Annotated in this window: 99 protein-coding genes and 1 tRNA gene (2 of these 100 only partly in view); 56 read left to right on the top strand and 44 right to left on the bottom strand. The window is 41.6% G+C overall.

The window, feature by feature from the left end; genetic code table 11:
* Positions 1–1,088 carry the 5' portion of a sensor histidine kinase gene (locus ACRZ9O_RS04190; RefSeq protein ID WP_459456656.1) on the bottom strand. The gene continues 121 nt to the left of window position 1, outside the view, so 1,088 of the gene's 1,209 nt are visible here — the first part of the coding sequence; the start codon lies at positions 1,086–1,088; its stop codon lies beyond the left edge, outside the window.
* 136 nt (positions 1,089–1,224) lie between these two features.
* Here ACRZ9O_RS04190 and ACRZ9O_RS04185 point away from each other — a divergent pair, with 136 nt between their 5' ends.
* The 3 genes from ACRZ9O_RS04185 to ACRZ9O_RS04175 are packed head-to-tail and all read left to right on the top strand — an operon-like array spanning position 1,225 to position 4,724.
* Positions 1,225–1,563: a PadR family transcriptional regulator gene (locus ACRZ9O_RS04185; protein WP_459456654.1), complete on the top strand. Its 339-nt coding sequence runs from the start codon at positions 1,225–1,227 to the stop codon at positions 1,561–1,563.
* Positions 1,564–1,574: 11 nt separating this feature from the next.
* Positions 1,575–3,971: a PspC domain-containing protein gene (locus tag ACRZ9O_RS04180; RefSeq protein ID WP_459456653.1), complete on the top strand. Its 2,397-nt coding sequence runs from the start codon at positions 1,575–1,577 to the stop codon at positions 3,969–3,971.
* A 48-nt stretch (positions 3,972–4,019) separates the two neighbouring features.
* Positions 4,020–4,724, top strand: coding sequence for a head GIN domain-containing protein (locus ACRZ9O_RS04175; protein ID WP_459456652.1), 705 nt, complete (start codon positions 4,020–4,022; stop codon positions 4,722–4,724).
* Here the strand turns inward: ACRZ9O_RS04175 and ACRZ9O_RS04170 are convergent.
* Entirely contained in the window at positions 4,717–5,316 is a 600-nt protein-coding gene (locus ACRZ9O_RS04170) for a DUF1684 domain-containing protein (RefSeq protein ID WP_459456650.1), read from the bottom strand. The two genes, ACRZ9O_RS04175 and ACRZ9O_RS04170, sit on opposite strands and share 8 nt — an antisense overlap.
* 46 nt (positions 5,317–5,362) lie before the next feature.
* On the opposite strand from ACRZ9O_RS04170, the gene ACRZ9O_RS04165 reads away from it, so the two are divergent.
* On the top strand, positions 5,363–5,947 hold the full coding sequence (locus ACRZ9O_RS04165) for a riboflavin synthase (protein ID WP_459456648.1): 585 nt from the start codon (positions 5,363–5,365) through the stop codon (positions 5,945–5,947).
* Here ACRZ9O_RS04165 and argH read toward each other — a convergent pair.
* From argH to ACRZ9O_RS04140, 5 genes are read right to left on the bottom strand one after another with little or no spacing between them, the layout of a single operon-like run.
* On the bottom strand, positions 5,925–7,265 hold the full coding sequence (gene argH / locus ACRZ9O_RS04160; protein WP_459456646.1) for an argininosuccinate lyase: 1,341 nt from the start codon (positions 7,263–7,265) through the stop codon (positions 5,925–5,927). The genes ACRZ9O_RS04165 and argH overlap by 23 nt on opposite strands.
* Before the next feature lie 4 nt (positions 7,266–7,269).
* Complete coding sequence (locus tag ACRZ9O_RS04155; RefSeq protein ID WP_459456644.1) at positions 7,270–8,340, bottom strand: M20 family metallo-hydrolase; 1,071 nt, start codon at positions 8,338–8,340, stop codon at positions 7,270–7,272.
* A gap of 1 nt (position 8,341) precedes the next feature.
* Positions 8,342–9,124, bottom strand: a complete 783-nt coding sequence (gene argB, locus ACRZ9O_RS04150) for an acetylglutamate kinase (protein ID WP_459456642.1) — start codon at positions 9,122–9,124, stop codon at positions 8,342–8,344.
* Positions 9,124–10,098 carry a Rossmann-fold NAD(P)-binding domain-containing protein gene (locus tag ACRZ9O_RS04145; protein WP_459456640.1) on the bottom strand — a complete coding sequence of 325 codons (975 nt, stop codon included), beginning with the start codon at positions 10,096–10,098 and terminating at the stop codon, positions 9,124–9,126. Before ACRZ9O_RS04145 ends, argB begins: the two co-directional genes overlap by 1 nt.
* Positions 10,099–10,146: 48 nt before the next feature.
* On the bottom strand, positions 10,147–10,698 hold the full coding sequence (locus ACRZ9O_RS04140) for a GNAT family N-acetyltransferase (RefSeq protein ID WP_459456638.1): 552 nt from the start codon (positions 10,696–10,698) through the stop codon (positions 10,147–10,149).
* Between the two features lie 100 nt (positions 10,699–10,798).
* Between ACRZ9O_RS04140 and ACRZ9O_RS04135 the strand changes: the two genes are divergently transcribed.
* On the top strand, positions 10,799–13,399 hold the full coding sequence (locus ACRZ9O_RS04135) for a TonB-dependent receptor domain-containing protein (RefSeq protein WP_459456636.1): 2,601 nt from the start codon (positions 10,799–10,801) through the stop codon (positions 13,397–13,399).
* Between the two features lie 72 nt (positions 13,400–13,471).
* Here ACRZ9O_RS04135 and ACRZ9O_RS04130 read toward each other — a convergent pair whose 3' ends face one another.
* The gene (locus tag ACRZ9O_RS04130) at positions 13,472–14,446 is read right to left on the bottom strand and encodes a polyprenyl synthetase family protein (protein ID WP_459456634.1); all 975 of its coding nucleotides are present in this window, start codon (positions 14,444–14,446) and stop codon (positions 13,472–13,474) included.
* Positions 14,447–14,507: 61 nt separating this feature from the next.
* Between ACRZ9O_RS04130 and ACRZ9O_RS04125 the strand changes: the two genes are divergently transcribed.
* Positions 14,508–15,368 carry a patatin-like phospholipase family protein gene (locus ACRZ9O_RS04125; RefSeq protein WP_459456632.1) on the top strand — a complete coding sequence of 287 codons (861 nt, stop codon included), beginning with the start codon at positions 14,508–14,510 and terminating at the stop codon, positions 15,366–15,368.
* Between the two features lie 29 nt (positions 15,369–15,397).
* Here the strand turns inward: ACRZ9O_RS04125 and frr are convergent, their stop codons facing one another.
* Genes frr through ACRZ9O_RS04110 form a run of 3 tightly spaced genes read right to left on the bottom strand, consistent with a single transcriptional unit; the run spans position 15,398 to position 17,427 of the window.
* Entirely contained in the window at positions 15,398–15,958 is a 561-nt protein-coding gene (gene frr / locus ACRZ9O_RS04120) for a ribosome recycling factor (protein ID WP_459456631.1), read from the bottom strand.
* Between the two features lie 8 nt (positions 15,959–15,966).
* Positions 15,967–16,677 (bottom strand): UMP kinase, encoded by a 711-nt coding sequence (gene pyrH / locus ACRZ9O_RS04115; protein ID WP_459456629.1) that lies wholly within the window; start codon positions 16,675–16,677, stop codon positions 15,967–15,969.
* Positions 16,678–16,731: 54 nt separating this feature from the next.
* Positions 16,732–17,427, bottom strand: coding sequence for a fatty acid desaturase (locus tag ACRZ9O_RS04110; protein WP_459456627.1), 696 nt, complete (start codon positions 17,425–17,427; stop codon positions 16,732–16,734).
* 41 nt (positions 17,428–17,468) lie between these two features.
* Between ACRZ9O_RS04110 and ACRZ9O_RS04105 the strand changes: the two genes are divergently transcribed.
* Entirely contained in the window at positions 17,469–19,259 is a 1,791-nt protein-coding gene (locus ACRZ9O_RS04105; protein ID WP_459456625.1) for a family 43 glycosylhydrolase, read from the top strand.
* Here the strand turns inward: ACRZ9O_RS04105 and ACRZ9O_RS04100 are convergent.
* Positions 19,248–20,123 carry a DMT family transporter gene (locus ACRZ9O_RS04100; protein WP_459456623.1) on the bottom strand — a complete coding sequence of 292 codons (876 nt, stop codon included), beginning with the start codon at positions 20,121–20,123 and terminating at the stop codon, positions 19,248–19,250. The two genes, ACRZ9O_RS04105 and ACRZ9O_RS04100, sit on opposite strands and share 12 nt — an antisense overlap.
* Positions 20,123–21,118: a tRNA dihydrouridine synthase DusB gene (gene dusB / locus ACRZ9O_RS04095; RefSeq protein ID WP_459456621.1), complete on the bottom strand. Its 996-nt coding sequence runs from the start codon at positions 21,116–21,118 to the stop codon at positions 20,123–20,125. The genes ACRZ9O_RS04100 and dusB overlap by 1 nt, the downstream gene beginning before the upstream one ends.
* A gap of 33 nt (positions 21,119–21,151) precedes the next feature.
* On the opposite strand from dusB, the gene ACRZ9O_RS04090 reads away from it, so the two are divergent.
* The 3 genes from ACRZ9O_RS04090 to ACRZ9O_RS04080 are packed head-to-tail and all read left to right on the top strand — an operon-like array spanning position 21,152 to position 23,722.
* Positions 21,152–22,102, top strand: coding sequence for a CPBP family intramembrane glutamic endopeptidase (locus ACRZ9O_RS04090; protein WP_459456619.1), 951 nt, complete (start codon positions 21,152–21,154; stop codon positions 22,100–22,102).
* 5 nt (positions 22,103–22,107) lie between these two features.
* On the top strand, positions 22,108–22,953 hold the full coding sequence (locus tag ACRZ9O_RS04085; protein WP_459456617.1) for a phosphatidate cytidylyltransferase: 846 nt from the start codon (positions 22,108–22,110) through the stop codon (positions 22,951–22,953).
* A 46-nt stretch (positions 22,954–22,999) separates the two neighbouring features.
* The gene (locus ACRZ9O_RS04080) at positions 23,000–23,722 is read left to right on the top strand and encodes a peptidase associated/transthyretin-like domain-containing protein (protein WP_459456616.1); all 723 of its coding nucleotides are present in this window, start codon (positions 23,000–23,002) and stop codon (positions 23,720–23,722) included.
* Here the strand turns inward: ACRZ9O_RS04080 and pgeF are convergent.
* The 3 genes from pgeF to ACRZ9O_RS04065 are packed head-to-tail and all read right to left on the bottom strand — an operon-like array spanning position 23,699 to position 26,814.
* Positions 23,699–24,442, bottom strand: a complete 744-nt coding sequence (pgeF, locus tag ACRZ9O_RS04075) for a peptidoglycan editing factor PgeF (protein ID WP_459456614.1) — start codon at positions 24,440–24,442, stop codon at positions 23,699–23,701. The two genes, ACRZ9O_RS04080 and pgeF, sit on opposite strands and share 24 nt — an antisense overlap.
* Complete coding sequence (locus ACRZ9O_RS04070) at positions 24,432–25,055, bottom strand: gluconate 2-dehydrogenase subunit 3 family protein (RefSeq protein WP_459456612.1); 624 nt, start codon at positions 25,053–25,055, stop codon at positions 24,432–24,434. Before ACRZ9O_RS04070 ends, pgeF begins: the two co-directional genes overlap by 11 nt.
* A gap of 1 nt (position 25,056) precedes the next feature.
* Entirely contained in the window at positions 25,057–26,814 is a 1,758-nt protein-coding gene (locus ACRZ9O_RS04065) for a GMC family oxidoreductase (RefSeq protein ID WP_459456610.1), read from the bottom strand.
* A 73-nt stretch (positions 26,815–26,887) separates the two neighbouring features.
* On the opposite strand from ACRZ9O_RS04065, the gene mutS reads away from it, so the two are divergent.
* Positions 26,888–29,518: a DNA mismatch repair protein MutS gene (gene mutS, locus ACRZ9O_RS04060; RefSeq protein ID WP_459456608.1), complete on the top strand. Its 2,631-nt coding sequence runs from the start codon at positions 26,888–26,890 to the stop codon at positions 29,516–29,518.
* 75 nt (positions 29,519–29,593) lie between these two features.
* Here mutS and ACRZ9O_RS04055 read toward each other — a convergent pair whose 3' ends face one another.
* The 3 genes from ACRZ9O_RS04055 to ACRZ9O_RS04045 are packed head-to-tail and all read right to left on the bottom strand — an operon-like array spanning position 29,594 to position 31,882.
* Entirely contained in the window at positions 29,594–30,475 is an 882-nt protein-coding gene (locus tag ACRZ9O_RS04055) for an NAD kinase (protein WP_459456606.1), read from the bottom strand.
* Positions 30,475–31,113 carry a CBS domain-containing protein gene (locus ACRZ9O_RS04050; protein WP_459456604.1) on the bottom strand — a complete coding sequence of 213 codons (639 nt, stop codon included), beginning with the start codon at positions 31,111–31,113 and terminating at the stop codon, positions 30,475–30,477. Before ACRZ9O_RS04050 ends, ACRZ9O_RS04055 begins: the two co-directional genes overlap by 1 nt.
* A 7-nt stretch (positions 31,114–31,120) precedes the next feature.
* Positions 31,121–31,882, bottom strand: a complete 762-nt coding sequence (locus ACRZ9O_RS04045) for an alpha/beta fold hydrolase (RefSeq protein WP_459456602.1) — start codon at positions 31,880–31,882, stop codon at positions 31,121–31,123.
* 90 nt (positions 31,883–31,972) lie between these two features.
* Between ACRZ9O_RS04045 and ACRZ9O_RS04040 the strand changes: the two genes are divergently transcribed.
* Genes ACRZ9O_RS04040 through ACRZ9O_RS04010 form a run of 7 tightly spaced genes read left to right on the top strand, consistent with a single transcriptional unit; the run spans position 31,973 to position 40,593 of the window.
* Entirely contained in the window at positions 31,973–33,136 is a 1,164-nt protein-coding gene (locus ACRZ9O_RS04040; RefSeq protein WP_459456600.1) for an NAD(P)/FAD-dependent oxidoreductase, read from the top strand.
* A gap of 59 nt (positions 33,137–33,195) precedes the next feature.
* Positions 33,196–34,509, top strand: coding sequence for a vanadium-dependent haloperoxidase (locus ACRZ9O_RS04035; RefSeq protein WP_459456598.1), 1,314 nt, complete (start codon positions 33,196–33,198; stop codon positions 34,507–34,509).
* Positions 34,509–34,898, top strand: coding sequence for a group III truncated hemoglobin (locus ACRZ9O_RS04030; RefSeq protein WP_459456596.1), 390 nt, complete (start codon positions 34,509–34,511; stop codon positions 34,896–34,898). The genes ACRZ9O_RS04035 and ACRZ9O_RS04030 overlap by 1 nt, the downstream gene beginning before the upstream one ends.
* A gap of 1 nt (position 34,899) precedes the next feature.
* Positions 34,900–35,955 carry a GHMP family kinase ATP-binding protein gene (locus ACRZ9O_RS04025; protein WP_459456594.1) on the top strand — a complete coding sequence of 352 codons (1,056 nt, stop codon included), beginning with the start codon at positions 34,900–34,902 and terminating at the stop codon, positions 35,953–35,955.
* Positions 35,952–36,821 (top strand): sugar phosphate nucleotidyltransferase, encoded by an 870-nt coding sequence (locus tag ACRZ9O_RS04020; RefSeq protein ID WP_459456592.1) that lies wholly within the window; start codon positions 35,952–35,954, stop codon positions 36,819–36,821. The genes ACRZ9O_RS04025 and ACRZ9O_RS04020 overlap by 4 nt, the downstream gene beginning before the upstream one ends.
* 39 nt (positions 36,822–36,860) lie before the next feature.
* Complete coding sequence (locus ACRZ9O_RS04015; protein ID WP_459456590.1) at positions 36,861–38,162, top strand: gluconate:H+ symporter; 1,302 nt, start codon at positions 36,861–36,863, stop codon at positions 38,160–38,162.
* A gap of 19 nt (positions 38,163–38,181) precedes the next feature.
* Complete coding sequence (locus ACRZ9O_RS04010; protein WP_459456588.1) at positions 38,182–40,593, top strand: S9 family peptidase; 2,412 nt, start codon at positions 38,182–38,184, stop codon at positions 40,591–40,593.
* A gap of 160 nt (positions 40,594–40,753) precedes the next feature.
* Here the strand turns inward: ACRZ9O_RS04010 and ACRZ9O_RS04005 are convergent, their stop codons facing one another.
* Positions 40,754–42,784 (bottom strand): M13 family metallopeptidase, encoded by a 2,031-nt coding sequence (locus ACRZ9O_RS04005; RefSeq protein WP_459456586.1) that lies wholly within the window; start codon positions 42,782–42,784, stop codon positions 40,754–40,756.
* A gap of 57 nt (positions 42,785–42,841) precedes the next feature.
* Between ACRZ9O_RS04005 and ACRZ9O_RS04000 the strand changes: the two genes are divergently transcribed.
* A complete protein-coding gene (locus ACRZ9O_RS04000; RefSeq protein ID WP_459456584.1) occupies positions 42,842–44,875 on the top strand; it encodes a S9 family peptidase in 2,034 nt (677 codons plus the stop codon).
* 246 nt (positions 44,876–45,121) lie between these two features.
* On the opposite strand, the gene ACRZ9O_RS03995 is transcribed toward ACRZ9O_RS04000, so the two are convergent.
* Entirely contained in the window at positions 45,122–46,192 is a 1,071-nt protein-coding gene (locus ACRZ9O_RS03995) for a Gfo/Idh/MocA family protein (protein WP_459456582.1), read from the bottom strand.
* Positions 46,193–46,260: 68 nt separating this feature from the next.
* Here ACRZ9O_RS03995 and ACRZ9O_RS03990 point away from each other — a divergent pair, with 68 nt between their 5' ends.
* Both ACRZ9O_RS03990 and ACRZ9O_RS03985 read left to right on the top strand, forming a co-directional pair.
* A complete protein-coding gene (locus ACRZ9O_RS03990) occupies positions 46,261–48,138 on the top strand; it encodes an alpha/beta fold hydrolase (RefSeq protein ID WP_459456580.1) in 1,878 nt (625 codons plus the stop codon).
* A gap of 57 nt (positions 48,139–48,195) precedes the next feature.
* Entirely contained in the window at positions 48,196–49,086 is an 891-nt protein-coding gene (locus tag ACRZ9O_RS03985) for a sugar phosphate isomerase/epimerase family protein (RefSeq protein WP_459456579.1), read from the top strand.
* Positions 49,087–49,164: 78 nt separating this feature from the next.
* Here the strand turns inward: ACRZ9O_RS03985 and ACRZ9O_RS03980 are convergent, their stop codons facing one another.
* From ACRZ9O_RS03980 to ACRZ9O_RS03965, 4 genes are all read right to left on the bottom strand, one after another.
* Positions 49,165–51,081, bottom strand: coding sequence for an alpha-amylase family glycosyl hydrolase (locus ACRZ9O_RS03980; RefSeq protein WP_459456577.1), 1,917 nt, complete (start codon positions 51,079–51,081; stop codon positions 49,165–49,167).
* Positions 51,082–51,087: 6 nt separating this feature from the next.
* Positions 51,088–52,029, bottom strand: a complete 942-nt coding sequence (locus ACRZ9O_RS03975) for a carbohydrate kinase family protein (protein WP_459456575.1) — start codon at positions 52,027–52,029, stop codon at positions 51,088–51,090.
* A gap of 5 nt (positions 52,030–52,034) precedes the next feature.
* Positions 52,035–53,336, bottom strand: a complete 1,302-nt coding sequence (locus ACRZ9O_RS03970) for an MFS transporter (protein ID WP_459456573.1) — start codon at positions 53,334–53,336, stop codon at positions 52,035–52,037.
* 73 nt (positions 53,337–53,409) lie between these two features.
* A complete protein-coding gene (locus ACRZ9O_RS03965; RefSeq protein WP_459456571.1) occupies positions 53,410–54,126 on the bottom strand; it encodes an SDR family oxidoreductase in 717 nt (238 codons plus the stop codon).
* Between the two features lie 40 nt (positions 54,127–54,166).
* On the opposite strand from ACRZ9O_RS03965, the gene ACRZ9O_RS03960 reads away from it, so the two are divergent.
* From ACRZ9O_RS03960 to ACRZ9O_RS03940, 5 genes are all read left to right on the top strand, one after another.
* Positions 54,167–55,006 carry a diacylglycerol/lipid kinase family protein gene (locus tag ACRZ9O_RS03960; RefSeq protein ID WP_459456569.1) on the top strand — a complete coding sequence of 280 codons (840 nt, stop codon included), beginning with the start codon at positions 54,167–54,169 and terminating at the stop codon, positions 55,004–55,006.
* On the top strand, positions 55,003–56,421 hold the full coding sequence (locus ACRZ9O_RS03955) for an amidohydrolase (RefSeq protein ID WP_459456567.1): 1,419 nt from the start codon (positions 55,003–55,005) through the stop codon (positions 56,419–56,421). Before ACRZ9O_RS03960 ends, ACRZ9O_RS03955 begins: the two co-directional genes overlap by 4 nt.
* 69 nt (positions 56,422–56,490) lie before the next feature.
* On the top strand, positions 56,491–56,826 hold the full coding sequence (locus tag ACRZ9O_RS03950) for an ArsR/SmtB family transcription factor (RefSeq protein WP_130896121.1): 336 nt from the start codon (positions 56,491–56,493) through the stop codon (positions 56,824–56,826).
* Between the two features lies 1 nt (position 56,827).
* Positions 56,828–57,346, top strand: coding sequence for an ArsI/CadI family heavy metal resistance metalloenzyme (locus tag ACRZ9O_RS03945; RefSeq protein ID WP_459456565.1), 519 nt, complete (start codon positions 56,828–56,830; stop codon positions 57,344–57,346).
* A gap of 25 nt (positions 57,347–57,371) precedes the next feature.
* Positions 57,372–57,953: a low molecular weight phosphatase family protein gene (locus ACRZ9O_RS03940; protein WP_459456563.1), complete on the top strand. Its 582-nt coding sequence runs from the start codon at positions 57,372–57,374 to the stop codon at positions 57,951–57,953.
* Between the two features lie 178 nt (positions 57,954–58,131).
* On the opposite strand, the gene ACRZ9O_RS03935 is transcribed toward ACRZ9O_RS03940, so the two are convergent.
* Positions 58,132–58,557, bottom strand: coding sequence for a YybH family protein (locus tag ACRZ9O_RS03935; protein ID WP_459456561.1), 426 nt, complete (start codon positions 58,555–58,557; stop codon positions 58,132–58,134).
* A gap of 203 nt (positions 58,558–58,760) precedes the next feature.
* Here ACRZ9O_RS03935 and ACRZ9O_RS03930 point away from each other — a divergent pair, with 203 nt between their 5' ends.
* From ACRZ9O_RS03930 to ACRZ9O_RS03870, 13 genes are all read left to right on the top strand, one after another.
* Positions 58,761–61,589, top strand: coding sequence for a PQQ-dependent sugar dehydrogenase (locus tag ACRZ9O_RS03930; RefSeq protein ID WP_459456559.1), 2,829 nt, complete (start codon positions 58,761–58,763; stop codon positions 61,587–61,589).
* 59 nt (positions 61,590–61,648) lie between these two features.
* Entirely contained in the window at positions 61,649–62,944 is a 1,296-nt protein-coding gene (locus ACRZ9O_RS03925; protein ID WP_459456557.1) for a glycoside hydrolase family 88/105 protein, read from the top strand.
* 2 nt (positions 62,945–62,946) lie between these two features.
* The gene (locus tag ACRZ9O_RS03920) at positions 62,947–63,711 is read left to right on the top strand and encodes an SDR family oxidoreductase (protein WP_459456555.1); all 765 of its coding nucleotides are present in this window, start codon (positions 62,947–62,949) and stop codon (positions 63,709–63,711) included.
* Positions 63,712–63,850: 139 nt separating this feature from the next.
* A complete protein-coding gene (locus ACRZ9O_RS03915) occupies positions 63,851–65,014 on the top strand; it encodes a glycoside hydrolase family 88 protein (protein WP_459456553.1) in 1,164 nt (387 codons plus the stop codon).
* Positions 65,015–65,069: 55 nt separating this feature from the next.
* Positions 65,070–66,593 (top strand): bifunctional phosphoribosylaminoimidazolecarboxamide formyltransferase/IMP cyclohydrolase, encoded by a 1,524-nt coding sequence (purH, locus tag ACRZ9O_RS03910; RefSeq protein WP_459456551.1) that lies wholly within the window; start codon positions 65,070–65,072, stop codon positions 66,591–66,593.
* Positions 66,594–66,685: 92 nt separating this feature from the next.
* A complete protein-coding gene (gene gyrB / locus ACRZ9O_RS03905; protein WP_459456549.1) occupies positions 66,686–68,656 on the top strand; it encodes a DNA topoisomerase (ATP-hydrolyzing) subunit B in 1,971 nt (656 codons plus the stop codon).
* 1 nt (position 68,657) lies between these two features.
* Positions 68,658–68,876: a hypothetical protein gene (locus ACRZ9O_RS03900; RefSeq protein ID WP_459456547.1), complete on the top strand. Its 219-nt coding sequence runs from the start codon at positions 68,658–68,660 to the stop codon at positions 68,874–68,876.
* A 1-nt stretch (position 68,877) separates the two neighbouring features.
* On the top strand, positions 68,878–71,154 hold the full coding sequence (ppk1, locus tag ACRZ9O_RS03895; protein WP_459456545.1) for a polyphosphate kinase 1: 2,277 nt from the start codon (positions 68,878–68,880) through the stop codon (positions 71,152–71,154).
* A gap of 24 nt (positions 71,155–71,178) precedes the next feature.
* Positions 71,179–72,417 (top strand): NupC/NupG family nucleoside CNT transporter, encoded by a 1,239-nt coding sequence (locus ACRZ9O_RS03890; protein WP_459456543.1) that lies wholly within the window; start codon positions 71,179–71,181, stop codon positions 72,415–72,417.
* A 1-nt stretch (position 72,418) separates the two neighbouring features.
* Positions 72,419–74,371, top strand: a complete 1,953-nt coding sequence (gene dnaG, locus ACRZ9O_RS03885; RefSeq protein WP_459456541.1) for a DNA primase — start codon at positions 72,419–72,421, stop codon at positions 74,369–74,371.
* A 17-nt stretch (positions 74,372–74,388) separates the two neighbouring features.
* Positions 74,389–74,907, top strand: a complete 519-nt coding sequence (locus ACRZ9O_RS03880) for a hypothetical protein (protein WP_459456539.1) — start codon at positions 74,389–74,391, stop codon at positions 74,905–74,907.
* 74 nt (positions 74,908–74,981) lie between these two features.
* Positions 74,982–75,866: a hypothetical protein gene (locus tag ACRZ9O_RS03875; RefSeq protein WP_459456537.1), complete on the top strand. Its 885-nt coding sequence runs from the start codon at positions 74,982–74,984 to the stop codon at positions 75,864–75,866.
* 1 nt (position 75,867) lies between these two features.
* Positions 75,868–77,376, top strand: a complete 1,509-nt coding sequence (locus ACRZ9O_RS03870; protein WP_459456535.1) for a vanadium-dependent haloperoxidase — start codon at positions 75,868–75,870, stop codon at positions 77,374–77,376.
* Positions 77,377–77,443: 67 nt separating this feature from the next.
* On the opposite strand, the gene ACRZ9O_RS03865 is transcribed toward ACRZ9O_RS03870, so the two are convergent.
* The 4 genes from ACRZ9O_RS03865 to ACRZ9O_RS03850 are packed head-to-tail and all read right to left on the bottom strand — an operon-like array spanning position 77,444 to position 81,339.
* Positions 77,444–77,965, bottom strand: coding sequence for a nuclear transport factor 2 family protein (locus tag ACRZ9O_RS03865; RefSeq protein ID WP_459456533.1), 522 nt, complete (start codon positions 77,963–77,965; stop codon positions 77,444–77,446).
* Between the two features lie 16 nt (positions 77,966–77,981).
* Complete coding sequence (locus ACRZ9O_RS03860; protein ID WP_459456531.1) at positions 77,982–79,034, bottom strand: sugar phosphate isomerase/epimerase family protein; 1,053 nt, start codon at positions 79,032–79,034, stop codon at positions 77,982–77,984.
* A gap of 13 nt (positions 79,035–79,047) precedes the next feature.
* Positions 79,048–80,193 (bottom strand): Gfo/Idh/MocA family protein, encoded by a 1,146-nt coding sequence (locus ACRZ9O_RS03855; protein ID WP_459456529.1) that lies wholly within the window; start codon positions 80,191–80,193, stop codon positions 79,048–79,050.
* Positions 80,194–80,199: 6 nt separating this feature from the next.
* Positions 80,200–81,339, bottom strand: coding sequence for a Gfo/Idh/MocA family protein (locus ACRZ9O_RS03850; RefSeq protein WP_459457036.1), 1,140 nt, complete (start codon positions 81,337–81,339; stop codon positions 80,200–80,202).
* A 270-nt stretch (positions 81,340–81,609) separates the two neighbouring features.
* On the opposite strand from ACRZ9O_RS03850, the gene ACRZ9O_RS03845 reads away from it, so the two are divergent.
* Positions 81,610–82,818: an MFS transporter gene (locus ACRZ9O_RS03845; protein WP_459456527.1), complete on the top strand. Its 1,209-nt coding sequence runs from the start codon at positions 81,610–81,612 to the stop codon at positions 82,816–82,818.
* A 47-nt stretch (positions 82,819–82,865) separates the two neighbouring features.
* Positions 82,866–83,444 (top strand): peptidylprolyl isomerase, encoded by a 579-nt coding sequence (locus ACRZ9O_RS03840; protein ID WP_459456525.1) that lies wholly within the window; start codon positions 82,866–82,868, stop codon positions 83,442–83,444.
* Here ACRZ9O_RS03840 and ACRZ9O_RS03835 read toward each other — a convergent pair.
* Positions 83,401–85,062 (bottom strand): sodium:solute symporter family protein, encoded by a 1,662-nt coding sequence (locus ACRZ9O_RS03835; protein WP_459456523.1) that lies wholly within the window; start codon positions 85,060–85,062, stop codon positions 83,401–83,403. The two genes, ACRZ9O_RS03840 and ACRZ9O_RS03835, sit on opposite strands and share 44 nt — an antisense overlap.
* 185 nt (positions 85,063–85,247) lie before the next feature.
* Between ACRZ9O_RS03835 and ACRZ9O_RS03830 the strand changes: the two genes are divergently transcribed.
* The 10 genes from ACRZ9O_RS03830 to ACRZ9O_RS03785 all read left to right on the top strand — a co-directional run bounded on the left by ACRZ9O_RS03830 (position 85,248) and on the right by ACRZ9O_RS03785 (position 97,115).
* Positions 85,248–85,332 (top strand) — tRNA-Leu (locus tag ACRZ9O_RS03830).
* Between the two features lie 69 nt (positions 85,333–85,401).
* The gene (locus ACRZ9O_RS03825) at positions 85,402–86,742 is read left to right on the top strand and encodes a trigger factor (protein ID WP_459456521.1); all 1,341 of its coding nucleotides are present in this window, start codon (positions 85,402–85,404) and stop codon (positions 86,740–86,742) included.
* A 135-nt stretch (positions 86,743–86,877) separates the two neighbouring features.
* Positions 86,878–87,585: a ClpP family protease gene (locus ACRZ9O_RS03820; RefSeq protein ID WP_130896144.1), complete on the top strand. Its 708-nt coding sequence runs from the start codon at positions 86,878–86,880 to the stop codon at positions 87,583–87,585.
* Positions 87,585–88,829, top strand: a complete 1,245-nt coding sequence (gene clpX / locus ACRZ9O_RS03815; protein ID WP_459456519.1) for an ATP-dependent Clp protease ATP-binding subunit ClpX — start codon at positions 87,585–87,587, stop codon at positions 88,827–88,829. The genes ACRZ9O_RS03820 and clpX overlap by 1 nt, the downstream gene beginning before the upstream one ends.
* Position 88,830: 1 nt before the next feature.
* A complete protein-coding gene (locus tag ACRZ9O_RS03810; RefSeq protein ID WP_459456517.1) occupies positions 88,831–89,523 on the top strand; it encodes an alpha/beta fold hydrolase in 693 nt (230 codons plus the stop codon).
* Positions 89,516–90,202, top strand: coding sequence for a (d)CMP kinase (gene cmk / locus ACRZ9O_RS03805; protein ID WP_459456515.1), 687 nt, complete (start codon positions 89,516–89,518; stop codon positions 90,200–90,202). The genes ACRZ9O_RS03810 and cmk overlap by 8 nt, the downstream gene beginning before the upstream one ends.
* The gene (locus ACRZ9O_RS03800; protein ID WP_459456513.1) at positions 90,189–91,163 is read left to right on the top strand and encodes an NAD(P)/FAD-dependent oxidoreductase; all 975 of its coding nucleotides are present in this window, start codon (positions 90,189–90,191) and stop codon (positions 91,161–91,163) included. The genes cmk and ACRZ9O_RS03800 overlap by 14 nt, the downstream gene beginning before the upstream one ends.
* A 34-nt stretch (positions 91,164–91,197) precedes the next feature.
* Positions 91,198–94,218 (top strand): TolB-like translocation protein, encoded by a 3,021-nt coding sequence (locus ACRZ9O_RS03795; protein WP_459456511.1) that lies wholly within the window; start codon positions 91,198–91,200, stop codon positions 94,216–94,218.
* 72 nt (positions 94,219–94,290) lie between these two features.
* Positions 94,291–95,868, top strand: a complete 1,578-nt coding sequence (locus tag ACRZ9O_RS03790) for a CotH kinase family protein (protein ID WP_459456509.1) — start codon at positions 94,291–94,293, stop codon at positions 95,866–95,868.
* The gene (locus ACRZ9O_RS03785; protein WP_459456507.1) at positions 95,868–97,115 is read left to right on the top strand and encodes a glutamate-5-semialdehyde dehydrogenase; all 1,248 of its coding nucleotides are present in this window, start codon (positions 95,868–95,870) and stop codon (positions 97,113–97,115) included. Before ACRZ9O_RS03790 ends, ACRZ9O_RS03785 begins: the two co-directional genes overlap by 1 nt.
* Here ACRZ9O_RS03785 and ACRZ9O_RS03780 read toward each other — a convergent pair.
* Genes ACRZ9O_RS03780 through nusB form a run of 6 tightly spaced genes read right to left on the bottom strand, consistent with a single transcriptional unit; the run spans position 97,112 to position 102,611 of the window.
* Positions 97,112–98,944 carry a DNA polymerase III subunit gamma/tau gene (locus tag ACRZ9O_RS03780; RefSeq protein WP_459456506.1) on the bottom strand — a complete coding sequence of 611 codons (1,833 nt, stop codon included), beginning with the start codon at positions 98,942–98,944 and terminating at the stop codon, positions 97,112–97,114. The two genes, ACRZ9O_RS03785 and ACRZ9O_RS03780, sit on opposite strands and share 4 nt — an antisense overlap.
* 39 nt (positions 98,945–98,983) lie before the next feature.
* Positions 98,984–100,399 (bottom strand): dephospho-CoA kinase, encoded by a 1,416-nt coding sequence (gene coaE, locus ACRZ9O_RS03775; RefSeq protein WP_459456504.1) that lies wholly within the window; start codon positions 100,397–100,399, stop codon positions 98,984–98,986.
* Positions 100,400–100,403: 4 nt separating this feature from the next.
* Positions 100,404–100,703, bottom strand: coding sequence for a preprotein translocase subunit YajC (yajC, locus tag ACRZ9O_RS03770; protein WP_459456502.1), 300 nt, complete (start codon positions 100,701–100,703; stop codon positions 100,404–100,406).
* A gap of 4 nt (positions 100,704–100,707) precedes the next feature.
* Complete coding sequence (locus ACRZ9O_RS03765; RefSeq protein ID WP_459456500.1) at positions 100,708–101,148, bottom strand: DUF1573 domain-containing protein; 441 nt, start codon at positions 101,146–101,148, stop codon at positions 100,708–100,710.
* A 1-nt stretch (position 101,149) separates the two neighbouring features.
* Positions 101,150–101,446 carry a YtxH domain-containing protein gene (locus tag ACRZ9O_RS03760; protein WP_459456498.1) on the bottom strand — a complete coding sequence of 99 codons (297 nt, stop codon included), beginning with the start codon at positions 101,444–101,446 and terminating at the stop codon, positions 101,150–101,152.
* Between the two features lies 1 nt (position 101,447).
* Entirely contained in the window at positions 101,448–102,611 is a 1,164-nt protein-coding gene (nusB, locus tag ACRZ9O_RS03755) for a transcription antitermination factor NusB (RefSeq protein ID WP_459456496.1), read from the bottom strand.
* A gap of 88 nt (positions 102,612–102,699) precedes the next feature.
* On the opposite strand from nusB, the gene ACRZ9O_RS03750 reads away from it, so the two are divergent.
* Positions 102,700–104,502 carry an ABC transporter ATP-binding protein gene (locus tag ACRZ9O_RS03750; RefSeq protein WP_459456494.1) on the top strand — a complete coding sequence of 601 codons (1,803 nt, stop codon included), beginning with the start codon at positions 102,700–102,702 and terminating at the stop codon, positions 104,500–104,502.
* Here ACRZ9O_RS03750 and ACRZ9O_RS03745 read toward each other — a convergent pair.
* Positions 104,473–105,780: a TolC family protein gene (locus ACRZ9O_RS03745; protein WP_459456492.1), complete on the bottom strand. Its 1,308-nt coding sequence runs from the start codon at positions 105,778–105,780 to the stop codon at positions 104,473–104,475. The genes ACRZ9O_RS03750 and ACRZ9O_RS03745 overlap by 30 nt on opposite strands.
* Before the next feature lie 116 nt (positions 105,781–105,896).
* On the opposite strand from ACRZ9O_RS03745, the gene ACRZ9O_RS03740 reads away from it, so the two are divergent.
* The 3 genes from ACRZ9O_RS03740 to ACRZ9O_RS03730 are packed head-to-tail and all read left to right on the top strand — an operon-like array spanning position 105,897 to position 108,679.
* Positions 105,897–106,709 (top strand): MOSC domain-containing protein, encoded by an 813-nt coding sequence (locus ACRZ9O_RS03740; protein WP_459456490.1) that lies wholly within the window; start codon positions 105,897–105,899, stop codon positions 106,707–106,709.
* Positions 106,696–107,439, top strand: a complete 744-nt coding sequence (locus ACRZ9O_RS03735; RefSeq protein ID WP_459456489.1) for a hypothetical protein — start codon at positions 106,696–106,698, stop codon at positions 107,437–107,439. The genes ACRZ9O_RS03740 and ACRZ9O_RS03735 overlap by 14 nt, the downstream gene beginning before the upstream one ends.
* Positions 107,420–108,679, top strand: coding sequence for an MFS transporter (locus ACRZ9O_RS03730; RefSeq protein WP_459456487.1), 1,260 nt, complete (start codon positions 107,420–107,422; stop codon positions 108,677–108,679). The genes ACRZ9O_RS03735 and ACRZ9O_RS03730 overlap by 20 nt, the downstream gene beginning before the upstream one ends.
* Here the strand turns inward: ACRZ9O_RS03730 and ACRZ9O_RS03725 are convergent, their stop codons facing one another.
* The 6 genes from ACRZ9O_RS03725 to ACRZ9O_RS03700 are packed head-to-tail and all read right to left on the bottom strand — an operon-like array spanning position 108,680 to position 114,801.
* Positions 108,680–109,192: a hypothetical protein gene (locus tag ACRZ9O_RS03725; RefSeq protein ID WP_459456485.1), complete on the bottom strand. Its 513-nt coding sequence runs from the start codon at positions 109,190–109,192 to the stop codon at positions 108,680–108,682.
* Positions 109,193–109,203: 11 nt separating this feature from the next.
* The gene (locus ACRZ9O_RS03720) at positions 109,204–109,497 is read right to left on the bottom strand and encodes an autorepressor SdpR family transcription factor (protein ID WP_395616817.1); all 294 of its coding nucleotides are present in this window, start codon (positions 109,495–109,497) and stop codon (positions 109,204–109,206) included.
* Positions 109,498–109,550: 53 nt separating this feature from the next.
* A complete protein-coding gene (locus tag ACRZ9O_RS03715; protein ID WP_459456483.1) occupies positions 109,551–110,444 on the bottom strand; it encodes a hydroxypyruvate isomerase family protein in 894 nt (297 codons plus the stop codon).
* 1 nt (position 110,445) lies between these two features.
* Positions 110,446–113,442 (bottom strand): PVC-type heme-binding CxxCH protein, encoded by a 2,997-nt coding sequence (locus tag ACRZ9O_RS03710; RefSeq protein WP_459456481.1) that lies wholly within the window; start codon positions 113,440–113,442, stop codon positions 110,446–110,448.
* 6 nt (positions 113,443–113,448) lie between these two features.
* Entirely contained in the window at positions 113,449–114,204 is a 756-nt protein-coding gene (locus ACRZ9O_RS03705; protein ID WP_459456479.1) for an NIPSNAP family protein, read from the bottom strand.
* Between the two features lie 24 nt (positions 114,205–114,228).
* The gene (locus tag ACRZ9O_RS03700) at positions 114,229–114,801 is read right to left on the bottom strand and encodes a hypothetical protein (protein ID WP_459456477.1); all 573 of its coding nucleotides are present in this window, start codon (positions 114,799–114,801) and stop codon (positions 114,229–114,231) included.
* Positions 114,802–115,125: 324 nt separating this feature from the next.
* Between ACRZ9O_RS03700 and lgt the strand changes: the two genes are divergently transcribed.
* Positions 115,126–115,343, top strand: the 5' portion of a protein-coding gene (gene lgt, locus ACRZ9O_RS03695) for a prolipoprotein diacylglyceryl transferase (protein WP_459456475.1). The gene runs 610 nt beyond the window's last position; 218 of the gene's 828 nt are visible here — the first part of the coding sequence; its start codon is at positions 115,126–115,128; its stop codon lies beyond the right edge, outside the window.

Genomic DNA, 115,343 nt, shown 5'->3' with positions numbered 1-115,343 from the left:
CCCCAGCCGCGTTTTTTGGTAGAAAAGCCTGGAGAGAAGATTTTAGAGGTATTACTGGCTAAGATACCTTTGCCTGTGTCAGATATGTCAATATGAATTTGATTATTCTTACCCTCCTTTAATTCAATTCTCAATTGTCCATTCCCACTCATGGCATCTACTCCGTTCTTACATATATTTTCAATCACCCATTCAAAAAGGTATTTATTGATGTTCGCTAATTGATTTGCGGCTAAAGAGGAATGGATTTCAATGGTTACTTTAGATGAAATTCGAATCTTTAAATAGTTGATAAATCCTTGAATCACCGACTCGATATCCTCTAATTTTAAAATAGGAGCAGACCCAATATTAGAGAATCGAGTGGTGATCGTTTCTAATCTTTGGATATCTTTCGATAATTCTATTACGATATCTGGATTGATATGCGGCTCATTTTTCAATAATTCTACCCAAGCTGTTAGAGAAGAAAGGGGGGTTCCTAATTGATGAGCCGTTTCTTTAGCTAATCCTACCCAAACCCGATTTTGCTCCGCTCTACGTGAATAGGAAAGAAAGATGTACCCTAAAAATCCGATGATTAATACCACTAATAATTGTGATAGTGGATAATAGCGTAATAATTTCAATAATTTAGAATTCCCATAATAGATGTATTCTTTCTGGAAACCCATGTCCATCTCGATGGGTTTGTTATTCTCAGCAATAATCTCGGCTAGTTTCTGTTGTAAAATTTCTTGCTTCTGTTCCGTACTTAGTGATTCTGTTAGGGGGATGTTGATGGAATTCAAATGTCCTGAACCATCTTTCCAAATCACGGGTATGGTATTATTCTCGTTTACTTTTTTGATACGTTCAAAAAAGAAATTAATATCTGCATTATTATCACTAGTCAAGGCATACCGTATGGTTTCAGCGTACAACTCAATTTGCTGTTTCTCCCGTTCCTCTAATTTAGAAACTAATCCATCTGTAAAATAAAGGGAGAATCCCGCCATCAAACTACTAACCGCAAAAAAGGCCACCTTCAACCAAGTATCTCGGTTGTAAAAGGCTAGAGGCAAGGAAAAATCTTTTACTAGTTTCATAATTCTTACCCTTAAAAGGGTACGTTCATCACAAATTACCAACCGTTTATCCAAAATCACAAATTAATTTTCTAAGGTACTTTGCATTACATAGTACCTTGCCTATATTTGCATTGTTAAATTAAACAAATAACCGATGGATATTGAAAATGCCAAGGTGCAAATGAGAAAAGGAATACTCGAATTTTGTATTCTAAAAATCATCTCAAAAGACGAGGTATATGCCTCGACGATGCTAGCGGAATTGACCTCTGCAAAAATTATGGTAGTTGAAGGGACTTTGTACCCTTTATTAACCCGTCTTAAAAATGCGGGTTTTTTAGATTACCGTTGGGTAGAATCAGCCTCCGGTCCACCTAGAAAATATTATTTATTAACTGAAAAAGGCCAGGAATTCTTAGCGGAAATGTCCTCGACTTGGGATGAATTGCAAGCATCCGTTAATCAAATTTCGAACGCTTCACCGCAGGCTTAACCAAAAAATATATGAAAAAGACTTTATCAATCAACATCGCTGGATTTGTCTTCCACATCGAGGAGGATGCCTATGCAACTTTGGACGCTTATTTAAAATCGATACATGCTTATTTTGCTGCTTTCGAAGGTTCGAAAGAGATTATCGCCGATATCGAGTCAAGTATTGCGGAGAAATTTTGGAACATCCGAGAAACTGAGAAAGTAGAAGCCATTTCGCAAGCTCACGTAGATGCCTTAATCGCTTCTTTAGGAACTATTGCTGATTTCAAGCAAGTGGAAGAAGAGGAAGACAAGAAGGAAGGATATACGGCACCTACATCAGAAGCCGGTCCTAAGGTATTCCGTCGTGATATCACCCGTAAGCAGCTAGGTGGAGTAGCAGCTGGTATTGCACGCTATTTTCAAGTAGACCCGATCTGGGTTCGGTTGATTTTATTAGTATTGCTGAGTGCAAGTTTCCCTTTGTTTCATGTAGGAAATATTGTTTTCTGGGCTTATATCATTCTTTGGGCAGCTATTCCGGGAGAAATGAATCCGGATGATGATAAGTCATATCGTAAGTTTTACCGCGACCCTGAGAAAAAAGTGATCGGTGGAGTTATGGCTGGTATTGCCGCTTACACGGGTTGGGATGTAGGATTATTGCGCGTTCTAGCAGTTTTGTCGGTGGGATTGTTTGGTTCAGGAGTCATTGCTTACCTCGTTATATTAGTCATTACGCCCGAGGCTAAGACGATGAAGGATAAAATGGAGATGACGGGTGAGCCGATCACGTTGGAAAATATCGAAAACAACATTAAGAAAAGTATTCAGCCAAATGAAACGGAAGAAAATGGCTTAACGAAAGTATTGTTATTTCCTTTCCGCATTTTTGCCACCGTTTTCTCTGCCTTGAAAGGGCCATTGAACATAATTAGATGGATCATTCAAATTTTTTTAGGGATCATATTGTCGATTTTAGGTATGGCATTTATTATCGCTTTGGTCGCTTTATGTACGGTTGGATTTACGGGAATTGACCAAGGGCAGCTTGTTCATATGGGCCCATTGCCACTTTATTTAATCGCGAAAGATCTTCCGTTCTGGACAGTTCCGGCTTTGGTTTTGGCTTTATTACCTCTATTTGTTTCGATCGCTATCGCAGGAGTCTCTTTATTAGCCAATCGTAAGTTCTACAACAAGACCTATAAGATAGTTTCGACTACCATGGTGATTGTAGGATGGATTGGGTTATTTGCTGCAGTTCCTTTTGTGGGCCGTAATTTCCAGCGTTCAGCCGCTTACAATCAGGTGAAAGATATCGCTGTTTCGGATTCTACAACCTATGTTTTAGATATCGATAAAAAAGACAATGAGACGATCTGGCAGATGATGTTAGGGGAAAAAGTGGAGGAGTTTACATTTGACTTTGATGATGATGAGGATAACCACGATTATAACGAGGAGCGCTTTAATCGTACGAATATCGAGATCGAAGGCTACGACGGGAAGACGATTCAGGTAATTACGTATGCGAAATCGCAAGGTTTAACGCGTAAAGAAGCAGAGTCTAATGCCAAAAAGATCAAGTATAATTACTTGCAAAAAGGGAAGGACTTGCGTTTTGATACACATTTTGGGCTATCTGACGCGCGATTTAGAGCACAACGATTGAAAGTGAAAATCATGATTCCGTATGGTAAATCCTTTAGCATGACGCGTGATTTTGCTTTATATATGGATAATGTGTTGGAATCAGGTTATTTTCATGAAGAGGGACAAGAGTTGTTCACCGGTTCGCTTTGGAGCTTCTCAGCAGATAAGGGTTTGATTTGTTTAAATAGAACTCCTCACAAGGATGAGGAATCTGAAAATGAGGATTTTTCAGATGAAAAGATGGGTTTTACGATCACGAAAGACCTAATTAATTTCAGTTCAATTTCTGGTTTGAATACGGAGTCTTCTCAGATCAAAATTACGAGAGGCGATCTTCCTAAAATTACTTATCGTGGAAATCAAGCGTTAGAGAGCTCTGCTCATGTGGAGAATAATGTATTAGTATTAGATAAAATTCAGCCTGGAATCCAGGTAGAAATTGTTGTACCAGAATTAACTAAGGTGGAACTTGGTGGAAATGCAAGTACAGAAATAGCAGGATTTACTTCGTCTAAATTTGATGTCATTTTGCGTGGCTTTCATTCGCTTACTTTGAAGGGTGGGGGAGATCAATTGAATGCAGGTTTATTTGATTCCGCGGAGTTAATTGCCAAGGATTTTACCGTTGAAAAAGCTTTTGTATCCCTTGATAAATATGCCAAAGTAGAGTTAAACGCCTCTAAAATGGTGCAAGGAAAGAAATATGAAAGTTCGAAATTCTCGAATAAAACAAATACAGGTGTGAGCTATAAATGGAATGTTATTAAATAACGTGCAACCTTTTTTAAAACGTCAGCATCTAGCAACAAATAAAAAAATATGAAAAAAATCTTGTCTTTATTCGCCGCCTTTTTAGTCGTATTTAGTTCATTCGCAGATCCTGCCGTAATAACTAAAAAATTCAAAGTAGCTAATTTCAAATCCATTGACTTAGGGAGTGCCTTTGAGGTACATGTTCACAAAGGGAATGTCTATGCCGTTTCCATTACGGGACGTGAAAAAGATTTGGAAGATATTGAGGTTACCTCGTCTGGAGGAAAATTGCAAATTGGATATGAGTCGACCTGGAATTGGGGTTGGAATAATAATCGATCGAAAGTAGTTGTTAATATTACCCTTCCTCGACTTGACAGTGGAGAATTTACGGGTGCTTGTAAAGTTGATTTACAAGGTTTTACTAACGAAGAGGAAATGCGTTTGTTGTTCTCTGGAGCGGCAAAGGGTGTAGCTGAGGGGCTAAGAACCGATAAATTGCGCATAGAATTAAGCGGTGCTTCAGATTTTAAAATGAGTGGTCAATCTGATTATTTAAAGATCGATGCCTCCGGAGCTAGTAGCTTGAAAGCATTAGAATTTTTGTCTCGTAATGTGGATGTAGAAGCTTCTGGTGCCAGCAGCGCTCAAGTACACGTTCAGAAAACTTTGCAAGTAGATGCTTCTGGTGCTTCCCATGTGAAATACAAAGGAAGTCCATTAATCAAGAAAGATCTTTCTGGCGCCGCATCGCTACACCAGGTTAATTAAAAAGTTTTTCACCGGCCTCGATTCGAATGGGGAGGGTGTTTTCCGCGGGAGGAATGGGACAGGCAAATTCTTCATTGTATGCACAATAGGGGTTATAAGCCAGATTAAAGTCCACCCGCAACCGATTGTTTTTTACATTTGTTAGGGGTAAATCTAGAAAACGTCCGCCTCCATAGGTTTCTGTGGGGGCGGATTTGTCTTTAAAGGGGAGGAAGAAGTCCCCGTTCTCGCGTTGATATAAGGTTAGCGTAACAGTGAAAGTCTGGATATCTGCTTTGATTTTGCCAAATAATATTAATTTCTCCGTGGTTCCATCCGTCATTTTTATATCCACTGATTGCGCTTTTTCTGCTTTTTCTAAGACGAAGTCGACGATGTAATCTTTGTTGAAGGAGTAGTATTTCAGACCCTTGAATTGGGTTTTGTCTTTAATGGGGGACTCTTCGCCAGCTTTAAAGGCGGCGTCTTTTTCGCGACGAATTTTCAGCACATCTGCTCCCGTTTCATCCACTGGTTTTGCCGTAGGAATGCTAAAATAGGCAAGAATGGCGATGATGGGAATCAGAAAGAGGAACCATTTGTTGAATTTCATAGGAATGCGTGTAATTTTGGGTACGCAAAAATAACAATTAATTCAGATGTTTACAGGTATTGTGGAGGCGATGGGATCGCTGGTAAAGACAGAAGCAAAAGGGACGAATGTGGAATTTTGGTTCACATGTCCATTCACGCAGGAATTGAAAGTGGATCAATCGCTCGCACACAACGGGGTTTGTCTGACTGTCGTAGAGATTCAAGGAGAGCAATACCGCGTAACGGCGATAGATGAGACCTTGCAGAAGACGAATTTGGGTGATTTGAAGATAGGCCAAAAAGTAAACCTAGAACGTTGCATGGCTGCCAATGCCCGCTTTGATGGACATATTGTACAAGGACACGTGGACTTAACAGGTGTTTGTACGGAAATCAAAGATCAACAAGGTAGTTGGGAATACCGTTTCTCTTATCCTAAAACGAGCGGACATGTGACGGTGGAAAAAGGTTCGATTTGTGTGAACGGTACTAGTCTAACCGTGGTGGATTCGCAGGATGATTCTTTTACGGTTTGCATCATTCCGTATACCTACGAACACACCGTTTTTCATCAGCTAATTGTAGGTGATCGGGTGAATTTAGAATTCGATATTCTAGGAAAGTATATTAAGAAATTAATGCAGCGATAGCTTTGTTCACTTTTTCAAAGCCAAAACGTTTCCAAGCGATCTCTTTTTGGTCTTGAATTTCTGCCAATCCTAAATTGCCTATACTGCCTAAGTGGGAGTGATTAATTTCGCGCGTACTTCCATCGAAAGCACCGTCCTCGATCTTTTTACCCACGATTTGGTAAGCCTCTCTGAAGGGAACGCCTTGCACGACTAATTTATTGACTTCTTCTACCGAGAATAATAAATCGTATTTCGAGTCCACTAAGAGGTCTTTCTTCACTTTCATATGGCTTACCATATAGTGCGTGATCTCTAATCCGTCCAAAATCTCCTCAATCGCCGGCATCAACAACTCCTTCGTTAATTGGAATTCGCGGTGGTATCCTGACGGTAAGTTGCTCGTCAATAATTGTAATTGATTCGGTAATGCCTTCAGTTTGTTGGCTTTTCCACGCAATAATTCCGCGACGTCTGGATTCTTTTTATGCGGCATAATGGAGCTTCCTGTCGTTAAAGAGCTAGGGAGTTCAATGAAACCGAAGTTTTGGGAATTGTACAAGCACACATCCATCGCTAATTTACTCAGCGTCGTGGCGATCTGCGCAATGGCTGTTAAGACAAATAATTCGGTCTTTCCACGCGATAATTGCGCGTTCACGACGTTCACGTGCGGCGATTCGAAGCCTAATAATTCCGTGGTGTATTTTCTGTCCAAAGGAAAGGACGATCCATATCCAGCACCAGAACCCAGCGGGTTCTTGTTGGCTAGACGGAAGGCTGCCTCCAGTAATTCAATATCTTCTACCAAGCTCTCTGCGTAAGCTCCGAACCAAAGTCCAAAAGATGAAGGCATTGCAATCTGCAAGTGCGTGTAACCTGGTAATAAATCATTTTTATGGGCTTCGCTTTTGGCGATTAATAAGTCAAACAAACGCTCCACCGCGTCAGCGATGTGTTGGATTTCAGCCCGCATAAACAATTTTAAATCCACTAAAACTTGGTCGTTTCTAGAACGCCCCGCGTGAATTTTCTTGCCCTGATCACCTAACTTCTGCGTTAATAAATACTCGATTTGGGAATGCACATCTTCCATTCCGTCTTCGATAGTGAAATCGCCGGCTTCGATTTGGGCATAAATAGCTTTCAATTCAGCGCACAAAGGGCCTAATTCGTCTGACCCCAGCAAACCTACTTTCTCTAACATCTTGATGTGAGCCAGTGACCCCAGCACATCGTAGCGCGCTAATTGCAAGTCATACACGGGGTCATTCCCAATCGTGAATTTCTCGATTTTAGCGTCTGTCGTCTGATTTTCTTTTTGCCAAAGTTTTGCCACAATCTTAAATGCTTAGGGTTGTTAGGAGATTTTGATAAGTTTGGATGCCCTGTTTCAGTTCATCCAAGAAAATATATTCGTCTGCCGTGTGCGATCTGCCGGAGTGTCCGGGACCGATTTTGACAGAGGGTATCGTTAATAAAGCTTGATCGGAAAGGGTAGGAGAGCCGAATAAGTTGATGCCTAAACCTTTTGCCGCTTGCACTAGCGGATGAGTTTCCTCCATTCTGCTAGAGTTTAAACGCATCGATCTCGGCGTTAATTCGGCCTGAACGATGGTTTTTAATGCTGCCAGCACTTCTTCCAAAGAATAACATTCATTCACCCGGCAATCGATCACGTAATCGCAAGTATCTGGAACCACATTGTGTTGTTTGCCTGCGTTGATGACGGTTACCGTCGTTTTTACAGGTCCTAATAAGTCCGAAACCTTCGCGAATGAATGGTTTTGAATGTGTTGGATATCCTCCAAAGCCAAATAAATCGCATTCACCCCCTCATTTCTCGCCGCGTGGCCCGCAATCCCTTTTACTTTCGCATCTACGACCATCAGGCCTTTTTCCGCAATTGCCATCGCGCAATCGGTAGGTTCTCCCACGATCGCAAAATCGATACGAGGTAATTCACCTGATTGTAATAATGCTTCTATTCCTCCAGTTCCCGATATTTCTTCCTCTGCGGTAGCTGCTAATAGAAGGTTGAAGCCGAGGTTTTCTACAGCGTAAAAAGAGACAAAGGTCGCCATCAAACAAACCAAACTAGCGCCTGCATCATTCGAACCTAAGCCGATCAGTTTCCCGTCTTGTTCTGTCGCTTTGAATGGATCAAAGGTCCAGGAAGCATTCGCCTTTACGGTGTCGTGGTGGGAATTCAATAGAATGGTAGGCTTAGAAGCATCGAAATGCAAATTCGTAGCCCACACATTATTTCCTAAGCGATTAGCCGAAATACCCTGAGTCGTAAAAAAGTCCATCAAAATCTGCGCTGTCCCTTGCTCCTCCTTACTCAAAGAGGGGCAGGCTATTAGCTGAGCTAATAGGTCTTTCGCGGCTAGAAATTGACTTTCTTGGTACATGTTAGGCACTTATTTTTGTTCCTATTTCGGTTTTCTGCAGGTTATCTGCGTGGCATAATCTGACCACGGAAACACCTTCTGAGATCGCCTTTAGGGCATTCTCTAATTTCGGGATCATCCCAGCAGAGACGATTCCTTTTTCTCTTAATTCGATAAACGAGGCGGGATTTATGGAGTTAATCACTGAATCATCGTCAGTCGGGTCCAATAAAACGCCTTTCTTTTCAAAGCAATAGGTTAAGGTAACATCATAAGATGAGCTGAGGGCAATCGCCAAAGCCTGTGCCATCGTATCCGCATTCGTATTCAATAGTTGACCGGCTACATCTGCCGTAATGGGAGCGAAGATGGGAGCGAATCCAGCGGCGATTAAGCCTGAAAGGGAATCTGCATTAACCGACACTATATCACCCACAAAACCATAATCGATAGGCGTTGTGGCTCTCTTTTTCGAAAGTACGATTCGACCATCTGGCCCCGTAAGGCCTAAAGCATTACAGGAAAGACCTTGTAATTCAGCCACAATTGATTTATTAATCCAACCCGCATAAACCATCGTCACAATACGAAGGCTTTCTTCGTCTGTCACCCGTCTACCCTCAATCATTTGACTCTCGATACCCATCGAAGCTGCCATTTGAGTGGCAATCTTACCACCTCCGTGCACCAGCAATTTAGGGCCAGTCAGAGAAGCAAAGTCCTGCAAAAAGCTAGCCAGGGCGGAAGGATTGTCGATGACATTTCCGCCTATTTTAACTACTTGAAGGGTGGGTTTAGAAGACATTAGAATAAATAAGGGCTCTCCGTTCTCATGATGGTTAAAATCATTTCCTTTAAAACAGCCTGTGCCGCCCAAACCCGGTTACCCGCTTGTTGAATCACAATCGAATTAGGGGAATCGATCACTTCGTCAGCGACTACTAAATTCCGTCTAACCGGAAGGCAGTGCATGAATTTGGCATTGTTTGTAAGGCTCATTTTCGCGGCATCCACCATCCAAGCTGGATCGGAAGAAAGTATTTTTCCGTAGTCTTGGTAGGATGACCAGTTTTTGGCATAAATAAAATCAGCACCCTCATAGGCCTCTTTAGGGTCGTAGCAAATCTTCGCATTTCCTGCGAATTCTGGAGCTAATTCATAGCCTTTCGGGTGTGCAATCGTGAAATCCACGTCAGCGTGATTCATCCATTCCGAGAAGGAATTAGGCACACATTGCGGTAAGGCTTTCACATGCGGAGCCCAAGTCAACACCACTTTAGGACGCTCTACGGTCTTGAACTCGTTGATTGTAATTAAATCTGTCAAGGACTGCAAAGGGTGGCGTGTTGCTGATTCCAAACTAAGGAATGGGCGTCCCGTATATTTCAAGAACTGGTTTAACACCTGTTCGCTATAATCTAATTCTCTATCTACTAAACCAGGGAAACTACGCACCCCTACGATATCGCAATAGGAGCCTACGACAGCTGCGGCTTCTGAAATATGTTCTGCCTTGTCACCATTCATGATGACGCCTTCGTTCATTTCTAGTTGCCAAGAATCGGCTCCCACATTCATGATCATAACCTCCATTCCGAGGTTTTGAGCAGCTTTTTGGGTAGAAAGGCGCGTCCGAAGACTCGAGTTGAAGAATAATAAGCCGAGCGTACGGTTTTTCCCAATGTGCTTATCAGCATACGGGGTCTTCTTCATCAACAAAGCCTCATTGACTAAGTTTTGAATATTGTAAGCGTCTTTAACCGAAGTGAAATTTTGCATGCGTTTAGCTGTCTAACATTGGCAATTCAGTAAAATTACTGAAAAAGATCAGTATCGAAGGCGTTCCCAGGTGAAAACTTGCATAGGGTTTTCGAGTGCCAGTGTTTTCTCCCCTGTTTTTTGGAAGTCGTTTTTCTCCAAAACCCGTTGCGATCCCACATTGTTCACCGGTGTTTCCGCGCGAATAATACGTAATCCGGAATCTTGAAAAGCCCAATCGCATAAGGCCTGCACCGCTTCGGTGGTAATTCCCTGTCCTCTGAATTTCTGATCCAGCGCATAACCGATCTCGGTGGCTCCATCGTTGTCTGGCAATCCCGCAAAACCAATCCCCCCTACAGAGCAGGACGAAGCCGTCAAAATTATTTCCCAATTTGTGTACCAATAATAGTCCAATGGAAATTTTGCTGTTTGAGGAATCCAATAATCGCGTAATGCTTGAACGGTTTCTTGTTCATAAAACAATTCCAAATTCCAATGGTTAGGTTGAAGTTCTAGTATTTTTTCTAGATCTTTGCGCCCCGATTGCAGCCATACTTGCAGCAGCGGATTGTTCAATGGGATTAAAGTAAGACGCGGTGTGCGGAGTTGAATCATCATATTGGACTACAAATTACCCATTTTGGTCGCAAAAAAGAAGGCCTTTAAATTGAATGTACAAATTTTGCATTCGTTAAATAAGATGTTTAAACAACAAACAATGAAAAAATTAGTAACACTTTTTGCACTGATGAGCTTGTCATTAACAGCTATCTCCCAAGTCCCTGGTGGATTTGGTGGTTTCGGTGCAGCGCCTAAGAAAGAGACAGTGATTCCTGGTACAGCGCAATCAGCGCCTAAAGGAAGTGCAAAAATCATCGGATTCCTTTTAGATTCGACAGATTCAAAGCCAGTGGAATTCGCCACTTTGGCCCTTATTAATACAAAGACAAACAAACCAGTTGATGGTACTGTAGCAGACGGTGTAGGTAAATTTACCTTAAACAAAGTCGCTGTAGGATCCTATAAAATTGTGGTATCTTTTATCGGTTATGATAGCAAAACCATTTTTGTGAATGTAACAGAAAAGAATGATGACCAGGATTTAGGTGTGATCAAATTAGCACAAAGTTCTAAAATGCTTTCTGAGGTAACAGTGGAAGGCCAACGCGCATTAATAGAGGAGCGTGTGGATCGCACCGTATATAATGCAGAAAAAGATGCTTCGAATCGGGGCGGAGATGCAACAGATGTATTGAAAAAAGTCCCAATGCTTTCTGTCGACTTAGATGGTAACCCTTCTTTGCGTGGTTCTACTAGTGTGAAAGTGTTAATTAATAACAAGCCTTCTACTATTATGGCATCTAGTATTGCGGATGCGTTGAGACAAATTCCTGCAGATATGATTAAAACGGTGGAGGTAATTACTTCGCCTTCAGCTAGATACGATGCAGAGGGTAGTGCTGGTATTATTAATATCGTTACGAAAAAGAATACTTTACAAGGATTAACCTTGTCATTTGATTCCTCTGCAGGTGTCCGTGGTTCAAATTTATCATTAAATGGAAACTTTAGAAATAAAAACTGGGGAATGTCATTAGGTGGTTTTGGCCGTTCAGAATACAATGTGAATGGTAAATTCGAGAGTACTCAAATTACGACTAATAATGGTTTACAGACGACTAACGTTCAGACAGCAGAGACGCGTCGCGAAGGAATTTTTGGAAACTACCAATTGGGTTTTGATTGGGACATCAATAAATTTAATTCAATTACAGCAAGTTCACGTTTTGGATTGCGTAACGGAAATAACTGGCAAGATGGTTTGCAACAAATTAGAAACGGCAACATCACATCACTTCGCAACACGAATTCCTTAGATAACTCGGCGAACGTTGATATCAATGTGGATTATACGCATACGTTCTCGAAACCACAAAAGGAGTTCTCTATCTTGTCCATGTATAGCCGTAATAATCGAGCTAACGATTTCTATAACTTGATAATGAATCCTAAATCTACTATGTCAGAGATTATGAATTCGATTAAGAATGAGAATACCTCTTATAACGAAGAGGCTACCTTCCAAATGGATTACCAAACTCCAGTAGGAAAGAATCAATTAATTGAATTTGGAGGTAAAGGAATTTTACGTAATGTAACATCTGATTATAAGTCATTTACAGCGGCATCAGATGGACTATATACTCAAGTGAATTCCGCGATTTTACCCTCCAACGTGTTTGACTACAATCAGAATATCTATAGTACCTATGGATCTTACACTTTGACGACTAAAAACAAGTGGAGTATTAAGACAGGTGCTAGATATGAGTACACGGATATTTCAGCCAGTTTCTTGAAGAAAGAAGGTCAAAATACAGTGATTCCAGCTTATGGTGTTCTAGTTCCGAGTTTTAATATGTCAAAAACATTCAAGTCAGGTACTTGGAGATTCAGCTATAACCGTCGTATTCAACGTCCAGGAATTCAAAATTTGAATCCAAACGTAAATGCAACGAACCCGTTGAATATCTCAACGGGAAACCCGAATTTAGCTCCGGAATACACGAACAATTATGAAGTTTCCTTCAGCAAATTTGTGAAACAAACCTACGTTTCTACGTCCTTCTTTATCAGAAATACTACCGGTGCAATTAATCAAATTAGAGAGGTATTCGGGGATACAGTCAAAACGACATCTCAAAATATTGGTAATGAAGATGCATACGGTGTGAATGTAAACTTAAATGTTAACCTGTCTAATAAATTAATGATTGGAGGAGGAGGAGATCTTTCCTATATGCTGTTAGCAAATAATGTTCCAGATCCATTGTTAAATGCAAAGAACCAAGGATTGCAGTCTAACTTCCGTGTATTTGGTAATTACAATATGGGAAATGGTTGGGGAGCTCAAATTTTCTCCTTTTACCGAGTTAATCAAGTTCAGTTGCAGGGGTCTCAAGGAGGTTTTGGAATTTACAGCTTAAGCTTTAAAAAGGACTTTAAGAATAAGAAAGGAAGTGTTGGTTTTGGTGCGGAGAATTTCTTTACTCCAGAAGGTTTTGTTATTCGTAGCGAAACTCAAACACCAATTATCAATTCTAAAAGTGAGAATACGTTGAGAAACATGAACTTTAAAATCAATTTCTCTTACCGAATCGGTAAGATGTCATTCGGTCCTACGAAAAAGAAGAAATCGGTTAATAATGATGATACGAAAGGCGAGGGGGATGCAGCTCCAGCAGCTCCACAACAACCAATGGGTATGCCAGGCATGCGTATGGGTGGCGGCGGAGGTGGCTTCGGTGGCCCACGTTAATCTTTGCTAGCAAAATAAAAAAGGGAACCTGTTGAGGGTTCCCTTTTTTTATGGCAAATTTATTGCGTTCGACTATTTATTGCGTTCTATGGTGTAACTGATGAGATCTCCTAACGAGTTTCGATACGCCGAAGCAGGGAAGGTGGCTAAGATAGTTCTCGCTTCTTCAGCGATTTCATTCATCTTTTTATTTGCATAAGAGAGACCTCCTGTTGATTTGACAAAGTCAATGACCTCGCGTACTTTATTGGAATCCTCCGATTCTTTTTTAATCAATTGGATGATGTGCTTTTTAGTCGAGTTGTCCGTATTTTGTAGGGCATAAATCAATGGTAAGGTCATCTTTTTTTCTTTGATGTCAATTCCCAATGGTTTACCTATTTCGGCATCCCCATAATCAAACAAATCGTCCTTGATTTGAAAGGCAATGCCCACTTTCTCTCCAAATATACGCGCCTTCTCTACTAGTTCTTTTTCCGCCCCAGCAGATTGAAATCCAACTGCGCAGCAAGCTGCGATCAGGGTGGCCGTTTTCTTTGTTATAATATCAAAATAAATATCTTCTGTGATATCAAGTTTTCTGGCTTTTTCAATTTGTAATAATTCCCCCTCAGCCATCTCTCTAACAGCAGTAGATACGGATTTTAACAGATCGAAATCTTCATGTTCAACCGAAAGCAACAAGCCTTTAGACAGCAAATAGTCTCCTACTAAGACGGCAATTTTATTCTTCCAAATAGCATTAATGGAAAAGAATCCTCTTCTATAATTCGAGTCATCTACGACATCGTCATGAACTAAAGTAGCGGTGTGCAATAATTCGATTAGAGCGGCGCCTCTGAATGTTTTTTCGGTTATTTCTCCTACACAGCCTGCTGTCAAAAAAACGAACATGGGACGCATCTGTTTACCCTTTCTTTGGACAATATAATGCATGATGGTGTCGAGCAACATCACTTTTGTCTTCATGAAAGCTTTGAACTTCCCTTCGAATGCCTTCATCGAATCATCGATGGGGGCTTGAATTGAAGAGATGGAGTAGGACATACGGATTGTTTGAATCAGTAAATTGCGTAAATTTAATCAGATTTGTGGATAAAAAGGTATTATGAGTAAGATTTTAGTCTTAGCGGGTGGGTCAGTGAAGGGAGCCTTTCAAGCCGGTGTAATCAAGGCCCTTTTTGAAAAAGGATATCAGCCTGATGCTATCTATGGTGTGTCTGCTGGGAGTTTAAATGCCGCCTATTTAGTGAATCAATTTGGGAAGCAAGTGAATGAAGGTTTACCCATTTCTTATCCACAAGCAGCTCAAGATTTATGGGATTTTTGGGAGCAACGAATTACCCACCCAGCATGCTTATCAAAACCCTTTTCTATTTTTCAATTAGGATGGACTGCTTTGACTAAGAAGTTCAAAGGACTAGTGGACACAACACCTTTGCGGGAGTTATTAATGGATGTACTTCATTTGCGTAACCTAAACGCGAGTCCTATATCCCTTAAGGTAGGTGCTGTCAATATAATAGAAGGGGCTATGCATTATGTGGACCCAAGTTTTGAGAATTTTTTGGACTATTTGATGGCTTCTTCGGCTGTGCCTATTTTGATGCCTGTGGTGGAGATGGAGGGCGAGAAGCGAAAATCATACCTTGATGGAGGATTGCGTGACGTGGCACCATTACATAAGGCTATCCAGGATGGCGCAACAGAAGTAGTGGTAATCGCCTGCCATACCGAGATGATAGAGGGAGGAGATTTTGATTCTGGTGATCTGTTAGCTTTAGTAGATCGGGTGATGGATATCGCAGTGAATGAGATTTTGAATGCAGACTTAAAAATGTCTCGATCTGAAGTAAAATTGACCATTATTCGCCCAAAACAACCGTTGAGTATCGATATTCAGCGCTTTACTAAAATGGACATTCGTCGAATGTTAGAGACCGGTTATGCGCTAGGAATGAGTGAATAAAAAAAGCCTCGAATTTCGAGGCTTTCTGTTTATACCGACATGATGTCTTTTTCCTTCTCGGCAAAGATTTGATCGATCTTCGCGATATAGGCATCTGTTTTCTTTTGGATCTTATCTTCTGCCTCTTTAATCGCATCTTCCGATACGCCATCCCCTTTTAACTTCTTGATGCTATTGTTTCCGTCTTGACGCGCATTGCGGATATTAATCTTAGCCACCTCAATTTCTTGCTTACAACGCTTGACTAAATCACGGCGACGGTCTTCTGTCAAAGGAGGAATCGATAAACGTATGATTTCACCATCATTCATGGGATTTAATCCCAAGCTTGAATTACGAATAGACTTCTCGATTTCAGCGAAAATTCCCTTTTCAAAAGGCTTAATCGCAATCGTACGCGCGTCCGGAGTCGTAATCGATGCAGCACCTGAAATAGGCGTTTGCATCCCATAATAATCAATAGTCAAGCCATCCAGCATGGATGTGCTTGCTTTTCCTGCTCTAATTTTTGATAATTCGATACTTAAGTGCTTGATCGCCCCATCCATGGTTTCGACGGTTGCGTCAATATAGAATTCGATTTCTTCCATTTTATCAATTAACTAATTAATGTTCCAACATCCTTACCCGATACTAAGGCGGCTAAATTCCCTTCTTTGTTCATGTCAAACACAATGATGGGAACGTTATTTTCTTGGCATAAGGTAAACGCCGTGGTATCCATAATTTTTAAACCTTTCGAGATAGCTTCACCGAAGCTCAAGTTTGCATAGCGCGTGGCTGAGGAATCTTTTTCTGGATCGGCTGTGTAAACGCCATCTACACGGGTTCCTTTTAACACCACATCTGCTTCGATTTCAATCGCACGTAGGGAGGCAGTAGAGTCCGTCGTGAAATACGGGTTACCAGTTCCTGCACCAAAAATCACGATACGACCTTTTTCTAAGTGACGCATGGCACGGCGACGGATGAAAGGTTCACAAACTGCTTCTACTTTGATAGCTGTCATCATGCGCGTATACAATCCTTGTTTTTCCAAAGATGCCTGTACCGCCATTCCGTTAATAACGGTCGCTAACATGCCCATGTAATCGCCTTGAACACGGTCGATGCCCGCTTTTGCTGCGCTTGCGCCGCGGAAAATATTTCCTCCACCAATAACGATGGCTACCTCAACTCCTAAATCATGCACTTTTTTAATTTCAGCTGCATATTGACCTAGAATGTTCGGATCAATCACTTCTCCATCTGTCGAAAGAGATTCGCCTGAAAGTTTCAATAAAATGCGTTTGTATTTAGGTTCTTTCATGAGGAGCTCGTTTATGTCGATTTTGTGCGTTGCAAATTTAGGAAAAATCTAGGTCTAGGCAAGGCTTTCGTCCTTCGCTTTAGGTAATTTATACCAAGGCAAATAGGGATGCGCATGGTGTTCATAATGATAGCCAAAAAAGTAGCACGAAATAAACGCCCAGAAATGGTTTTTGCCTTGGCTTCTGGATTGTTGTTTATTCTCAGGAGCATGTTCTCCCCGGTGTGGCAGATACGTTCCGAAAATAAATAATTGAAGCGTACTCAAGATCGCTGGCAATTCCCAAAACAGAATCAAATTCCACATGGGAAACCAGATTTTCAAAATGTTATAGGTAATCGCCATCGCCAGCACCTGTTTCCATGTTACATATTGCCAAATAAATTTGAACCACCAGAATAAAAAAGGACCTTGATGAACATCTGGGTCATTATTTGTGTTCACGTGGGCGTGGTGCAAATGGTGTTTTGACCGTAAGGTACTATAATCATTAAAGGCAAAAAGGAGGGTGCAGAAACGCCCAATTGCGTGATTTAGACGGGGATTCTCCGCATAAACAACTCCATGGATGGCATCGTGCGAGGTAATAAATAAGCCGGTGTACAAATGGGTTTGAAACAGAATGGCTATATAAATCCAAGGATCTGACCAGCTGAAATCGGTGTTTATCCAGTAGGCTAAATTCGCGCTCCAAAGGGTAATCAAAACCGCAGCCCAAATAATTCCCTGAAATTTATTTACTTTGTTCATAAATTAGCTAGGTTATCTAGCACCTATATGACCTCAAAACTATGAAAATTGTTCCAGCATTGCTGCTTTTTATTTTGTCTTTTACATTTTTTGCCGGTGCGCAAAGTAATTCCACTTCCAGCTTGTCCACCTATTGCAATCCAATGAACTTGGATTACGGTTTTACACCCATCCCGAATTTTTCAGAGCAAGGTCGTCACAGGGCAACGGCAGATCCGGTGATTTCGTATTTTAAAGATAAATATTACTTGTTTTCCACGAATCAATGGGGCTATTGGTGGAGTAAGGATATGCTGAAATGGAACTTTGTCTCTCGTCGATTTTTACAGCCTTACCACAAAGTGTATGACGAACTGTGTGCACCGGCGACGATTACCTTAGGTGATAGTTTGTTAGTGATAGGTTCTACGTATGCGAAGGATTTTACACTTTGGTATTCCCAAAAGCCTGAAACAGACACGTGGAAAGAAGCCGTGCATGCCTTTTCAGCAGGGGCCTGGGATCCCGCTTTCTTTTTAGATGACGATAACCGATTGTATTTGTACCATGGTTCGAGCAATTTCTACCCCATGTATGGACAGGAAATCGATCGTAAGACCTTGCAACCAATCGGGGAGCGTAAGGATTTGATTAAGCTGAATGATGAATTGCATGGTTGGGAGCGCTTTGGGGAATACCAAGATAATACCTTCTTGAAACCCTTTATGGAAGGCGCTTGGATGAATAAATACAAGGGTAAGTATTATTTGCAATATGGGGCGCCAGGAACTGAATTTTCGGCTTATGGGGATGGTGTTTACACGTCAGATCATCCGATGGGACCCTTCACATATCAAGCGCATAATCCGTTTTCGTTTAAGCCGGGTGGATTTACTCGCGGTGCGGGTCACGGGGCTACTTTTGAAGGACAATATGGTAACTGGTGGCATGTAACGACGATTACAATTGCGGTGAAGAATAGTTTTGAGCGTCGCTTAGGACTTTGGCCTACGTATTTTGATAAAGACGGGATTATGTTTACAAATACAGCTTACGGGGATTATCCGCATCATATGCCTACGAAAAAAGTAGATCAACCTTCTGAATTATTTACGGGTTGGATGCTCTTGAATTACAATAAGCCAGTCCGTGTTTCATCTAGTTTACCAGGTTATTCGGCAAATTTTGCGGTGGATGAGCAAATGAAAACCTATTGGTCTGCGGCCTCTTCTAAAAAAGGGGAGTGGATTGAGACCGATTTAGGGGAGGTTTCTACGCTGAAAGCTTTGCAGATTAATTATGCAGATCAGGATGTGGATTCGAGTTTCCTCGGAAAGATCAATGGAATTTACCACCAGTACCAAGTGATGGGAAGCAAGGATGGGAAAAACTGGTCTCTGATTATTGATAAGTCTACGAATAAAACGGATGTCCCTCACGATTATATTGAATTGAAAAAGCCAGTGGAAGTGCGCTATTTAAAGCTAGTGAATCACCACATGGCAGCTGGGAAATTTGCGATTTCAGGTATACGGGCCTTCGGTTTTGGACATGGTGAAAAACCAGAAGTGGTTAAGGATTTATTGGTGTTACGAGGAGAACACGATTCACGAAGTGCTTGGTTAAAATGGGGACATAAGCCGAATGCGACAGGTTATGTAATCTATTCTGGCATAGCTCCAGATAAAATGTATACCTCGGTGCAGGTTTTCGGGAGTAATGAATATTATTTCAAATCGATGGATCGTGGCAAGACGTATTATTTCCAAATAGAGGCCTTCAACGAGAACGGAATAGGGGAACGAGGACCCATCATTGAATCAAAAATAATTGAATCAAAATCAAGCCTTTGATCGATTGATTTCGTATACACCGATTAACAAAACAACCATCGCGATGACTTGCGAAACGTATACTTGTTCACCATCGAAAACGCCCCAGCCCACGGCTACAATTGGAATAATGTAGGTCACTGAACTAGCTACAATGGCATTTGTCCATTTAATCAACTGGTTGAATAAAACCATAGCGATCGCAGAGCCGAAAACACCTAAAGAACAAGCCGCTAAAAATGGCCACCATTCAATGGGCTGTGAGAAGAATCCGGTGGAGGCCAATAGGATCAATGACAGAGGACCTATCGCCATAAATATACCTGAGGTAGAAGTGAAGGGATTCAATCCTGAAAATTTCGTCTTGATAATGTGCAAATTGATACCGTACAAGAAAGTAGCTAAGACTACCCAAAGCGCGTGGTAATTAAAATCTAACTGAAAACCTTCTCCACCTACGATCAAACCGAAACAACCGGCGATGCCTAGAACGATTCCCAGTATTTGGCGCCATTGAAAACCTTGTTTAAACAAAAGAATTCCAACAATCAGTGTAAAAAGTGGCGTAAAGGCATTCAACATTCCCGATAGGGCGGAGGTTAAATGTTTTCCTGCTATGGAAAATAAGATGGCAGGTAGTAGATTTCCAGTCAAACCTGCTAATAAGAAGCTCTTCCAATGTTCCTTTTTTACCTCATATCTTTGTTTTAAGAATATCGGAATAAAGAAGATGAAGGCCGCAAATATCCGCAGGGCACCCACTTGCGGAGAACTGTAATAGGCTAAACTTTTCTTGACTAAAATGAAAGAACTACCCCAAATTAACGAAAGCGCGATAAAGGCTAAAATGACGAGTACTACAGGGAATTTTTGTTTGTTTTCCATTAGGCATGTAAAGGTTCTCCAGCGTAATGCGCTGAAATTTCGTTTAGAATTTCTTTGATCTCCTCGAAGTCATAGGTTGTCACTAAACGAGTTCTAAAAGGTTTGAAATGATCCATTCCGCGGAAATAATTGGCGTAATGACGTCGCATTTCGACTATACCACCGTGGTTTCCTTTCCAGCGGATAGAAAAATCTAAGTGGTCTAAGCAAACTTGTAAGCGTTGTTGTAGGGTAGGAGGGTCTAAATGTTCTCCAGTAGCTAAATAGTGTTTGATCTCATTGAAAATCCAAGGATAGCCTATGGATGCTCGACCTATCATGATACCATCTACTTCATAGCGGTCGCGGTATTCTTTGGCCTTTTCCGGTGAATCGATGTCGCCATTACCGAAAATGGGGATATTAATCCGGGGATTTTTCTTCACTTTCGAAATCAATTCCCAGTCCGCCGCGCCTTTGTACATCTGGACGCGTGTTCTTCCGTGAACAGTAAGTGCCTGTATTCCAATATCTTGAAGACGTTCAGCTACATCCTCGATATTTTTTGTCGAGTCATCCCAGCCTAGGCGTGTTTTGACGGTTACTGGTAAATGAGTGGCATCCACAACAGCCTTTGTCATCGCTACCATTTTGGGAATATCTTGCAATAAAGCGGCTCCTGCGCCTCTGCAGGCTACCTGTTTTACTGGACAGCCATAATTGATGTCAATTAAATCAGGTCCTGCCTTCGTCGCAATTTCTGTACAAGAAGCCATAGTTTCAATGGAGCTGCCAAAAAGTTGAATCCCAATCGGGCGTTCATATTCAAAAATATCGAGTTTTTGAACGCTTTTTGCTGCATCTCGAATCAGTCCTTCGGAAGAAATAAATTCCGTATACATCAAATCAGCACCATTTGCCTTACAAACTGCCCGGAAGGGTGGATCCGAGACGTCCTCCATAGGAGCTAAAAGCAATGGAAATGAGCCTAGCTCGATGTTACCTATCTTTACCATTCTGATTAAAAATTCCGTAAATTTACGAGCATTATGGTAGATAACAATTTTCAAGGGCCCGAACGTTACATTGGATTACTTTCCAAAATCCTGATTTTATTTGGATTTTTCCTTTTAGGGGGCTTTATCGGTCAATTTATTGGTTTATTGTCTGTTGTGATTATTACAGGAATGCCCATAACTAATGAACTGGCACTTCAAAAATCAACGATTGATTTTTTAGTACATCCTCAAAATTATGAAAATGGCTTGCGCGCCTTACTGGCGATGCAGTGGTTTTCGGCTCTTTTTACTTTTGTTGCTAGTTCATGGGCCTATTTGCGTTGGTCTGAGAAACGCGATTTAAATTCGCTTTCCACCAATACAAGACCAGATTACCGCATCTTCTTATGGTCTATCATTACGATTTTAGTGGGCATGCCGCTGCTTGAATATATTATTCAATGGAACCAATCCTTGGTTTTGCCTGCCGGATTTGAGGAGACGGAGAAATGGATGCGTGCTTCAGAGACCCAGCTAGCTGAATTGACAAAGTTTTTAGTCAATTTCCAAAGCCCTGCTGATTTTGCCATAGGTTTATCTGTCATTGCGGGATTAGCTGCTCTAGGGGAGGAATTATTTTTTAGAGGTGTATTACAGAATTTGTTTGAACGCTACGTGGGGAATCATCATGTGGCTATTTGGGCTTCAGCGGCGATATTTAGCTTTATTCATTTTCAGTTTTTTGGCTTTTTCCCGCGCTTGTTGTTAGGGGCATTTTTTGGCTATTTATATGTTTGGAACAGAAATATTTGGATACCTATCATCGCACACTTCTTTAATAATGGGTGGGCGTTGACAATGCAATATTTACATCAGCAGAAACAAATTGCAGTTGATCCGGAGAAATTAGGGGAAATTACCCCTTGGTGGTCTGTGGTGATTTCTTTGGCTTTAGTCGTGTTTTATATTCGTCGACTTCATAGCTTTCAATTAGAAAAATAAGGATTATGGGCTTAAGAGAGATGTCTAATTTGCAACAACGCGTGATCGCAGCCATCATTGCGGTGCCGTTTTTGCTTTTCTGCGTGTTGTTTAGCGATTATACTTTTTTAGGTTTGTTCCTATTAATTGGCGTGGCTGCGCAATTGGAGTTTTATAAGCTCGTAGGAAGTATCAGCGATAATTTACCTTTGACTTTTTACGGTACATTCTGCGGAGTTGTACTCCATTTATTGACATTTTTTATCGAAAAAGGGGAGATCGCCTATTCGAATTATTATATTCTTTCACCGTTATTGGCTTTGATTTTCTTCATTAAGTTGTACAATGCGAAAGATGAGAAGCCATTCAAAAATATCGCTTACACTTTTTTAGGAATTATTTATGTAGCGCTTCCTTTCGCTTTACTGACGGTTTTAGCATTCTTGAAGAATGAAACCTATGATCCCCAAATTATCTTAGGATGTCTTTTTTTATTATGGGCCAGTGATTCAGGAGCCTATTTTGCCGGTACTAAATTTGGTAAAACGAAGTTATTTGAACGTGTTTCTCCTAAGAAATCGTGGGAAGGCAGTGTAGGGGGGTTAATCGCTGCGATGATTGTGGCCTATGTATTATCGATGTATTATACGAATTACGAGTCTTGGCAATGGTTTGGCATCGGAATTATTATCGTGGTGGCAGGTACTTATGGTGATTTAGTGGAATCATTATTCAAACGAAGTATTAATATTAAAGACTCAGCAGACACGATTCCGGGTCATGGTGGTTTTTTAGATCGCTTTGATGGACTTTTGTTATCGATTCCATTCATTATTACTTTCTTAAAATTATTTCCAAACACAAAGCTTTAACAGGCTTTAACAGCATCGGATTCATTTTTTGTTTAATTTCGACTTTATGAAAAAACGATTAGCTGTTCGTGTTTTAGGTATACTTGCTTTCAGCTTGCTATCCCTAGCTGCCTTCTCTCAAGGGCAGGATAAAACAGTGTTGTTTCAGGGTCGTGTGGTGGCATCGAGTAATGCGGAGTTCCTTCCTTTGGCCTATATCTTTAATCCTCAAGCAGGCCGTGGAGCTCTAAGTGACAACTTCGGTCAAGTCGATATGTATGTTTTTCCGGGAGATAGTCTTGTTATTTCTTACATCGGTTATCAAAAGAAATACTACATTGTGCCGCGTAATACTGAGTTAGTGCATCAAGTAATCATTCCGATGGAGGAGATGACAACGATGTTACGTGAGGTGAAAGTTTTTCCACATTCGAGTGAGGATGAGTTTAAACAAGCTTTCTTAGCCATGGAATTACGTGATGCAAAACAGCGCGATAATGCACGAGAAAACCTGGAACAATCTAAATTAAATGTCTATGCCTTACAGGCAGGAATGGGTACATCCTCGAATTTTAGAAATTTTTCAGATATGATGATTTCATCTCAGGCCAATAAGAATTTCTTCAGTAGTCCTATGTTAGCTTTAACAAATCCCTTCGCATGGATTAGTTTCATTCAATCTGTCAAGAATGGTGATTTGAAACGAAAAGATTATAAAAAAGCCTATGAGTTGCTTCCTAAAGAAAACATTAATCGACAAATGTTTTTAAGAAACTTGAAATCCAATTAAGGCTAGCATTCTACCCGTAACTCCTTTTTCAGTTCTGTGAGAGAAAAAATCTGCATTGTTTTCTACGGTGCAGGCTGAATCGATTTCTATTTGTTCAATTCCGAGTGATCGTAATTGCGCGGCGTTGGCCGCTTTCAAATCGACGTGCCATTTTAGGCCTTTAGCTGTTTTGAAATCCTCTGAAAATTGTGCCGCTACTTCTTCCCCCACTTCGAAATGAGGATAACTAATACAAGGACCCACATAGGCGAGAATATCAGCTGGATTAGATCCTCTATTCTCAATCATACGAGTAGCTGTTTTATAGACAATTTGCGCGACAGTTCCTTTCCAACCTGCGTGGATAGCAGCGCAAACACGAGTGACAGGATCTGCAAGTAGAATCGGGGTGCAATCGGCAATTCCTACGCCCGCAAAAACCCCAGGCTGCACAGAAACCAGGGCATCGAATCCAGATTGGTATCCAGCTCTGCCTGTTACCCATATTTTATCGCCATGAACCTGGTAAGATCGGGCTAAATCAGCAGGTGAAATACCTAAGTCAGTGCAGAATAGAGCTAGATTTTGTTCGATGATCTCTGATGAATCATCGGTATGAATTCCTAGATTTAAAGAGGAATAGGGAGCTTCACTTAAGCCACCGTGGCGGGTGCTAATACCCGCCACTAGGCCTGGAATAGATTGAAATATACTTGGTTTTACGACACGATTACGCGTCATAACTTAAACCATATTGCTTTAACACTTCATCAGGAACACCATTCCATTGGTTAGGCGTATTTCCTTTGTAGTCTAAATCAGCGATGCCAATTTTAGAGGTGTAGAATCCAGTCGCTGTTAAATTACGCATCAACGTGAAGAAAGATTCTCCCTGCGATAAGTGCTTAGGCGTTTTACCTGGGTAGGCGATATCGTCTACAATGTTTATGCGCTGTGCTGGTGTTAATTCAGTGAATTTTTTAGAAAAACGCTTGTTTGATTCTACATCTAACCAACGTAACCCACCGCGCATCGGTGTCTTGAATTCTGGTTTATCCTTTACGATGAACTCAATGAATGCAGTTACGCCAGATTGTGAGGCACTGCCTGATTTCTTATCAGCAGGGATGATGATATCGGAAAGCACTGTGATCGTGGCTAATTCGTGCGCGTTCAAGAATACTTCCGCTTTTAGCGCAGCTTCTTGTTCTGCTTCATCTTGCGTGCGGCCATTCGGTCTTTTGACCGGAACTTTACCCAAATTTAAATTCTCAATCGCCTTTTCATCTGGATTGAAAACGGCTAAGCCCAGTGAACTTAAGCCCATATTTTTTAAATAGTCTCTTCTTTTCATCTTACAGGTTGCCTTTTTTGCGTTGATCAATAATGTATTCGGATGTACGTAAGGATAGTGCCAAAATCGTCCAAGTAGCATTTTTATCTCCTTGGGATACGAATGGTGCCGCATCGGCTACGAACAGGTTCTTTACGTCGTGCGCTTGGCAATTCGAATTAAGTACGGATGTCTTTTTATCATTACCCATACGCGCTGTACCTACTTCGTGAATGATACGACCTGGGTCAGCTAAACCATAATTGCTATCTGCACCTGGTTTTTTACCCAAAGCCTCACCACCCATCGAGTGAATGATTTCTTCGAACGTATCTTGCATGTGTTTAGCCTGCTTCACTTCGTAATCGCTCCATTTATAATGGAAACGTAGTACCGGAATACCATATTTATCTACCACGCTAGGATCAATTTCACAGTAATTATCTTCGCGTGGAACTGGTTCCCCACGACCTGCAAAACCTACATATGCACCATAGAAACGACGATAATCTTCTTTCAAAGTAGCTCCGTATCCACCTGCTGCTTTCTTAATACCATCGCGGTTGAAATTCTCACGCCCATTTAGGCCTTCGATTCCCCAGCCGAAACCATAATTAGGCATCCCCATACCTCCACCGTATTCGATGTGGTATCCACGTGGGAAGTCTAATTTTGCGTTATCTAACCACCAAGGAGTATACACGTGCATACCACCTACACCATCTTCATTATAGCGCTTGCGATCAAATAGTGATGGTATGATCGCTGAACGTGAAGCTCCAGTAGAGTCATTGATGTATTTTCCTACAACGCCACTTGAATTAGCGATACCATTCGGGAAGCGAGAACTTTTAGAATTCAACAATAAGCGGGCTGTTTCGCCAGCAGAGGCAGCTAAAACGACGATTTTCCCTTTAACAGAATATTCCATCATCGTTCCTGTATGTACATAAGATACACCCGTTGCTAAACCAGTAATCGGATCTGTCATTACTTCACGCGCCATAGCGAAGGGAAGTAAAGTCGTATTACCCGTTTGGACAGCTGGTTTAACTAATACAGAGGAAGAAGAGAAGTCAGCGTAAGCAGAACAACCACGGTTACATTGGCCACAATAGAAGCAGGAGCCACGTTCGTTATTGATCGGCTTCGTTAGCATCGACATACGCGACGGATAAGTCGGGATGCCTAAGGCCTTATTCGCCTTTTTAATCATTAATTCGTGTAAACGAGGCTTAGGAGGAGGTAAGAAATAACCATCTGGATCATTTCTTAGGCCTTCATTTGTTCCAAAAACCCCAATCATTTTATCCACCTTATCGTAATAAGGCTTCATATCGTCATATCCGATAGGCCAGTCATCTCCTAAACCATCGATACTTTTTCTTTTAAAATCATCTGGACCAAAACGGAGAGAAATACGTCCCCAGTGGTTCGTACGACCACCCACCATTCGAGAACGGAACCAGTCGAACTTTGTTCCGTCTTTACGCGTGTAAGGTTCACCTTCGATATCCCAGCCGCCATAAGCCGCATCGAAATCACCAAAATTACGCAGCGAACTGCTGGCTCCTCTACGAAGGGATTCGTAAGGCCATTTCATTTGGGTCATATCTTTCGGATCAGCAGGGTCAAAAGGCTGCCCAGCTTCTAATATGCAAACTTTTGCTCCGGCTTTTGCTAAGGTATGAGCGGCCATACCGCCACCTGCACCGGAACCAACAATCACTACATCGAATACCTCTTGTTGAGATTTAATGTAAATAGAAGAATTAATCATTTTGTTAATCTAGTTTAGAGAAAACAAAAATAGAAAATTTGGTTTATTTTTGTCATAAATAGACTAGAAATATTTGGCACGGAAAGCAGACAACGGAGAGGAGCCATTGAAAAAGGGGGAAACGCCACTTTCAAGGCAGTTTAATCAAATCAAGGCGAAATACCCAGGGGCTATTTTATTGTTCCGGGTAGGGGATTTTTACGAGACCTTTGGCCAAGATGCAGTGAAAGCCTCTAAAATTTTAGGGATTGTTTTGACGCGTCGTAATAATGGGAACGCCGATGCTGAGTTAGCAGGTTTTCCACATCATTCCTTGGATACCTATTTGCCTAAATTAGTACGTGCTGGCGAGCGTGTGGCCATTTGTGATCAATTAGAAGATCCGGCAACCGTGAAAGGGATTGTGAAGCGCGGTGTGACCGAATTAGTCACGCCAGGGGTTTCATTTAACGACCAAGTATTAGATAATAAACGCAATAATTACGTCGCGGCGATTTCGCTAGAGGAAAAGTCGTCCACCTATGGAATCGCCTTATTGGATATTTCGACGGGGGAATTCATGTGTTCTCAGGGGCCTTTGGCCTATATTCAGAAATTAGTCCAAAGTTTCTTGCCAGCCGAGATCTTGTATCCTAAGAAACACCGCAACGCCTTTGTCGATGCATTTGGAGAACAATTTCACAGCTTTACCATGGAGGAGTGGATCTTTACCCACGAATTCACGTATCCGCTCTTAACGCAACAATTTAAGACCAAAAATCTGAAGGGTTTTGGGATCGAAAATAGTCCACTTGGCATCATATCAGCCGGAGTTATTTTACATTATTTAGCCGAAACAGAACACCGTGCCATCGGTCATATTTCTTCGATTCAACGTATTGAAGAAGATAAATATGTGTGGTTAGATCGATTTACCATCCGAAATCTGGAATTAATTCATCCCACGCAAGAGGGTGGAGTTCCATTGATTGCACTCATCGACCAAACGTTAACAGCCATGGGGGGGCGCTTGCTTCGCAAATGGCTCGTTTTGCCTTTGAAGGAATTACAAACCATCGAGCAACGCCAAGAGGGAGTGTCAGGGTTACTCGTCTCTTCGAGTTTATTGGATCAGGTTTCTGAATTGTTGAAACCAATCGGAGATGTGGAACGGATGATTTCTAAAGTTGCCGCAGGTCGCATTAATCCGCGCGAATTAAATGCTTTGAAAAAGGCATTGCAACAGATTCCGGAGATCAAAACCTTGTTGTCAGCGTCTACATCGCCTAGTCTTTCAGGTCTTGCGAACAGCCTAGATTCCTGCTCGGAATTAGTAGAAAAAATTGAAACGATTTTGCGCGAAGATCCACCGGTCTTAATGCACCAAGGAGGCATGATTAAATCTGGTTTTTTAGCTGAATTAGATGAATTGCACGGGCTTTCCAGTTCGGGAAAGAACTTCTTAGCTGATATCCAAAAGCGCGAAATTGAGCGCACCGGAATCACCTCATTAAAGGTCTCTTATAATAAGGTTTTTGGCTATTATTTAGAAGTCACAAACGCGCACAAAGACCGCGTTCCATCGGAGTGGATTCGCAAGCAGACTTTAGTGAATGCGGAGCGTTACATCACGGAAGAATTAAAAGTGTATGAAGAGAAAATTCTGAGCGCGGAGGATAAAATATCTGTCATTGAATTCCGTCTGTTCCAGGAATTAGTCCAGGAAACATTAAGCTATTTAACTCAGATTCAGCAGAATGCATTAGGAATCGCTACATTGGATGTTTTAGCATCGTTTGCTACTGTTGCGAAGAAGAACAACTATGTTCGTCCATCGTTGAACGAAACAGAAATTATAGATATCAAGGGTGGGCGCCATCCCGTAATCGAAAAACAGTTGCCCGCAGGCGAAAATTATATACCCAACGATATCTATTTAGACGATAAAACGCAGCAAATTATGATGATCACCGGTCCCAATATGGCTGGTAAATCAGCTCTATTGCGTCAAACCGCCTTGATCGTATTGCTCGCTCAGATGGGGTCTTATGTCCCAGCTGAATCCGCGACTTTGGGTTTAGTGGACAAGGTTTTCACACGTGTGGGTGCATCAGATAATTTGTCTAAAGGCGAGTCTACCTTCATGGTTGAGATGACGGAAACGGCAGCGATTTTGAATAATTTATCTTCTCGCTCCCTCGTTTTATTAGATGAAATCGGTCGGGGAACTTCGACATATGACGGTGTTTCGATGGCTTGGGCGATCGCAGAACACTTGCATAATCATCCATCTTACAGGGCTAAAACCTTATTTGCCACCCACTACCACGAATTAAACGAATTAACGCAGGACTTCCCGCGCATCCAAAACTTCCACGTTTCGGTGAAAGAAGTAGGGAATAAAATCATCTTCTTGCGCAAATTATTGCCAGGCGGAAGTGCACATAGTTTTGGTATTCATGTCGCTCAATTAGCTGGGATGCCCACTTCACTCGTGCTGCGTGCACACGAAATTCTTCAAAACCTCGAAAAAGATCACGTGTTAGAAGACAACATCGACAAGCTGAAAGAGATGCCGAAGGCTAATTACCAGATGAGTCTTTTTGGCGCTGAAATTCCGGAGGGCCTCCAAAAAATCGAGGATCAATTAAAGGAATTAGATGTGAATTCGCTGTCACCGATTGAGGCGTTGCTTAAACTTAATGAATTAAAGCGATTGCTTTAAAGATTATAGATAGGAGAGTATAGAGTAGAGATTAGGATTCATTTATCTCTAATCTATGCTCTATAATCTCTAATCTTAGTTTCTAACATCTAACCCCCAATTCAACTTACTCCTCAACGTCTGCAAGAAATCATCCCCTGGAATTTTAATCAATTTCGCCGAGAATGGTGCCTTTTTGACTTCAATTTTGAAGTGACTGTCGATGACTTTAGAGCGAGAGTCAAGTGAGATAAGGAAGTTTTTGCTTCTAGAACTTACTTCAAACGATAAGACAGCAGAACTCGAAACGAGGAGCGGACGCACATTTAAATTGTGCGGGCTCATGGGTGCAATGATGAAAATATCGGAACTTGGAATGACTAAAGGACCACCCACTGCTAGCGAATAACCAGTGGATCCTGTGGCAGTGGAAACGATGAGGCCATCTGCCCAATAGGAGTTTAAATAGTTCCCGTCTACGAATGCCTTGATGGTGATCATCGAAGACGTATCGGTTTTCATAATTCCTACTTCATTTAGGCCAAAACCTTTACCATCAAAAAAGTCGATTTCAGATTCAACAGAAACTAGACTCCTGTTTTCGATGCGGTAATTTCCCTGCAAAACGGTGTCTAATGCTGCGCTAATTTCAGGAGGGGATAAAGTTGCTAAAAAACCCAATCGGCCGGTATTGATACCAAGGATGGGAATTTCTTTTGCACCTATTTGAGTCAATGTTTCTAAGAGTGTACCGTCGCCACCGATACTCCAGGCCATGTCTACAGATTCAAGTCCCTTTTCAGCTGAATAGCTGGGTACATCCGCCACCGAGAAACCGTGTTCTAGGAGGTGATTTTTGAAGAAATCGGATAGGATGGGTTGGCAATTTTTAGCACAAATATCCGTCCACATTTTTTCCATCAAGGGCTTAGTCTCAGCCGAAAATGTTTTCCCGTGAATGGCTAATTTTACACTCATTATAAGTCGATAAAGCGCATTAAATGATCGAAGCGATCTTGATCTACTTCTAATTGCTCCCCAAAAACAAAGGCCTTTTCGATAAAAATACCGTGTCTTTCTAGATTGGAAATAAGTTTGCCAAAAGTCTCTGTTTGTACTTGAAGCACCAAATTAGGCTCTTGAAAAAAACTGCGTACTACGAAGCCATTTTCTTCTTCGATGATGCGAATAATTGTGCTCAAACTGTCTCGTGATGCTTGAAAAGGAATGCGAATAATACCGCCATTTTTATTTTCAACGCCTGAATTTAGTAGAAGATTTCCTACTGCATTTTTGGTCAAATAACCTCTAAACAATCCATCTGCATTCGTAATGGCTATTAGATCTAGGCTGGGTTCATCGAACCAAGGTAGACTAGCTAATACATCCTCTTCCTCTTCCATTCGGAAGGTAGAAAAGTGAGTCTTTAGGTCTGAAAGGGATTGTTCTGGTGATAAAGCCTGACTTAAAACTTCGGTGGATACTAGGCCAATGAAGTCTTTATTTTCTACTACTGCTAACGCATTTACACCTTGGATACGAAGCGTCTTCAGTGATTTCGCCACTGAATCTGTCATCCGCAATACCGGTAAATCGTAATTTAGGTGTGATAGCATCAACATATTAGACGGGGTTTTGATTTAACCACTCTGTTAATATCGTATTAAATTCGTATGGACGTTCCATCATGGGAGCATGGCAGCATTTATCAATGAATCGAAGCGTAGAGCCAGCAATTAATTGATTGAATTCATGACCCACCTCTGGCGGTGTAATCGTATCATTTAAACCCCAAATCAGTAGGGTAGGGGCCTTGATGTGCACAATATCTTTGGCCATATTATTACGCTGAGCAGATTTCGCAATGGCGATTATACGCATCACTTTAGGAATGCTATTTGTGATTTCGAATACCTCATCTACTAATTCTTTACTCGCAGTTTTAGGGTCGTAAAATGTGTATTCTACGCGCTCTTTGATAAAATCATAATTGCCACGCTTAGGATAAGAGCCGCCCATCGAGTTTTCAAAAAGCCCAGATGAGCCTGTTAATATCAAACGTTGGATCTTTTCAGGATGACGCAAGGTGTAAATCAACGCGACATGGCCACCTAATGAATTACCTATCACACTGAAAGTTTTCAAACCTTTAAAGGCGACAAAGCCTTCAATGAATTCCGTTAATCCTTCGCAGCCAGCCTCCTTAATAGGCATGTCATGTATAGGCATCAGCGGGATAATGACCCGGTAATTTGACTTGAAGTGATTAATCACTCCTGCCCAATTGCTTAATGCGCCGAACAATCCGTGAAGTAATAATAGGGTCTCACCCTGTCCTTCATCGATGTATCGGTACTCTCCTTCTGCCTTAATTAGGTACTCCATTCAGGAATTTTGTATTTATAAACTGCAATTTAATAAAAAGAATGTTAAACAATTTTAATTTTGCAGTGTTTTAAAAAATATAATTTATCTATGAAACCTATCTTGATTGTTGGTGGTGGTATTGCCGGTTTGCAAGCAGCCAATATTTTACACCAAAACAACGCAGACTTCATTTTGTTTGAAAAGCAAGGCACCTTAGGTGGACGGGTTTCATCGACTATGAAAGATGGATTTATTTTAGACCGTGGTTTTCAAGTATTGCAAACCTCTTATCCTGAGGTGCAACGTTCTTTAGATCTATCAGCACTTAATTTGAGCTTCTTTGAATCGGGTGCTATGATTAAAGGTCAATTATTTTTCAATCCACTTCGTAGGCCTTTTGAATTGTTTTCATCCGATATTCTCACCTTCAGGGATGTGTTTTCGTTGGCTAGAATTTGGTTTAGATTGCAAGGTGATGTGTCAGCTTTAGATGGTAATAAGCAAACGACACAGGAATTAATCGAATCCTATTCATTTTCTAATCGTTTCAAGAACGAATTCTTGATTCCTTTTTTTCAAGGGGTCTTTTTGCAAGAAAGCTTGACCCAACCGGCTTCTTTGTTTTTCTATTATTTACAGCAGTTTTTGTACGGAAATGCGGCGATTCCTGCTGGTGGGATGCAGGCTATTCCGGATCAAATGGCCTCCTGGCTGCCCACCGATAAAATAAAATTAAATCAAGAAATTACCGCTTTGGATGCGAAAAGTATTACCCTGAAAACAGGGGAGGTTATCGATGGGGAAGCCGTCATTTTAGCGGTGGATTTACCGGTGGTAGCGAAGCTTTTAAAAGCAGATATACCAGCCACTTTGGGTTCTAAGACCTTTTATTTTTCAGCAAAATCTTCAGTGAAACAACCTGCTTTATTGCGTCTTGTGGGGGAAGAACATTTACTTCATTTTACCTGTTTATCTGATGTGAATCCAGGTTTAGCACCTGAGGGGAAATCATTGTATTCTGCTACGAGCCTTACTGAAAGCTCTGAAAAAGAGGTAAAAACTGCACTAGAAAAACAATTGCCAGGGCAGAAATTAACGTTTATTGCCAGTTTCGATATTCCGCATTCTTTGCAACAGGTGGATGGTTATGAAGCGATTAAAAAATCCTCGAACGGAATCGTTTTAGCAGGTGATTATTTAGAATTCCCGTCCTTGCAAGGGGCATTGTATTCAGGAAGAAAAGCGGCCGAAGAAATTTTGGCCAGAACCTGATTTTCGTCAAATAAAGTACGTGTGATTTTTGTACCTTTGTGAGGTTAATCAAACCTCACATGAGAAAAATTGCCTTTATCTTCGCCGTGTTATTATTTGCAGCTTGTTCCAGCTCGAATAAGGACTATCAAAAAGCGGCCTCTAATCCAGAATTCTTAATTCGTGCAGAGGTTATGCTCACCGAAAGTATCATCCACGATATTTTTGCTCCTCCAGTATCCTCGCGTATTTACATGTATGCCAGTATCGCAGGTTATGAGGCTGCAATTCAGGGGGAAAAAGGCTATAAATCATTAGTCGGTCAAATCAACGGGTTTGAAAAAGTGGCTAAAGCTGTAAATGGGAAAGAATATTGCTATCCTTTAGCCTCTACTCGTGCATTTTTGTCTGTGGGTAAAAAATTAACGTTTGCTCAAGAGATGTATGAGGAGTTTGATAAAAAATTAGAGCAGGATTACAGAGCTACGGGTATTCCAGATGATGTGTATGAACGTTCTATTGCTTTAGGGGATTCGATTGCTGAATCGGTGATGAAATATGCATCTAAAGACAATTACAAACAGACGCGTGGCTTCCGTTATACCGTAACGTATAATCCAGGTACTTGGACACCTACTCCACCAGCCTACATGGATGCTGTGGAGCCTTATTGGACGAAGATTCGTCCTGTAGGCTTGGATTCATCAGCACAATTTCAGGCTCCAGTGCCTTCCAAGTTTGATTTAACTCCCGGCTCTGCTTATCACAAGGAAGTAATGGAGGTTTACAATACCATCAATAATTTAACAAATGAGCAGCGTGATATTGCCAATTTTTGGGACTGTAACCCGTTTAAAATGAATATTTCTGGTCATGCGATGTTTGCAACGAAGAAGATGTCTCCTGGTGGTCATTGGCTAGGAATCGTAGGTCAGGTTTCTCGTCAATTAAAGAAGTCGCATGTGCAAGTAGCGGAAGCTTTTGTGATGACTTCGATGTCTATTTTTGACGGATTTATTTCGTGTTGGGATGAGAAGTACCGTTCGATACGAATTCGTCCAGAGTCAGTTATTAATAACAGTATTGATAAGAAATGGATGCCCATTTTGCAGACACCACCATTCCCAGAATATACCTCTGGACATAGTACTATTTCAAGTGCGGCAGCGACTGTATTGACGAAATTATATGGTGATAATGTGGCATTTAATGATTCTACAGAGATCCCCTATGGCTTACCTCCTCGTAAATTTACGTCCTTTAAGCAAGCTGCTGAAGAGGCTTCTATTTCTCGTTTATACGGCGGAATTCATTTTCGTCCGGCATTGGATTTAGGTCTAGTTCAAGGGTCTAAAGTGGCACAGCATTTAATCGCAAGGGTAAAAACCAAGTAATGAAAAACGACATCACTTCTAAGGAGGATATTAAAACATTTGTGGATGCATTTTATGCTAAAATGCCATCAGATGATTTAGTGGGAAAGGTTTTTATGGAGGTGATGCACGTTGATTTTTCTACACATCTTCCTAAGATGTATGATTTTTGGGAGATGTTATTGTTTCAAGGCACGGCCTATCAAGGGGCTCCGATGCGCCCCCATCTGCAGATCAATCAAATTCACCCTATAACCCCGGAGCATTTCGAGCGCTGGCTTGAAATGTTTAGGGCGACTTTAAGGGAATTGTTCGAAGGGCCTAAGACGGAAGAGGCTATTACGAAAGCAGAAAACATTGCGGCTACCTGGGCATATAAACTAGATTATTTAACTCAACACCCTGCATAAGATGATCGTATCTACCCCTGGCCGTATTTGTCTTTTTGGCGAGCACCAAGATTATCTAGGATTGCCTGTGATTGCAGCGGCAATTTCGAAGCGCATTCAAATTGAAGGGGATTTTAGAGACGATAATGTGGTGCATTTTTCCTTGCCGGACGTGGGTGCGGAAGAAACATTTGAGTTAACCTATCCTTTAGTCTACAAAAAAGAACGCGACTATTTCAAGAGCGTATTAAATGTATTGCGCAGGAAAGGGCATCAGTTAGATAAAGGATTAGAATTAACGGTGAGCGGTGCTATTCCCATCAATTCAGGGACGTCTAGTTCTTCCGCCTTACTCGTTTCCTGGGTGAATTTCTTGAATGAAATCTATGGTTTAGGCTATTCCCAAAAACAAGTAGGCGAAATCACTTACGAAGCTGAAGTGCTGGAGTTTTCAGAGCCTGGTGGGATGATGGATCAGTATTCGACGGCTGTGGGGAATGTAATTTATTTAGCCTCTGTGCCGGAAATTAATATAGAAACCTATGCTAGGGAATTAGGAACTTTTGTTCTAGGGGATTCGGAAGAGCCTAAAGACACCCTGGGTATTTTGAGTCACGTGAAGTTTGGGATGTTAGGTGGGATGAAAAAAATCCAGGAGAAATACCCGGATTTTGATTTAGCCACAGAAAAAGATCCTTCGAAATACCGCGACTTGTTGACAGACGATGAATGGGTGCTTTTGCAGGCGAATATCAGTGATCGTGATTTGTTGTTAGAGGCGAAAGCGATGTTTGAAGGGAAAATTGCCTGGTCAGATGAAAAATTAGGTTCTCTATTAAATGAACATCAAGTAAATTTGCGGGAACATAAGCGGATTTCTACGCCCAAGATAAACCGAATGTTGCAGGCGGCTTTGGATGCGGGAGCTTTGGGAGGAAAAATAAACGGTTCTGGTGGTGGCGGATGCATGTTTGCTTATGCGCCTAAGAACCCTGAAAAAGTGGTTGAAGCCATCGAAAAAGCGGGAGGCAAGGCCTATATTATAACAGTAGATAAAGGAACAACGAAAATTATATGAAGAAGAGATTATTGATTTTAGCGGGTGGTATGGCCTCTCGCATGAAGAAAGCTTTAGCGGAAGAGAATAGTGATTTAGACCCAAAATTAGTGGCACAGGCGAATGCGGTGACCAAAGGGATGATCCAAGTAGGGAAGAATGGTAAGACCTTGATTGATTATCAATTATACAACGCGCACTTAGCAGGTATCGAAGAGGTGATGCTACTTTTACATCCCACAGATAACGTTTCACAAGAGTATTGTGAGTCATTAATGTCAAAAGACGCAACATGGGGGATGAAAATCGTCTTTGCTCGCCAACAAATTGCAGCCGATCGTGAAAAGCCAGCGGGTACTGCAGATGCGGTGTACCAGGCTTTATCTCAGCACGCAGACTGGCAAACAGGACGCGTGATTGTGTGTAATTCAGATAATCTGTATTCGGTGAATGCGCTCAAGACGCTTTGGGCTTCACCTGTCCCTCAGGCTTTAATTTCGTATCACCGCGATAGTTTATTGTATCCGGAGGAGCGTATTTCGGCTTTTGCTTTGATTCGTACGGATGCAGAGGGGTATTTATTGGAGATTATCGAGAAGCCGACAAAAGAACAGGCAGATGAATTAATGGCGAAACAAGGTCGTTTAGGCGTAAGCATGAATGTGTTTGTATTCGAGGCGAGTACGTTCTTGCCCTATTTGGCAAAAACACCATTCCATCCTGTCCGCAACGAAAAAGAATTGCCTACATCCGTGGTGATGTTCGGTGAAGGAGAAGGCAAAGGTTTCTTCGCGATTCCATTAGCGGAGAATGTGCCTGATTTGACTTCTAAAGAAGATATCTTAGTGATGCAGAAATATTTAGAGGAAACGTATGGTGATTTCTAAAGCTTAATGCTAAATTGTGAGTGATAACCTATTCACTCTATGACTTTATTGATTGTAATTGCTAGTCTTGGCCTTTTAGTACTGTTAATCACGTATTGGAAGGTCAATTCGTTTATAGCCTTTTTGCTCGTGAGTATTTTCGCGGGCGTTTGTTTCGGTTTGCCGCTGCCTGATATTGCGAAGTCTATCCAAAAAGGGTTGGGTGATACGCTCGGATCTTTAGTCGTCATTCTCGTTTTAGGAGCGATGCTGGGTAAATTAGTGGCTGCTTCTGGTGCTGCAAAACAGATTTCAGGTACCTTAATTGATCTTTTTGGGCTTTCGAATATTACCTGGGGGCTGATGCTGACTGGTTTCGTGATCGGGATTCCTTTGTTCTATAATGTGGGATTTGTCTTGATGATCCCTTTGATTTTCTCCTTAGTTCAACAATATAAGATTCCTCCGTTATTGGCGGGGGTTCCTATGATGGCCTCCTTGTCTGTGGCGCATGGATTTTTGCCGCCGCATCCATCTCCTGCGGCTTTAGTGGCCCAGTTTCATGCGAATATGGGAGAGACTTTGATGCTGGGTATCATCGTAGCGATTCCAGCGATTATTTTGGCGGGTCCTATTTTTGCCAAAACCTTAGCTCATCTACCCATTAAACCGCTAAAGACCTTTGCCGCTGCAGAAGTGGACGAAACGAACTTGCCTTCGAAAGCTGCTAGTTTCGTAGCTGCCCTTTTCCCCGTATTCCTATTAGTAGGAACCACCATCGCCGAGGTACAATTACCTGATTCACCTGTTGTAAAATTTATTGCCGATCCAGCGATGGTGATGCTGGTGGCTATTTTAGTGGCTACTTATGTGTTAGGGATTCGCCGTGGAAAGAAAATCGAAGAGGTGATGAATGTGTATGGCGAGGCAGTAAAAGACGTGGCGATGATTTTATTGATTATTGCAGGTGCTGGAACCTTGAAAGAAATTCTCCTTGTTTCAGGGGTTAGTAAAGAAATTGCTTCCTATTTAGGTGGATTGCCGATACATCCCTTGGTTTTAGGCTGGATGATGGCTGCAATCATCCGAGTTTGCCTTGGGTCTGCCACGATTGCAGGATTAACGGCGGCCGGAATGATTTACCCCTTAGTGGCAGCGGGCGGTGTAAATGCTAATCTAATGGTATTGAGTATCGGCGCGGGAAGTTTGATGTTCTCTCACGTGAATGATACGGGTTTTTGGCTATTTAAAGAATACTTTAATCTGACGGTCAAAGAAACAATCAGGTCCTGGTCTTTGATGGAAACAATCGTGTCTATCTCCGGATTAGTGGGTGTAATGATTTTGAATCAAATTCTATAAAAGAAAACTAGTTATCAATATGAAAAAATCAGTCATTTTAGTTTCGCTTAGCGTCCTATTTTTTACACAGGTAACTTTGCGAGCACAGGATACCGAAGGGTATCAATTGCCACCAAAAGCGATTGCAGATTTAGTTTTGGCAAAACCTATTCCGCTTGTCCGCATAGATTCAAAAGCCGAGTATCTCTTATTGCTCGGTCGAAATTCATACCCAACGGTGGAGGAATTAGGTCAACCGGAAATGAAAATAGCCGGACTTCGTTTGAACCCTTTAAATTTTTCTCCCTCTCGCCAAAGCCCCATCAGCAGCCTTACCTTGCAGCAGATTCGGACGGGTGCTCAGGTGAACATTACTGGATTACCTAAGAACTTAGCTGTAGGAGGCATTTCTTGGAATCCATCGGAAACTAAAATTGCTTTCGCACAAACAGAAGTAAATGGAGTCGACTTGTATGTGATCGATATAGCCTCTAAAAAAGCCACTCGCATCAATAGTGCTCCTTTGAATCAAGTTCTAGGAAACGCGTTTACGTGGGTAGACGATCAAACGATTCTTTACAAAGTAACGACGCATGATGCAGCCGGAGCTCCCAAGCGCCCTATTACGCCTAAAGGACCTACGATTCAACAGAATGTGGGGAAGGCGGCACCGAGACCGACTTTTCAGGATTTAATAAAATCCCCTTACGATGAGAGTTTATTCTCCTATTATGCGGAGGCGCAATTAGTCGTGTATAAAAATGGCGTAAACAAGAAAATAGGGGAGCCTTCTCTATTTAATTCATTCCAATTATCTCCAGACCGACGCTATATTTTGACTCGTACTTTAGCGAAACCTTTTTCTTACGCTGTGCCTGCCTATGGATTTCCAACGACGGTGAAAGTGCTTGATTTGGACGGAAAAACAATCAAAGAAATTGCCAAACTCCCTTCTTCGGAGAGTGCTCCAGCGGGAAATGATAACGTCCAAAACGTGCCTCGAGGATTTGATTGGCGGGATGATGAGCCGGCAACTTTGGTTTATGCGATGCCTTTAGATAGTGGTTACATAAAAAAGCAAGTGGAATTTCACGATGCGGTTTACTCTTTGTCAGCTCCCTTTTCACAAGAGGCAAAAGAGTTATTTAAGACAAAAACTCGCTTTGCTGGGGTGATTTGGGGAAATAATAAAGTGGCTTTAGTGACAGAGGTCTTGCGTGGTAAGCAGACATCTAAAGTGAGCCGTTATTCTTCCGCCGATGGAACGATAGAAGCCTTGTACGAACGCAATTTAACAGATGCCTATAAAAATCCAGGAAGTCCGGTTTTGACGAAAAATGCCTTAGGTCGCGAAGTGATTCAATTCACGGACGGTGGCACAAAAATTTTGATGAATAACCCAGTAGGATCATCCGATCAAGGGGATCTTCCTTTTATTGCCAAATTTGATTTAACGACAAAGAAGAATGAAATCATTTGGCGTGCTAAACCAGGTCATTACGAACTAGTAGAAGAAGTGATTGATGCAGATAAACTACTTGTTTTAAGTAGAAAGGAATCTCAGACAGAAGTTCCGAACTATTTTATCAAGAACCTATTAAACCCTGCGCAAGACAAGGCCTTGACCCAATTTGAAAATCCTTACCCTAATTTAGTCGGTATCACAAAGGAGAAAATCAAGTATAAGCGTGCCGATGGTGTAGACTTAACAGGTGATTTATATCTACCTAAAGGCTATAATAAAGAGAAAGATGGTCCATTACCTGTATTGATTTGGGCATATCCACGTGAATTTAATTCCGCTGCTGATGCGGCGCAAATTCGCGGAAGTAAGGATCGTTTTACAATGTTAAGCTGGGCTTCACCTATTTACTACGCGACTCAAGGCTATGCCATTTTAGATAATGCTGAGATGCCGATTGTATCGACGGATGCTTCGAAAAAACCGAATGACAATTTTGTGGATCAATTACGATTAAATGCTTCAGCTGCAATTGATTATTTAGTTTCTTTAGGTGTGGGCGATCGCAAGCGTATGGCCGTGGGTGGTCACAGTTATGGTGCCTTTATGACGGCGAATTTACTTGCTCACACGGATTTATTTAAAGCAGGTATTGCTCGCAGTGGCGCATACAACCGTACATTGACTCCTTTTGGCTTTCAAAATGAAGATCGTACCTACTGGCAAGCTCCGCAATTGTACTTTGATATGAGTCCATTCAGCTTTGCGGATAAAATCAAAGAGCCTATATTATTAGTACATGGCGAGCAAGACGATAATACGGGTACATTCCCTATTAACTCAGAGCGTTTGTATGCTGCCTTGAAAGGTAATGGAGGAACAACTCGCTTTGTTTATCTTCCTTACGAGGCCCACAGCTACCGTGGAAAAGAAAATGTATTGCACATGCTTTGGGAGCAATTCCAATGGTTAGAGAAATACGTGAAGTAGAACGAAAAAAATAATGCAAAAGAGGGCGCCCCGCAGGGGCGCCCTCTTTTGCTATAAATACGCTGCATTTTTATACTTTTTGCTTTATGCTTTAAAAAGAAAGGCGGCCCGCAGGGCCGCCATCTTTACTCTATACTCTATAATCTCTACTCTAATGAGATTACCAAATCTTAATCCGATCTTCCGGCTTCTTGTACAACTTATCTCCCGGTTTCACATCAAAAGCCTTGTACCAAGCATCCATGTTTACAGGAGCACCGATGGTACGGTATTGGTTAGGTGAGTGAGGATCCGTTTGTACTTGTTGTACTTCTGATTCTGGTAGAGATGAACCTCTCCAAACTTGTGCCCAAGCTAAGAAGAAACGTTGATCAGGTGATAAACCATCGATTTTCTTCGTTGCTTTTCCTTGCTTTGTCATTTTGAATGCCTCGTAAGCCATATTCAATCCACCTAAATCACCGATGTTTTCTCCCATCGTTAATTTACCGTTTACGTGGATGGTATCTTGAACCGTATAAGCATCAAATTGCTTGCCTAATAATTCTGTTCTAGCCTTGAACTTAGCTAAATCATCTTTCGTCCACCAGTTACGTAGCGTTCCATCTTTGTCGTATTGGCTACCTGAATCATCAAATCCGTGTGACATTTCGTGTCCGATTACTGCACCGATTCCACCATAGTTGATGGCATCATCTGCGTCAGCCGCGAAGAAAGGGAATTGTAAGATACCTGCTGGGAATACGATTTCGTTCATTACTGGGCTGTAATAGGCGTTTACCGTAGGAGGAGTCATACCCCATTTGCTTCTGTCAATTGGTTTGCCTAATTGTGCCAGGTTTTCTTGAAAGCCCCATGCGCCAGCGCGGCGAACATTTCCATAAAACTCAGTTCCACTGATTTCTAAACCATCATAGGTCTTCCATTTGTCGGGATATCCGATTTTAGGAGTAAAGGCATTTAATTTTGCTAAAGCCTTTTCTTTTGTCTCCGCGCTCATCCAATCCAATTTATTGATGCGAACCGCAAAAGCTTTACGTAGGTTAGCCACTAATTCAACCATTCTCGCTTTCGCCTCAGGCTTGAAGTATTTGGCGACATAAATCTGACCCAATAACTCACCCAAGGTACCGTCTGTCATAGAGGACATACGTTGCCATCTTGGTGTTTGAACTTTTTGGCCTGATAATACTTGTGAAAGAGCGAAGCTAGCTTTCACGAAAGGAGAGCTTAAATACCCAGCGCTACCACGCAATAAATTCCAAGTTAAATACGTCTTCCAAGTTTCAACCGGAGTCTCGATCAATAACTTGTTCGCTGCCTCGAAGAATTTAGGTGCACCCACTAAGATAGAATCAGGAGCAGATGTTCCGAAATCTTGGAAAGTCAAAGCCCAATTAAATGCAGGCGTCTTTTGGCTGAAATCTGCAAAGGCAAATTTGTTGTACGTTTTATATGGATCACGCATCTCTACGCGAGCCATTTGAGCCTCTGCTAATTTCTTTTCTAATTGGAAGACAGTCTCCGCATTGGCTTTTGCTTGTGCTTCTGATGTTCCAGTTAATGTAAATAAGGTCGTTACGTATTTTTTGAAGGCCTCCTGAATCTTTAAGCTTCTAGGATCATTCTTCAAGTAATTATCACGATCAGGAAGGGAAGTGCCACCTTGGCCTAATTGTGGAACCATTTTCTCTACATTCTTGCGGTCTTGACCAATGTAAAAGCTAAATAAGGGAGAACCTGCGCCTGTTGAACGCATTCTAGCAATTTCTGTTACGATTTGAGATTTAAATTTTAAACCTGCGATGTGTTGTAAATCTGCTTGAATAGGCGTGTAACCTAATTTTTCGATGGTCACACTGTCCATAGCGGCCGAATAGAAATCAGCGACTCTTCTTTCAATAGATCCTGGAGCAGCATTTGTTCCTTTTAAACCCTCTAAAATTGATTTAACCGCATTGATATTGAAATCACGCAATTGGTTAAAACTTCCCCAACGTGTTTCTTTAGCAGGGATCGGATTTTTTCTGATCCATGGACCATTTGCATATTCCATGAAATCATCCCCAGCTTTTACACTGAAATTCATATTATCTCGGTCAATGAATTTTCCCGGTTTTTCTTGTGCATAGAGACTACCGCTTAATAGCATAGAGCCAGCTAATACGAGTTGTAAGTAATTATTTTTCATTTGAAAAAGGTTGTTGTGGCATTAAATTAATTAATTTAAAGAATCTAAACTACCGATATGAAAAAAATGTTATTGATTCTGTCCTGCTTTTTGGCAATAGGCCTCTCTGTAAATGGCCAAAAGCCCATGTCACATGAGATCATGGTCAAGTTCAAAAAAGTGGGTGCTCCTAAAATTTCACCTGACGGTCGCCACCTGATTTATTCTCGGGTGGAAACGTCCTATAATCTAGATGAGCAAACCTCTGACCTCTGGATAGCTTCAACGGATGGTTCTTTTGTGCCTAGAAAATTAACGAATTCCAAAGGCGCTGAGGATAATTACCAGTGGTCATCCACCTCGGATAAAATTTATTTCACTGCCAAACGTGATGGCGATGAGGCTCCTCAATTATACGTTTTACCCTTAGCAGGAGGAGAAGCGCAACGCCTAACCACTCTTTCTACAGGAGTAAGTGAGGTGAAATTCTCCCCGGATGGCTCTCGCATCATTTTCTCAAGCCGTGTTTACCCCTCTGCTTTCACTGACTCTGCGAGCAAAAAGTTAGCCGACGAAAAGAAAAAAATCAAGACTAAAGCACGCGTTTATCAATCCTTTCCTGTTCGTTATTGGGACTCTTGGTTAGACGAAAAACAAGGACATATCTTTACGATGGACTTGATGTCAGGAAAACAACCTATAAATTTAATGACGAATGTGTCCCTAGTGAATTCCCCGGGCTTTCGTTTAGGATCCTATCATTTCAGCCCTGATGGGAAATCAGTAGTATTTACGGCAACCACGGAATACAATACTACTGCGTATCAATCTTCGAAATCGAATATTTATTCAGTCAGTATCTCCGGCGGAAAGGAAACGACTCTCGTGAATGATGAGACGGATTATTCATCAGTGAAATACACAGAAGATGGGAAATACTTGATTGCGACCGGTTCTGCAAACGGGAATAAATTGTATTATTTGAACCGCATTTACCGTTTTGATGCGACTTCTATGACTGCCAAAAAAGAGCTAGCAACCACCCTCGATCGTCCCATCAACGACATGGAAATGGCTGGTTCCTCTATCTTCGCCAGTATCGAGGATCAGGGGGTGGATCGCATAGTCGAAATTTCGGTGGCTGATGGATCAGTCAAGCCAATTTTAGGTGCAGAAACAGGATCCTTTACAGGAATAAGCTTATCCGCAAATCCACGTGTTTTTGCCTACCAATACCAGAACATGATGACTCCTCCAGAGGTTTGGGTTTCTGCTAACAGTTCTTTGAAAGCAATTTCAAAGGCAAATGATGCTGTTTTGGCTGGATTGGATTTGCAAAAACCAGAGGTGATTTGGACTAAATCATCTCGTGGTAAAAACATTCGTTCTGTTGTATTGAAACCGACTGGATTTGATGAATCTAAGAAATATCCGCTATTTGTATTGATGCATGGAGGACCGGCAAGTTCATTCAAAGATGTCTTTGGCTACCGTTGGAATCCCTATATTTTAGGTTCAGCAGGTTATGTTATTGTGATGACAGACTACACGGGTTCCATCGGATATGGCGAGAAATTTGCCCAGGATATTCAGTTTGACCCATTCAAAGGTCCAGGCCAAGAAATTCAAGAAGCCGCAGCCGATGCGGTAAAGCGCTTCTCCTATATTGATGGCAGTAAACAAGCAGCTGGCGGTGCATCTTATGGCGGTCACCTAGCTAACTGGATGCAAGCAACTACGTCCCATTACAAATGTTTGATCTCCCATGCCGGTTTAGTGAACTCGGAGGCGCAATGGGGGACTTCAGATGTGATTTGGGGTAGAGAATTGATGAATGGCGGTGCGCCTTGGGTACCTACCAAAACCTGGAAAGAACAAAATCCGATGCGCTTCGCGGCGAACTTCAAAACACCTATGCTTTTAACGGTAGGTGAAAATGATTACCGCGTCCCTATTAACAATACATTAGAAAACTGGAGCATCCATCAACGTCTTCAGATTCCAAGCAAGTTAATCGTCTTTCCAGGTGAAAACCACTGGATCCTGAATCCAGATAATTCGAAGTTCCATTATTCGGAAATTCAGAACTGGTTAGCAACGTATTTAAAATAAAAAAAAGGTTTCGAAATTTTATCGAGACCTTTTTTATATTTTAAACAGTCCGAAGGGAAATAGTCCGGAGGGAAAGAGTCCGAAGGGAATGAGTCCGGAGGGAAATAGTCCGAAGGGAATGAGTCCGAAGGGAAAGAGTATAAAATAGTCTCTCTCCAACTTCGGACTACCTTCCTCCAACTTCGGACTACCTTCCTCCGGACTTCGGACTCCCTTCCTCCGGACTTCGGACTCCCTTCCTCCGGACTACAGCCTCACCATCTCTCCCGTCCTCACCGACTCATCACACGCAAAAGCAATCCGCAAGCTGTTCACTGCGTCTTCTACGTGATCTGTTAAGTCAATATTGTCATTTATAGCTTGTAGGAAATAGGCCTGTTCGCGATCGCAAAGCCCTTGGTGATCGGGTTCGTCGGTCAGATTCACCCATTCGTCTTCGCGTGTAAATTCATTTTTTGCATCAATATCTGCGTGGTGTACACGTAGCGATTCTGTTTTTGTGTGGGATTCCACGTCATCGGATTTGCCCTCGCCGCCGGCATTTTTAGCCACAATGGAAACGGAACCTTTTGGACCAAAAACATCTTTCACAAAATACGCATTCTGCGAGATCATAGGTCCCCAGCCAGCCTCGTACCAGCCTACAGATCCGTCTTCAAAGTGAATCTGAAGTTGACCGTAATTATAATTGCCCGCTGGAATATCTTCTGTCATTCGCGCGCCAATGGCGGAAACGCGAAGGGGTTTGGAGCGTGTCATTTGGCACATCACATCAATATAATGTACGCCACAATCGACGATCGGGCTTAGAGATTTCATCAAATTCCGGTGCACATCCCACATGTAGCCGTGGGATTGTTGGTTTAGGTTCATGCGCATGACTAATGGTTTTCCCATCGTCTTAGCGATTTCAATGAACTTGATCCAAGAGGGGTGATGGCGTAAAATGTAGCCTACGACTAGTTTTTTGCCACTTTTCTGCACTGCATCCGCTACGCGAATGGCGCCAGCCAATGAATCGGCTATTGGTTTTTCTAAGAATACATGGCACCCCGCTTCTAAGGCTGCAATGGAATAAGCTTCATGGGTATCTGGGTAGGTCGAGATACAAACCGCATCTGGTTTGGAATCCGCTAGGGCGGTGAAATAGTCGCTGTAGAGCTTTTGGCCCCCACCTAATGCTTCATTCAAAACGTCTTTACTATTGCCTGGGGAAACGAGTCCGCAAATTTCGAAACCTGCTACGTTTTGGTAGGCTTTCGCATGAGAGGCTCCCATGTTTCCACAACCCACCACGAGCACGCGTATATTTTTCATAGTTCTTGATTTAGACCCTTAAATTAGGAAGAATGATTAGAATAATCGAAACTTAGCCTTTACAAATTATGCGCAACCTCCTTATTTTATTGATGCTTAGTTCTTTGAGCCTTCTAGCTCAAAATAAATCGGGCATTACGGGTAAACCTGACACTTCCTTTGCCAATTATTCGGCCTGGCAGAATTTGTTGAAAGAGGATCCAACAGTACGTCTAGCCAACTTTCAAAGTTCAAAGTCCAAAGTTCAAAGTTCAGTCTATAAAGTTATAGGGTCGAGAAAACTTGCGATAGATGAATATGCGATATCAACCTCTCGAATGCTGCCTACGTTGGTTTTTTTCCATGGCGGTGGCTGGCGAACGGGACATCGTTCTCAGCATATTCCTTTGGCAAAAGCATTAGCGGATCGTGGCTATCGGGTCTTTTTAGTCGAATACCGTTTGTCCACCGAAGCCTTATATCCTGCTGCTATGTTAGATGCACAGGCAGCCTTGCAATGGGTTTCGAAGCGCAAGAATGTGGGAGAAATTTATGTAGCCGGTTATTCTGCGGGGGGGCAAATGGCCGCACTTTTAGGATCTGTTCAAGATGAAAATACCTATGGTAAGGGAGTAAAAGTAGCCGGAGTAATTGATATCGATGGAATTCTAGCCTTCATTCATCCAGAATCAGGAGAAGGGGATGATAGCAAGCGAATTTCAGCCGCAACACATTATTTCGGTTTTAATAAGGTAGATGGAGAGGCGATCTGGAAGGAAGCGTCAGCTTTGAGCCATGTTTCTAAAGGAGATCCGCCTGTACTATTCTTGAATTCTGGTGTCGAGCGCATGCATGCAGGACGCACGGATTTTATACAAAAAATGACAGCTTTAGGCATTCATACAGAATACTTTACCTTCGAAAACTCGCCACATACCTTTGTTTTAATGAATCACTGGTTCGATCAGGTGGTCGAACGGATGGACCGTTTTATGCGCAAGCGACTCGTGGTGGGTGTTGACTTTAAGACAATACAAGCGGCGGTAGATGTGGCTCGTCCTGGTCAGGAAATTTTTATCAAAAATGGCAATTACCAAGAAAAGGTATTCATCGATTCATTGAAGCACCACCTATCTTTTGTGGGGGAAAGCAGGGATGGTGTGGTGTTGCGGGAGACGATTGCGCGGGATATTTGGCGTTGTTCAAATCCAGATGATTATGGTGCTGGAGTGTTGAATATCAAAGGGCACGATTTGTCATTCCGGAATATGACCATTGTGAATGAATATGGATTCACGGCGACGAAGGATGTGACGATTCCCTGTTTGAACGAGGCGGGAAAGGAGACGACCACGACTGTTCAAAAATATGCTTTGCCTAGGGAAAAGGGAGAGAAAGAGGGAGAGAAGATCGTGCGAGTAGATGGACATCAATTTGCGGTCCGTACGATGCCCGGTGCCACACGTTTGTCATTCGAACATTGCACCATCCGGTCTGGAGGGGGTGATACGGTAAGTCCATGGGATGAGAATGTGGGGATGTATTACTTGAATGATTGTTTGATTGAAGGGGGAGTGGATTTATATTGTCCACGCGGCTATGCGTTAGCTGAGAATTGCACCTTTGTGTGTCACAATACGAGTGCGGCGATTTGGCATGATGGATCTGGAGAGCAAGGAGCAAAGACGGTTTTGAAGAACTGTCGGTTCATCGGGGATCCGGGTTATAAGTTAGGGCGCTACCACCGGGAGGCTCAGTTTTATCTTTTGAACTGTTCGTTCGATAAAAATATGGCCGATGCTCCTATCTATCAATCGGGTGATCGAGTGCTTAATTGGGGTCATCGCGTGTATTATGTGGATTGCCACAAGGATGGAGGCGACTTTGCGTGGCATAAAAACAATACAATAATCAAGGCAAGCGATTTGACCTTTAGGACGGTTTTTGGAGAAAAATGGATAAAATAAATTATTGTATCATTAAAATACATTAACTTTGTTCAGTTACCTCTAAACTTATCAATTATGAACTCGAGAAGAAGATTTCTTCAACAATCTGGCGCTTTTCTGGCCGCTAGCGTTTTAGCACCTCGTTTCTTATCTGCACAAACGTTTACCAATCGTCCGGTCGGTATTCAGTTGTTTACCTTTTTTGGAAAATTTGACCAAGATGTAAAAGGGAATTTGCAGAAGATTGCGGAACTAGGATATACGGAGATTGAATCAGCTTTCTCGATGTTACCCGGTTTTTATGGGATGAAAGGCAAAGAATTTATGGCCTTGAACAAAGATTTAGGATTGAATTGGGTTTCACACCACGTGGTGGGAGCCCCTTTGAAACCTCGTCCAGGAATGGATATGTCGCGTTTCCCTAAGATGGTTAATTTGCGCGATGATGCGCAGCAAGCGGTGGATAATGCAGCGGAGGCAGGTGTAAAATACCTCGTATGTGCCAATATCCCGATTGATACAAGGGAAGAAGTTGCTCAGGCAGTTGAAACCTTAAACAAAGCAGGAGAATTGGCGAAGAAAGCAGGACTTACGTTCTGTTACCATAACCACGATGCAGAATTTAAAGCAGTAGAAGGCCAAAAACCTTTCGACGTATTCTCCTCTCAAGTACCTGCCGACTTATTGAAATTTGAATTGGATTTAGGATGGGCTTCGAAAGCTGGGGCAGATCCAGTGGAATTGTTCAAACAACATCCTGGACGTTTCCCTTTATGCCATATCAAAGATTTCGACTCAGAATTTAAGAATATTCTTCCAGTGGGAGAGGGTGTGGTGAACTATAAGCGCATTTTTGATGCAGCTAAATCTGGAGGCCTAGAGCACTTCTTTGTAGAACACGATTTCCCGAAAGACGCTTTCGAAAGCCTTCGCATCAGCAAGAAGGCTTTGGACGCAATTTTATAATCCGCCTAACGGTTTTTTAGTGTTTAATGATTGAATTTTGATTCTGGAAAAACATCCCCCCTATAGGGGATGTTTTTTTTATTTTAAGACATAAAACTGATACGGCGCAAAAGCCAAATGCTCATGATCCATCCCGATTTGAAGCGTTTTGTTTGACCATAAATCTTTCATTGCTGTTGCCCGTTCGCCGAACGCACCTAACAGATAATAAGTCACCTCTTGAGGCTGTGAACTAAAATTGAATAGGAAATACACTTTTTCGCCATCTAGGAAGCGCTCAAAACCGATGATTGAACTATTCTGCACTTCTAACCAATGAATATTTTTTAAGTCAGCCACCACTTTCAGTGATTTACGCAGCTTGATCAATTTTTGTAGATTCGAGAATACTTTATTTTCGATAGAATCGGCCTTATCTACTGACGCATTTTTCTTCCAATCAATAATCGGGCGGTGCATCCAGCGGTTATCATATGATTTTCCTGGATCCTTTAAATATGAGTAGTCATTCGTGTAGGCTGCCTCATCGCCATAGAACAACATAGGGACGCCACCCACAAATAGACTTTGCGCTTGCATCATCGTTATTTTATCGATAGAAGTCTGGATAGTCGCTGCATTATTCGAGTTGATAGCTTTCTCTAATCCACAGAGAGAGGCTAAAGAACCTGAAATGCGCGCATCCTGAGTTTTTGGATTTACGGCAAACAAGGCTCCAGTCGCAGGAGACTCGATGCCGCCGCTGTAATAGTTTTTGATATAAGATCGGTGATCGTAGGGATTAAATCCAGATTGCTCGATCATCCAATCGTCATAGCCTAAACCGATATCATCGTGGCAACGGGTATAGGTTAACCAGGTAGCCCCTTTTGGTTTGCGTACTAATTCGTTTTGGGCGGTGTGCATTATACGGATATCTCCGGTGGCGAGTGCATCCCATTGAACAGCCATTTGAGTGGCGTTATAGGCGAAATCGCATTCATGAGTAGCGAAACGGCCTGTTCCAAAATATTCCATAATCTGTGCTGGAGCAACAATTGCCTCGCCTAAAATGGCCATACCTGGGGTAGCCACCTCCACGCACATTTTAATCAATTGCAATAATTGGTGTGCTTCGGGTAAGTTTTGGCAAGTGGTTCCCATTTGTTTCCAAATGAAAGCCGGTGCATCGATGCGCACCACATCCACCCCTAAGTTCGCGTAGTAAAATACGTTCGCGAGCATTTCAATGAAGACTTTGGGATTGGTATAATTCAAATCCCATTGGTACTGATGAAAAACTGACATCACCCATTTGTCTAACTTTTCGTCATAGGTAAAACTACCAGGAGAGCTTTCAGGGAAAATCTCCGGCATCGATTCCTCCATCGCATCGGGGATGCGACGGTCATCGTATAGGTAGAAATAGTCTTGGTATTCTTTGATTCCAGCCTTCGCAAGCTTAGCCCATTCGTGGTGATGCGACGTGTGGTTTAACACGATGTCGATCATCAAATACATATCTTTTTGTTGGAGGGCCTTTTGGAACTCGCGTAAATCTTCGATCGTCCCTAATTTCTCCTCCACCATGCGGAAATCTTCCACCGCATATCCGCCATCGCTTTCTCCTTCCGGGCTTTTGAACAAGGGCATCAAATGAAGAAAATTCACGCCTAATTTCTCTAAATAGGGAAGCTTCGCGGGTAAATCTGTGATTTTGCCTGCAAAACGATCTACATACAAACTCATTCCCACTAAGTCTTGGCTCAAAAACCAATTTTCCTCTTTACTAGCCTTTACCTCATCGCGCTTTTTAAGCTCTGGACTACGGTCTGTATAAGCTTGAAAAATGGTTTCTAATAAATCGGTAAATAATGGACTCTCCCCATAGATCATACTGAAATGGGATCGAATATCATCTAGATTCGCTGTTAATCTTTCTTGAAAGCCAGCATCTTTTATTTTGTATGATTTTACAAGCGCATTTGCCTGTTTTAGAAGAGCGGAATTGTACACGTTTGATTAATTAAAAATACTGTTATTCAAATTCTTGAAGGCCTCCATCGCCCCAAGGTATTCACAGGTTCTTGCGCCTGCTTTATTGGCGTTTTCTACAATCTTTTTCCATGCAGATAAATCAAGATCATGGAAATTTAATCCATCCAATTGATAAAGAACGGCTCCTACAAAAGCATCTCCAGCACCCGTCGTATCCACTGGTTTTACAGGAATACTTGGAATGATGTGGGTTTTACCTGCCAAACCCAATAAGGTCCCCTCTTTCCCTAAGGTAATTGCGAATACGCCTGGACAGATATCTAATAAGGCTTCAGTCGCCTCTTCTACCGTTTCTGTTTCGGTAATTAACAGCGCTTCTTCATCCGAAAGTTTAGTAAAATCAGCCTCTTTTAAAAAGAGCAAACTTTGCTTGATGAAGGAAGGTATTTGATCGCCAAACAATAAATGGCGGTAATTTGGGTCAAAACTAATGATTTTGCCCTCTTTTTTCGCACGATCTTTTAACGAATAATAGGCCGCATTTAATGGTCCAGCTAGGAATGCCGTGGCTGATCCGAAGTGAACAATATTCACTTCGTCGAAATCGATTGAGGATACCTCAGCTTCAGTTAATTCTGCATCTGCGCCGCGGTTAAAGATAAAATCACGTTCTCCATCTAGCATTAAGGACACAAAAGCGAAGGTGGTAAAGGTATTTTTATCTAAGTGAACGTGGTTCGTGTTCACGTTGAAATCTTGCATCACCGAGATCATTTGGCGTCCAAAAGGGTCATTCCCCACTTTTGCACTCAAGCTCACTTGGCCGCCTAAGGCTCCGATGGCCGCCGCCACATTAGTAGGGGCTCCTCCTGGTTTTTTTAAGAAATTTTGACCGTCTGAAAGGCTTGAACCTTTGTCAGTACAGATCATATCAATCAAGGCTTCGCCTATACAGATAACACTCATGCGAATTATTTAGATGGGGATGGTTTAATTAAGGCAGTCGCTAGGGCAGCAATGGCCAATAAAACTCCTGCAAAGGTAATCGCATTTCTGGGATCGTTGTCTAAAAAATGCTTTAATATATAACCAAAGGTGATATTTTGTAAAATCATCGGAATCACAATCATCATATTGATGATACCCATATAAACGCCATAACGTTCTTTCGGAATATCGCCTACGACCAGTAAATAAGGGATACCCATCATACTCGCCCAACCAATTCCGAAGCCAGAAATAGCGAAGAATAACAAGTTTTTATTCTCGATATGAGGGAAAGCAAGGAAACCCGCAGCGGCTAAAATAAGGCAAATCATATGTACGGATTTGGCCCCATATTTTTTTGCAAAACCAGCTAATGCGAGTGCTGACAGGAACGTCACGATATTGTACCAACCGTTCACTAAACCGGTCCAGGAAACAGCCTTTTCATATAATTCAGGATTGTCTTTAGGTGTGGCATTCCAAACGGACAAGGCAATGCTCTTCGAAGAATTTTGCCAATAACAGAAAAGGGCATACCATTGGAATAAATACACCAAGGCTAATTGCCACATCACTTTAGGCATTTCTCCTATGGCATGAAATATCTCAAAAATCGATTCTAATACACTTGATTTGCGGGAACGAATCTCCGCTAATTCCTCAGCGGTCGGTTCAATTTCCGTGGTGGTGTGCATACTCCACCAGATCGATCCGATGGAACAAACGGCCCCCAAGAAGAAAGAGGCGTATACCCAGGTTGGTAAAGAACCAGTTTTGCCGACGAAGATCATGGGGAAAATGAAGAGGGATAAATTAGCTAAGGTTTGGCCAAAACCCGTGAAAAAACTCTGCATCTGAAAGCCAGTAGGCTGTTGGTCATCATTTAATTTATCAGCGACAAAAGCACGGTAAGGTTCCATTGCGGTATTATTCCCGGCATCCAAGATCCACAATAAACTCGCGGCCATCCATAAAGAAGACGAGAAAGGATAGAGTAAAAGGCAAATGCTACACAATAGAGCGCCTATAAAGAAATAGGGCTTGCGGCGACCCCATTTGGGATGCCAGGTGCTATCACTCATCGCACCGATGAAAGGTTGGATCAATAAACCCGTAACAGGCCCAGCCAGGTTTAATAAGGGTATTTCGTCAGGACTAGCCCCCAGGAAATCATAAATGGGATTAACTGCGCTTTGCTGTAACCCGAAACTATATTGAATACCAAAAAAGCCAACGTTCATGTTGACGATTTGGCTAAAACTTAACGAGGGTTTACGTACGGACATGTTTGATAGGTTTATAAGTAGATTAAATTTAACTATTCTACTCTAGACCTGCAAACTGTCCTACACTGTTGACTTAATATTCTTGATTTAGAGGGTGAATCATCAACTCATCGATCACCACGTGCGCGGGCTGGTTCATTACATAATAGATGCTATTGGCCATATCTTCTGGGCTCAACCAACCTGCGTGCGATGGATCTCCGGCAGGATCCGCATGAAAATGAGAATCTACTAATCCGGAATAAATCGTGCTTACTTTAATGCCGTCTTTTCTAACTTCTTTACGCAAGGCTTCGGTGAACGCATGCTGCGCATATTTAGAGGCACAATAAAGGGATCCTCCATCGAAAACGCGTTTTGCTACATCAGAGGCAATCGTGATTAGGTGGCCTTTTTTAGCGGATTTTAAGTGCGGAAGGGCTTTTTGGCAAAACAAAAAAGTCCCTTTTACATTCGTATCAAACACCTGATCCCATTGTGTCGCAGTATAGGATTCGGTAGGGCCAAAAGCCCCAATCCCCGCATTATTAATCACAAAATCAATATGCCCAAAGGTGTGCACCGTTTTCTCCACCGCATCCGAAACAAAAGCCTCGTCGGATACATCCCCATCGAAATAAAGTGGACGATGTCCGATCTCGGTTATTTCCGCCGCCAGGTCTTTTAATTCCCCTTTATTTCGCGCGACTAAACTTAATTGAAAATTATGCTGAGCCAATAAAAGGGCAAGTGCGCGACCGATGCCGCGGGAGGCTCCGGTGATGATGGCGGTGGGAAGTGAATTTGACATATTGATTTATTTTATGTTAAATTTAAATAATTCTATGATTATGAGTCAAAAAATAGCGTTTCTAATCAACCCTTTAAAGAAGAAAGTCGCCATAACGGACTATTTTTCGTGGGTGGTGGAGACCGTAAAGGTAGAGAAAACCGATTGGGAAATTCAGCTTTTTACGAAAGAGTGGCCTTCGGAGCTAGGTGATTTTGATCAAGTTTGGGTCATGGGAGGCGATGGAACGTTCAATTATTTTGTGAATAAATACCCTTTTATCGGAATTCCGATAGCCCTATTCAAAGGCGGGACAGCAAATGATTTTTATTGGAAATTGTACGGAGATCGATCGAGACGTTCACATTTAGATGCGGTATTAGGTGGTCACGTGGAAGCCTTTGATGCCGGAGACTGTAATGGGCAACTTTTCTTGAATGGGGTTGGGATCGGAATCGAGGGAGAAGTGTTGAAGTCGATGGATTCTATTCGCTATTTTAAAGGAGGATTGGGGTATTATTTGGCCGCTATTCCGAACTTATTGAAGTTTAAAACCTATCAAATTCTAGGTGGCAGAGAGGTTTTCTTATGCATGGTGTTCAACTCCTCTAGGGCAGGTGGAGGTTTTCACTTTTTTCCCAAAGCTTCGGTGCAAGATGGCCTACTCGACGTGTTATATTGTGATCCTATACCTGTTTGGAAGCGACTTTATTATATGCCCATTATTCAATCAGGCAAGCACGTAAACCTTCCCATAGTTGAATTTTCACAAGAGAAGAAAATTAGTATTAAAACAAATAGAGTCCTCAGTGCCCAGGTAGACGGAGAGATCCAAACTTCAAATCAATTTGATTTCTGCGTACTTCCTGCTAAATTTAAATTTATTGTACCTTACTTATGAAAAAAATACTCCTACTCGCATTCGTTAGTTTATCTGTTTTTGCTCAAGACGCTGACAAAAAGAAAGTCTTAGCCAGAATTCAACAACAAGAATCGCATTACAGTGCGATTGCACAGAAGATCTGGAACTTCGCGGAAGTCGGATATAAAGAAAAGCAATCCTCAGCGCTCTTGCAGGAAACCTTAAAACAGGCTGGATTTACCATTGAATCAGGAGTGGCCGGCATTCCAACAGCTTTCGTTGCTACCTATGGCCAAGGAAAACCGGTGATTGGAATTATGGCTGAATACGACGCCTTGCCAGGTTTATCACAAGATTCTATTCCAACTAAACGCTCGTTAGGTGGCGCTTCAGGGCACGCCTGCGGCCACCATTTATTCGGGACAGGTTCCTCGGCTGCAGCTATTGCCATTAAAGAATGGTTAAAGGAAACAGGCGGTAAGGGAACCATTAAATTATACGGATGTCCTGCAGAAGAAGGCGGATCCGGAAAAGTATATATGGTGCGGGAAGGATTATTTAATGACGCAGATGTGATGTTGCACTGGCATCCGAGCGATGCGAATTCAGTAGGAGTTGGCTCATCTTTGGCGAACAAAACAGGGAAATTTCGATTCTATGGTCTTTCATCTCACGCAGCTGCTTCTCCAGAAAGAGGTCGTTCAGCTTTAGACGCTGTGGAGGCCATGGACTTTATGGCGAATATGATGCGCGAACACGTGCCATCATCTACACGTATCCACTATGTGATTACGAATGGAGGAAAGGCTCCTAATATCGTTCCAGATTACGCTGAGGTCTATTATTATGTGCGTTCTCCTAAACGTGATATCGTAACGGATGTATGGAATCGCTTGGAAAAAGCTGCTGAAGGTGCTGCTTTAGGTACCGGTACGCGCTATGAATTAGAGGTAATTGGCGGGGTTTATGAGATTTTGCCAAATGATAAATTAGCTTCTGTGATGAACGCGAATTTAACAACGGTGGGAGGATATACCTTGAATCCTACAGAGCTTGCTTTTGCGAAACAAATTCAGCAAACGCCAGGCATGTTACCAACCGATTTAGCATCTACTTCTTCAGTTGTTCCGGGTCGTCCGGATCCTAGCGGTGGTGGTTCCACGGATGTGGGGGATGTAAGCTGGGTAGTTCCTACCATTGGTTTAGGAACCGCTACTTGGGTTCCAGGCACGACTGCCCATAGCTGGCAAGCCGTAGCTGCGGGGGGAATGAGCATAGGTAAAAAAGGGATGATGGTGGCTGCCAAAACGATCGCAGCAACCGCGATGGATTTATTCAAGAATCCTGCCTTGATCGATGCAGCAAAAGCAGAATGGACGAAGCGAAAAGGGGCTGAATTCAAATACAAGGCACTTTTAGGCGATCGCAAGCCAGCCTTGAACTACAGAGATTAAAATAAAATAGGCTTCGGCCTTTTTTATTTATTATATCCATCGTAATATTGCAATATAATAACAAGCAAAATGGGAATCACCAAAACAGACCTCTTTACAGAGGAACAAAATGCGATCGCTCAGATGGCCAAAGTGCTCGGACATCCCGCACGCGTCGCTATTTTGCAGTATTTGGTGAAATCCAATACCTGCATCAACGGAGATTTAGTTCAAGAATTAGGTTTGGCTCAGGCTACCGTTTCCCAGCATTTAAGAGAATTGAAGGAAGTGGGATTTATCCAAGGAACGATTGAAGGCGTCTCGGTTTGTTATTGCATTAACCCGGAAAAGTGGGCGGAGTTTAGTCAGCTTTTTGGGGAGTTTTTCGAAAATTATTTTGTCGCACAAAAATCCAACTGCTGTTAATATGTCAACTTTTCCACGAATGCACGTCTCCTTGTATGTCAGCAATTTAGCAGCATCGGTGAATTTTTATTCTACTTTTTTCGGTCAGCCAGCTACAAAAGTTAAGCCAGGTTATGCGAAATATGTGTTAGATAGTCCCTCATTAATTATCTCGTTTATCGAAAATCCAGAGCGCGTTCAAGCAAACTTTGGCCACTTAGGTTTCCAAGTAGAAACTTCGGAAGAGATGAATGCCCGTTTAGAAGTGGCTAGAAAACAAGGGATTGTTTCTAAAGAAGAAATCGGAACCTCTTGCTGCTTCGCCGTTCAAGACAAATTCTGGGCCACTGATCCTGACGGTGTTCAATGGGAAGTCTATTATTTCCATGAAGACGCGGAATTCAATGACCCACATTATGCAGCTCAGGATGCATCCGCATGTTGCATGCCGCCAGTTGCAGTGGCTGAAGAAAAACCAAAATTAAAAATCGCCGAAGTGCAGGCCGCAAACGCTTGTACTCCAGGCTCAGGATGTTGCTAAGATGAAGGATATATTAAACCAAAATTTGGAACAAATTCTCTCCCTCGAAATACCAACCGAGCGCCGAGAGATACTACAAGTCTTGATCGATTACATCAAAGACAAACGTAAAAATGAGCAGCCGATTCGCCTGAATTTCATCTGCACGCACAACTCGCGCCGCTCTCAATTCTCGCAAGTCTGGGCCCAAACCGCCGCCGACTATTTCCAAATCCCCGCCCAATGCTATTCAGGTGGGGTAGAAGTAACCGCCTGCAATGAACGCACCGTGGCTTCCTTAGAGCGAATGGGTTTCATTGTGTCTAAACACGGGCATTCGAACCCCATCTATTTCGCTTTGCACACCCAAGATTCGCGTCCCATCATTCTTTTCTCGAAACTCTATGATGACGTCATTAATCCGCACGGCATTTTTGCGACGGTCATGACCTGTTCACATGCAGACGAAAATTGCCCTTTCATCCCAGGTGCTGAAGCACGCATTCCGGTACGTTATGAGGATCCCAAAGCCTTTGATGACACCGCTGAGGAGGCTGCGCAATACGATGCAAGATCGAGGCAGATAGCAGGGGAGATGTTTTATGTTTTCTCTAGAGTTACTATTTAAAGCATAAAGAATAAAGCACAAAGAATAAAGTTGGTATCCCCTCTGGGGATGAACTCGGTAATGTTTAAATGCTTTTTTTTCACTTTAGGAAATAAATCTGAAAGTAGTTTAGAGAGTAAATTTTAGGGTAGCTACGATAAAATATTGCGAAGCACATTTTACGTGGCTACCCTAAAATTTACGAGGTGTGATCCCTCACCACTAACCATTTCCCATTCACCTTCTTCATCAACAAGGTAAAATAACCACCCGCATCGCCCACAGTTGGTCTTGTCAAATGCCATTTGCCTAATACCCAAGCGGTTTTACCTTCCGTCACATCGATTTCTTGTATGTCAAAATCTAAGGTTCCCATCGTCTCGCGATTGGGATACGATTTTAAATAGCGTTGTAATGTTGCCTCCCAACCGGACACGACACCAGACTTTCCGATGAACTTTAGGTTAGGAGATTTTTCGTAGTATTCCATAAAACCTTTTATGTCACCGGTATTCCAAAGTTTAATCTGAGTTTGCAGGACAGACTTGATTTCGTTTTCGTCTTTATTTGTTTGAGCAAATAAAAGAGAAGGTATGAAGAGGAGGAGGTAGAGGAGAGTTTTCATTTTTAGAGTAGAGATTATAGAGTAGAGAGTAAAGATAAAAAGTCCGGAGGAAATGAGTCCGAAGTCTGAAAATAAATTTCTACTCTACTATCTATACTCTCTACTCTCTAATCTCGCTTCAGCCGGATTTCGTCTCATTTTCCCACTAATAATTTTAAAAAATCAATTATTGTATCATTTTTGTAGAATAATAAATTAGACCTATGATTAAGAAAATTACCCTCGCCCTTTTAGTGGCTTTTCCTGTGCTTCAATCGCTTGCGCAGGCCCCCGATGAAAATCGTTTTGTGAAGTCAGTCTTAGTAGACAAATTGGATGAACCGATGGAGTTTACCTTTTTGCCGGATGGACGTATTCTTTTCGTGGAGCGAAAAGGGGACGTAAAGTCCTATGATACGAAGACTAAAGAAACGAAGACGATCGCTCACTTAAATGTGAATACGAAATACAAGAACCGTTTAGGTCAAGAGCGTGTGGCAGAGGAGGGATTGATGGGTATTGTTTTGGACCCTAACTTCAGCAAAAATCACTGGTTATATCTTTATTATGCGCATCCAACGGAGACGAAACACATTTTAGCTCGTATGGAATTGCGTGGGGATGAGTTATTAGTCGAGCAACAAAAAGTGCTTTTGGAGGTTCCTACACAGCGTGAGGAATGTTGTCATACGGGTGGAGGAATGGTTTTTGATAAATCAGGAAACTTATTCTTAACCGTAGGAAATAATACAAGTAACAGTAATTCAGATGGTTATGCGCCTATCGATGAGCGTCCAGGTCAAGCGTATTGGGATGATCAACGTGGTGCGTCGAATACGAATGATTTACGTGGAAAGATTTTACGCATTCACCCAGAGGCGAATGGCACGTATACGATTCCAAAAGGTAATTTATTCGCGCCAGGGACGCCAAAGACGAAGCCGGAAATTTACACGATGGGTCACCGCAATCCTTGGAGACCTAGTATTGACTCGAAAACGGGTTACTTGTATTGGGGCGAGGTAGGTCCGGACGCGTCGGTAGATTCAGATAAAGGTCCTCGTGGTTATGATGAATATAATCAGGCCAAAGGCCCTGGTTATTACGGTTGGCCTTATTTCATTGGAAATAACCAAGCCTACAATGATGTAAATTTTGAGACGATGGCTATTGGACCTAAATTCAATCCAGCGGCACCTATTAATGAATCTCCTAACAATACCGGTTTACGTGAATTGCCTCCAGCAACCAAGGCGATGATTTGGTATCCCTATGGAACTTCAGAGGAGTTTCCTCTAGTAGGTTCATCTGGTCGTTCAGCGACAGGTGGTCCAGTCTTTAGAAAGGCAGATTTTGCGGGTGCGAAACGTGCATTTCCATCGTATTACGAAGGAAAATGGTTGATCGTGGAGTTTATGCGTGGCTGGATTATGGCAGTTACCATGGATGAAAAAGGAGATTACAAGTCGATGGAGCGCTTTATGCCATCTACGACTTTTGGTTCTGCGATCGATATAGACTTCAGTCCTGAAGGAGATTTATATGTATTAGAATATGGTTCTGCTTGGTTCCGCGGAAATGAGAATGCTCGTTTAGTGAAGATTGAATACCAAGGCGGAAACCGAAAGCCTTATGCAGAGGCATCTTCTGCTAAGAAGGCGGGTGCTGCACCTTTTACAACGACTTTATCTGCGGATGGAACAAAAGATTTCGATGGAGATAAATTAACCTACACATGGACGGTGAAGAAGGCTGGTAAATTCGTGAAGAATTTAGCGGGTGCTAATCCGACTTTGCAATTAAAAGAGGCAGGTAAATACCAAGTGACTTTAAAAGCCGCTGATCCGAAGGGATTGTCGAACACGGCTTCTTTGGAAATCTTAGTGGGTAATGAAGCGCCTGTAGTCGATATCGCTGTAGAAGGAAATAAATCATTCTATTTCGAGGGACAGCCTTTGAAATACGAAGTGAAAGTAGAAGATAAAGAAGATGGATCTCTAGGAAAAGGTATCGCAACGGATGCTGTTGCTGCGACCGTGGATTATGTAGCCTCAGGCTATGATCCTATTGAGATGGCGCAATCGCACCGGAAGGCAGATAGCGATTTATTTGCTTCGGCTGGACTTCGTTTGATCAATGCGAGTGATTGTAAGTCATGTCACCAAATGTCTGTACGTTCAGTAGGGCCTTCTTATAAGGAAGTGGCTGAGAAGTACAAAGGACAAGATATGGTGGAGAAATTATCAGAAAAGGTGATCTTGGGTGGCATGGGAGTTTGGGGAGAGCACGCGATGTCTGCACACCCGAATATTTCCAAAGCGGATGCGAAATCCATGGTCAATTATATTTTGAGTTTAGGGGATGCCAAAGCAAGTAATGCGATTGGCGTGGCAGGAACATTAGGTTTGAAAAAGCCAGCGGATCAATCATCTTCGAAAGGGGTGTTCGTGGTTCGTGCGACTTACTTAGATAAAGGAAATAAGAAAATGGCACCGGTTCAATCTGAGAAATGGTTGTTCTTACGTCACCCAGCCTTGAACGTAGAGAAAGCGGATGTTTCGAAAGGCATCTTGCAATTAATCACACCAGGTCGTTCAACGAATATGGTGGGTCAAAACCCGTACTTAGGCTACAAAGACTTAGATTTAACAGGTATTTCAACGATCGAAATTGCTGCTTCAGCACAAGCGCGATCGAATGCATCGGGTGGTGTGATTGAAATCCGTTTGGATTCACCTACCGGAACGGTAATTGGTAAAACGGCTCCGATCGAAGTTGCGCAAGGCGGAATGGGTGGACCTCCTCCAGCAGCGGCAACGCCAGGAAAAGGGGCACCACTAGGAACAGGAGTAGCTGCCCCAGCTTCTGCACCTGCAGCTCCGGCAGCTCCAGCGGCACCTGCGGGTCAAAGAAGAATGGCTGGTCCAGCTGCCCAAAAAGTAGCCATCCAAGCCACTCCTGGTTCACATGACCTATATTTTGTAGCAGTAAACCCGAAAGCAACTGAACAACAAATTGTCGTTCAGATTTCGGGTATTGAAATGAAAAAATAGTCTTTTGATTATAGTAATTCTGGGGTCCTCTCTGCTTTAATAGAGAGGACCCCTTTTTTATGCGCTATCTATTTTTTTTGTTGTTGATTTCTGGCTCCCTATTTGGCCAAAAAAACATCACCACCGCTTCCGATGCCACGGCGCCACTACACGCATTACAGCCGGATTATCCTACGCCTTACGGTGCGCCTTCAATTGAAAATATCAAAAAAACCATCGACCGCGTCTATACTTATTTAGAAACGGCGACGCCATCGCATTATGTTGATAAGATCACAGGAGCAGAGGTTAAAACCTATAACGCCAATGCTATTTTTAGCAAAGGAGATTTTCGTCCGATTTCCTACGAATGGGGCGTGACTTATTCCGGAATGCTGGCTTTAACGGAAGTGACCGGAGATGTGAAATACAAGAACTATGTGTTTAATCGCCTCAATCTGATTAATTCGGCTGTTCCGGAGGCCATAAAGATTCCCGCAGATCAATCTCATGTGTTGAAAGGCTTAGTCCATCCTCGCGCATTAGATGACATAGGAGCGATGGGAATGGCGGTGATTAAGGCCAAAAAAGCTGGCTTTACAACCGATATGTCTTACATCACCAAACGTGCCTCTGACTTTATTTTAAAAGAAGAGCATCGTTTACCGGATCGTACCTTGGTGCGGATTCGACCTTTGCACCATACGATGTGGTTAGACGATGTTTATATGGCGATTCCTGCGTTGTTGCAGTTAGGGGAATATGAGGAGGCAGTTTTTCAGTTCAATGCCTACCGTAAACGGATGTTCAATCCGAACCAAAATATTTATATGCACGGTTATTTAGTGGACGCCACCGAGCACCCGGAATTTCATTGGGGGCGTGCGAATGGCTGGGCCTTGTTAACCAACTGTGAATTATTGGAGTATTTACCGGCGAATCATCCGGCTCGTCCGGAGATTTTGGCCCAATTGAAAAACCACTTGAAAGGGCTGATGGCTTTGCAGGATGGGACGGGGTTTTGGCATCAATTATTGGATAAAAATGATTCCTATTTAGAGACTTCTTGTACGGCGATTTATACCTATGTGATGGCCAAAGGCATCAATAAAGGCTGGCTCGACCCTAAAACCTATGGTCCTGCAGCGATATTAGGTTGGAATGCAGTGAATACGAAAGTGAATGAAAAAGGCCAGGTAGAAGGGACTTGCGTAGGAACAGGTTTAGCTTGGGATCCAGCTTTCTACTATCACCGCCCAATTTCACCATTTGCGGCACACGGATATGGCCCCGTATTATTAGCCGGAGCAGCCATGATGGATTTAGTGAAACATCACACTTACCAAATCAATGATTCTGCCGTACATTTGAAATAATTATGAAAAACACGTTTGATTTAACAGGAAAAATAGCGCTAGTCACGGGTTGTAAGCGAGGAATCGGAATGGCGATGGCGCTCGGTTTAGCGGAGGCAGGTGCGGATATCATTGGGGTTTCGGCTAATTTAGAATTGGTGGGTTCTCAGGTTTCCAAAGCGGTGGAGGCTTTAGGTCGCAAATTCAAAGCTTATCAGGCTGACTTCTCAAATCGCGATTCGCTCTATTCTTTTATCAAACAGTTGAAAGCTGACTATCCCCGTATCGATATTTTAGTAAACAACGCAGGAACGATTTTGCGGAATCCGGCGGCGGAACATTCAGATGAGTTTTGGGATGAGGTTTTGGAAGTGAATCTGTCATCTCAGTTTATTTTGAGCCGCGAAATCGGTTCTGAAATGATAAAACAGGGAAGTGGGAAAATTATTTTTACGGCTTCTCTATTAAGCTTTCAAGGTGGTATTAATGTGCCGGGTTATGCAGCAAGCAAAGGTGGCATCGCACGTTTAACAATGGCCTTAGCGAATGAGTGGGCTGGGAAAGGAGTAAATGTGAATGCGATTGCTCCTGGCTATATTTCCACCGATAATACGACAGCATTGCGCGAAGATAAAGAGCGCAGCGCTTCTATTTTAGGACGAATTCCGGCGGGAAGATGGGGAGAACCAGAGGACTTTAAGGGTCCGGTGGTATTCTTAGCCTCTGAAGCCTCTAATTATGTACACGGAACCATTTTGACCGTCGATGGCGGCTGGATGGGAAGGTAATTAAATAATAAAGCATAGAGCATAAAGCATAAAGTCCGGAGGGAATGAGTCCGAAGGAAAAATTGCTAAATTCATCTCCGTAGGAGATACCAACTTTATTCTTTGTGCTTTATGCTCTATTCTTTAAATTAATAAACCTATGAAAAAATTAATCCTATTTATCACCCTACTCTCCACCTCCCTTTTCGCGCAGAAAATTGATGTGGACAAACAAATCGCTCTAGCTGGTCAGCAATACCAATTGATGTTAGCGGCACAGCCAGATACAAGCACAACGATTCACTCTGCAAAACAAGATGGTACGTATAGCAATAAGCCATCTAGCTGGTGGTGTTCAGGATTTTTCCCGGGCGGACTTTGGTTCCTATATGAAAAGACGAAAGACCCGAAATGGGAGTCAGCTGCTCGTTTATGGACGGCAGCACTGAAGAAAGAGCAGTTCAATACGGGGACGCATGATCTAGGGTTTATGATGTACGATTCTTTCGGGAATGGCTTGCGTCTGACGAAGGAACCGGAATATAAGAAGGTGTTGATTCAGTCAGCTAAGTCTTTAGCGACGCGTTTTGATCCTAAGATTGGCTTAATTAAGTCTTGGAATGGCTTCAAAGGAGGTTATAAATATCCGGTGATCATCGATAACATGATGAACCTGGAATTGTTGTTTTGGGCGTCGCGCGAGACGGGGGATCCGCGTTTTAAGGAGATCGCGATTATTCACGCGGATAATACGATGAAGAACCATTTTAGGCCGGATTATTCGAGCTATCACGTGATTTGCTATGATGTAGATGGCAAGGTTTTGGCCAAAAAACAACACCAAGGCTACCAAGACGAGTCTACTTGGACACGCGGACACGCCTGGGCGATGTATGGCTATGTTGAAATGTATCGTAATACGAAGGACAAAAAATACCTCGACTTTGCCCAAAAAATCTCTGATTTCTACTTGAATCACCCGAATATGCCAGCTGACAAAATTCCATATTGGGATTTCTATGCGCCTAATATTCCTACGGAAGAACGAGATGCTTCAGCGGGTGCGATTGCGGCGTCTGCTTTGCTAGAATTGAGCACGTATTCAGGAGAAAAAGGCAAGCGTTACTATGCGGATGCTGTGAAGATGTTGGAATCGCTTTCGTCGCCGGCGTACCGTGCGGCTTTGGGAGAAAATAATCACTTCTTGATCAAGCATTGTGTGGGAGCCAAATCGCTGAATTCGGAGATTGATGTGCCTTTAATTTATGCAGATTACTATTATTTAGAAGGCTTGTTGCGCTACCAAAAAATGGCTAAAAAATAGACGGCTTTTTGGGCTGAATTTCGTACCTTTGAGGCTTCATTTTTTATCAAGCCCCATGTCAGTTAAGAAAATTCAATCAGCCTTAATTTCGGTTTATTACAAGGACGGTTTAGCGCCTATCATTCAAGAACTTCATAAAAACGGAGTGACACTTTATTCTACGGGAGGGACGCAGTCTTTCATCGAAGAATTAGGTATTCCCGTGATTGCAGTAGAAGATTTAACGGGTTATCCGTCGATCTTTGGTGGTCGTGTGAAGACGTTACATCCGAAGGTTTTTGGTGGAATCTTGCATCGTCGTGATTTAGCTGAGGATGTTGCTGTTGCCAAACAATACGATATTCCTGCTTTGGATTTAGTGATGGTGGATTTGTATCCATTCGAAGAAACAGTAGCTTCTGGAGCTTCTGATGCCGATATTATTGAGAAAATTGACATTGGTGGTATTTCTTTAATCCGTGGTGGAGCGAAGAACTTTAACGATGTATTAATCGTTTCGTCTCGTGATCAATATGCGGAGGTTGCGGCGATTTTTGCAGCACATGGCTCTACTTCGACTACGTTAGAAGAACGTAGAAGTTTTGCTGGAAAGGCTTTCCAGGTTTCCTCTCATTACGATGGAGCGATTCAACGTTATTTCGCTGGACAAACAGCTGATTTAGCTAACTACACAACCTTGCCAGTACACGGTTTACGTTACGGCGAAAACCCGCACCAACAAGGTAAATTCTATGGAGATTTAGCGGCGCTATTTGATAAATTACACGGTAAGGAATTGTCTTACAATAACTTAGTAGACGTTGATGCTTGTCTGTCTTTATTAGATGAATTTAATGAGACGGCTTTCGTGATCATTAAACATATGAATGCGTGTGGCGTGGCGACTGGAACAACGGTGAAAGAGGCCTATGATAAGGCACTTTCTTGTGATCCTATTTCGGCCTTTGGTGGCGTTTTAGCGACAAACAACACAGTGGATAAAGCAGCAGCTGAATCCATTAATCCTCTGTTTTGTGAGATTCTCATTGCGCCAGACTTTACGGTGGAGGCTTTGGAAATATTAAAGACAAAGAAAAATCGCATTTTATTGAAGCGTAACCAAGTTGCTTTCCCTAAAGTAATGTTCAAGACCCTGTTAAACGGTGTTTTAGAGCAAGATAAGGACTTAGTAATGGAAGGCGTGGAAGATTTCAAGACAGTAACGAAGCGCATTCCTACAGATGAGCAGAAGCGCGCTTTAGCGTTTGCGTTAAAGATCTGTAAGCATACGAAGTCGAATACAATCATTTTAGCGAATGATGGCCAGCTATTGGCTTCAGGAGTGGGTCAAACATCTAGAGTAGATGCTTTAAAACAAGCGATCGACAAAGCGAGGGAATTTGGATTTGATTTAAACGGAGCGGTAATGGCTTCGGATGCCTTCTTCCCATTCCCAGACTGTGTTGAAATAGCTGGAAATGCTGGGGTTGTGGCAGTTACACAGCCTGGAGGATCCATAAAAGATCAAGATTCGATTGATTATTGTGATGCAAATAATTTAGCCATGGTGATGACAGGAATTCGTCACTTCAAACACTAGGATTTTTCGGTTAAAAATTATATTTTTAGGATTAAATTCAACAACATATGCGAAGGCCTTAATGCCTTCGTTTAACCCATTTTAAATACATTATGTCAGAAGCACAAGATTCATCAGCTCAAGATCGGGCAAATTACGGTGCAGATAATATTCAAGTTTTAGAGGGATTAGAGGCGGTTCGTAAACGTCCTTCCATGTACATCGGTGATACCGGCTTTAAAGGGCTTCACCATTTGATTTGGGAGGTAGTTGATAACTCGATTGATGAGGCGTTAGCGGGTCATTGCGATATGATCAAGGTGACGATCAACACGGACAATTCCATTTTAGTAGAAGATAACGGTCGTGGTATTCCTACCGGGATGCACACGAAAGAGAAGCGTTCTGCCCTAGAGGTAGTAATGACGGTGCTTCATGCCGGTGGTAAATTCGATAAAGACACATATAAAGTTTCTGGAGGATTGCATGGTGTGGGGGTTTCTTGTGTGAACGCCTTATCGACAGATTTAAAAGTGACGGTTTATAGCCGTGATGGTAAAATTTACCAACAAGAATACAAAATTGGTGTTCCTCAATACCCAGTTAAAGAGGTAGGAACAACAGATCGTACAGGTACTTCGGTTTTATTTAAACCAGATGAGACCATTTTTACGGTAACTGAATACAAATACGAGACGGTTGCGGGTCGTTTGCGTGAATTATCCTTCTTGAATGCAGGAATTCGTATTCAATTAACTGACTTACGTGAATTAGACGAGAATGGCGTTGCTAAAACGGAAGAATTCTTCTCCGAAGGAGGACTTCGTGAGTTCGTCATGTTCCTGGATTCAACTCGTGAGCCATTGCTTTCTGAGCCGATCTATATGGAGGGTGACAAGAATGGCGTACCAGTTCAAGTAGCGATGATGTATAACACATCCTATACTGAGAACGTGGTATCGTATGTGAATAACATCAACACGATTGAAGGGGGTACGCACGTTGCGGGTTTCCGTGGCGCGTTGACGCGTACGTTGAAAAACTACGCAGATAAGTCTGGTGCATTAGATAAATTAAAGATTGATATCGCGGGGGATGACTTCCGGGAGGGTTTGACAGCGGTTATCTCGGTGAAAGTGGCGGAGCCTCAGTTTGAGGGCCAAACAAAAACCAAATTAGGTAACGGTGAGGTGTCTGGTGCCGTTTCTGCAGCGATGTCTGATATGTTAGAGTCTTGGTTAGAAGAGCACCCGAAAGAGGCTCGTCAAATCGTTGCCAAAGTAATCTTAGCTGCTCAAGCGCGTCACGCAGCTCGTAAGGCACGTGAAATGGTTCAACGTAAGACAGTCTTAGGTTCGAACTCGTTGCCTGGTAAATTAGCGGATTGCTCTGATTCAGATCCAGAAACATGTGAGATCTACCTTGTCGAAGGGGACTCAGCGGGCGGTACGGCAAAGCAAGGCCGTAACCGTGCATTCCAAGCGATCTTACCTTTACGTGGTAAGATTTTGAACGTAGAGAAAGCGCAAGAATACCGTATCTACGAAAACGAAGAGATTAAGAATATGATTACGGCGCTAGGCGTTTCTTTCGGAAAAGATGGAGATGAGCGTGCGTTGAATATGGATAAATTGCGTTACCACAAGGTGATTATCATGACCGATGCGGACGTTGACGGTAGTCACATTCGTACCTTGATTTTAACGTTCTTCTTCCGTTATATGCGGGAGTTAGTTGATCGTGGATGTATTTACATTGCACAACCTCCGTTGTACCAAGTGAAAAAAGGACAGCAGGTGCGTTATGTTTGGACAGAAGATCAACGTTCTCAAGCGATTCAAGAATTAGCCGGTGGTGGAAAAGAAGACAACGTAGGTGTACAACGTTATAAGGGTCTTGGAGAGATGAACGCGGAGCAATTGTGGGAAACGACGATGAACCCAGAGTCTCGTACCTTGAAGCAAGTGACAGTTGAATCTGCGATTGAAGCTGATTTATTATTCTCTATGTTAATGGGAGATGAAGTGGCGCCACGTCGTGACTTCATTGAGAAGAATGCTAAATACGCTAAAGTAGACGTTTAGAATGAATTTTGATTTTAAGTCGTATCATTTGCGTGGCATTCATGCAGATACACTGGAGGAAAAGCAAAAGATCAATCAGGAATTGAAAGACTTTTACAATTCCTTAACAGAGGAGGACAAACGCTTGTTTAATTTAGAACTTCAGACATTCTTGGCCACAGAAATGGGGCGTTTGGGTTCTGATTATCAAGCGATCAAAAATCAAGTTCCTACAGAATAATATGAGTGAATTAGATAAAATACTGAAACACGAAGAGTCAAAAGATTCCCTTGCCGGGAATCTTTTGTCTTTACTTACGCCTACGAACTGGAAGATTAATTTGATGGCTCCTCGCGAGCAAAATCGCAAGGTGGATAAGTCGACCCAAAAGTCGAAGGATACCATTGTGAAATCAAAATTCATCTCGCGTGATTTGTCATGGTTGAAGTTTGATGAGCGCGTTTTGGATCAGGCTCGTGATAGTTCAAAGTCACTTTTTGATCGCTTGAAATTTTTGGCGATTACGGCCTCTAATTTGGATGAGTTCTTTACCATTCGGATGGGCTCTTTGTATAATTACATTGATTTAGGGAAGGAAAGAACGGATTATTGTGGATTGCGGGAGGTTCCCTTCAAGCAGGCCATTATTAACGATGCGCAGGAATTTACACAAGAAAAGCACCGTCTTTTTATGGAGGAAATCTTGCCTTTATTTCCGGAGAATGGGCTTTTATTAGCTTGCTTAGATGATTTGAGTGAGGAGGAGAAGGAAGAAGTAGCGACTTATTTTCAGCGAACTATCTATCCTATGTTAACGCCGATGGTGTTCGATCACACGCACACGTTCCCGAGTTTGTTAGCAAAGACCTTGATTTTTGGGGTGGTGACTTTAGGTCTTTCGGATAAGAAAAAGACAGGAAACGAGCGGGAGCAAAAGATCTCTTTTGTTCAGATTCCATTGAATTTGAAGCGTTTCTATGTTATCGAAAGAGAGGATAAAGTGTTATTTATCCCGATCGAAGAGATCATACGTCACCATTTGCAGGTTTTGTATCGCAATGTGGAGATTGAATCAACGACCTTGTTTCGCATTACGCGTAATGGGGATTTTGATTTAGTGGAACATGAGGATTCGGATACGGATTTTGTGGATGAGGTAAAGAAGAAGATTAAGGACCGTCGTTTGGGTCGTGTGACGCGTGTGGAGGTGGAGAAATTTCATTCGGATTTCTTGTTGACCGAGATGTTAAAGCGTTGGAATTTAGATCGTTCGGATATCTTTATCAAGAATTCGATTTTGGATTTTACGTGTTTTTGGCAAATATTAAAACATGCAGAATTTAAGACGCAAATGGCTGTTAATCCGGCTGTGGTTCCCGCTTTAGGTCTGAAATCAGTGGTGATTGATGACATATTTGATACGATTAAACGAGGTGATATTTTATTGCATCATCCCTACAATAATTTTGAGCCCGTTATTCAATTATTGGAGCAGGCAGCAGATGATCCTAAAGTCTTAGCGATTAAGATCACCCTGTATCGTATTTCTAAAAACTCCCGAATTTCAAGTGCTTTGTTGCGTGCGGCGGAACAGGGAAAACACGTTTCGGTCTTGTTTGAGGTAAAGGCGCGTTTCGATGAGGAGAACAATATCAAGGAGGCCACTAAATTGCAGAAAGCGGGTTGCTTCGTGATTTATGGTATTCCGGGATTGAAAACGCACACGAAATTGCTACAAGTTATTCGTAACGAAGGCAATCATGTGGTGAGTTATGCCCACCTTTCTTCTGGAAATTACAATGAGGATACGGCGAAATTATATACTGATATTGGCCTTCTGACGACGGATACTCGAATTACACAGGATATTTCAGAGTTCTTCAACGTAATTACGGGCCATTCGATGCCTACCCATTACGAGCATTTGATCACGGCGCCACGCGATATGCGGAATCGCCTGATTGAAATGATCGAGAATGAGGTGAAGAATCACAAGGAAGGTAAGCCAGCGGGTATTTGCTGGAAAATAAATTCCTTGCAGGATTTGAAGACGATGGAGGCCCTTTATAAGGCTTCGCAAGCGGGTTTACCCGTGCTTTTGATTGTACGCGGTATCTGTTGTATTCGTCCACAACGTAAAGGTTTGTCAGAGAATATCTTCATTAAATCGATCGTTGGGGAATATTTAGAGCATACGCGCTTGTATTATTTTCACAATGCCGGTGATCCTAAAATTTACGGGGGTAGCGCGGATGTGATGGTACGAAGTTTTGACAGACGTATTGAATCCTTATTTGAATTAGTGAACACACGCGCGAAGAATCTGGCTATTACCATCTTAGATTGGAATCTTCGGGATACGAAGAATTCGTATGAGATGCAGGAGGATGGAACGTATTGGAAAATTGAGAGTGAGGAGCCATTCAATATCCACTCTAAATTTTACGAAATCAAAGACGAGGATTTGGTTGCCGAATTAGCATTTGATAAATTTACAATTAGCCTAGAAATGAAATAGGCGAATTACACCAAAAAACAACACATGGAAAGATTTACAGGATTGCTCGGTATCGTATTGATTTTGGGCGTATCATTTTTGATGTCTAATAACCGAAAAGCAATTAATTACCGGACGGTAGGCGTAGGTCTTTTAATGCAGGTGTTGTTAGCGGTGTTTATCTTAAAGACAGAAACAGGCCAAAACCTCTTTCAGTGGTTAGGTGATTCCATCAATACCTTATTAGGTCAAGCGGATAAAGGAGCACAATTCGTGTTCGGATCGCTGGTAAATCGCGATTTGATGATCAAGGCCTTTGGCCCAGGAAATGATTATATTTTCTTCTTCAAAGTAGTTCCAACTATCATTTTTGTAGCGGTTTTAGTGAATATGTTCTATCATCTAGGCATATTACAACGTGTTGTTTCCTTTGTGGGCAAAGGTGTTCACAGGTTAATGGGCGTGAGTGGGGCAGAGGCGCTTTCGAATGTGGCATCCACGTTTGTAGGGCAGGTAGAGGCTCAAATCATGATCAAGCCTTATTTGAAAAACATGACGAATTCGGAGCTGATGGCTTCGATGACGGGTTCATTCGCATGTATTGCGGGTGGTGTGATGGCGGTTTATATCTCTTTAGGTGTTCCTGCTGCCTATTTATTAGCTGCCAGCTTGATGGCCGCTCCCGGTGCGCTAGTGATCTCGAAAATTATGTTCCCTGAAACCGAGAAATCGGAGACAGAAGGGGAAGTGAAATTAGAATTATCTAAAACACACGCGAATTTAGTCGATGCGATTGCGGCAGGTGCGAGCGAAGGATTGAAAGTGGGGTTGAATGTGATCGCCATGTTGATCGGTTTTATTGCCTTGATCGCTTTAGTCGATTTAGGTTTAGGACATATCGGTGCTTGGATTAGCTATCCAGAATTATCTATGAATACGATTTTAGGAAAGGTATTCTCTGTATTTGCTTTCGCGATGGGAGTTCCCGCTCAAGATGTGGAAGTCGCTGGTGCTTTAATGGGAAAGAAGATGGTGGTAAATGAATTCGTCGCCTATTTAGATATGGTAAAGTTGAAAGAAACCTTAGATCCTAAGACAATTGCGATTACGAGCTTTGCTCTTTGTGGATTTGCTAACTTCTCCTCTGTTGCTATCCAAATCGGGGGCATCGGAGAATTAGCTCCCTCTCGTCGTTCCGATTTAGCAAAATTAGGCTTCAAGGCCTTAATTGCAGGCACTTTGGCTTCTTATTTATCAGCTACCTTAGCCGGCTTATTATTGTAATATGCGCATTGATCCCGAAACCGTCGAGCGAATAAAGCAAACGGCTGCGGTGGCAGACGTGATCGGGGATTATGTGACGATTAAGAAGAAAGGTGCGAACTATTGGGCTTGCTGTCCTTTTCATGGGGAGAAAACTCCTTCCTTCTCTATTTCCCCAGCAAAGGGAATTTATAAATGTTTTGGGTGTGGTAAAGCAGGCGATTCTGTTCGCTTTGTGATGGATATGGAAGGCCTGGGCTATGGGGAGGCTTTACGTCATTTGGCCAAAAAATACGGCATCGACATCCAAGAAGAGGAAATGACCGATGACCAGCTTGTTCGTCAAAACGAACGCGAAAGCTTGCTCATCATCCTTGAATACGCGAAAGAGTTCTTCAAAAAACAATTATACGATACTGACGAAGGCAAATCCATCGCCTTGCCTTATTTCAAGGAACGGGGTTTCTCAGACGCTACCTTACAATCCTTCGATTTAGGGTATAGCCCGGAAGCCTGGGATGCTTTCTTGAAATCTGCCTTAAAGCAGGGTTTTTCACAGGAAATCATTGAGAAAGCAGGGTTAGTCACACAAAAGAATGACGATGGAAAGGTTTATGACCGTTTCCGCAACCGCGTTATATTCCCGATTCACAATGTGTCAGGTAAGATTATTGCTTTTGGTGCTCGTATTCTTAGAAATGATGCGAAGAATCAGGCCAAATACCTAAACTCACCGGAAACGGAAGTCTACCATAAATCGGCGACGCTCTATGGCATCGCGCAAGCGAAGAATGAGATCCGTACGAAGGACGTTTGTTACTTAGTAGAAGGTTATACCGATGTTATTTCGCTGCACCAAGCGGGAATTAAGAACGTCGTGGCATCGTCAGGAACGTCTTTGACCATCGAACAGATCAAGTTAATTGGTCGCTTTACTCAGCATGTGACCGTTCTATACGATGGTGATTCTGCTGGAATTAAGGCTGCTTTACGCGGGATGGATTTGATCCTAGAAGAAGGTTTACAAGTGAATTTAGTCGTATTCCCTGAGGGAAATGATCCGGATTCCTTTGTGCGCAAGATTGGTTCTGAGGCATTTGTTGATTACATCAAAAAGGAAGCAAAGGATGTCATCTCGTTCCAAGCAAACCTTTTTAAAGAGGAAGCGGGCGACGATCCATTCAAGAAAGCCGAAATGATTAAGGAAATGGTGCAATCCATTTCGAAAATACCCGATGCGATTCAACGTAGTCTTTTTATCCAGAAGACCGCCACGATGATGCGGATGGATGAGGACGTGCTTTTAGCGGAATTGAATAAGATCCAGTTGAAAAAAATCAAAGGAGCAAGTTCAGATCCTCAGCAAATATCTGCACAGCAATATGCGGAAGTACGGGATCTAATCGAACCGATTTCAGCGGACCAGCCAGCAGAAGTGGCTAACTTGGCCTATTACCAAGAATTAGAATGCGTCCGCCTTTTGATCAATTACGGACATTTAGAGATCAATCCGGAAAAAGCTCCAGGTTTAACCGTAGTTCATTATTTGATTGAAGAATTAGAAGGAACTGTTTTCCAAACACCTTTATTTATTCGCATCCTGGATTTGTGTAAACAAGAATTTGCAGCTCAAAGGGCACCTAAGCCAGATTTTTTCTTGCATCATTCGGACGAGGAAATTCAATCCTTCTCCATCAATATCTCCTCTGATAAACATTCAGTGTCTTCGGAATGGAAGGATAAACATGAGATTCGCGTGAACACAGATGAGGAAATGCTGGAAGATTTAGCTTATAAGAATGTATTACGTCTGAGGAAGGTCTATAATGACCAACATTTGCAAGAAATCTTAAGCAAATTAGATGCTTTAATGGCGGATGCAGCGGAAATGGATGAAGTATTGCTTGAATTCATCCGTTTGAAAGAAATTCAAAAGAATATTTCCCAGGAATTAGGCACCGTTATTGAAAAATAGCCTATTTTTGCGTTAGAATGAAGAAAATACTTGCCATAATGCTATTCTCTGTACTGCTTTACCAAGCAGGCGGTTTCGCATTACGGTATTTATCAGAAGTCAATTCGGTAGGCTCTGACTCGGAAACGGAAGAGACTGTTGTCGTTAAAATTCCCATTAATTTGCCTTATCAAACGGATTGGGTATCTTCAGAAGAGGTAGAGGGTTCTGTTCGCCAAGGTGATGAATTCTACGAAATGAAGGAGCGTAAGGTGGAAAATGACACCTTAGTAACGGTGATGGTGAAAGACCGAAATGCTCGAGAAAACTTCTTTAATTTAGCGGAGCAGGTAAACGAACACTTAACCGATGAGCCTGGTTCTACTCCAGCTAAAACGGAATTAATTAATACCCTAGTGAAAGAATATTGTGCTCAGTCGTCTGGCTGGGTTCTTTATATTTTGGAATGGCCTGCTTCGATTGAGGCACCCATTCATTCTATTTTATCTACAAAAGACTTCTCGTCTGATTTTTTCTCGCCGCCCCGGCAAGCTTAATTTTTTTTGATTCTATTTTTTACATAAGACAAAACTGTCCTATGTAATCGTGTATTATTTTAAAAATTAAGCAAATGAAAAAGTTAATTACTCTTTTATTTTGTTTGCTAGGTTTCGTCGAATTGAAGGCACAAATGCCTCATGACGCGATTTATATGAACAAAAAATTAGCCTGTGGGGCTTTAGTCTATGGAAATAGCTCTTGGACAAATTATTGGGAAAATGGGCTAAAACGTGATAATCCTAATTTAGGGCGTTTAACGACTCAATCAGCTACTGCTATGATTGCCTATGGAATTACACGTGACATCAATGTAATAGCTATGATTCCTTATGTCAAAACGACTGCGAGTCAAGGTAATTTAATGGGACAACAAGGTCTGCAGGATGCCTCCGTTTTTGTGAAGACAAAAACGAAGTCTTACCATGGCATTACAGCTCATGGGGTTTTAGGTTTCAGTGTTCCAGTGACAAATTATGTGCCCGATTTTATGCCCTTGTCGATTGGTTTAGGAACGAAAACACTTTTAATGCGTGGAATGCTGTCTTATACTTTACCTAAACATATCTATGTTAATTCCTCTATAGCATATCATGCGAGAAGCCAAGTAAAAGTGGATCGTGATGCGTATTTAGTAAGTTCTAAATTATACCAAACAAATCAGGTAGCCGTTCCGGATGCTTTTGATGCGGCTTTTCGAATAGGCTATCTCAAAAAGGATAATCAAATCGAATTTTTCGCTGAACATTTTTCTTGCACAGATGGAGATGATATTCGACGGAATGATATGCCTTTCTTAACGAATGACATGACGATGACGACGGTGGGTATTTATGGTAAATACCAGCCAAAAGCTTTGGGTGTTAATGCACGCGTGGCTTATGTGACTGATGGTCAGAATGCAGGCCAAAGTACGTCCATTTCAATAGGAGTTTTGTATCAGTTTAAAATCAAATAAGATGAGATATTATATTAGTTTATTTATATTTTTTAGCTTGTGGTCCTGCGATAAATCAGTCTCAGAATCCATGATAGAGCCTTATGCTCCTGTTAAAATCGATGAATCAGCAGGCAGTTGGAAGACTTTTGTTTTAACAAGCTCCACTGAGGTGGTAGTGCCTGCTTTAAATTCAGATGCAGCCTATAAAAAGGAAGTGGATTCGCTGAAATCGATTTTGTTAACGGCTGACCAAAAGGCAGCCGTTCAGTACTGGGGAGCGGGTGCTGTCCTACGTTGGAATGAAATTGCGCGTGAATTAGCCGCTAGGTATAATCTCCCTCCTGCAGCTAATGCTTCAGGTGTTTATCCGGTGCCTAATCCGGCGGATCCTTTGGCAGACCCTAAATTCCCTTTTGCTAATCCGCCTTACACAGCCAGAGCTTTAGCCTATCTAAGTGTGGCGCAATATGATGCTTTAGTGAGTGCTTGGAAGTATAAATACCAATACAACCGCCCCGCGCCATCTGTGTTGGACGCCTCCATTAAGCCCTTATTGCCAGTTTCTACATTGCCAGCCTATCCTTCGGAAGATGCGGTGGTGGCGCAAGTTAGCTATGTGATTTTATTAGCGATGTTTCCAGGCGAAGGCCCTTTTTTAGCCGAAAAATTGGCGGAATCAAAGAATGTGCCAATTTGGGCGAAAACAAATGTGAGTTCAGATGTAATTGCTGGAGCTAATTTGGGAGCAGCGGTAGCGGCGAAAGTGATGGCTAAAGCAAAAGCGGATGGAATGAGTGCTGCAAATAATCAGGCGATAGTACCTGATTTGATTGCTCATTCAAAATCAATCGGATTTACTACCGTTTGGGCAAGTCAAGAATCACCTGTTCGTCCACCGATGTTGCCCAATTATGGTGCCGTAAAAACGTGGAATTTTGATCGCGCTACCTTAGAATCGATTCGCCCTGCCATTCCTTATTTACCAGGTTCAGAAGCATTTAATAAAGATTTGGCAGAATTGCAGGCCATCAATAAAAGCCAAACTCGAGAGCAGGCTTCCATTGCTAATTACTGGGCAGATGGTCCAGGTTCTTATACACCTCCAGGGCATTGGCATCGCTATGCTTGTGAAGCTGGTGTAGAAGCAAAATATTCACAAGTGCGCATGGCGCGTATGCTTGCTTATGTAGGTACTGCATTAATGGACGCTGGCGTCGCTTGTTGGGAAACGAAATACTTCTATTACAGTCCTCGACCTCAACAGTTTGATTTAAAGACATCAGTAGGTTTACCTAATTTCCCTAGTTATACCTCCGGGCACTCGACTTTCTCTTTTGCAGCTGCTACCGTATTAGCATCCTTGTTTCCGGAAAAAGCAAACACTTTTTTGGCCAATGCGCAGCAAGCATCTGATTCTCGGGTGTATGGTTTGATTCACTTCCGGGTGGATTGCACGATCGGGGGAACGCATGGTAAGGTGATAGGAGATTATGCGGTGAAACGTGCGAAGGCAGATGGAGCTAATTAATCATTTGTAAAATAAAAAAGGCCTCTATTAGTAGAGGCCTTTTTATTATGCTTTATGCTTGCGAAGCTTATTCACCTGGAGCTAATTTTCTATCTGCAATGTACATTTTTTGAATTTTGCCATTCACAATATTCGCATCAAAGTATCTGTTAACTTTCGTTTCTTTTCCATCAACGGTATGTGTAACTGTTCCGGAAGAAGTTACCCATTCGCTCACTTTACCATTTTTGTCTATTGACTTATTGGCCAAAGAAAAGTTTAATTTCCACTTAGGATTCATATTCGTAAAATACGTAGCCATATAATTTTTATAGTCGTCACCTGTAGTTAAAACATCACCATCCGGAGTATAAATCTTTAAACTATCACTTGCTTCTAAACTACGTAGCTTAGCTGTGTCCCGATCATTGAGTGCTTGAATCCAATTTTCAAATAGGGTAACGTTGGTAGTGTCTCCTCCGTAAAGGGCTGTTTTTTCGCTGCCTCCAGCCAAATCGAATCCAATAGATTGTTTTTCGGCGGTAGAACTTTGTTCTTTACATGCCATAAATGAGGCTGATACAGCTAAAATTAATAGTAATTTTTTCATATTGATTGTGTTTAAATTATAGTCCTAAAATCTTTTTGTTAAACTCCTCGTCTGCTCCGGTTCCTGCGAAATCATCGAAGACCTTTTCGGTTGCTTTGATGATGTGGCTCGCGATGATCGGCGCACCCTCCGTAGCTCCTTGAACAGGATCTTTGATGCAGCATTCCCATTCTAACACTGCCCATCCGTCATATCCATATTGGGTTAATTTAGAGAAGATGCTTTTGAAATCGACTTGTCCGTCGCCTAACGAGCGGAAACGGCCTGCGCGGTTGATCCAAGATTGGTAACCACCGTACACCCCTTGTTTTCCTGTAGGATTGAACTCAGCGTCTTTTACGTGGAACATCTTGATGCGCTCGTGGTAGAAGTCGATGTATTGTTTGTAGTCCAAAGCCTGTAACACAAAGTGCGATGGATCGTACAATAAATTCGCGCGTTTGTGACCTTTTACTTCGTCTAGGAACATTTCGAATGTTACGCCATCGTGTAAATCTTCACCTGGGTGAATTTCGTAGCATAAATCTACGCCACATTCATCGAAGGTATTCAAAATCGGTAACCAACGGCGACCTAATTCTTTGAAACCTTGCTCCACTAATCCAGCTGGACGTTGTGGCCAAGGATAAACCGTGTGCCACATCAAAGCGCCAGAGAAGGTAGCGTGTGCGTTTAAACCTAAGTTTTGAGACGCTTTCGCTGCATACTTTAATTGTTGGATCGCCCATTCGGTGCGTGCTTTGGGATTTCCTTTTACGGAATCTGGAGCAAATGCATCGAAACCAAGGTCGTAGGCTGGGTTGACTGCCACTAATTGACCTTGAAGGTGGGTAGATAATTCGGTGATTTGTAAGCCTTTGGCAGCTAACATCCCTACGATTTCATCACAATAAGTCTTCGACTCTGCTGCTTTCTGTAAATCAATACAACGCGAATCCCATGACGGAATTTGCACCCCTTTATAACCTAAAGAGGCTACCCAAGTGGTGATGTTGTCTAAGGTATTAAAAGGGGCTTCGTCGCCCATAAATTGTGCCAAAAATATAGCTGGCCCTTGTATCGTTTTCATCTTTTAATATGGTTTAGATTTTAACCCATTTTTGAGAACGCGTCGAATCTAAAATGCGCTCACAAATTAATAATTCACGGTATCCGTCTGCGAAAGTGGGGTATTTCGGATTCTCCGGTTGTTTTCCAGCTTCTACAGCGGCGTATACTTCTTTGAATAATTGCTTCGACGTATCTGAGAAGCCCTCGTTATGTCCACCAGGGAAAGTCATTAAGGCTGTAGCTTCAGGGTAGGCCAAAGAAGGATCGCGCATCAACACTTGATTCGCTTGATCTCTATTACCAATCCACATTTCGTTAGGCGACTCTGAGTTAAACGCGAAAGTTTTGTTTGAACCTGAAATTTCTAATTTCAATTGGTTCTTACGACCCGCTGAAACTTGCGAAACGGTTACACAACCGCGGTTTCCATTGTCAAAACGTAATAAAACGTTCGCATGATCTTCCGTGTTGATAGGGACATCCGCATAATCTTCTGGCTGTAACATTTTGCCAGAATAAGTTTCTACTGGCTTCAAAGGCTTCTTGCGTACTTTGTGAACCGTGTTGAAATCAGCCATTACTTCGACTGTTTTCAAACCTGTGATGTATTCGATAACGTCTAATAAGTGAGAACCGATGTCGGCGATAGCGCGAGAATCACCTGATTTGTCCGGCTCTAAACGCCAGTTATAGTCTGTATTGTAGAATAACCAATCTTGTAAATAGCTACCTATGATCGAATAGATTTCACCTAAATCGCCTTTTTCACGCATCGTCTTCATTTGGCGTACTAATGGATAGTAGCGAAGGTTGAAGTGAACTGCATTCACTAAGCCAGTTTTAGCCGCTAATGCGACTAATTCCTCTGCTTCGTGTAGGTCTTTTGCCAAAGGTTTCTCACATACCACGTGCTTTCCAGCTAATAAAGCTGCTTTCGACTGTGAATAGTGTAAGAAGTTAGGTGTACAAATGTGTACACATTGAATGTCTTCTTGCTTTAATAGATCTTCGAAAGTGTACCAACGGTCAATGCCTAATTGCTTTGCTTTCGCCTCAGCTAGTTCGATGGTCACTTCGCAAAGTGCAGCAACATCAATATTTGGTAAGCGGCGTAAAGCCTCGATATGAGCGGGTCCGATAAATCCGGTTCCTACGATTCCAACTTTGATTTTAGTCATGGTTATTTATAGTTCAAATTTTGTCCACTTGTTTTTATTATCTTGGGCTGATCTCACCACATTTTCGATGAAAGCCATCCCCATAATTCCTTCGTCGATTCCTGGGAAATCATACAAGGGGTCTTGTACTTTTCCTTCCCATCTCGCTCTAAGCGCAAAGGCGAAATTGCGGTAGATATTCGCGAAAGTCTCCACATAGCCTTCTGGGTGTCCCGCAGGTTGACGTGTGTGCGCATTAGCGGCAGGAGATAGCTGGCCTACGGCCGTACGAATGATCCGCGCTCCTTCGTCGCGCGTCCTAAATACCATCGTATTCGGCTCCATTTGGTGCCATGTAATTCCCGCCTTGCTTCCATAAATACGGAAGTTAAAGTCGTTCTCCTCACCATTACAAATTTGGGAGCAATGTAAAATACCTTTGGCACCATTATTATAATGGATCAAGATATTGCCATCGTCATCTAATTGACGACCTTCTACGAAGATCGTTAGATCTGCACAAAGCTCTTTAATATGTAATCCGGTGATGTATTCGATCAAATTCTCGCAGTGCGTTCCGATGTCGCCAATGGCACCTGCCGCACCACAACGTGCTGGATCTGTTCTCCAAGCTGCTTGTTTTTGGCCGGTCGCTTCCACTAGGTCAATTAACCAGCCTTGTGGATATTCCACGATGATTTTGCGAATTTCGCCTAGTTGACCTGAGTCTACTAAATGCTTCGCCTCTTTCACCATCGGATAGGCCGTGTAGTTATGGGTCAAAGCAAAAATCAAGCCTGATTGATCGATGATTTTCTTTAATTCTTTCGCTTCTGCCAAATTCAAGGTCGCTGGCTTATCACAAACCACATGGAATCCATTTTCAAGGGCCATCTTAGCGGCTGGGAAGTGCACGTGATTAGGGGTAACAATGGAAACGAAGTCCATGCGCTCGCCTTCCGGCAATTCTTTCTCTTTCAAAATCATCTCCTCATAAGAACCGTATACGCGGTTTTCTGGAAGATAAAGAGCTTCTCCGGTGGCTTTGGATTTTTCTGCGCTGGAACTAAATGCGCCACAAACTAATTCGATTTCTCCGTCTAATTGGGAACCGCGACGGTGAACTGCACCAATGAAAGCCTCTTGACTTCCACCAATCATTCCCATTCTGATTTTCCTACTTTGGCGTGATTTTGCCTGTGTAGCAGAACCTCCTTGAATCATAGTATGATAGATTTAGATAGTTTACAAAAATAGAGCAAAATTTGGTTTTATAGCCTTTAAATCGCTCTTTTTTTAGAATAGTATCAAAAATAAATCCCTTTACATGCCATTATCCCAAAAACTTTTTGTTTTTTTGTTACGATTTTTCCAATGAAGAATTTAATTTTTTAAAGAATAACCAAAATATATAATTAATCTAAACCTCAAACAATTATGAATCAAACTGTTAATGCCAATCGTTTATTTTTGGCTTCCTGTTTTGCCCTCATCACTACCGCCTTTTCTTTTAGTATTCGGGCAGGTATTCTACCTCAGTTAGGATCTGAATTAGCTTTAACTAACGAGCAACTAGGTCATATCAACCAAATGTGGTTTTTAGGTTTTCCAATCTCCATGATTTTAGGAGGTATCTTTTATACATCAGTTGGACCTAAATTGATCATGCAAATTGCCTTGGTAGCACACGCTGCAGGTATTTTATTGACCATTTATGCAGTAGACTATAACACGTTGTTGATCTCTACTCTTTTAATTGGGTTAGGAAATGGTTGTACGGAAGCGGCTTGTAATCCAATGATTGCCGATGCCTATACGGGTAACGAGATGAGCAGTAAGCTGAATCGTTTTCACATGTGGTTCCCAGGTGGAATTGTGGTAGGTTCTTTACTCTCCAAGTTTATGACGGATGCGGCAATGGCTTGGCAAACACAAGTTTGGGTCATTATTATACCAACAGTTATTTACGCGGTCTTGTTCTCTGGTCAAGCTTTTCCTAAGCCAAAAGCAGATGCAAGTTCGACGCTGGATAGCTTTAAAGCGATGCTAAATCCATTGTATTTATTTATGGCGGCTTGTATGGCATTAACAGCTATCTCGGAATTTGGCCCTCAACAATGGGTAGGTCCTATTTTAGCGAAAGCGGGTGCTAGCCCAATGTTAATTTTAGCTTTGGTGACAGGATTAATGGCCGTGGGTCGTTATTTCGCAGGTTCTATTATTGCTAAAATCAATACAGTGGGTGTTTTATTAGCGTCTGCCGTTTTTGCATTAGCCGGATTATATATGATGAGTACGATGTCAGGAACTACCTTGTACTTCGCAGCGTTTATTTACGCGTTAGGTATTTGTTATTTCTGGCCAAACATGTTAGGTTATGTGGCTGAGTCAATGCCTAAAACAGGTGCCTTAGGTCTGTCTATTATGGGTGGAATTGGTATGTTTTCGTCTTCTATGTTCCAGCCAATTATCGGAGGATGGATTGATAAGAATAAGGTGGCGGCAGTAAGCAGTGGATTAACGGGCGATGTGGCTGATTTAGCGGCTGGCCAAGCAACGCTTTCTAACATGCTTTTATTTCCAGGTATCTTGATCGTGGCTTTTGCGGGTCTTTATTTCTTCGGAAAGAAAGCATCTCACGCTTAGTCTAGAATTTTATTTAATTTAGGGGGCTCGAAAGGCCCCCTTTTTTTATGCGTTATCTGATTTTATTCTCTTTCTTGGTTTTTGCTTGCAAGCCTAATTGGCGGATTGATCCTGCCAAAGTGAAGGAGGAATTGCAAGCCCAGGCGGCGCAGCACACGGAGCGCAAAATAAACGTAGAAACTCGTTTAGGGGACTTTGAACTCGAATTAGATGATCGAACGCCTTTGCACTCGGTGAACTTTATTCGCTTAGTGAAGATGGGTTATTTTGAAGATCGCTACTTCTACCGTAATGTGTATGAAATTGGTATTCAAGGTGGAGGGGAGTATTTTGATCGCTTAAATTACTTAGTACCAGCTGAATATTTGGACGAGCTTCGTCCCGTTCGAGGAACCATTGCCATGGCGAGATATGATGAAGGAAATCCCCTACAATCCTCCTCTCCCACAGAGTTTTTTATCGTGACTGATACCGAACAGGCGAGTCGCTTTTACCGTAAATACGTGGTTTTTGGTAAAGTTACTAAAGGCATGGCCGTGGTGGATTCCATCAAGAAAGAGCGTTCTTTTGACGAGAAGCCGGTTATTCCGGTGAAGTTTTCGATGTCTGTTTTGGACCAGAAATAAGGCTTAATACAAGGGCAATCGCCATCACTAATAGGCAGCCTAGTACGTTTAGCCAAAGAAAGGCCATCCATTCGACCTTCCAAGCATAAATCACAAACGCTTCGGCAATCAGTGCCGCCGTGAAAACCTGTGTACCCGTGGTCCTATGTAAATAAAACGCACATAAAAAGATGCCTAAAATAGTACCATAAAACCAAGAGCCTAGGATATTCACGACTTCAATTAAACTTCCCATGTTTACGGCAAATTGGGCGACGACTAAACATAGCATCCCCCAGCCTAAGGTGATGAGTTTGGAAATCCACCAATAATGCTGGTTTCCACGATCAGGCGCGATAAATCGTTCATAAATATCGACCATCGAAGTAGAGGTCAAGGACCCAAAAGCCGAAGCCATTGAACCCATCGACGATAGAAGAATCATCGCGATTAGGAAGCCCACGATTCCCATGGGTAATTGGTTGATGATATAATGCAAGAAGATATAGTTTGTGTCTTGTGCCTCTGTATCCGGTTTAGCTGTTTTTAACAGAGCCACCGCTTTTCCTTGAGTAGCTGCCGCTTGCTTATTTAAGTCATTCAAACGAGAATAATTCTTTTGCAGTATAGCGGATTTCTTTGCCTCGAAAATCGCCCCTTTCTCCTGATCGATGGCCTGATGTCCCGGGACTGTAGCCCAAACCGCTTCCGTATTCTTATTAAAGAACGTAGGTGGGGCATTGAATTGGTAATAGGTGAATACTAAAATGCCCACTAGCAAGATGAAGAACTGCATCGGAATCTTGAGGAAACCGTTCATCAATAGACCTTTTTTGATCTCGCCAGCAGAAACACCGGATAAGTAGCGGCCCACTTGACTTTGGTCCGTACCGAAATACGATAATTGTAAAAAGAATCCACCTATGATACCAGACCAAATATTATAACGATTATTCAAATCGAATTTCCAATCAATCAGATTCACTTTCCCCATCTTGCCCGCAATCTGCAAGGATTCTTTCACCCCAATTTCGTCCGGAAGTTGTGAAACGATATAAACCCCAACGAAAACCATACCTACCAGAACAACGGCCATTTGCAACATTTGGGTGTAAGAAATGGCTTTAGATCCGCCTAGCATACAATAGGCGGTTACGATAGCTGCTGTCACGGCATTGGTCCAGGTTAAATCCCATCCTAATAAGGTGGAAAGTATAATGGAAGGGGCAGCGATGGTTACACCGGTGGACAAGGCACGCGGAATTAAGAAGAGGAGGGAGGTGAGCACCCGGGTTTTGGCATCAAAACGATTCTCTAAAAACTCGTAGGCTGTGTATACTTTAAGCGAAAAATAATGCGGAATGAAGGTCACAGACAGGATAATCATCGCGATGGGTAATCCTAAATAGAACTGAACGAAACGCATTCCATCGTGATATGCCTGGCCTGGAACAGATAAAAAGGTAATCGCAGAAGCCTGCGTGGCCATCACGGAAAGTAAAATATGGTACCAAGGAAGTTCACGATCCGCTAACAGAAAACCCTGCAAGGAATGCTTCGTTTGCTTTCCTTTCCAGCTGCCATACGCCACAATTCCACCAATAGTAGCCAATAAAACGATCCAATCGAGTGCTTGCATAGCTACTTAAAGGTTTCAGTTAAGTAGATGAATGTCGCAATGATTCCCAAAAGGAATACCATTAATGCCACATACCAACGACTGAATTTCATAACAGGTTTATTTTTGCCCAAAGTTAATCCAATATTTATATTTAAAAGCTTTTGAATTTTTAAAATTGCTGACTACCTTTGCACTCCAAATTCGCGGGTGTGGTGGAATTGGTAGACATACCAGACTTAGGATCTGGCGCCGCGAGGCATGGGGGTTCGAGTCCCTTCACCCGTACCAATGGCAAGCCCTCAACACCAAAAAGGTTTTGAGGGTTTTATTTTAAAGGCTAATTATAAATAAGAACAAATGAACATTTCACTTAACAAGGCAGGAGATTTAGAAGGTCGTTTGACTGTAGTCGTATCTCCAGCAGATTACGCGGAAAAAGTAGAGGCAAAATTGAAAGATTATCGCAAGAAAGCATCCATCAAAGGATTTCGTCCAGGTATGGTTCCAGCGGCTCTTGTGAAGAAATTATACGGTCAATCTGCTCTAGTAGACGAAATCAACCACATGTTAGGTCACGAAGTTTCAGATTATATTAAAGAAAACAAATTGAACCTAGTGGGAGAGCCTTTGCCAGCTGTAGAAGAGGCAGATGCGATCGACTGGGAAAAAGATACGGAATTTACGTTCCACTATGATTTAGGTTTCCACGGAGATTTTACGGTGGATTTGGCCAAAATCAAATCAATCAACTCGTACGAAATCAAAGCAGACAAGAAAGAAATCGAAGAAACGATTGAAAACTTGAAGAAGCAATTTGGCGATCAAACTCATCCAGATGCTGTAGAAGACCGTGATTTAGTTTTCGGAACCTTCACACAAGGTGATTGGGTTGAGAAATCTGCGATCCCTATGCACGCCATCAACGATAAGTCGAAGAAAGTGTTCATCGGTGCGAAAAAGGATGATACCTTGAAATTTGCGATTGATAAAGTATTCGTAGACGCGAAGGCTTTAGCTTTAGCGACAGGGAAGAAAGAAGACGAAGTAGCTGATTTGAAAGGAGAGGTTTCTTTTGTAGTAGAAGATATCACGCGTCAAGTTCCTTCGGAATTAAACGTGGCGTTTTTTGACAAAGTATTAGGTGCTGGAAAAGCGACAGATGAGAAATCATTCCGCGAGCAAGTAGAAACAATCGTTACAGAGAACTACAAGCGTGAGGCTGAATATTTATTGCGTATTGACGCGGAGAAAGCTATTTTAGACGCAGTTAAGATTGACTTACCAGAGAAATTCTTACGCACTTGGTTGATCCGTATCAACGAGGGTAAATTCACACCAGAGCAAATCGATCAAGATTTTGATAATGTGAAGAAAGATATGCGTTGGAACTTGATCAAGAACGAAATCGCTGAGAAATTCGACGTGAAAGTGGAATATCCGGAGGTAGTTGAGAAAGCGAAAGATATGGTACGTGCACAGTTTGGCGGTTATTTATCGTCTAACGAGCCAGGTATCGAAGAAATGATTGAGAAAATCGCGATGGGTTACTTGAGCGATAAGTCGAAGTCAGACAACTTCATGAACTTATACAATCAAGCGTTCGCAGACAAAGTATCTGCTGCGATCGTAGCGAATGTTCCTCACAAAGTGACGAAAATCGACGTGGACAAGTTTAAAGAAATCGCAGCAGCGCTTTAATTTTAACATTGTCCTGATATTTTTTGGAAGCCCCGCACATTGCGGGGTTTTCTGTGAACAAAGGTTCTTATATTTGTGTTCTAGGTAGTATAAATTCTAAAAAAGTCTAAATTTGATTTTTAAACATTGAAATCTATGTATCCAAAGGAGTTATCATCAGAAGAGTTTCGTAAGTACGCAGTTCACCACAGAGGTTTGAACGGTCTTGCGGTTGATCAATATATGAATAACATCGGCAGTCGCCCGATGCACCAAATTGAAGATATGACACAATACATCATTGAGGAACGCCCGATGCGTTTTGCTCAAATTGATGTATTCTCTCGTCTAATCATGGACCGTATCATCTTTATGGGTGTTCCGGTGGATGATTATATGGCCAATATCATCGTTGCACAATTGCTGTTTATGGAGTCTACGGATGCAAAAAAAGACATTGTGATGTACATCAATAGCCCTGGTGGATCAGTTTACGCTGGTTTAGGTATCTATGATACGATGAACTACATCCGTCCAGAAGTGGCGACGGTTTGTACTTCACTTGCAGCTTCCATGGGTGCCGTTTTATTAGCGGGTGGTGCAGCCGGAAAGCGTTCTGCTTTAGAGCATGCACGTGTGATGATTCACCAACCATCAGGTGGTGCTCAAGGTCAATCACGTGACATCGAAATTACAGCGCGTGAAATCGTGAAAATTCGCCAAGAATTATACGAAATCTTAGCTAAGCACTCTGGCAAATCATTCGAAGACATCGAACGTGATTCTGATCGTGATTATTGGATGAAAGCGGCTGAGGCAAAGGAATATGGTTTAATTGATGAGATTTTAACGAGAACTGTCTAGTGGCTAGTAAAAAAACGAGTTGTTCTTTCTGCGGTCGTCCTAAAAACGAAGTAGGTTTATTGCTTTCTGGCATAGATGGCCATATCTGTAATAACTGCTTGCAGCAAGGATATGAGGTGGTGAAAGAGGAGATGGGAGTGGCGGCTGCAGCGAAAGCGGGCACAAAACATTCCTTCGAATTAGTGAAGCCAAAGGATTTAAAAGAATACCTAGACGGTTACATCATCGGTCAAGAAGAAGCGAAGAAGCATTTATCGGTAGCGGTTTATAACCACTACAAGCGTTTGATGCAGGCTCCTTCGAATGATGATGTGAAGATCGAAAAGTCGAATATCTTGATGGTAGGGGAGACCGGTACAGGAAAAACGTATTTGGCTCGCACGCTAGCCCAAAAATTACAAGTTCCTTTCTGTATCGCCGATGCGACCGTGATTACGGAAGCAGGTTATGTGGGAGAGGATGTGGAAACGATTTTGACACGTTTGTTGCAAGCTGCAAATTATGATGTAGAGAAGGCCGAATGTGGCATCGTTTTCATTGATGAAATTGATAAAATTGCGCGTAAATCAGATAATCCATCTATCACTCGTGATGTTTCGGGTGAAGGGGTTCAACAAGCGCTATTGAAATTATTAGAAGGGTCAATTGTGAACGTACCGCCGCAAGGGGGACGTAAGCATCCGGACCAAAAAATGATCGCCGTCAACACCGAGAACATCTTGTTCATCTGCGGTGGCGCTTTTGATGGCATCGATCGCCACATAGCGAAGCGTTTGAACTCTCGCCCAATCGGTTTCTCAGGCGATGATACCTTCCATGAATCGTTCGAGAAGGACCAAATCATGAAGTATGTGACGGCGCAAGATTTAAAATCATTTGGCTTGATTCCTGAATTATTAGGTCGTCTTCCAGTGGTGACGTATTTAAATCCATTAGATACAACAGCTTTGCTATCAATCTTAACAGAGCCTAAAAATGCTTTAGTGAAGCAATACGAGAAGCTTTTCGAGATGGAAGGCGTTTCGTTGACATTCCAGCACGATGCCCTGGTATACATGGTCGAGCAGGCCATGCAGTATAAATTAGGTGCTCGTGGATTGCGTTCCATTATGGAGGCGGTGATGACCGATGCGATGTATGAAATTCCTTCGCAGACGGAAATGAAGACCTTTGAGGTGGATTTGAATTATGCGAAATCGAAGTTCGAAAGAACGGTATTCCATCAAATGAAAGTGGTCGCTTAATATGCCAGCTACTCAGCTTGTATTTTTGCACGGTTTTGGAGAAGATGAACGGGTGTGGGCAGACTTTTTGCCTTTCTACACCTGGCCATATCCTACTATTTGTCCTGCGTATTCGGAATGGACAGATTGTGCCACGTTAGCAGCTTACGCGCGAAAAATTGTTTCTCATTTGCCTTCAGAGGCTGATTTTGTTTTAGTCGGTCATTCGATGGGTGGCTATATCGCCTTAGAGATAGCGTCTCAATTTCCAGATCGAGTGAAGCAAGTGGTGATGTTACATTCTACTTTTGTGGCGGATACAGAGGAAAAGAAAATCAATCGAGATCGGACAGCAGATTTGCTCGAAAAAAAGGGTTCGGCGTTTTTTATCGGGCCGTTCTTGCCTAATTTATTTGCTACCGTATCTCAGGAGCTGATGGCTACTTTAACAGAGAGGTATCGAAATTTACCCGCTGCCGGATTAATTGCCGCCACCAAAGCGATGCGGGATCGAAGCGATTTTACCACGTTTGTTCAAACTACTGATATCCCCTTCCTTTTTATCTTGGGAGAGCAAGACGCCTTGATTTCTCCGGAGTCGATTACTCGTTTTGTAAAGAAATCGGTTGTAATTTTGCCAAACGTAGGCCATCAAGGGACTTACGAAGCGCCAATAGCTGTTGCCGAGGCCATTAATCAATTTGTGCATGTCTGATATTATCATAGCCTTAGATGGCTTCTCTTCTTGTGGAAAAAGTACGACTGCGCGCCATGTGGCGTCAGCTTTGTATTATGCCTTTTTAGATACGGGTGCAATGTACCGTGCAGTTGCACTCTATTTTGATCGGCAACAAGTGAATTTAGCTGATTTGCAAGAAGTGAAAGACGCATTAGCACATGTGGAAATAACTTTTCAATTCAATCCAGCTAAACAGGCCTCGGACACCATTTTGAATGGGGAGAATGTCGAGGTAGAAATTCGCAAAATGCATATTTCTGATTTAGTGAGTCAAGTGGCCGCTATACCAGAAGTAAGACATGCGATGGTAGCTCAGCAACAACGAATGGGGGAGAAGAAAGGGATTGTGATGGATGGACGAGACATAGGGACGGTGGTTTTCCCTCAGGCAGAATTGAAAATATTTATGACGGCAGAGCCACATATTCGGGCTCAGAGACGTAAATTGGAACTTTTGCAAAAAGGGGAGGATCTTCCTTTAGAAGAGATTATCGAAAATTTGCGCAAAAGAGATGAAATAGATTCGAACCGAAGCGAAGGCCCATTAAAGCGTGCATCGGATGCGATTGATTTAGATACTTCCTATCGTACGATGGATGAGCAGGTGGAATTTGTATTAGATCACGTTCGACGCGTGCAAGGTGAAAAACGCTAATTCTTTTATCATCGTAGGCCAGGGTTTAGCTGGCACCATTCTAGCACACCAATTTTTGGAGGCAGAAATACCCTTTGAGATTTGGGATTCGCCTTCGACTCACTTTACTTCTTCTCAAGCAGCGGGTGGAATTTTCAACCCAGTAACGGGCCGAAAATTAGAGCAAACTTGGCTTGCAGACGATCTATTTCCCTATTTATTTGATTTTTACCCGCGCTTAGAGGCGATTTTAGGGATGCGTTTTTTTTACCCAATGCCAATTTTCCGTCCTTTTGCAAATCAGGAGATGAAGAGCTGGTTGGTTGAGAGGAAAGACCAGATTGACCACGGTTATTTACGTTGGGATTCGGACGGCGTTTGGGTGGAACAAGCGGGCTGGGTAGATGTTGCAGCCTTATTACGCGTTTCTCGCGCCTATTTTGCATCGAAGGGATTGCTCGTTGAGTCTGAATACACGGGTAGTCAGGCTATCTTTTGTGAGGGATTCCACGGTCAACAAAACCCACTTTGGACTTGCTTGCCTTTCTTACCGGCGAAAGGAGAGTTGATGGAAATAGCCTCTAATGAGCCTTCAGAGCAGTTTATTTTGAATAAAAATGGATTTGTATTGCCATTGGGTTCTCAGCATTTTAAGGTGGGGGCGACCTATGGTTGGAAGGAGTTTACGAACGAGACGACTCCGGAGGCTTTGGAGGAATTAACGAAAAAATTGGTCTTGATGGGCTGCACGCAATTTGAGTTAGTCGTACAAAAGACAGGGATCAGACCTGCAACCCAAGATCGTCGACCATTTATAGGTTTTCATCCGAACAAACAATCGGGGATATTTAATGGTTTTGGATCTAAAGGAGTTTCTTTAGCGCCCTATTTTGCCAAACAATGGACTAGCGAAATCCTAGGAAAAACTTCTGTTCATTCAGAGGCATCAATTCGGCGATTTTATCATTTATTTTCCGTTTAAATCTGTAAATTTGGTTTTAAAGTCTTTTGGCTAAATGCGTAATTTAAATTCCTTTTTCGCAGTCCTCTTATTTTTGTCTTTTGGCTTAACCAAGCTATATGGACAAGAATCGCAATGGATTCCGGAGAATCACCGGATTCAATACCAGAATTTCCAATGGAATTACATCAGCAGTTCAAATTTTGAGGTTTATTATTTTGATAAAAATGAAGCCTTGGCTAAATCGACGCTGACCTATCTTGAATCAGATAATAACCGAATTACAGAGATCCTAAGTTATTCGCCTTATCAAAAAGTGAAGATTTTTTTGTATCCAAATCATGAAACCTGGTTACAAAGTAATAGTGGAATTTCCTTAGCTAATTCAGCTGATGTGGCAGAGGAGAATTTAGCCAAATTCAGAATTGAAGTGGCCTTTAAGGATAATTTAGTGGCCTTTAAACAGGAAATAACGAAGCAAATTGTACGCGTATATCTTCAGGATTTATTGTTTGGAGGTAGTGTAAAAGATGTACTGCAAAACTCTTTATTATTAAATGTTTCGGATTGGTTTGTCTTAGGGATGTCTGCTTACTTGGCTTCAGGGGATTCTCCTGAAATGCGACGTTTTACCTATCAAATTATTAGTGAAAATAAAATCAAAAGGCTACAATTAGCTACGGGTGTAGAGGCCGAGTTGCTGGGACAATCTATTTGGTCATATATCGCAAATACGTACGGCAAGCAGTCAATTGGTAATATCTTGAATTTAACACGGATTATTAGAAGTGAACAATCTAGCTTATCAAGTACGATTAGAAAACCATTTTCTAAATTTCTAAAGGAATGGTATGAGTATTATTTGAATGATGCAAAAAATTTAGAATTCGCTACTTCTAAAGTTTTTCCTTCCTCTTTTTATTTACCTCCATCGAATCAAATTAACTCTTTTCAGGCAAGTCCTGACGGACTTTTTGAGGCTTATGTCACAGATGAATCTGGCAGATATCAGGTCTTTTTACATAATTTAACCACGGATAAACTTCAATTGCTCCAACAAACTGGTTTAAAGGATTTAAATCGTACTTCTAATGGGAAAGGGCCTTTAATTTCCTGGAGTGGAAATAATAGGCTTTCTGTCCTTTTTAACGAGCAAGGGTTTACTTGGATGAAGACCTACCAAGTTAATAAAGCAGGGAGTTATACCTCAGAGCCTAAACTTAAAATCGCGAATTTATCTTATTTAGATATGAAAGTGTCTTCAAATGGTACTAAAGCACTTGTTCGCGTTTTAGAAAAAGGTCAAGTAGATATAGGTATTTATGATTTGAAGCGAAATAAGTTAAGTCTACTTACTAAAGATGCTTATAACGAAACAGAGGCCCATTGGATGCCTGATAACCGGGTGGTTTATATATCGGATCGGTATATTGATTCATTGCCCTCGCCACCTGCACCCATTTCTTCTTTATTTGTTTGGAATCCAGAGGATCCGGAAAATGCAACTAGGTTATTCTCAACCTCTGGAAAGGTATTTAACTTTAAGTTTCAGTCAGATTCAGTGGCTTATTTTTTGCATAATCAGGCAAGCGGACCTAGGTTAATTCGATATCAAATGGCTGATTCTTCCTTTAAACAATCTAAAGTTAGAACAGTTGCTTGGCAAAATTTCGAATGGACACCTAAAGGTGTTTATACACTAGAAAGAAATATTGTAACGGATAACGTTCAACGCTACTCCGAATCAAGTCTTGAAGAATACCTTGGTTCTGAATGGATTCCTAAGATTAATACGGTAAATCCCACAACAGTTAGTGAGCAAGAAGTCGCTTCCTTTGAGACAGATGCAGCTAAAAAGGCTAGAAAAGCCAGATTGGATCGACAACTATCTATTCGACTTAAAAGAGAGCCTGGTAAGATGGTAGGTCCTTTTGCTTATCAAAATTCATTTGTTTTTAATAGTTCAGAAGGGCAATTTAAATCAGATCCTATAAGAGGTATTGGCTATGCTTATGAGGTCAAAGCAAATGATTTATTAGAGAATCATTTATTTAAGGCTGGAGCATTTCTTACAGCTAATCTTCTTAATTCGGATATTTGGGGAGAATATGCTTACCTAGCCAATAAATTAGATTGGAAATTTCGATATGATCGAAAGGTATTAGGTCAAGATACAGAAAATGATTCGCAGAAAATTCGTTTTAATCGATTCGCTTTAACAGCCACTTATCCATTTAGTCTGTTGAGTCGATTATCTGTGACTGGTTTATATTCAACAAATCGACTTTTTAATCAAATATCGCTAGCAAATCCAGAGGAATATTCAGGTTTTGCAGGTGCCTTAATTTCTTATGAAGTTGATAATACCGTTCAATCAGGGGATAATCTCAGAACTGGTTATCGAATTAATGCAACTCTTGAAGCTCAAAAGGATATGATTATGTCAGGAGAATTTGTTCGCATAGGATTTGATGCCCGCTATTATAAAAAACTTTCTAACACTTTTTATTTAGCTACTCGTTTATCCTCTTCTCATCAATTGGGCAGTCGTACACAGGCCTCTATGTTAGGAGGGATGGATAATTGGTTTTTCAATAAACAAGATGTGCGTACGCAAGAAACTCCCTTGGGACTCGATGGTCTTGCGAGGCGGGAGGTTTTTATGAGTAATTTCATCGCACCATTACGTGGATTTGCTTTGAATAAATTAAGTGGAAATAGCCATTTATTATTTAATGCAGAAATCAGAATTCCTGTAAAGTCTATCATGCCTTCAGAATCCTCCTCTTTACTTAATTCGGTTCAACTTGTCGGTTTCACGGATGTTGGTACAGCCTGGACAGGTTCTAGTCCTTTTGAGAAATCCAATGGATTTAATACGAATGTCTATGGCGGAAAAACGAACCCATTCATAGCCACAGTGACTGATTTTAGAAACCCATTTTTAGTGGGGTATGGAATTGGAGCGAGGGCTGTTCTTTTTGGCTATTTTGTTAAATTTGATTATGCCTTTGGAATTGAAAATAAAGAAGTGAAGTCTCCTCTAACGTATCTGACATTAGGATATGATTTTTAAATGATCAAAAAAATATTTTTTCTAGTACTTATCCCTTGGACTCTTTTTTCTCAAAGTCTAAGTACATCGAATTTGCCAATCATTCGAATAAATACAAAGAGTCGGATCATCAAGGATGAACCTAAGATTCCGATAGTTTTCGAAGTTTTTGATAATGGTCCAGGCAAGCTTAACCAAGTGTCTAACACACCTACTCTAAGTTCAATTGCCGGAATTGAATACCGAGGGTCTACCTCACAGGCTGATTTTTATTTCTTACCTGGTTTAGTTAAAAAACCTTATGGTATTGAGTTGTGGACAGATTCGACAGGTTTGAAAGCGAAGAAAATGTCGCTTGTGCAAATGCCGGAAGAATCCGATTGGGTATTAAACGCTTCCTATAATGACCGATCATTTATGCGTGATTTTATAGCTCAGAATTTGGCTGATCGTTTAGGCTTATTGAACAGTAATACAAAATTCGTTGAGCTCATTATTAATGATGAATACCGTGGGGTTTATGTCTTAATGGAAAAAGTTAAGCAAGGCAAGAATCGGGTCCCAATCTCAGATTTGTATCCTACTGAAAATACAGGAGATGATTTAACAGGCGGTTATTTGCTTAAAATAGATAAATCAAGCGGTTCGCCCTCTACCACCTGGAAAAGCAATTATACCTCTGGAATTATCGAAACTCAAAAATGTGAATTCCAAATCGAATATCCTCAATTTGGAATCATTACTCAGACTCAGATAAATTATATAAAAAATTATATCAATAATTGGGAGCAAAAGCTGATGACTGAGGATATGAATGATCCGAAAGCTAGTTTTCGTAATTTCATGGACGTCTCTTCCTTTGTTAATTTCTTTATTTTAAATGAGGTAACTCGCAATGTGGATGGATATAGGTTAAGTACCTATCTATATAAAGACAAAGAGTCGTTAGGTGGGAAAATAAAGATGGGTCCAGCGTGGGATTTCAATATTGCTTTTGGGAATGCCGATTATTTAAATGGTTGGATGACAAATGGTTTTTTATACAGAGCCATGGAGAATGAAGATGGAAAGAATGATTATTGGCAAGTTCCTTTTTGGTGGAATAAATTAGTCCAAGATGCCAGTTTTCGAAAGGCTGTTGCGACTCGATGGAAGGCTGTTAGGTCGACCTTTTTAACTACGAAATCTATTTATGCTACGATTGATTCAGCACAAGTCGCACTGAAAGATCCACTTACGAGAAATTTTCAAAAATTCCCTTTAATGGGTAAGAAAATATGGCCTAATTATTATGTAGGTTCAACCTTGAGCGATGAAGTCAACTGGTTAAAAAATTGGATTCAGGGACGTCTAGCCTGGTTAGATACCCAAATGACTATCTTTGATAGTCCAATATTGGCCGTTCGCGAAGAAAATGCGTCCGCTATACTGTTTCCTAATCCGTCTTCATCCGGATTTTTTCAATGGAAATTTAGTCTAGACAAACCTTCCCTTGTGACCTATTTTATTTCTGATGTAATGGGACGTATGATTATGTCCCCTAAAAGCGCTAATTTTGGTATTGGTGATCAAATTCAATCGTTGGATTTGTCCTCTTATCCAGCCGGCACTTACTTATTTTCCTGGAAAACGGATGAAGGTGCAGTGCAGCAAATCAAAATTTTACGTTAATGTCATCCATTCTAGTTCAATTTCAACGTACTCGTTTTGCCGCTTCTTCTCTTGCGAATTCAAGTGGAGATTTGCGTAACAAGGTGTTAGCTAGTCTAGCTGAGTTGATTCAAGAGAATATGACTGAAATTTTGAGAGAAAATCAACAGGATGTTGACCAAATGGCAAGCGATCATCCGATGCGAGATCGCCTTCTTTTGACACATGAACGATTAGTTGCTTTAGCTGATAGTGTACTTTCTGTGATGCAATTGCCAGATCCATCGGGTCAGGTATTATCCGAGAAAACGCTTCCGAATGGTTTAGAATTGTCTAAAATTACCGTACCTCTCGGAGTGGTAGGAGTGATCTTCGAGTCTCGTCCTAATGTAACCATTGATGTAGCAGCGCTTTGTATTCGTTCCGGAAATGCTGTTGTTTTGCGTGGCGGTTCGGATGCCTTTCACACGAATACGATTTTAGTCAAATTGATACATCACGCACTCGAAAAGCATGGATTTTCGACGGATGTAGTCTATTTGATGCCCACGGATCGTGCGCATGTGACGACACTTTTGACGGCGGTCAAGTATATTGATGTGATTATTCCCCGTGGATCGGAAGCTTTGATTCAGCGGGTGCGCAAGGAATCCTTAGTGCCTACGATAGAAACCGGAGCAGGTGTATGCCATACTTATGTGGGAGCATCAGCAGATCTTGCGATGGCTGTAGCCATTGTAGTGAATGCCAAAGTCTCTCGCCCATCTGTCTGCAATTCATTAGATACCGTCGTTTTGCATCAGTCGATAGCGGCGGAATTTCTCAGATTGTTAGCAGCTCCATTACAACAATACTCAGTGAAGATCTACGCCGACATTTCGGCTTACAATACCCTTACGGAAGTGGGATATCCTTTCTTAGAAAAAGCAACAGAATCTGATTTCGGGCGTGAATTTTTGGATTTTGCCTGTTCAATTAAAGTAGTTGAAGATTTGCCTGAAGCTATTCATCATATTTCAACTTATTCATCTCGGCATTCGGAAGCGATTGTTTCAAGTGATGAATCAGAAGCGAAGTTTTTTCTATCTACCGTGGATGCAGCGGCTGTGTATTGGAATGCCTCAACGCGCTTTACGGATGGAGCAGAATTTAGCTTAGGTGCCGAAATAGGTATTTCTACTCAAAAATTGCACGCAAGGGGTCCTTTTGCTTTGGAAAAATTAGTAACGGAAAAATGGATTGGAATTGGTCAAGGCCAAATCCGTTAAAATTCATGATCTAATCCCATTCTTTGCTTCATTTCGACTAAAATAGGATGTTTTTGCGACAAGAAGTCGTATTTATCTGACTGTGTATAAATCAATTTTTTATCTGAAATATCTCCTTCAATTAGATCTAAAACTAAGTCTATCGAATCATTCTTCAATTTTGTTCGTAGCTGAGAAACTAATTCAAGTTTCAAAGACTCGTTAAATTGTTGCACCTGGACTTCACTTTCCACCTTCAAATGTATGACGGAATCGATGAGACTAATTTCTCGATTCATCATCACAAATTTGTTAATGAAATTGCCTGTTTTGAAACCTTGAGCAATTTGAGTCCAGACAAAATTTAACTCTTCGAAGGTAAACGGTTCATGTTGAACTTTATCCGCCATGCCTGCTTCTGCTTCATTTTCTAACTGATTTGAGCTGACCACTTTCTTGGCACTGCGCAATCCGTGACTGCTAGGTCGGATAGCTTGCGGTTCTATTACTGGCTCAGATGAGGGTGCAGGAGTCGCTGTTGTAGGTAATCCACTTGTCTTCACAGTACTATCTGTAACAACCTTAGCCTCTTCGATATGGCTAGTGGTGCTTGTATTAGTGGCTTCTGTGCTACTAGAATTAACTTCTGGCTCTAGCTCAGGCTCAGAAACCGAAGCCGTAGCTATCGGTTTACTCTCAGACTTTTTTCCGGCGCCACCCTCCACCGCAGGTTGAGATGCGGTAGGTTGGTAAACCGACGGCAAGTAATTGATTTTTAAAAGAGTCAATTCGACGTGTAAACGCGCGTTCTTCGCTGCTTTATAATGAATCTCGCACTGAGAGCAGAGGTTCATAGCAGATAATAGGAAGGAGGCAGACGTTTTCGCAGACTGTGCTTGAAATTTATTCCGATTCTCTTCGCTTAATTCCATCAAGGAAAGTGTCTTCGGATCTTTAGCAAATAACAAATTGCGGAAATGCTCAGATAGGCCAGCAATAAACTGTTGACCATCGAAACCCTTGCGCATAATTTCGTCTAATAAAACGAGTGTTTCTGTGTGGTTTTGATTCACAAAGAAATCTGTTAATTGGAAGTAATAATCGCTATCAAGTATGTGCAAGTTTTCCAATACAGCCGCATGTCTCAGCGAATTGTCTGTAGAGAAGGTCACATTTAAGTCAAACATGGATAGAGCGTCGCGAAGACCTCCGTCGGCTTTAATGGAAATCAATTCTAATGCCGCTGGCTCTGCATTTATCCCTTCCTTTTCTGCGATGGAAGAAAGGTGAGACGCCATATCTTTCCATTGGATTCTGTTGAAGTCAAAGATTTGGCAACGCGATAGAATCGTAGGTAGTATTTTATGTTTTTCTGTTGTCGCTAAGATGAAAATGGCGTATGATGGCGGCTCTTCTAAGGTCTTTAAAAAGGCATTAAAGGCAGCTGCCGAAAGCATATGCACCTCATCGATGATGTAGATTTTGTATTTCCCGTTTTGAGGAGGATAGCGAACTTGATCGATCAGGTTGCGAATATCTTCAACAGAGTTATTCGAAGCTGCATCTAATTCGTGGATCGTTAAGGAGGTATTTTCTTGGAAGGAATGGCAGGAAGAACATTTGCCACAGGCTTCTCCATCTGCACCCAAATCTTGGCAATTAATTGTCTTCGCTAAAATACGCGCGCATGTCGTTTTTCCAACCCCCCTCGGGCCACAAAAAAGAAATGCTTGAGCCAAGTGATTTGACTTAATTGCATTTTTTAGCGTGGTGGTAATGTGACTTTGGCCTACTACTGAATCGAATAGGGTAGGGCGGTATTTACGTGCTGAAACAATAAAATTTTCCATAATCAAATTTACCTTTTTAAGGGATAATTCCCAAATGCATTAGGGGATTCTAATGACAGCACTCACAGGAAAATGATCCGTTGGATATTTGTTTTCCCAGGTCTCACTATGAGTGGTGTGCTGCACTACTGAGGGGCCATTTTTGACAAAAATGTAGTCGATATGCCGGCCTTCTTGTTCTTTAGTAAAGCCATTAAAGGAGCTGTATGGGCCGTAGTGTCCATTTTTGCTGATCTTCTCCGCATCGGTAACATGCGCTGGATTTTTTGTATCCACTAGAATTTGAATAGGTTCGTCTTCAGGGGTGGCATTAAAATCGCCCGTCAATATCACCGGTGATTTACCTGCGATTTCAGCGATTTTACGTAAAACAAGCTTCGCACTTTCTCTACGTGCCACCTTGCCTAAATGATCGAAGTGGGTGTTGAAAACATAAAATTTCTTTCCTGTTTTGATCTCTTGGAATTGCCCCCAGGTAACCACGCGGCGGCAGGCGGCATCCCAGCCAAAACCCACTTTGTCACAGGAATCAGACAACCAAAAGGTATTCTCTTTTAGGAGTTTGAATTTTGATTTACGGTACATCAATGCAGAGAATTCTCCCTCTGCTTTTCCATCATCGCGTCCCTTGCCAAACCAGCCATACCCAGGCAATTCCTTTTCTAAATCTGTAATTTGATGCAGGAAAGCCTCTTGTAATCCAATAATATCGGCATCATGGTAGCGAATTAATTCCCCGCAATGCTTCGCGCGGTATTTCCATTGATTTACGCCATCAGATTCGGTATCCATACGAACATTGAAAGTCATAGCCTTTAATTGTGCTAATGCAGATGGTCCCGCTAATAAAAGCACAAAACAGGTAAAGGCTTTTAAGATATTCATAACCTGTGGAATTACGCGATCGTTCTTGCCGTTTTGAATAATGAAATCAGCTCCCCAAAGGTAATTTTTGGGTTGAGGTTGCAAATCAATTATTTGCATCGTTTCCATGTAACTCATACGACTTCTTTTTTGGACGCTTTGAATTCGCTCAGGTAAAGGACAATCTACTGTGATTATTTGGTCTAAATGATCAGGCTTAGATCGCGGTGTGATGAGGGCGGATTCGTAAAGACAAAAAGGGGCTTCTGGGGCGTTCAACATCCATTCTGCCGCTTTAGATCGAACAGCGGGATGAATAATGGCATTGAGGTGAGCGACGTCACCGGGGTATTTCTGTAACAAACCTTTTATCCAAGCTCGATTATAAGAACCGTCCGGAAGATAGGCTTTAGGGCCAAATTCAGCGATGATGGCTTCTTTTACCGATGCATCATTATCGCAAATTTCACGAGCAATTTTATCCGCTTCGAAAACAGGAATTCCTAGACACGAAAAAATCCGGCAAATAGTTGATTTACCGGATCCTATTCCGCCTGTAATTCCGATGAAAGGTTTCAGGCTAGTTTGCATTGAATTACTCTTCTAAGCGAGAGGAAGCATCCTTAGAGATCGCTGTTTTCTCGAAAACCATACGAACCCCTTTGCTTGAATCTACTTCGACTACGATCGTTTTTTCACGGATTGTTACGACAGTACCGTGTGCGCCACCTATGGTCACTACTTTATCTCCTGTCTTTAATTCCTCAATGAATTTCTTAGCCTCTTTCGCCTTCTTTTGTTGCGGACGAATCATAAAGAAATAAAATACGACAAAAATACCTCCGAAAAGGACAATTTGCATGTAGGCTGGACTCTGTGCTTGTAATAATAACATCTGTTTATTTTTTAGGTAATACTTCTACTTTAAAGCCCATTCTGTTCTCCGCTGGAAGCGTATTACAGTAAGCGGTAATTGATTTTTTTAATTTCCCTACTTTACCTTTTGAATCAAATTTTACGCGAATGAATCCTTTTTTTCCTGGTTGAATTAATTCGTTACTCCATTTAGGCGTGGTACATCCGCAAGATGCATTTACTGTGATAATTTTCAAAGGTAAATTTCCTGTATTCTTAAAATTATAGGTATGAAAAATACTATCTCCCTCTGTTATGCGACCTATGGAAACATGGGAGTCTTCTAAATAAAAAATGGGGTGTTTTTCTGCAGTCGGTTTTAAAGTTGCAGGTATGGAATTTTCTGTGGCATTATCCGCCTCTTTTGGTTTGTTTTTGCAGGATAGAATCCCGAGCAAACAGAAGAATAGGAGGGTAGAACGCATCTTATTTGGCCTTAATCTGAGTCATCATTTTTTCCACATCTTCTAGCAATTTCTCTGCTTTGATTTTTGCATCCTGAACTACTTTTTTGCCTTCTGATTTTGCGGTGGTTTCGATTACCTCTTTACCATCAACGATATCATTGATTAATTGCTTTAATTGATCACGGTATTTGTTCAATTGAAAATACAATTTACTGCGGGTATTCTCTCCTTTATCGGGAGCGTATAAAATACCGATGACCGCTCCTGCTGCTGCGCCCACAACAAAGGCCCAAAAAGATCTAGATGATTTGCTCATTTTATTTGTTAGCTATGTCGATTAATCCTCGACCTGATTTTGTAATCACTTTTTCGTGAACTAAGCGATTCGAAACTACGTCTAAAATACCATTAATAAACTGGCTAGACTTAGGTGTCGAATAGTTTTTTGCTAGTTCGATATACTCATTTATACTTACTTTAACTGGAATACTTGAGAATTTCACCATCTCGGCCAAGGCCATTTTCAGAATGATAAAATCTGCTACCGCAAGGCGATCAGATTCCCAGTTTTTCGTTTGGTCCCCTATCCAGGCACTTAATTGCTTGTCTTCTGAGACACTGTAATCAAATAATTCTTCAAAGAATAACTTGTCGTCTTCCCATTGGATGGCGAGAGGTTGTAAACTTAGGTCTTCCAAAGCCTCTATCTTGAAGGTCTTGTTCGCCATACTCTTTACCACATCCTTATTCAAAGACCAATTTAAATCTTTTTCCTCAAAATATTCTGTCATCGACTCGTGTTTTAAAAGGAAATTTTTCAACACGTAAACGACGAAAGCTAAATCATCCTCAAACTTCTTGCCCGCTGTAGGAAGGTAAGTTAAGAAGGTTTCATCCGTCAAGATGTTCTCAATAAATAATTTCTTGATTAAATTTTCATCCTCTTCCGACCAGCCAATGTGGTTTTTGTCGAAGGCCCGTTGCAAATCGCTCCATTTTGACAAAATATATAATACCTTATTTTTAGCCAGCAAAGAGGTCTTTGTATTGTTTTCTAACAAGCGTCTATTTTCATCCCAAAGTGCAATTAAAGGCAATTGCTGCAAGTAATATAGAATTTTAAGGTATTGCTTGTTGATAGCTTCCACCTCTAACACCATATCGTGTTTCAGCTTTTTAGCTATTTGCTTTACGTTTGCTTGGTATTGATGATAGACAGATTGAGCTGCTTGTTGCGCTTCATCTGGAATTGTTTCTTCTGAAGTTATTTCTTGGAAAAACTCTTTTAATTGAATTTCGGCTAGTTGTCGTAGGCCTTCTAAACGAGGTGTTTGGTCCTCTTTTGATACCATTAAGGATAAATCAGGCTGAAAAATGGTAGATAAACCATCAAAAGCTAATTGATATTGGGCACGTTCTTGTGTATAGAAAGCATACAATTGCTGAAATGCTTTGACACGTAGTAATCTCCTGTTAACCATCCGAAATAAAAGAGCGTCTTGTTTTGAATCCCAAAATTAAGAATTTTAATTGATAAAGGTCCTATCTTTGTGGGCAATTAATCTACACATGGGCGCGCTTAGTCATATCAATCAGTATTTTTGGAAGTACAAATGGCTTTTGCTGCTAGGGATTATTTTTACGCTTTTTTCTAATTTTTTCGGTGTATTTCCCGCGCAATTAGTGCGCTATGCGCTCGACTTAGTGACTGAAACGATTAATATCTATTTTCTTTTTAAAGGTTTTAGTCTCCAAAAAGCCTTCTACGAAATCTTCGGTTTCACCCTATTTTTCTACGGTGGACTCATTATCTTGATGGCCATTTTAAAAGGTGTTTTCCTCTTTTTAGTTCGCCAAACCCTCATTGTGATGTCCCGTCACATCGAGTTCGAGTTAAAAAATGAGATTTATACCCATTACCAAACTTTGCCTTTATCCTTCTATCGCCAACAAAATACGGGTGATTTGATGGCGCGTATTTCGGAGGATGTAGGAAAAGTACGTATGTATGTGGGCCCTAGCATGATGTATGGTTTGAATTTGATTACGGTTTTTATTCTCGTAATCTATTCCATGTGGCAGGTGAACCAGAAATTGATGTGGTATGTGTTGATGCCTTTACCTGTTTTGTCGTTGAGCATATACTACGTCAATTCACTTATTATTCGTAAATCAGAGGAAATTCAAGCGGCACTATCCCAGATTTCTACTTTTGCTCAAGAAGCTTTTTCAGGGATTCGGGTGTTAAAGTCTTTTGTTCGAGAGAAAAAATCGCTGCAATCCTTTACAGATGCTTCATCTGCCTACCGGGCTAAATCACTTGGTTTAGTGAAGGTTGATTCGCTCTTTACTCCCTTGATCGCTTTGTTGGTTGGTTTTTCGACTATTCTAGTTGTGTACATTGGATCACAGGAAGTGATCGCGGGTCGAATGACCGTGGGTAATATCACGGAGTTCATTATGTATGTATTTATGTTGACTTGGCCGGTGACTGCTTTGGGCTGGACTAGCTCGCAGATTCAACGGGCGGCAGCTTCGCAAAAGCGGATCAATGAGTTTTTGGAGGCCAAATCTGAATTAACCACTGGCCAGCAAATTCGCCAGGAAATCATCGGTAATTGGGAATTTAAAGACGTTTGCTTTGCTTATCCGGGTTCTGATCGCTTCGTATTAGATAAGGTGAACATGACAATTGCAGCAGGGGAGTCAGTGGCTCTTTTAGGTCAAACGGGTTCAGGTAAATCGACAGTTGCTTTATTGATGGCTCGTTTTTATGACCCTAGCTCGGGGGAGATTTTCTTGGATGGTATTTCTTTAAAAGAGTGGGATATGGCGTGGGTGCGTTCTTTTGTGGGTTTTGTCCCGCAGGATGTATTTTTATTTTCGACCAGTATTTCGGATAATATTCGGTTTGGTAATGATTCTTTAACACAAGAATCTATAGAGATTGCAGCGAAGCAAGCAGATGTGTATGATAATATCATGGAGTTTCCTGATCAGTTTGAAACGATTCTAGGCGAGAGGGGAATTACGCTTTCAGGTGGTCAAAAACAACGCGTGTCGATTGCACGTGCTTTAGCTAAAAATCCGAAGATGCTCATTTTAGACGATTGTTTATCAGCCGTAGATACACATACAGAACATACGATTTTGGAAAATTTAAAACAGCTAACGGTAGGGAAATCGTCCCTGATTATCTCACACCGCGTTTCATCTGCGCGTTTAGCGAATCGAATCTTTGTGCTTTCTGATGGATCAATAATGGAGAGCGGATCACACGAGTTTCTGTTGGAGCGTAAAACGCTTTATTTTGATCTTTACCAACAGCAGTTGAACGAAGAATTACATCAAATTTCCGCTCAATCGAATTAATTCTATCTCAGCTGATTTTGCAGCAAATTTAGCTTCAATTAAACGAGTCTCAGCCGCCACAGCATTACGTTGAACCTCTCTTAATTCATAAGAAGTAGCGATACCTACTTTAAAGCGATCAAATGCAATGTCGATATTTTGTTTTGCGATGGCATAATTCTCTGTTTCAAGCTGAATTAAATTCAAGGCATTTTCATAGGTAATGTAGGTTCTTTCCAGCAAGGATAAAAGATTATTTTTCAAGTCCTCAATCTGTAGTGACGCAATTTCTGCATTGATTTTTGCGTTTTGTATTCTTCTTTTCTGGTTATATCCATCAAAGATGTTGAAGGTTGCTCTTAAGCCATAATTAAAAACATCACTACTTCCTTTTTCTACCCCAAAACCAGCGCCATTTGTTACACTGTTTAAGTTGTATCCGGCTAATAAATCGATTTGAGGTTTCTGTTGGCTCTGTAAATTTTTGGTATCCAAATCATTGATTTTTTTCGTCAAAATGGCAGAGATGAGCGCAGGGTTTTGGGACAAAGCACTCACTTTAAGCTCATTTAACGCTAGTTTAGGCATTAAATCAATCATCGTATTTATTTGAAAATCAGCCTTGTAATCTTTAATTAAAAGGGTATTAAAGCCAATTTTAGTGTTTGTGAAGGATTGCTCTTGGGCTATTAATAGTGCCTTATCCTCATTGTAATCGACTTGAGCTGAGTAATAATCCACTTTAGACCCTTGACCTACTTCGTACCGGTCTTTCGCTAATTTAAGGCGGTCATTCGAAATTTCAAGTCCTTTTTTGAAGTTGTTCACTCTCAGGTTTTGACGAATGATATCATAATAAGTGGTTGAAATTAAGGCAATTAAATTCTCGATATTGGACTCTGTTTGCTTAGCACCCAAGTTTTGTAATTCTTTAAATCGATCACGTAAAACGAACATGCCTTGGCCATCATATAAAGTCCAAGCCATCGCTAAGCCCGCATTGCTAGAATTTGAATTAACCCCTGATTGAACTAATGGAGGGCGAACTCCACCAAAAAAAGATTGATCAAGTCCAGAGACCGTATAATTTTTAGAAGCAGTACCGGTGATGGTCGGAAGAAACCCGGCATTGCCAAGTGTATTTTCATTCGCCGCGATACGCTCCCTTTGTCTTGAAATTTGAATAGAATATTGCTTCGTTATCCCTTGTTGGATCGCCTCTTCTAAGGTCAACATTTGTTGTGCTTGTGCCGCAATGGGACACAAAAGAACGAAGAAGGCTAAGCGAAATGGTTTCATAGAAATAGGTTAAATCAATCAATAAAACAAACTTAACAAAATCATGCCACATTAGGAAGTCAAAAGCCTACAAGCACCCATAAGGCTTTTTCCATAGAATGTAATACATTTGTTTAATGGTCACACATCTATATATCTATCCAATCAAGTCATTAGGGGCAGTTTCTGTCTCGAAAGCCATCATGGAGAAGGAGGGATTACGTGGTGATCGCCGCTTTATGTTAGTAGATAAAGAAGGTAAATTTATTACACAACGTACCCGGCCTGAGCTAACCAGATTCACTTTAACTGAGTCAATGAATGGTTATTTAGTGAAAGATGCAGTAACAGGCTTGGAAAAAGTATTGCATTTAGAACCAGTCGTAGGAGAATATATCTCCGTCGAGATTTGGGATGATCAATTGCAGGCTAGAGAAGTGATGGATGGGTGGTCGCTTTGGTTTTCGGAAGCCTTAGCTCAACAGGTGAAGTTAGTTCGGATTACGAAGGAAAAACCTCGTGAGATGAAGGCAAAATACCAAACTGGAATAGCGAAAAACACCTCATTTGCAGATTCATTGCCTTTATTAGTAGTTACTACTGGCTCTTATATCGCTTTAGAGCATAAGCTTCAGGGACCTGTAGATCGACTACGATTTAGACCTAATATTGTCGTTTCTGCAACAGTGCCTTTCGAGGAAGATACCTGGTCTGAAATTAAGATAGGAGAGGTTTCTCTTTTTGGTGCCAAACCCTGTGCTCGGTGCTCATTAGTAAATGTAGATCCTACTTCGGGTGAATCAGATAAGAAAACCTTGAAAACCTTAGCATCCTTTAGAACAATGAATCAAAAGGTTTATTTCGGACAGCAATTTGTACCTATTTCAATAGGCGAAATTCACGTGGGAATGGAGGTTCAAATCATTCGTTCGCAAGATGCCATTTATTAAAAATTTGTCCTTGGAAGTGGTTATAGGTGCTGTTTTATACCAGTATTTCCTCTATGACATTTGTTTACACGCCTCTCCTAGTTTTCTTGAAGTCTCCATTCTAGCTTTGGTTGTCTGGTTTGTCTATTTATTGGATCGACAGATTGATAACTTATTTCAACCCATTCAAGATGTTCGCCATCAAATGCATGCAGATTACAGAAGGCTCATCTGGATTATAATCGCCACGTTGGGGTTTCTTATTAGTTGCTTGTTGCCATTTTTAAAGATCGAAATTTTGCTTGCTGGTTTTCTGCTGGCATTTCTGTTGTTAGCTTATGGATTTGCCTGGCACAAAGGTATTTTGCGTTCAGAAAAAGAACTATTTACAGCCATTTTATACAGTTTAGGGGTTGGTTTGGTGGTTTGGGTCCGTGAACCTTCTGCTGTATTCTTCCTCTTGCCTTTAATCGGATTAGCCTATCAAAATTTATGTTTTTTTAATCTTATAGAGGAGGAATCTAGTTTTTACCGGGATCGATTAAAAAAAACAGAGTGGATCCTAATCGGGCTATTGAGTGGGATCTATGCTGGGACTAAGGATCTTTTTATCGTCTTACCTTTTTTGGTTACATTTGGGCTAACATTCCTACTGTCGCGTTCAACTATTTCCGAGAGGAAGCGCTTCTGGGGGGAATTGGCATTTTGGAGTCCACTTATTTATCTATTTCATGGGATTTTTTCAGCATAAAGACGCTTATAAAGCCTTGCAATTTCCGGAGTTTCGCGCTTATGTGACGGGAAATACGCTTTTTACGATTGCTTTGTTGATTCAAGAGGTGGTCTTGGCGTATGAAATATATAAGATAACACACAACCCATTAGCGTTGGGATTAATTGGGTTAGCGGAAGCTGTTCCTTTTATCTCTTTGGTGTTATTTGGTGGTCATTTTGCGGACAATCGGGATAAGAAAAAGATCATGCAGGTGACGCTATCCCTGATTATTGCGTCCTCTATCTTCTTATTATATTCGAGTACGCAACTTCAATCAGCAGATCAGGATTTCCATATCTATTCGATCTATGCGGTTATTTTTATTATTGGTCTTTCCAAAGGTTTTTTCAGTCCAGCGGCTTCCTCATTAAACCCTTTTTTAGTCCCTAAAGAGGTTTTTGCAAATGCAGCGACATGGAATAGTTCGTTTTGGCAATTAGGATCTATTTTAGGCCCAGGTGTAGCAGGTTTTTTATATGCCTATGCAGGTTTATCAGGGTCTTTACTGACCGTGATTTTGTTGCTATTAGGGGTCATGGTCTGTATTTTCCAAATAGATAGTCGTCCCGTGCCAGAGAAAACGGTTCATCATGAATCGATATGGCATAGTTTGAGAGAGGGGATTGCCTATGTATTTAAGACTAAAATCATCTTATATTCGATTTCTTTAGATCTTTTCTCTGTGCTTTTTGGGGGTGTTATTGCTATTTTACCCATTTTTGCTGAGGACATCTTGAAGGTAGGTGCGGAAGGTTTAGGTATTTTGAGAGCAGCTCCTTCGGTGGGAGCCGTGGTGACGATGGTTACATTGGTTTATTTTCCTCCGCTGAAACATGCTTGGAGAAACTTGATTTTAGCCATTGCCGGTTTTGGCTTAGCCACTCTGGTCTTTGGGGTATCAACTAATTTTTGGCTTTCTGTGACGGCCTTGTTTTTTACGGGAGCTTTTGACTCTATCTCCGTCGTTATTCGTCAAACGGTTTTGCGTTTCTATACGCCTGATGAGATGCGAGGACGAGTTTCTTCTGTAAATGGGGTTTTTGTTAGCACATCAAATGAATTGGGTGCTTTTGAGTCAGGTGTAGCCGCGAAGTTATTTGGTACTGTGCCTTCCGTTCTGATAGGCGCGGGAGTAACTTTAGTGTTAGTAAGTCTAGTTGCCCTTACCTCTACAGAATTATTTGACCTTAATGTCGACCAAAAAGTATCTGAATAACTAAGCGTTCTCGTTTGCTATTTTTGCTTTGTTCTTAGCAATTTGTTCCGGCCAAGTTTTAAGTATTTCCGTGATAGCTTTCTTCGACTCTTGAGCCCATTGAATGCTTTGGATGGCTTGCACATTGCTGGCATTTTCGCCTAACAAGCATGGAAGAATTTTTACATGGTAATCTTCCATCTTCTTTTCAGAAATAATCACCGTCGCATCACATGATAAATGGTGGATAATTCCATCAGGTGTTTGGCCTTCAGAAACATAAAAATGATCTAATTGACTTAATTCTATCGTGTTTTCTGCGATCAAATCGTCTCCTTGAAAATGCAATTGAGTGATCGATGAGTCTGCTATAGCCACATAGGAAACGCGTTTTTTGCCAGATTTCTCCGCAAAAAAATCACCAATGGACTGGAAGAAATTACGTTTAGACAAAGTGGTTATACCAAGGCCTTTTGTGTTAGCCGGTAAGTGTTTCTGTATGAATTGAAATGTGCTGGGCAGTTGAATAGACATAATAAAACAGATTAAATTTCGATTCTAATTTTAGGCTTAGGGAATTCAAAATACTTAGAGAAGGATTGGAACCACGCATGAATGGTTTCAAATCCAGTTTTATCTAGTTTGTATTCGATAAATTGCCCTTTTTTAACGGCTTGGATCAAATTTGCTTGCTTCAATAGATCCAAGTGATGCGAAATGCTAGGTTTGCTCATGTCAAACTGACTAGCAATCTTGCCGGCATTTTGTGGCCCATTAACCAAGAACTGCAAGATCTCTCTCCGCGTGGGATCGTTGATTGCTTTAAATTTTGCGTCCATCTTAATTAGATAATTAAGCGAATGTCTAAATTAATTATGATAAATACAAGCTTTTATAGATCAGATTTACGATATGCCTCAATTAAAGCTAATTCTCCTTCCTTTCCAGGCTTTGAATTTCCATGTTCCATTCCTAAAACGCCAGTAAATCCTTTTTGTTTTACGTGTCTAAATATATTTTGGTAATTGACCTCACCTGTAGTAGGTTCTTTGCGGCCAGGATTATCTCCTATTTGCAAATAGGCTATTTCATTCCAGCATTTATCCATATTTGCAATTAGGTTCCCCTCATTTCTTTGCATGTGGTACATATCGAACAGGATCTTGCAAGAAGGGGAGTCTACTGCCCGACAAATGCTATACGTTTGATCTGAATATCGCAAAAATAAGTCTGAATTGTCGCTTAAAGGCTCCAAAACCATGGTTAATCCTGCAGGTTCTAAGATTTCAGCAGCGCGTTTTAGATTATCAATAACATTTCCCGTTTGGATTCCCATAGGAAGGTCTCTTGTGAAATTACCTGGGACCACAGTGGCCCATTTAGCATTTACTCGTTTGGAAGTCTCAACGGCTTTTCTGCAAGAATCGAGGAATAGATCAGTCCATTCTTTTTTGCCGGTGGTCATCGTTTGTTTATCAAAAAATCCATCGAATTTGATAACGAAAACGCCCATTTTCATATTGAGCTTTGCTAACTTCTCCCCAATTTTCTCTTGTAATGCGACCGGTCTCCCCATTAACTCATTGTCTTCTAAGGCTGTGAATCCTTGATCATACATAAACTGTAGTTGATCAAGTTCGTTAGGTCCAGCATGGTTTTTAAACATTCCAAAATGTGGCGCGTAGTTCATTTCAAATGGTTTCTCGCGAGCTAGTGTAGCACCTTTCGAAAAGGAAGGAATCAATAAACTAGCTCCTAAAAGGGAAGTAAAATCACGACGTTTCATTTTATTTCTTCTTTAAAGTGGATAAATATTCAATTAGATTAACAAGTTCTGTGGTGCTCATGCCATCCGCTAAACCCTCGGGCATTAGAGACTCCGGTACTTGTTTGTAGGATTTCAAGGCAGATGTTTTAAAGCTTTTGACCATACCTCCTGGTATGCGCAACATAATATCGGTTTCGTTCTTTGATAAAATAATTCCCAAGTAGCTATCTCCGGATTTTGTCTTTATTTCAAAGGTTTCATAACCAAATCCAATCCCTGCATTCGGGTGTAAGATGGACATATATAATCCTTCCTTTGAAAGTTTAGAACCAACTTCATCTAATTTAGGCCCTAATTCTACACCTTCGTTGTTCAACAGGTGGCACATAGCACAGGAATTAGTAAACACTATTTTGCCTTTCACTGCATCTCCTGTTATTTTGACTAATTCTGTCAGTGGAGGATGTGATTTCTTGGCATCACTTTGATATTTGTCTAAATAACTATTAGCTTTTAATCTAGTTGATTTTCTCCAAGCTTTTTGAAGACTACTCACCACTAAAGGAATATAGGCGGGAGATATTTTCTTCTTTTCTAGTAGGTCTAAAACAAACTCTTCTGTAGATGAAGAATTGCCAATCACTCGTGCAGCCTGCATTTGAACATTTTTGCTAAACTTCGTATTTGACATTGCTTCAAACAATAGTTGAGCGGATTCTTTTTTACCTTGGTAGCGTAAAGATTCGATGATGGCTAACTGTTCGATATCTTTAGCAGTAAAGAATTTGGTGCGAATTAACTCTGAACCGCCAGGTAAATTATAGAGTACTTGACCCGATTTCGAGGCTTCGGTGCCTGCCAAAATCATCCCTAAAACACGGGATCCTTCTTCTTTTAACTGGTAGTAATCCACTAATTCGAGGTATTGTTTACCTTCAATCTGTTTCAATAAGTTTGAAAGTACAGTTTTGGCCTCTGGATTAGTAGAAAAATAAATGGGTTTTATGTGGCGAACAGCCTCTAATTGAGCTGCCAAGTCGTCCGAAAATTTACCTGTCAGGAGTGCAAATAATGCTGCAGATTTCTGATCTCCTGGCATAAAATCTAAGGCACGGAAATAGGCAGGTGATTTTGTAGTAGCTATCAGTTCAATCAATGCGGGAAGTGCCTTTTCTGTTCTAGCTCTCCAAATAACCTGCGCATACCCTTTCGAATTTTCTGGTTTTAATTCAAAATAGGCCGCTAATCGTTCCTCCCAATTTCCATCTGCCCCAATACCTAAAGCTTCAAGATACCATCGATCTAAACCCCCATGTCGCATCGCAAGACTCGCCCAAAGTTTATTCACTTCATCTCCGGAAAGATGGCGCAATGCAATGGCTAATTCACGCCTCACTGATGGGTGTTGATCTTTTGCTGCTATTGCTGCGAGTTCAGACCATTCTGTAAATGGCTTTTGCTTCGCGGCGCGGATGGCCATTGCTTTTAGGTTTGGATTAGCTTTATCGAAAGCTTTTCGGATAAATTCATTCGAACGGGAACCCTTATTCAATACCCAAAATGCTCTTGCTCTAAATCGGGGATTTTCATTCGTATTAAATTCATTTTCTAACACCGTTTCAGCCGTGGTTCCCATCTTTTGCAATGCTTGAAATGCAAGGAAACGTGTTTCTAAATTAGGGTTCTCGAGTGCTCTTAGAGCTGATTCGGGCGTGATGAGATCAATAGGCACTGTTTTGTATACGTGTCCTTTGGGGGCAATACGATAGATGCGGCCTTTGGCCTGATCCCCTGCTTGATGTCCACCTACGCCTGGATCGTACCAATCTGCAATAAAAAGTGAACCATCGGGTGCGGTAGCCACATCAGCGGGTCTAAACCACTGATCACGTGAGCTGATTAAATTATTAATTCTTGCCTCATAACCGGCACCCCATGGGCTTGTAGCATAAGAACGAACTATGTTAGGACCTGCATCGGTATGAATCATTTGATTTTGGAAGACAGAAGGCAATAAATTTCCTTCGTAAATGATCATCCCGGTAGGTGAACCTGCACCGGTTTGCAATAAATTAGGTACCACGCCCGGGTCATTTAAATGCCAGTGACGTAAAGGAATCTCTTTTTCGATGTTCGTCCTATTTACAGACCAGCCTTCTCCCGTCATTTCATCTACATAACCGTAGTTTCCATGCTCGAAAACGGCATTGATTCGAACCCCTTTGTTGCCATCATCATCGTTATCTGATTGCCAAAGCCCCCCATAAGAATCCACAGCCACCTCAAAATTATTTCTAAAATTATGACCTAAAACCTCGACTTGGCTTCCATCTAGATTACATCGAAAAACCATACCTTGGCGGTATTTCTTAGGCCCAATGGGATCACCGTCTTGATCCAAAACAGGATTTCCTTTTCCATCTAAAAGCTGCTTGCCTTCATTTCCAATATTAAAATACAGTTTTCCGTCTGGCCCGAAAGTAAACGCATGCGCCCCATGATCATGTTGCTCCCCGCAAATTCCGGAAAACATCACTTCTTTTCGGTCCGCTTTTCCATCCCTGTTATCATCAAACATTTTCCAGATGTACGGACTTTGTGAAACAATGACCATCGAATCTAATACAGCGATGCCCAGTGGAGAATTTATTTCTGGGGATTGGTAGAAAATTTTCCGTGAATCAGCCTGTCCATCTCCATCCGTATCTTCTAAAATTAAGATTCGATCCCCTTGAGGATTCGTCGGATTTCCATTAATTCCAGGACGGTAATTATAAGCTTCTAATACCCAAACGCGACCTTTCGAATCCACATCAATATTAGTGGGATTAATTAGCATCGGTTCAGCTGCGAATAGCTTCAATTCTAAGCCAACAGGGACTTGTAGAGTTGAAACCTTTGTTTGAACTGAATCAGCAGCGATTTTTTTTAGCTGAGTCACCTTAGGAATACCTAAGCTAACAAGGCTAATTATCCCACCTAGCAGTAGGAGCGGTGCGTTTTTACTAATTTTCATAATTCCTTACCGAATAGTTGAAAAGGCAGTAGGGGTCATAAAAACAGACTCAATTTTCTCAATAATTTTGCCGTCTTTTTCGGAGTCGCCTGATGCTTTTCTCCATTTCGGATCATTTCCAAAAGCAGCCCAATTTACTTTAGCAGCCTCTTCAGATGGATGCGCAACAAGGTAAACTAATTTGCTTTGAACAGCCGGATCCTTTTCAATGGTGGTGAAGTAGGCGATATTTTTGATATCATGCGATTTAAAGATCTTCATCGTGTGATCTCTGAAACGAGCTAAAATCGCTGGATTTCTACCCGGTAATTGTGAATAGGTACGAAGTTCAAACACTTGATTTACAGGTCCGCTAGAAGGTTTAATTGTAGGACTAAAATCTGTCGCATTCATAAATAAACTAGTCACTTTTGCCACAATTTTACCCGTCTCTTCCGATTTTTTTGAGACTGTTTTCCACTCAGGGTCGCTACTAAAATGTTTCCAGGAAGAATCGCGATCCGCTTTCGATGGATAAGCTAAAATATAATAAAGGGCATTTTCTGTGTTGTTTGTAGGGATCCAATACCCCACATTTGTCATGCCGTGTTTTTCGAAAATCTTCGTGGTATGATTAGTGAATCGTTGGATTAATGCATCTAATCTGCCTGGGTGGCAATAGTAAATGCGCATTTCAAAGTAACGACTATCCACTTTTTTTGCGTTTACAGCAAAGGGAAATAGACCTGCACACAGCAAGGTCAAAAGAAGTATTTTTTTCATGTGTTAAAATAGGTTTGGACGAATTTACGGATTTAATCGTCTTTTTAGTAGTTTGTCAATCATAAAAAATAGCATCTCCGGTTTCAGCGTCCTCCAGTTCGGAATCTGGAGGTTTCCGCCAAAATTCAGGTAGTAATCTATCTTGTATTTGGCCCATTCATCCTCCACAAAAGGCGCAAAATGCATGGCCGCAATCCATCCATCTTCCACATCTTCAAACCATTCCGCATAATAGTCGTCTTCAAAAGATCCATGAAAATTAAGCACATTTTCGCCTACTAAAATAAAGTGCTTTATTCCTGCATCGACAAAATGATCTACCACGGTTCTCTTCAAGTGCATTACATCATTATGAAGCGTATCATTCCATTCCCCGAACAATTCAATAATGGTATATTTTGCTGTATAATCGGTGTATAGAATTTTGCAAAATAAGGTCTCTGAGCCTATATCATCCCAAAGCGGGTGAATGTAATAACCATAAATATCATTTTCATAAGTAGTTTGAGAATAATGTCTGCCAAAGAATGGGGACTTCTTATCCTTGGCTGCGACATAAATAGATTCCCACTGGAACGAAGGTTCAATGTTTTGCATGTCCTAATAACCTAAAAAAGGCTTTAAAATGCAACCTTTTAATTCTTACGAACATCTTCTAGCTAAATTATCAGTAAATTGATAATTTATAGTACCTTGTATTGCAAAGTACCTTTTGTTTTGTATCTTTGCAAAAGAATTAACAAATCACCATGAAAAAACGTCAGCTACTCATTCTATTACTCGTTTTTTGCAGTTTTCAAGCCATGTCCTTAGGCTTCCCTCATCGATTATATCCAGCTAAATTTATTAAAAAGACTATCCAAGTTTTTGTAAAAAACTCAAAGAAATAATGTTTAATTTTGGTCTAAAGACTAAATCGATATGAGCTTATTATTTATTGAGTGGAATGCTGACCCTACCATTATAACTTTATTAGGTTTCCCCATTCGTTGGTATGGTTTATGTTTTGCCTTGGCTTTTTTGGCCGGTTTTCAGGTAGTAAGTTATATTTTCAAAAAGGAGGGGAGATCCGTTGAGCAAGCGGATCAATTGTTGATGTATACCATGGTGGGAACAATTGTGGGGGCGCGTATGGGGCA

This window comes from Aquirufa sp. HETE-40SA (genome assembly GCF_054558635.1).
The sequence above is the reverse complement of the archived record's forward strand: the minus strand, read 5'-3'. Positions and strand labels throughout refer to the sequence as shown.

Excerpts from the sequence above, each read along its gene's own strand:
- ACRZ9O_RS04185 (WP_459456654.1), top strand. The coding sequence starts at position 1,225 with ATGGATATTGAAAATGCCAAGGTGCAAATGAGAAAAGGAATACTCGAA.
- ACRZ9O_RS04180 (WP_459456653.1), top strand. The coding sequence starts at position 1,575 with ATGAAAAAGACTTTATCAATCAACATCGCTGGATTTGTCTTCCACATC.
- ACRZ9O_RS04175 (WP_459456652.1), top strand. The coding sequence starts at position 4,020 with ATGAAAAAAATCTTGTCTTTATTCGCCGCCTTTTTAGTCGTATTTAGT.
- ACRZ9O_RS04170 (WP_459456650.1), bottom strand. The coding sequence starts at position 5,316 with ATGAAATTCAACAAATGGTTCCTCTTTCTGATTCCCATCATCGCCATT.
- ACRZ9O_RS04165 (WP_459456648.1), top strand. The coding sequence starts at position 5,363 with ATGTTTACAGGTATTGTGGAGGCGATGGGATCGCTGGTAAAGACAGAA.
- ACRZ9O_RS04155 (WP_459456644.1), bottom strand. The coding sequence starts at position 8,340 with ATGTACCAAGAAAGTCAATTTCTAGCCGCGAAAGACCTATTAGCTCAG.
- argB (WP_459456642.1), bottom strand. The coding sequence starts at position 9,124 with ATGTCTTCTAAACCCACCCTTCAAGTAGTTAAAATAGGCGGAAATGTC.
- ACRZ9O_RS04145 (WP_459456640.1), bottom strand. The coding sequence starts at position 10,098 with ATGCAAAATTTCACTTCGGTTAAAGACGCTTACAATATTCAAAACTTA.
- ACRZ9O_RS04140 (WP_459456638.1), bottom strand. The coding sequence starts at position 10,698 with ATGATGATTCAACTCCGCACACCGCGTCTTACTTTAATCCCATTGAAC.
- ACRZ9O_RS04135 (WP_459456636.1), top strand. The coding sequence starts at position 10,799 with ATGAAAAAATTAGTAACACTTTTTGCACTGATGAGCTTGTCATTAACA.
- ACRZ9O_RS04130 (WP_459456634.1), bottom strand. The coding sequence starts at position 14,446 with ATGTCCTACTCCATCTCTTCAATTCAAGCCCCCATCGATGATTCGATG.
- ACRZ9O_RS04125 (WP_459456632.1), top strand. The coding sequence starts at position 14,508 with ATGAGTAAGATTTTAGTCTTAGCGGGTGGGTCAGTGAAGGGAGCCTTT.
- frr (WP_459456631.1), bottom strand. The coding sequence starts at position 15,958 with ATGGAAGAAATCGAATTCTATATTGACGCAACCGTCGAAACCATGGAT.
- pyrH (WP_459456629.1), bottom strand. The coding sequence starts at position 16,677 with ATGAAAGAACCTAAATACAAACGCATTTTATTGAAACTTTCAGGCGAA.
- ACRZ9O_RS04110 (WP_459456627.1), bottom strand. The coding sequence starts at position 17,427 with ATGAACAAAGTAAATAAATTTCAGGGAATTATTTGGGCTGCGGTTTTG.
- ACRZ9O_RS04105 (WP_459456625.1), top strand. The coding sequence starts at position 17,469 with ATGAAAATTGTTCCAGCATTGCTGCTTTTTATTTTGTCTTTTACATTT.
- ACRZ9O_RS04100 (WP_459456623.1), bottom strand. The coding sequence starts at position 20,123 with ATGGAAAACAAACAAAAATTCCCTGTAGTACTCGTCATTTTAGCCTTT.
- dusB (WP_459456621.1), bottom strand. The coding sequence starts at position 21,118 with ATGGTAAAGATAGGTAACATCGAGCTAGGCTCATTTCCATTGCTTTTA.
- ACRZ9O_RS04090 (WP_459456619.1), top strand. The coding sequence starts at position 21,152 with ATGGTAGATAACAATTTTCAAGGGCCCGAACGTTACATTGGATTACTT.
- ACRZ9O_RS04085 (WP_459456617.1), top strand. The coding sequence starts at position 22,108 with ATGGGCTTAAGAGAGATGTCTAATTTGCAACAACGCGTGATCGCAGCC.
- ACRZ9O_RS04080 (WP_459456616.1), top strand. The coding sequence starts at position 23,000 with ATGAAAAAACGATTAGCTGTTCGTGTTTTAGGTATACTTGCTTTCAGC.
- pgeF (WP_459456614.1), bottom strand. The coding sequence starts at position 24,442 with ATGACGCGTAATCGTGTCGTAAAACCAAGTATATTTCAATCTATTCCA.
- ACRZ9O_RS04070 (WP_459456612.1), bottom strand. The coding sequence starts at position 25,055 with ATGAAAAGAAGAGACTATTTAAAAAATATGGGCTTAAGTTCACTGGGC.
- ACRZ9O_RS04065 (WP_459456610.1), bottom strand. The coding sequence starts at position 26,814 with ATGATTAATTCTTCTATTTACATTAAATCTCAACAAGAGGTATTCGAT.
- ACRZ9O_RS04055 (WP_459456606.1), bottom strand. The coding sequence starts at position 30,475 with ATGAGTGTAAAATTAGCCATTCACGGGAAAACATTTTCGGCTGAGACT.
- ACRZ9O_RS04050 (WP_459456604.1), bottom strand. The coding sequence starts at position 31,113 with ATGCTATCACACCTAAATTACGATTTACCGGTATTGCGGATGACAGAT.
- ACRZ9O_RS04045 (WP_459456602.1), bottom strand. The coding sequence starts at position 31,882 with ATGGAGTACCTAATTAAGGCAGAAGGAGAGTACCGATACATCGATGAA.
- ACRZ9O_RS04040 (WP_459456600.1), top strand. The coding sequence starts at position 31,973 with ATGAAACCTATCTTGATTGTTGGTGGTGGTATTGCCGGTTTGCAAGCA.
- ACRZ9O_RS04035 (WP_459456598.1), top strand. The coding sequence starts at position 33,196 with ATGAGAAAAATTGCCTTTATCTTCGCCGTGTTATTATTTGCAGCTTGT.
- ACRZ9O_RS04030 (WP_459456596.1), top strand. The coding sequence starts at position 34,509 with ATGAAAAACGACATCACTTCTAAGGAGGATATTAAAACATTTGTGGAT.
- ACRZ9O_RS04025 (WP_459456594.1), top strand. The coding sequence starts at position 34,900 with ATGATCGTATCTACCCCTGGCCGTATTTGTCTTTTTGGCGAGCACCAA.
- ACRZ9O_RS04020 (WP_459456592.1), top strand. The coding sequence starts at position 35,952 with ATGAAGAAGAGATTATTGATTTTAGCGGGTGGTATGGCCTCTCGCATG.
- ACRZ9O_RS04015 (WP_459456590.1), top strand. The coding sequence starts at position 36,861 with ATGACTTTATTGATTGTAATTGCTAGTCTTGGCCTTTTAGTACTGTTA.
- ACRZ9O_RS04010 (WP_459456588.1), top strand. The coding sequence starts at position 38,182 with ATGAAAAAATCAGTCATTTTAGTTTCGCTTAGCGTCCTATTTTTTACA.
- ACRZ9O_RS04005 (WP_459456586.1), bottom strand. The coding sequence starts at position 42,784 with ATGAAAAATAATTACTTACAACTCGTATTAGCTGGCTCTATGCTATTA.
- ACRZ9O_RS04000 (WP_459456584.1), top strand. The coding sequence starts at position 42,842 with ATGAAAAAAATGTTATTGATTCTGTCCTGCTTTTTGGCAATAGGCCTC.
- ACRZ9O_RS03995 (WP_459456582.1), bottom strand. The coding sequence starts at position 46,192 with ATGAAAAATATACGCGTGCTCGTGGTGGGTTGTGGAAACATGGGAGCC.
- ACRZ9O_RS03990 (WP_459456580.1), top strand. The coding sequence starts at position 46,261 with ATGCGCAACCTCCTTATTTTATTGATGCTTAGTTCTTTGAGCCTTCTA.
- ACRZ9O_RS03985 (WP_459456579.1), top strand. The coding sequence starts at position 48,196 with ATGAACTCGAGAAGAAGATTTCTTCAACAATCTGGCGCTTTTCTGGCC.
- ACRZ9O_RS03975 (WP_459456575.1), bottom strand. The coding sequence starts at position 52,029 with ATGAGTGTTATCTGTATAGGCGAAGCCTTGATTGATATGATCTGTACT.
- ACRZ9O_RS03970 (WP_459456573.1), bottom strand. The coding sequence starts at position 53,336 with ATGTCCGTACGTAAACCCTCGTTAAGTTTTAGCCAAATCGTCAACATG.
- ACRZ9O_RS03965 (WP_459456571.1), bottom strand. The coding sequence starts at position 54,126 with ATGTCAAATTCACTTCCCACCGCCATCATCACCGGAGCCTCCCGCGGC.
- ACRZ9O_RS03960 (WP_459456569.1), top strand. The coding sequence starts at position 54,167 with ATGAGTCAAAAAATAGCGTTTCTAATCAACCCTTTAAAGAAGAAAGTC.
- ACRZ9O_RS03955 (WP_459456567.1), top strand. The coding sequence starts at position 55,003 with ATGAAAAAAATACTCCTACTCGCATTCGTTAGTTTATCTGTTTTTGCT.
- ACRZ9O_RS03950 (WP_130896121.1), top strand. The coding sequence starts at position 56,491 with ATGGGAATCACCAAAACAGACCTCTTTACAGAGGAACAAAATGCGATC.
- ACRZ9O_RS03945 (WP_459456565.1), top strand. The coding sequence starts at position 56,828 with ATGTCAACTTTTCCACGAATGCACGTCTCCTTGTATGTCAGCAATTTA.
- ACRZ9O_RS03935 (WP_459456561.1), bottom strand. The coding sequence starts at position 58,557 with ATGAAAACTCTCCTCTACCTCCTCCTCTTCATACCTTCTCTTTTATTT.
- ACRZ9O_RS03930 (WP_459456559.1), top strand. The coding sequence starts at position 58,761 with ATGATTAAGAAAATTACCCTCGCCCTTTTAGTGGCTTTTCCTGTGCTT.
- ACRZ9O_RS03925 (WP_459456557.1), top strand. The coding sequence starts at position 61,649 with ATGCGCTATCTATTTTTTTTGTTGTTGATTTCTGGCTCCCTATTTGGC.
- ACRZ9O_RS03920 (WP_459456555.1), top strand. The coding sequence starts at position 62,947 with ATGAAAAACACGTTTGATTTAACAGGAAAAATAGCGCTAGTCACGGGT.
- ACRZ9O_RS03915 (WP_459456553.1), top strand. The coding sequence starts at position 63,851 with ATGAAAAAATTAATCCTATTTATCACCCTACTCTCCACCTCCCTTTTC.
- purH (WP_459456551.1), top strand. The coding sequence starts at position 65,070 with ATGTCAGTTAAGAAAATTCAATCAGCCTTAATTTCGGTTTATTACAAG.
- gyrB (WP_459456549.1), top strand. The coding sequence starts at position 66,686 with ATGTCAGAAGCACAAGATTCATCAGCTCAAGATCGGGCAAATTACGGT.
- ACRZ9O_RS03900 (WP_459456547.1), top strand. The coding sequence starts at position 68,658 with ATGAATTTTGATTTTAAGTCGTATCATTTGCGTGGCATTCATGCAGAT.
- ppk1 (WP_459456545.1), top strand. The coding sequence starts at position 68,878 with ATGAGTGAATTAGATAAAATACTGAAACACGAAGAGTCAAAAGATTCC.
- ACRZ9O_RS03890 (WP_459456543.1), top strand. The coding sequence starts at position 71,179 with ATGGAAAGATTTACAGGATTGCTCGGTATCGTATTGATTTTGGGCGTA.
- dnaG (WP_459456541.1), top strand. The coding sequence starts at position 72,419 with ATGCGCATTGATCCCGAAACCGTCGAGCGAATAAAGCAAACGGCTGCG.
- ACRZ9O_RS03880 (WP_459456539.1), top strand. The coding sequence starts at position 74,389 with ATGAAGAAAATACTTGCCATAATGCTATTCTCTGTACTGCTTTACCAA.
- ACRZ9O_RS03875 (WP_459456537.1), top strand. The coding sequence starts at position 74,982 with ATGAAAAAGTTAATTACTCTTTTATTTTGTTTGCTAGGTTTCGTCGAA.
- ACRZ9O_RS03870 (WP_459456535.1), top strand. The coding sequence starts at position 75,868 with ATGAGATATTATATTAGTTTATTTATATTTTTTAGCTTGTGGTCCTGC.
- ACRZ9O_RS03865 (WP_459456533.1), bottom strand. The coding sequence starts at position 77,965 with ATGAAAAAATTACTATTAATTTTAGCTGTATCAGCCTCATTTATGGCA.
- ACRZ9O_RS03860 (WP_459456531.1), bottom strand. The coding sequence starts at position 79,034 with ATGAAAACGATACAAGGGCCAGCTATATTTTTGGCACAATTTATGGGC.
- ACRZ9O_RS03855 (WP_459456529.1), bottom strand. The coding sequence starts at position 80,193 with ATGACTAAAATCAAAGTTGGAATCGTAGGAACCGGATTTATCGGACCC.
- ACRZ9O_RS03850 (WP_459457036.1), bottom strand. The coding sequence starts at position 81,339 with ATGGGAATGATTGGTGGAAGTCAAGAGGCTTTCATTGGTGCAGTTCAC.
- ACRZ9O_RS03845 (WP_459456527.1), top strand. The coding sequence starts at position 81,610 with ATGAATCAAACTGTTAATGCCAATCGTTTATTTTTGGCTTCCTGTTTT.
- ACRZ9O_RS03840 (WP_459456525.1), top strand. The coding sequence starts at position 82,866 with ATGCGTTATCTGATTTTATTCTCTTTCTTGGTTTTTGCTTGCAAGCCT.
- ACRZ9O_RS03835 (WP_459456523.1), bottom strand. The coding sequence starts at position 85,062 with ATGCAAGCACTCGATTGGATCGTTTTATTGGCTACTATTGGTGGAATT.
- ACRZ9O_RS03825 (WP_459456521.1), top strand. The coding sequence starts at position 85,402 with ATGAACATTTCACTTAACAAGGCAGGAGATTTAGAAGGTCGTTTGACT.
- ACRZ9O_RS03820 (WP_130896144.1), top strand. The coding sequence starts at position 86,878 with ATGTATCCAAAGGAGTTATCATCAGAAGAGTTTCGTAAGTACGCAGTT.
- ACRZ9O_RS03810 (WP_459456517.1), top strand. The coding sequence starts at position 88,831 with ATGCCAGCTACTCAGCTTGTATTTTTGCACGGTTTTGGAGAAGATGAA.
- cmk (WP_459456515.1), top strand. The coding sequence starts at position 89,516 with ATGTCTGATATTATCATAGCCTTAGATGGCTTCTCTTCTTGTGGAAAA.
- ACRZ9O_RS03795 (WP_459456511.1), top strand. The coding sequence starts at position 91,198 with ATGCGTAATTTAAATTCCTTTTTCGCAGTCCTCTTATTTTTGTCTTTT.
- ACRZ9O_RS03785 (WP_459456507.1), top strand. The coding sequence starts at position 95,868 with ATGTCATCCATTCTAGTTCAATTTCAACGTACTCGTTTTGCCGCTTCT.
- ACRZ9O_RS03780 (WP_459456506.1), bottom strand. The coding sequence starts at position 98,944 with ATGGAAAATTTTATTGTTTCAGCACGTAAATACCGCCCTACCCTATTC.
- coaE (WP_459456504.1), bottom strand. The coding sequence starts at position 100,399 with ATGCAAACTAGCCTGAAACCTTTCATCGGAATTACAGGCGGAATAGGA.
- yajC (WP_459456502.1), bottom strand. The coding sequence starts at position 100,703 with ATGTTATTATTACAAGCACAGAGTCCAGCCTACATGCAAATTGTCCTT.
- ACRZ9O_RS03765 (WP_459456500.1), bottom strand. The coding sequence starts at position 101,148 with ATGCGTTCTACCCTCCTATTCTTCTGTTTGCTCGGGATTCTATCCTGC.
- ACRZ9O_RS03760 (WP_459456498.1), bottom strand. The coding sequence starts at position 101,446 with ATGAGCAAATCATCTAGATCTTTTTGGGCCTTTGTTGTGGGCGCAGCA.
- nusB (WP_459456496.1), bottom strand. The coding sequence starts at position 102,611 with ATGGTTAACAGGAGATTACTACGTGTCAAAGCATTTCAGCAATTGTAT.
- ACRZ9O_RS03750 (WP_459456494.1), top strand. The coding sequence starts at position 102,700 with ATGGGCGCGCTTAGTCATATCAATCAGTATTTTTGGAAGTACAAATGG.
- ACRZ9O_RS03745 (WP_459456492.1), bottom strand. The coding sequence starts at position 105,780 with ATGAAACCATTTCGCTTAGCCTTCTTCGTTCTTTTGTGTCCCATTGCG.
- ACRZ9O_RS03740 (WP_459456490.1), top strand. The coding sequence starts at position 105,897 with ATGGTCACACATCTATATATCTATCCAATCAAGTCATTAGGGGCAGTT.
- ACRZ9O_RS03735 (WP_459456489.1), top strand. The coding sequence starts at position 106,696 with ATGCCATTTATTAAAAATTTGTCCTTGGAAGTGGTTATAGGTGCTGTT.
- ACRZ9O_RS03730 (WP_459456487.1), top strand. The coding sequence starts at position 107,420 with ATGGGATTTTTTCAGCATAAAGACGCTTATAAAGCCTTGCAATTTCCG.
- ACRZ9O_RS03725 (WP_459456485.1), bottom strand. The coding sequence starts at position 109,192 with ATGTCTATTCAACTGCCCAGCACATTTCAATTCATACAGAAACACTTA.
- ACRZ9O_RS03720 (WP_395616817.1), bottom strand. The coding sequence starts at position 109,497 with ATGGACGCAAAATTTAAAGCAATCAACGATCCCACGCGGAGAGAGATC.
- ACRZ9O_RS03715 (WP_459456483.1), bottom strand. The coding sequence starts at position 110,444 with ATGAAACGTCGTGATTTTACTTCCCTTTTAGGAGCTAGTTTATTGATT.
- ACRZ9O_RS03710 (WP_459456481.1), bottom strand. The coding sequence starts at position 113,442 with ATGAAAATTAGTAAAAACGCACCGCTCCTACTGCTAGGTGGGATAATT.
- ACRZ9O_RS03705 (WP_459456479.1), bottom strand. The coding sequence starts at position 114,204 with ATGAAAAAAATACTTCTTTTGACCTTGCTGTGTGCAGGTCTATTTCCC.
- ACRZ9O_RS03700 (WP_459456477.1), bottom strand. The coding sequence starts at position 114,801 with ATGCAAAACATTGAACCTTCGTTCCAGTGGGAATCTATTTATGTCGCA.